The following is a 110,981-nucleotide window of genomic DNA, read 5'->3' as shown; positions in this document are numbered from 1 at the left end:
AAGTTTGTGTTTTCGGAACATCGAACAATCGTCTTTTAAAGTGGACGTGTCCATAGAACTAGTTCGAAATTTTGGAATACAAAGCGACTTTCTATGATTTTTACGTTGCCGAATTGAATGATCGAAAGTTAAGCGATCGTTCTGGCGAACTTTGACGGCTTCGTTGGGGCGCACGCGAACGCTTGGACGACGCGTACAGATGGTCATCTGGGCAGATATGGACGCTGGTCCGGCGAGTACAACATGCCGAAGATGACGGAAATATCATCTTCGCCTCATGTTCACACTGCGGCCGGACCGTAGCATCGGTCGCGAACCGTTACCGCAGAACCGAACATGCTCAAGCTCAACCTCGCCGTGGCCGTCGTCTTCGCGATGGCCGCGACGGCTCATGCGCAGCCGTCGCTGTCGCCGGGGCCGGCTCCCGCTGCCTCCGGCAGCACCGGGCCGATCGGCGCACCGCCACCCGACGCGCTCTCTTCCACCTCGTTGACGCTTTCCGATGCGCTCTCGGTCGCGGCCCGGAACAATCCGGCGCTGCGTGGCGCGCGCGCCGACATCGATGCGTCGGCCGGCGCGCTGATGCAGGCCGGCGCGCGCCCCAATCCCGAAGTGTCGTTCCTGCAGGAAGGCTTTCGTCGCGCGGAGCGCACGTCGACGGTGCTGCTCAACCAGACGATCGAGCTGGGCGGCAAGCGCGGCGCGCGGCTCGACGTCGCGTCGTACGGACGGCAATCCGCCGATGCATCGCTCGATGAGCAGGGCGCGGCCGTGCGCGCCGACGTGATCGCCGCGTTCTACGGCCTGCTCGCCGCGCAGCGGCAACTCCAGGTGACCGAGGAATCGGCGGCGATCGCCGCGCGCTCGGCGGATCTCGCCGGGCGGCGCGCGCAGGCCGGCAAGGTGTCGCCGGTCGAGGCGACCAAGGCGCAGGTGGCCGCGGCGGCCGTGCAGATCGAAGTCGCGACGGCGCGCGGCCGCGTCGACGTCGCCCGCGAGAAACTGAACGCGGTGATGGGCGGCGCGCGCGCCGACCGGCGCGATGCGGCCGGCGATCTCGAAGTCGTGCCGCCGGTCGAACCGCTGTCCGCGCTGACCGCGCAGCTCGACGACGCGCCGCTCACGCGCATCGCACGCGCCGAGATGCTGCGCGCGAACGCGACCGTGTCGCTCGAACGCGCGCGGCGCATTCCGGACGTGACGATCAGCGCGGGGGCAAAACGCGTGACCACGGGCGGCGTGCCGGACAACCAGGCGGTGGTCGGCGTGTCGATCCCGATTCCGCTGTTCAACACGAACAAGGGTGCGCTGCTCGAAGCGACGCACAAGGCCGAGCGCGCGAACGCGAATCTCGATCGCGAACGCGCGCGGCTGCGGCTCGAACTGACGCAGGCGTATGCGAATTTCGAGGCGGCCGCGCAGGAGGCGCGGCGCCTGAAGACCGACATCCTGCCCGGCGCGCGCCTCGCGCTCGATGCGATGTCGCGCGGCTACGAACTCGGGAAGTTCAGCTTCCTCGACGTGCTCGACGCGCAGCGCACGCTGTTCCAGGGCCAGTCGCAATACGTGCGCGCGCTCGCCGATGCCCACACGGCGCGTGCCGACATCGGCCGGCTCGTCGGTACGCCGCTCGCATCGCTCGTGCAATAGCGCAACAGGCGCCTCCATTACCTGAAGGATCATCATGTCACGCAGCAGAATCCTGATCATCGCGGCGGTCGTACTCGGCAGTGCCGGGATCGTCCTCGGCGCACTCGGCGTCACGCGCAACGGCGGCGGCAACGGCACGTCCGCGTCGGCGGCGGCCGAAGCCGCTTCATCCGCCGAAGCCGCCGGCGAGCGCGGCGGTGTCGTGCTCCGGCGCGGCAAACTGTCCGTCGAAATCGTGATGACGGAGAAGCCCGGCGATGCGCGCCTCATCGTCTATCCGTTCGTCGACGGCAAGCCGGCCGACAAGGGCGTCACGGTGTCCGGCACGCTGGTTCGCTACGACAGCACGCACGAGCCCTTGCGTTTCGATGCGGCCGGCCAGAAGTTCGTGTCCGCGCAGTCGATTGCCAAGCCGCACGTGTTCGATGTGACGATCGACGTCAAGGCGGGCAAGGAAGCCGCATCGTTCCCGTTCGCACGCGCCGACGGCGCGCTCGCGTTGACCGACGCGCAACTGGCAACCTCGAGGATCGCGCTCGCGAAGGCCGGCCCCGCGCAGATCGCGACGCCGTTCCAGCTGCCGGGCGAGATCAGGTTCAACGAGGACCGCACCGCGCACGTGGTGCCCCGCGTGGCGGGCATCGTCGAGCAGGTGTCGGTGTCGCTCGGACAGAACGTCGCGAAGGGGCAGGAACTGGCCGTGATCGCGAGCACCGACGTCGCCGACCGGCGCAGCGAGCTGCTGACGGCCGAGCGCCGGCTGTCGGGCGCGCGGGCCACCTACGAACGCGAACGCACGCTGTGGCAGGAGCGCATCTCCGCCGAGCAGGACTACCAGCAGGCGCAGGTGCAGTTGCGCGAAGCCGAGATCGCGGTGCAGAACGCGCGGCAGAAACTGGCCGCGCTGAACGCGCCGGCCGGCGGAGGGGCGCTGAACCGTTACGTGCTGCGCGCGCCGTTCGCGGGCACGATCGTCGAGAAGCATGCGACGCCCGGCGAGGCGATCGCCGCCGATGCGAGTATGTTCGTGATCTCCGACCTGTCGACCGTGTGGGCCGAAATGGCGGTGCCCGCGCAGCGGCTGAACGACGTGCGCGTCGGCCGCGACGCGACCGTGATCGCGACCGCGTTCGAATCGCGCTCGAGCGGCCCGATCGCGTACGTGGGTTCGCTGCTCGGCGAACAGACGCGCACCGCGCCGGCGCGCGTCGTGCTGCCGAACCCGGAAGGCGTGTGGCGGCCGGGGATGTTCGTGAACGTGTCGGTCGACGCGGGCAGGCAGCGCGTGCCGCTCGCGGTCGCGAGCGACGCGTTGCAGGACGTCGACGGCGCGCCGTCGGTGTTCGTGCGCGCGCGGCAAGGGTTCGTCGCGCAGGCCGTCGAAACGGGGCGGCGCGACGAACGCGCGACCGAGGTGCTGAAGGGGCTCAAGCCCGGCCAGGAATACGCGGCGTCGAACAGCTTCGTGCTGAAGGCCGAACTCGGCAAGGGGAGCGCGGAACATGAATGACCGGGGCATGTACGCGGCGCCGCAAAGGGCGGCGGGAATCCACGCCCGATTCGCGCGCCGATTCGCACCTCGACTCGCAGCCCGATTCTCGGCCAGATTCTCGGCCCGATTCGCAACCCGCTTTCCCGCTCGCCGCGCGAGCGGCCGGGCGGCCCGCCCGGTGCGGGCGGCCGTTCTCCGCTTCAAGGAATCCCGTCATGTTTGAGCGCCTGATCCGCTTTGCGATTGCGCATCGCTGGCTCGTGATGCTGGCGATCGCGGCCGTGGCCGCGCTGGGCGTGTTCAGCTACCAGAAGCTGCCGATCGACGCGGTGCCCGACATCACGAACGTGCAGGTCCAGATCAACACGTCCGCGCCCGGCTACTCGCCGCTCGAGGCCGAGCAGCGCATCACCTATCCGGTCGAAACCGTGATGGCCGGCCTGCCGGGCCTCGAGCAGACGCGCTCGATCTCGCGCTACGGGCTGTCGCAGGTCACCGTGATCTTCAAGGACGGCACCAACATCTACTTCGCGCGGCAGCTCGTCAACGAGCGCATCCAGGAGGCGAAGGACAAGCTGCCGCCCGGTATCGCGCCCGCGATGGGGCCGACGTCGACGGGCCTCGGCGAGATCTACCTGTGGACCGTCGAGGCCGACGCGGCCGCGCGCAAGCCGGACGGCACGCGGTATACGGCCGCCGACCTGCGCGAACTGCAGGACTGGGTCGTCCGGCCGCAGTTGAGGAACGTGCGCGGCGTGACCGAGGTGAACTCGATCGGCGGCTACGTGAAGGAATACCGCGTCGCGCCGAATCCGGCGAAGCTGATGTCGTACGGGCTGACGCTCGCCGATGTCGTGCGCGCGCTGGAGCGCAACAACGACAACGTCGGCGCCGGCTACATCGAGAAGCGCGGCGAGCAGTATCTCGTGCGCGTGCCGGGCCAGGCGCGCACCGTCGACGACATCGCGAACATCGTGCTGACCAACGTCGGCGGCGTGCCGGTGCGGATGAAGGACGTCGGGCTGGTCGACATCGGCCGCGAACTGCGCACCGGCGCGGCGACGTCGAACGGCGAGGAGGTCGTGCTCGGCACCGTATTCATGCTGATGGGCGAGAACAGCCGGACGGTCTCGAAGGCCGTCGCCGCGAAGATGGCGGACGTGAACCGCACGCTGCCGGCCGGCGTGAAGGCGATCCCCGTGTACGACCGCACCGTGCTCGTCGAGAAGGCCGTCGCCACGGTGAAGAAGAACCTGCTGGAAGGCGCGATCCTGGTGATCGCGGTGCTGTTTCTGTTCCTCGGCAACATCCGGGCGGCGCTGATCACCGCGCTGGTGATTCCGCTGTCGATGCTGATGACCTTCACCGGCATGGTCAACGCGAAGGTGAGCGCGAACCTGATGAGCCTCGGCGCGCTCGACTTCGGGATCATCGTCGACGGCGCGGTGGTGATCGTCGAGAACTGCGTGAGGCGGCTCGCGCATGCGCAGGCCGCCGCCGGCCGGCCGCTGACGCGCGACGAGCGCTTCGCGGAGGTGTTCGGCGCGTCGCAGGAAGCGCGCCGCGCGCTGATCTTCGGGCAACTGATCATCATGGTCGTGTACCTGCCGATCTTTGCGCTGACCGGCGTCGAAGGCAAGATGTTCCACCCGATGGCGATAACCGTCGTGATGGCGCTCGCCGCCGCGATGGTGCTGACCGTCACGTTCATTCCGGCGGCCGTCGCGCTGTTCATCGGCGAGCGCGTCGAGGAGAAGGAAAACCGGCTGATGGGCTGGGCGCGGCGCGCGTACGAACCGGTGCTCGCCGCGTTCATGACGCGCCCCGCGCGCGTGATGATCGGCGCGGGTGCGATCGTGCTGGTCACGCTCGGTCTCGCCACGCGGCTCGGCAGCGAGTTCATTCCGAGCCTGAACGAAGGCGATCTGGCCGTCTCCGCGCTGCGGATTCCCGGCACGAGCCTGTCGCAATCGGTCGAGATGCAGAAGTCGATCGAGAAGACGCTGAAGGCGCGCTTCCCCGAGATCGAGCGCGTGTTCGCGCGCACCGGCACCGCCGAGATCGCGGCCGATCCGATGCCGCCGAACCTGTCGGACGGCTACATCATGCTGAAGCCGGCGGACCGGTGGCCCGACCCGAAGAAGCCGCGCGAGCGGCTCGTGCGCGAGATCGAGGCGGCGCTGGCGGAACTGCCGGGCAACGCATACGAATTCTCGCAGCCGATCCAGCTGCGCTTCAACGAGCTGATCTCGGGCGTGCGCAGCGACGTCGCGGTGAAGATCTTCGGCGACGACATGGCCGTGCTGAACCAGACCGGCGAGCAGATCGCGGCCGCGCTGCAGAAGGTGCCGGGCGCGTCGGAGGTGAAGGTCGAGCAGACCACGGGCCTGCCCGTGCTGACCGTCAATCTCGATCGCGACAAGCTCGCGCGCTACGGTGTGAGCGTTGCCGATCTGCAGGACTCGGTGGCAGCGGCCGTCGGCGGGCAGAAGGCCGGCACGCTGTTCCAGGGCGACCGCCGGTTCGACATCGTCGTGCGTCTGCCCGACGAGCTGCGCTCGGACATCGAGGCGATCAAGCGGCTGCCGATCGCGCTGCCCCCATCAGCTGCGGGCGCCGGCGCACCGCTCGCGGCGGCGCCCTACGTGCCGCTCGCCGAACTGGCGACGATCGACGTCGCGCCGGGGCCGAACCAGATCAGCCGCGAGGACGGCAAGCGGCGGGTCGTCGTCAGCGCGAACGTGCGCGGCCGCGACGTCGGCTCGTTCGTCGCCGATGCGCGCGAGCAGTTGCAGCAGGACGTGCGCGTGCCGGCCGGCTACTGGGTGTCGTGGGGCGGGCAGTTCGAGCAGTTGCAGAGCGCCAGCGAGCGCCTGAAGCTCGTCGTGCCGCTCGCGCTGTTCATGGTGTTCGTGCTGCTGTTCGTGATGTTCAACAACGTGAAGGACGGGCTGCTCGTGTTCACCGGCATTCCGTTCGCGCTGAGCGGCGGCGTCGTGTCGCTGTGGCTGCGCGGGATTCCGCTGTCGATCACGGCGGCGGTCGGCTTCATCGCGCTGTCCGGCGTCGCCGTGCTCAACGGCCTCGTGATGATCTCGTTCATCCGCAACCTGCGCGACGAAGGGGTGCCGCTCGACGCCGCCGTGCGAGAGGGCGCGCTCACGCGGCTGCGGCCCGTGCTGATGACCGCGCTCGTTGCATCGCTCGGGTTCCTGCCGATGGCGTTCGCGACCGGCACCGGCGCGGAGGTGCAGCGCCCGCTCGCGACCGTCGTGATCGGCGGTATCCTGTCGTCCACGGCGCTGACGCTGCTGGTGCTGCCCGTGCTGTACCTGGCGAGCCAGGCGGTGTCGTGGCGCGCCGCGTTGCGCGGCGGTTTCGGCGCGGGCGTGCTGCGCCGGCTGGGTTTTTTCAAGGGTCGAGCGTGATGCGAATTCTGATTGTCGAGGATGAACCGAAGACGGGCGCGTATCTGCGCAAGGGCCTGACCGAGGCCGGCTATGTCGTCGACTGGGTCGAGGACGGTATCACGGGCCAGCACCAGGCCGAGACCGAGGAGTACGACCTGCTCGTGCTCGACGTGATGCTGCCGGGGCAGGACGGCTGGACGCTGCTGCAGAACCTGCGGCGCAGCAAGTCGACGCCGGTGCTGTTCCTGACCGCGCGCGACGACGTCGGCGATCGCGTGAAGGGGCTCGAGCTCGGCGCCGACGATTATCTCGCCAAGCCGTTCGATTTCGTCGAGCTGACCGCGCGCATCAAGTCGATCCTGCGGCGCGGCCAGCCGCGCGACGCGAACACGCTGCGCGTGGCCGACCTCGAACTCGACCTGACGCGCCGCAAGGCCACGCGGCAGGGCGACACGATCCTGCTCACCGCGAAGGAGTTCGCGCTGCTGTGGCTGCTGATGCGCCGCGAAGGCGAGATCCTGCCGCGCGCGACGATCGCGTCGCAGGTATGGGACATGAATTTCAACAGCGACACGAACGTCGTCGATTCGGCGATCCGGCGCCTGCGCTCGAAGATCGACGACGCGTACGACCCGAAGCTGATCCACACCGTGCGCGGGATGGGCTACGTGCTCGAGGCGCGCGGCGCCGCCGCGGCATGATCGCGCGCCTGCTGCCGCGCACGCTGCGCGGACGCCTGACCGCGCTGATCATCCTGTCGACGTCGGCGATACTCGCGTCGAGCGGCGTCGCGCTCTACGAGGCGCTGGGCAATCGCGTCGCGACGACGGCGGCCGAGCAGATGGCCGGCACGTCTGCCGCGTTGGGCGCGCACTTGGCCGAAGCGCGCACGACGGCCGACGTCGCGCGCAACCGCGACCTCTGGATCGACCAGTTGCACGGCCATCCGAACATGGATCTCGCGATCTTCGATGCGGCGGGCACGCGCCTCGTCGGCACGCCCGGTTTCCGCCCGTACGCGCCGCTGCTGTCGCTGGATGCCGGGCGCGTGCCGGTCGGCGTCGCGCCGCCCGGCGCGCCGCACCGCTATCTGGTGACGACCGTGCCGCTTGCCGGCGCGGGGGCGGGTGCGGTGCGCGTCGCGGTGCAGTACGACGGCAGCGCCGACGTGCAGCTGCTGCGCACGCATGCGTACACGATCGTCGTGATCGAGGTGTTCGGCGTGGTGCTGGCGGCCGCGTTCGCATACGGCATCGCGGCGCTCGGACTGAGCCCGCTGCGGCGGTTCGCGGCGCGCGCCGAGCAGATGTCGACGAGCCGGCTTGCGCATCCGCTGCCGGCGCTCGATACGTCCGGCGAACTGAAGGAGCTGGAACACGCGTTCAACGGGATGCTCGAGCGGCTGAACGAATCGTTCACGCGGCTGAGCCAGTTCTCGTCGAATCTCGCGCACGACATGCGCACGCCGCTGACGAACCTGCAGGCGGCCGCGCAGGTCGTGCTGTCGCAGCCGCGCAGCGCGGACGAATACCGGAACGTGATCGAGTCGAGCATCGACGAGTACCAGCGGCTGTCGCGCATGATCGAGGACATGCTGTTTCTCGCGCGTTCGGAACAGGCCGGCGCGTCGATCGGCTTGCGGCGCCTGGATGCGGCGGAGGAGGCGGGGCGCGTCGCGGGCTATTACGAGCCGCTCGCGGAGGATGCGGGCGTGACGGTGAAGGTGGACGGCCATGCGTGGGTCGATGCGGACCTGACGCTGTACCAGCGCGCACTGAGCAACCTGCTGTCGAACGCGCTTGCCTACGCGCCGCGCGGCAGCGTCGTGACGATCGACTGCGTGGAGCAGGGCGGCGCGACGACGATCGCCGTGTCGGATACCGGGCCCGGCATCGCCGCGGAGCATGTCGGGCGGATCTTCGAGCGCTTCTATCGCGTCGATCCGTCACGGCACAATTCGGCGTCCGGCACGGGGCTCGGCCTCGCGATCGTCCGGTCGATCATGGACAATCACGGCGGCGAATGCGGCGTCGACAGCGAACCGGGCCGGCGCACGACGTTCTGGCTGCGCTTCCCGCGATTGCCGGCCGAGCCGGCGCGGCCGGCCGCCACCCCCGTCTGACAGCGCGGGCGGGACCGGCCGCGCAATCGCCGCGGGGCGGCGGCGCGCGGCAGGTCGCCCGCGATCGTGCGAGCGGGCAGCATCAACGCGTCGCCAGGTTGTCGTGGTTGTCGGTCTGCGGCTTCTTCTCGCCGCCATGCACCGAGATCCCGTGCAGTTCCTTGTTGCGTGCGACGACCTCGCCGCTCGGCGGGTACTGCGTCTTGCTGATCGGCACGACGCCGTCGTGCTGCGCCTGCTTCAGTTCGTTGACGACCTGCGTGCGGGTCTTGCCTTGCGTTTGGGTTTGCGTCTGCGTTTGCGCGAACGCGGCCGGGGTGGCCATGCCGAGCGACAGCGCGGCGGTGACGAACAGGGTGGCGAGTTGTGCGGTTTTCATCGAGTGCTCTCCTAGATCAGGGCCGCCGGGTGGCGATCCATGGACCCAGTATGCGAAAGCGGCCGTGCGTGATCGTGATCCGCAGATGAGAAATACGTCAGATTGAGCGACGCGGGGCGCCGCCGTCGGCGCCCGATCGCCATGACTGAATCGTCATGTTCGCGTCATGGGCGCGATGCGCGTGCGGCGGAACATGAAGTCTGCCGATGGCCGAGTGGGCCGGCGGCATTCGCGCCGTTCGCGACAGCAGCATGGAACGCGGGCGGCCTCGTTCAGACTTTCCTTCCGGACCGAAAAGTGCATCGTCCCGCCCTTCGCCTCGCCTTGATCGCAGTCCTGATCGTTCCGCTGTTCGCGGGCTGCGCATCGACACGTTCCGGCACCGCTTCGACCGCGCCGGTCGCCGCGCGCAAGCCGCCGCCGGCCGACCTCATGCCCGGCGAACAGATCGATTACGCCGGGCATCGCTGCGGCAACCCGAACCTGTACGTGAAAACGCACAATTGCCTGTTCCCGAAGCGCAACCTCGCACCCTGATCGTCGGGCCTGCCGCCGCAAAAAAAACGGCCCGGCACGCGACGTGTCCGGGCCCAATGCGGATCGTGCCGTGCGGCAGCGGCCCGCTTGCGTGGTCGGCAACGGGCGTTGCCCGTGACGGTTCCGATCGTAGCGGCGCGACGCGTCGCGAACCTGATCGGGACATGAGATTTCCGTCACCCGCGCGCCCGGTCGGCCGGTGCGATCAGAACCGGTGGCGCAACCCGAGATTGACGATGCCCTGCGTGCGCGCGCCGCCATAGCCGTACGAGCCGATCGACGCCTGCGCGGCCTGCGTGCCGCCGTCGGGCGTGCGCTGTTCGCCGTTCGCGCGCTGCCATGCGCCGACCGCATAGAGATCGGTGCGCTTCGACAGCACGTAGTCGGCGCCGGCGGACACCTGATGGTAGGCTGCGCCCGTGTCGCCGCTGGCGCGCGTGTAGCTGTAGCCGGCGCCGGCGAGCAGGCGGGGGCTGGCCTGATAGTTGAAGAAGCCGCGCACCGTGTCGTATTTCTGCGTGCCGCGAAACGCGGACATCGCGTCGGCCTTGTACAGCGCGTTGCTGTAGTCGACGCCGACCGCGAACGGCGCGAAGCTGTAGCGCAATGCGCCGCGAGCGATGCCGATCGATTTCGCGGAGAGATAGCCGCCGTTGACCAGCGAGCCGTCGAACGTGCCGTCGGAGGTGCCGCTCCAGCCGGTGCGGATGCCGTTCGCGAGCGTCGCGTGATTGGCCGCATGGTAGTAGCCGCCCGCCATGTCGAGCGGGCCGTTGCCGTAGGACAGGCCGGCCGACCAGGTTTGCCCGGCGCCGCTCTTGCCGGCCACGCCGCCGAGCGCAACCATGCCGACGAACCGGAAGCCGCCGATCGCGGGCGACGTGTATTTCACCGCGTTGTCGGTGCGCGACGACGTGTCGTAGTTGTCGACGTCGCCGGGTGTCGCGTAGACGCTGCCGAAGTAGAAGTCGCCGGTCACCGGCCAGACGAGATCCGCGAGCGGGTCGTACTGGCGGCCGAACGTCAGGGTGCCCCAGCGCGTGCTGTCGAGGCCGACGAAGGCCTGCCGGCCGAACATCCGGTTGCCTTGGCCGAGCGCGCCGGTGTTCGGGTTGAAGCCGTTTTCGAGCGTGAAGATCGCCTTCAGCCCGCCGCCGAGATCCTCCGAGCCCGTCACCCCGAAGCGGTTGCCGAGCAGGTTGCCGTTGCCGAGGCCGACGAGGTTCCCGCCGTCCGCGCCGGCGTTCCACACGTACGTCAGCGACGTATCGAACAGGCCGTAGAGGGAGACTTCCGCTGCATGCGCAGCCTGGGCGGTCGCGAGCAGCGCACCCGACATCATGGCAAGCCGAACTGGAGTTTTCATGGTGTGTCCCTGGAGATCAAGATGAGCGTTTCGTGCATCGGTCGACGCCGGCGCCGCGCGTCATGCGGGGCGGACTGGAAATGTCGCGATCGCGCTGGCGATTCTGGGAAGCGTTCGGATCGTGAAGGTGAGGGACAAATGAGGAAAATGTCATCACCGCGTCATGGAGGATGCATCGCGCGACGAATCTGATTAGCAGTGCGACACAAGCGGTTCGGAGTCGGTGACGAAACCGTCATGGCGCGATCACGATGCCGCACCGCCGACGGATCAAAGTGAAGGCTCCTGTCACGGATTTCCAGCAAGGAGCGAACAACATGAATCTATCGCGACCGATGATCGCCGCATCCCTGGCCGCCCTGTCGATTGCGGCCGTCTCGCAGGCGCTGGCCGCGCAGCCGAAAACGCGCCAGGAGGTGCGTCAGGAACTGGTGCGCGCACGGCACGACGGCGTGATCCCGAGCCCCAATCACGACTATCCGGCGAGTCCGGCCACCGTCGCGCGCAATCAGGACATCCACCGCGCGACGGTGCATCGCGGCGAGCGGGCGCCGGTGGTCGACGCGCACGACAACCGCTTCGCGGCTCGTTGACCGTTCATTCGCGGCCGGCCGGCACGATGCGCGGCGGCCGCCTTCATCCGTGGAAAGGAGCGTGTCATGCGCAAGGTGGCGAAAGGAATCGTGCTGGCCGCGTGCCTGCTGTCGACGGCCGCGCTGGCGGCCGGCTGGCCCGAACGGGCGCTGTCGCATGCGCCGGTGCACGACGGGGGGCGCCGCGCGAACGAGCGGATGCGCTGCGAGTTCGCGACCGTGCCGGCCGGCCAGTGGACTGCGACGTTCACGCGCGGGCAATGCGCGGTCGACGACGGCCGGCTGACGTTCGTGCCGGCCGAGGCGGGCGGCGGGTCAGGCGCTTCGTCGCAGCGGATTCCGCTCGGCGACGTCCGTACCGCGTCGCATCAGTCGCGCAAGCTGAAGGAGCAACTGCAACTGACGATGCGCGACGAGGTGATCGCGCTGAACATGCTGACCGACGACGGCAGCCGCAAGTCGCGCGAGCATGCGATCGACCTGTGGGCCGCGCTGCGCGACGCGGGCGTGACGCCCGTCAACGGCGCGCGCATCGTCGACACGTATCCGGCGGGTGCGACGACGTGGTAGCCGATGCGTCGCCGCGCGCGGCCTATCCGGCCTTCACCGATCCTTCGATCAGGAAGAACACGATGAAGCCGATGAAGAACGCGGCCGTCGCGAACGGCGTTTCGGGTACCTCGTGCGCTTCGACCAGCAGTTCCTCGGTCACGAGGTACAGCAGCGCGACGGTGCCGAGCCCGAGCAGCGCGGCGTAAAGATTGGCCGGCAGGCCGGCAAACGCCGCGTTGCCGGCAACGGCCGCGATGCCCAGCAGCGCCGCGAGCCCGACCGGCACGACGATCGACAGCACGCGGCCGATGCCGGCCGCCGCGAGCGCGGCGCTGACCGACAGCGCGAGGAACAGCACTTCGAGCGTCAGCGCGACGGTGAGGATGATGCCGCTTTCGTCGCTCGCGGAAAACGCGATGCCGAGCACGAGGCCGTCGACCACGAGGTCGATCGCGGTGACGACGATCAGGCTCACGGGCAGCCGCGCGGCTTCGAAGCGCGTTTCGATCGCGCCCGACAGCGCGCGGATCGCGAGCATCAGCGCGATGCCGAGCACGAAGCCGACGACGACCGGAAACAGCGCATGCGCGCGGTCCTGCGGCAGCAATTCGAGCGCCGCGGCCGCGAACACGATGCCGCCGGTGAAGTGCTGGATGACGCTCGACGTGTTCGGGCCGGGTGCGCGCCACGCGGCCGCGAGGGCGCCGAAACAGGCCGCCAGCACGGGCGGTAACGTCAGCAGCGCAAGCTTGGCGGTCGGTGTCATGAGGCCTCTCGAACGGTCGGCATGCCGCGCCGGGCCCGGCGTTGCGCCGTCCGGCCGCATGATACGGGGCACACGCGCCGGGCGGGGCCCCGGCGCTCCCCCGGGATTGAACACCCTGAAGCCGCTTCAAGGTCAAGCCGTTCGATGCGGGGCGCGCCGGCGCGCCCGTTGCGCTCAGAGCTGCGCGAGCGCCTGGTCGAGATCGGCGAGCAGGTCGTCGATATGCTCGATGCCGATCGACAGCCGCACCGTTTCCTCCTTCACGCCGGCCTTCGCGAGTTCGGCCGGCGAGAGCTGGCGGTGGGTTGTCGAGGCCGGGTGCGTCGCGAGCGACTTGGTATCGCCGATGTTGACGAGCCGCGTGAACAACTGCAGCGCGTCCTGGAACTTCGCGCCGCCGTCGCGGCCGCCCTTCACGCCGAACGTCAGGATGCCCGGCGCGCGGCCCGACAGGTAGCGTGCGACGAGCGGGTGGTCGGGGTGATCGGGCAGGCCCGCGTAGTTCACCCATTCGACGTGCTCGTGGCGCGCGAGATGCTGCGCGATCTTCAGCGCGTTGTCGCTGATCCGTTCGACGCGCAGCGCGAGCGTCTCGATGCCCTGCAGGATCTGGAATGCGTTGAACGGCGAGATCGCCGCGCCCATGTTGCGCAGGGGCACTACGCGCGCGCGGCCGATATAGGCGGCCGGCCCGAACGCCTCGGTGTAGACGACGCCGTGATAGCTGACGTCCGGCTCGTTCAGCCGCTTGAAGCGGTCGGCATGCTCGGCCCACGGGAACTTGCCCGAATCGACGATGGCGCCGCCGAGGCTCGTGCCGTGCCCGCCGAGATATTTCGTCAGCGAGTGCACGACGATGTCCGCGCCGTGCTCGAACGGGCGCAGCAGGTACGGGGACGGCACCGTGTTGTCGACGATCAGCGGAATCCCGTGGCGATGCGCGACTTCGGCGAGCGCGGCGATGTCGGTGACGTTGCCGAGCGGGTTGCCGACCGATTCCGCGAAGATCGCCTTCGTGCGCGCGTCGATCAGCGGCTCGAACGACGCGGGGTCGCGCGGATCGGCGAAGCGCGTCGTGATCCCGTATTGCGGCAGCGTGTGCGCGAACAGGTTGTAGGTGCCGCCGTACAGCGAACTCGCGGACACGATGTTGTCACCGGCCTCGGCGATCGTCTGGATCGCGTAGGTGACGGCCGATTGCCCCGATGCGAGCGCGAGCGCGCCGATACCGCCCTCGAGCGCGGCGATCCGCTTTTCGAGCACGTCCGTCGTCGGGTTCATGATGCGCGTGTAGATGTTGCCCTGGACCTTCAGGTCGAACAGGTCGGCGCCGTGCTGCGTGTCGTCGAATGCGTACGCAACGGTCTGGTAGATCGGTACGGCGACCGCGCGCGTGGTCGGGTCGGGACGATAACCGCCGTGCACGGCGATGGTTTCGAGACGCCAGTTCGAAGAGGCCTGATCGGTCATGGGTGCTCCGTCTGTTGTTGTGATGGTCGAGCGATTATAGAAGCACGCGCGCTGCCATCCTTAGAACGAATGGTTTGTTGCTTATGGCAAGACCATGCATAAAATGGCATTTTCCGCAAACAAGGGGTACTCGATGAGTCAGGATCATTGGAACCAGGTGGATGCGTATTTCTCCGCGACGCTCGTGCCGACCGACGACGCGCTCGACGCCGCGCTGGCGGCGAGCGATGCGGCCGGGCTGCCCGCAATCAATGTCGCGCCGAACCAGGGCAAGCTGCTGCAGCTGCTCGCGACGATCCGCGGCGCGCGCCGGATCCTCGAGGTCGGCACGCTCGGCGGCTACAGCACGATCTGGCTCGCGCGGGCGTTGCCGCCGGGCGGCACGCTCGTGACGCTCGAGCTGGACCCGGGCCATGCGGAGGTCGCGACGCGGAGCATCGCGCGCGCCGGGTTTGCGGAAGCCGTGACGGTGGTGGTGGGCAGCGCGAAGGAGAGCCTCGCGCGGCTCGTCGAAGCCGGCGAGGCGCCGTTCGATTTCATCTTCATCGATGCGGACAAGGACAACAACCCGGTCTATCTCGAGGCCGCGCTGAAGCTGTCGAAGCCCGGCACGGTGATCGTCGTCGACAACGTCGTGCGCGGCGGGCGCGTGGCCGATCCGGACAATCGCGACCCCGATGTGGTCGGCGTGCGCGACGGGTTCGCGCTGCTCGCGGCCGCACGGAACCTCACGACCACCGCCGTGCAGACGGTCGGGCAGAAGGGCTGGGACGGCTTCTCGATTTCGATCGTCGGCGCGTAACGCGGCGCGGCGGCGCACGCGGGTGGTCGTGCGGCGCGCTTCTCGCGATGCTGCCCGGCGTGCGGGGCCGGACGCCGCCGTCAGGCCGCGGCCGGGCCGGCCCGGATGCGCGAACGGCGCGACGCCCGCAGGCGCCGCGCCGCGCGCCGTTCATCGGCCGTCGACCACGTCGCGCAGGAAGGTGTCGAGCATCGACACGTCGCCCCACGGCCGCTTGTATTCACGATCGTGTTCGGCGTCGGCGAGCATCGTCTCGACGAGCGCGTGGATCGCCGGCCGGCGCGCTCCGTACTCGCTTTCGTTCGCGCTCATCTTCAGCGCGAGCAGCGCATCGAGTTCGGCGCGCACCGCCGGCTCGTGCACGGTGCCCGCGACGAGATCCGCGAAGCGCATCGGCGGCATCCCGAGCCCCGAGTCGATCCAGCGCACCGCGAGCAGCGGCCGCAGCACGTACAGGTACTTCTTGTAACGCACCGTGTCGCCTTGCAGGTAGCCGCGAAAGTTCTTCTTCGCCATCGCGAGGTAGTGGTGGCGCCCGCGCATCGGCGAGAAGAACGCCGCCGCCAGCGTGCGCAGCCGCGGCGCCCAGCGCGCATCTTCGCGATACACGACGGGCGAGTCGAGCCATTCGAGCAGCGTCGGGTTCGAGCGGTGCAGCAGTTGCAGCGCCTTGCGCAGCTCCCAGCCGCTGACGTCGAGCTCGTCGTCGAGCGGCCGCTCGATTACGTCGCGTTGCGGTTCGACGCCGAGGTACCAGTCGCGCCGGTGCGCGTAGACGAAGCGCACGTCGTAGTCGCTGTCCGGCGACGCGAATCCCCAGCCGCGGCTGCCCGATTCGCAGGCGAACAGCACGTGCACGTCGTGGCGGCGCTCGACGTCGGCGAGTTCCGCCATCACGCGCGCCCGCACGTCCGGGTCGACCGGATGCGCGCTGCGCACGGCGGCCAGTGTCTTGTCGGTTTTCATGATTGTCGTATTCCTTTTCGTTGCGCGCGGCCGCCGGCCTTCGGCCGCGCACCGCGCTATCCTTTCACGCACACCACCTGGCGCAGCGTGTGCACCACTTCGACGAGGCTGCGCTGGGCCGCCATCACCGCGTCGATGTCCTTGTAGGCCATCGGGATTTCGTCGACGACGCCCGCGTCCTTGCGGCATTCGACGCCCTGCGTCGCCTTGACCTGGTCGTCGGCCGTGAAGCGGCGCTTCGCTTCGGTGCGGCTCATCGTCCGGCCCGCGCCGTGGCTGCACGAGCAGAAGCTTTCCGGGTTGCCGAGCCCGCGCACGATGAAGCTCTTCGCACCCATCGAGCCCGGAATGATCCCGAGTTGCCCCTTCTGCGCGGACACCGCGCCCTTGCGCGTCACGAGTACGTCTTCGCCGAAGTGGCGTTCGCGCTGCACGTAGTTGTGGTGGCAGTTCACCGCGTGTTCGTCGACCGTGAACGGCTTCGCGATCACGCCGCGCGCCGCGCCGATCACCGCATCCATCATGGCCTGCCGGTTGCGCCGCGCGTAGTCCTGCGCCCAGCCGACCGCCTCGACGTAATCGTCGAAGTGCCGGCTGCCCTCGGTGAAATATGCGAGGTTGCGATCCGGCAGGTTCGCGATGTGCTGCCGCATGTCGGCCTGCGCGAGTTCGATGAACAGGCTGCCGATCGCGTTGCCGACGCCGCGCGAGCCGCTGTGCAGCATGAACCACACGTGGTCCGCCTCGTCGATGCACACTTCGATGAAGTGGTTGCCGGTGCCGAGCGTGCCCAGGTGCGCATAGTGGTTCGTCTTTTCCAGCTTCGGATACTTGTCGACGATCCGCTGGAAGCGCGGCTGCAGCGACTGCCACGATTCGGTCACGGCTGCCGGCGTGCGGTCGCCCCACGCGCCCGGATCGCGGCGACCCGGCGCGCGGCCGTGCGGCACCGCGCGTTCGATCGCGCCGCGCAGCCCCGCGAGCGAATCCGGCAGGTCCGACGCACGCAGCGTCGTGCGGGCGGCCATCATCCCGCAGCCGATGTCGACGCCGACCGCGGCCGGAATGATCGCGCCCTTCGTCGGGATCACGCTGCCGATCGTCGAACCCTTGCCGAGGTGGACGTCCGGCATCACCGCGACGTGGCGGAAGATGAACGGCATCTGCGCGGTGTTGCGCAGTTGCGCGCGCGCTTCGTCCTCGACGGCGACGCCTTGCGTCCACATCTTCACCGGCTTGCCGTTCGCCAGTTCCATCACCTGGTAATCCATGTCACTCATTTGCTTCACCTGATTCATTCAGTCATTCAGTCATTCATTCGTCCGGCCCGGCGCATTTGCGCCGCGCCGTGTCGTCCGTCAAGCGCCCTTGATGCTGACGAGTCCGTTCAGCACCTGGTCGAGACCGCCGAACACCGAGATGCGGTCGATCCGTTCGGCCACGCGCTCGAGCGTTTCCAGCTCCTTGAGCCGCAGCGCGGTCGGGTTTTCTTCCATCACCTTCGCGGTGTTCAGCAGCGAACGCGTGGCCGCCGTTTCCTCGCGGCGGCGAATCACGTTCGCCTGCGCGGCCTTTTCCGCCTCGACCACCTGCGCGAGGATCGTCTTCATGTCGCCCGGCAGCACGATGTCCTTCACGCCGACGCTGCGCACGTCCACGCCCGACCGGTCGAGGCGTGTGCGCACCTGCGCGATCACGACGTCGTCGAGCGACTGCTTGTCCTCCAGCAACTCGTCGAGCGAGCGCGTGCCGACGGCGGCCCGCAGCGCGAACTGCAACTCGCGATACAGGTGTTCGACCGGCTTCTGCAACTGGCCGAACGCATGCAGCACGTCCGCATAGCACCACGTCGCCGACAGGTTCAGCCGCAGCGCGACCTTGTCGCGCGTCAGGATTTCCTGCCCGCCGACTTCGATCGCCTGCAGGCGCAGGTCGACGAGTTCGACCGCGACGTCGCGGTTGAAGCGCCAGAATGCCGACGTGCCCGCATCCAGCAGCCGCTCGATCTTGCCGTCGATCTTCAGCACGCCGACGTGGTATGCCGGCACCTGCGCCAGCAGCACGCCCGTCAGGCCCGCCACGCCGCGCGCACGCAGCGCCGGCTGCGCGATACGCTTCACGAGCGCGGCCGGCAGCATGCTGCCCTGCGCGAGATCGACGCGCTCGAGACGGTGCGCGGTCAGGCCGCGCCAGTACAGCCGGCGCGTGCCCGGCGGCAGGATCTCGACCAGCACGTCGTCTTCGTAGCGCAGGCCCGCTTCGTCGTCGGCGAGATCCATCGCGACGAAGTGGCGTGCCAGCACGTCCTGCGCGTCGTGACGCAGGTAATCGGCCAGCGCCGCGTCGGCGAGCGGCGCGTCGAGACGCGCGGCCTGCACCGACAGGCGCTTGAACGGATCGAAGGCCTTGAACACGCCCGGTTCCAGCACCTTCACGAAATCGCCCTCGTTCATCAGCAATGCGCGTTCGTTCTTTTTCACTACATGTCGCATCCACATATTCTTGTCCTTTTCTTCGATGACCGCCGGGTGACGCGCATCGTGCGGATCGCGGTGCGACGCAACCGGGCGGGCGGCGCGCCGGCCTGCGTCGACGTGCACGGCGACGCATTCTGCATCGCGTCGTCGTGCGCATTCGCGCGGGCCGTGCGGCCGCCCGGCCGATCGCGCGGAACCGCAACCGGTCCGACGCGCGGCGGGCCTCGCGGCCCGCACCGGCGGGTACTGCTTTCATTGAGAGGCTGCCCTTGCGGACAGCGTTCGAGCGGGATTCGAACCCGCTACACGCCGGCTTGCGCCGGCTGCTCTACCAATTGAGCTATCGAACAATGGGCGCCCCGGGATTCGAACCCGGGCGAAGTTCCAGTACGCACCCGTTTGCCTTCGTCTGCCCATGGCGGCATGCGCGACCGCGACGAACCAGGTTCGGCGGCGGCGCACCAGCAGGGCTTGTTGAACCCTGGCTCGCGGGCCAGCGGGACATCCGGCGCTTTCTATATAGCGAGGAGCGTGCCAGCGGGCGGTTTTTCTCTCGAATAAATTCTCAAATCGTTGAAAGTAAAGGGGAAATTATTTCTTCTGATGGGCGGCGCATGAATGTCGGGGTGAGATGATGTCCGGAAAATCCGATACAATCCGATCGTCAATTATCTTGTGGGATAAACATGCGCAAGACCGTCGCGATCGGTTTTCTCGGCACGGTGCTCGACCAAGGCGGCGGCTCGCAGCGCCGCTGGCGCAACTGGCGGCCGACGATCTCGCTGTGCGAGCAGCGCGACACGCCGATCGACCGGCTCGAACTGCTGCATTCACCGGACTTCGCGCGCCTCGCGAACCGCGTGAAGCAGGACCTGGAGCGCGTGTCGCCGCACACCGACGTGCGGCTCGTCCCGCTCGAGATTCGCGATCCGTGGGATTTCGGGGAGGTCTACGCGACGCTGCACGATTTCGCGCGCGCCTACCCGTTCGATCTCGATCGCGAGGAGTACCTGATCCACATCACGACGGGCACGCACGTCGCGCAGATCTGCTGGTTCCTGCTGGCGGAAGCGCGCTACCTGCCCGCGCGTCTCGCGCAGACGGCGCCGCCGCAGAAGACCGACGAGGGGCCGAGCGGTCCCGGCACGATGTCGGTGATCGATCTCGACCTGTCGCGCTACAACCTGATCGCGCAGCGCTTCACGCGCGAGCGCGACGAAACGGTGTCGTTCCTGAAGGCGGGCATCGCGACGCGCAACGCGCGCTTCAACGCGCTGATCGAGCAACTGGAGCGCGTGGCAGTGCGGTCGCGCGCGCCGATGCTGCTCGTCGGGCCGACGGGCGCCGGCAAGTCGTTTCTCGCGCGGCGGGTGTACGAACTGAAGCGCGGCCGTCATCGGCTCGCGGGGCCGTTCATCGAGATCAACTGCGCGACGCTGCGCGGCGACGCGGCCATGTCCACGCTGTTCGGCCATGTGAAGGGCGCATTCACGGGTGCGCAGTCGGCGCGCGCGGGGCTGTTGCGCGCGGCGGACGGCGGGCTGCTGTTTCTCGACGAGATCGGCGAACTCGGGCTCGACGAGCAGGCGATGCTGCTGAAGGCGATCGAGGAGAAGCGCTTCCTGCCGGTGGGCGCGGACGCCGAGGCGAGCAGCGATTTCGAGCTGATCGCGGGCACGCATCGCGACCTGCGGCAGATGGTGGCGGCCGGCACGTTCCGCGAGGATCTCTACGCGCGGATCAATCTGTGGACGTACACGCTGCCCGGGCTGGCCGAGCGTCGCGAGGACATCGAGCCCAACCTCGAATTCGAGCTCGACCGTTTCGGCCGCGAGCAGGGCGAGCAGGTGCGTTTCAACGTCGAGGCGAAGCGGCGCTATCTCGCGTTCGCGGCGTCGCCGCGTGCGGCGTGGCCCGGCAACTTCCGCGAGCTGTCCGCGTCGGTCACGCGGATGGCGACGCTGGCCGATGCGGGGCGGATCACCGAAGCGCTGGCCGAACAGGAAGTCGAACGGTTGACGCACACGTGGTCGCCGCCGGGCGGCGCGGGCACGTCCGACGCATGCGTCGACGCGGTGTTCGGCGCGCGTGCCGAGGAACTCGACCTGTTCGATCGCGCGCAGCTCGAACGCGTGCTCGACGTGTGCGGCGCGTCGGCAAGCCTGTCGGAAGCCGGGCGCACGCTGTTCGCGGTATCGCGGCAGAGCAAGAAGCAACCGAACGATGCGGACCGGCTGCGCAAGTATCTCGCGCGGTTCGGGCTCGACTGGGAGGGGGTGAGGGGCGCGCTCGACGCGTTGCGGTGACGGGCGCACGATGCGTGCGCTGCGTCGGACGTGCAGGCTCATGCGTACGGTATCGTGCGCGCAAATTTCAGGAGGGTGGTGGTGGTCGTGATTCCTTCGTCGGTCAGATCGCTGTTTGCCGATTCGGGTTGGCGTGGCGATTCCGGTTGCCGCATGTCATCCGGCAATGGCGAACATCCGGGGGATGCCATCCTGCGCGAATTCGGCGGGCTGGTCGTGGGCGCTGCCGGCAACGGGCAAACCTGCGCGCGAATGGGGCTCGCATTTCATGCGCTGGCGCGCAAGGATCGCCAGATCGACGCGCGGGAACAGGCGCTCGGGACGACGATGATCGGCTTCGCCGAGGACGATCTCGGGTACGCCGAGTTTTATGCCGATGCGCAGGGCCGTGTGTTCTCGACCAATTGCGTGGTCGACGGCGTGTATCTGTGCGGATTCACGTTCGGCGAAGCGGTCGAGCGCACGCTGCTCGGGCGCGTCTCGGTTCCGCTATTGCTCGACGACCGGGCAACGATTGCCTGTTACGGCGAGGATCTGACGATCGACGATCCGCGCGTGATGACGGTCGGTCGGCTCCTCGGCCGCACGTGATGCGGCGACGCGCTCCGGCCGTGTTTCAACCGGCCGCCGCTGCCGCCGCCTGCCGGAACGGCGCCAGGAATGCCCATTCCGGCTGCGCGGACGCGACATCCGCCAGACCGCGCGCAAACGCGTGCGGCGGCAGCCACGGATATCCGAACGCCGCGTGCAGCGCATCGAGTTTCGTCGACGCCGGATCGTCGATCGTATCCATCCGTTCGATATGAATGTGCAGCGCGGCAATCCGCGCGACGCCTTCGTCGTCGCCCGTGAACTGCCAGCGGTACGTGCCGTGCCCGATCCGCAACGCGCCGTTGTCCTTCTGCCGCATCACGACGAGCCACGGCATCCCGCTGACGCCGTGCGGGTCGACGTCGGGTTCCGTGCAAACGTAATAGGTGCGGCACCGCTCGAACCGTTCGCCGAATTCTTCTACCAGCGTGCGTGCAATCGCGGCCGCGCCCGTCACGCGCGGCGGAAAATCGATATCGTCGTTCGCGAGCGAAAAGCTCAGTTGGGCATCGGCCGCGAAGCAGTCGGCGATCAGCGCGGGCCGGCTCAGGTCCTTGGCGCGCAGATAGCATTCGAGCAGCGCGCGAACCGGGGCGGGATGAAGCGGGAAGGGCATGGACGAGCCTCCAGTATCGGGAAATCGGGGCACACGCGCCGGCCGGGCCTGGCCAGGGGCGCATGTGCCTTTGCCGTATAATTTCGTTTCAAAGCTAAATCCGCATGACCGTACGGAGCGTCGAAGTCATGGCCAAGCAGCAAGAGGAGTCCGTTCTGACCATTACCAACCCGGCCTGCCTGATCGACGGCACGGACACGGAATTCCGTCACCTGATCAACGGGCTGCTGCCGTTCGCGGCCCGCCTGCTGTCGGTGCGCGACGGCTTCGGCTCGTTGATGGGCCTCACCGGCATCCAGTATTCGCTGCTCGTATCGGTCTCCCACCTGTCGCACGACGACGTCGTGACCGTCAACCGCCTTGCCGATCACCTGCACCTGAGCGGCGCATTCGTCACGATCGAGACCGGCAAGCTGAAGAAACTCGGCCTGATCGACAAGCGGTCGGACCCGGACGACAAGCGCAAGATGCGGCTCACGGTCACGCCGGCCGGCTCGAAGCTGCTGAAGACGCTCACGGACACGCAGCAGCGCATCAACAACGTGCTGTTCGAGGGCGTGACGAAGACCGAATTCAAGGCGCTCTGCTCGGTGATCGACCGCCTCGTCGCCAACGGCGACCGCGCGACGCTCGACCTCTCGCACCTGATCGCGCGCCGGGAAAAAGGCTGACGCGCGGCGGCCGCCAGGTTCAGTGCGCGGCCCATTCGATCGTATTCAGGTCGACCCCTTCGAGATGCATGTCCCACAGCGGGCTCAGTTCGCGCAGCTTGCCGACCGTGTCGCGCACCTGCGCGATCACGCTGTCGATTTCGGTCTCGGTCGTGAAGCGGCCGAGCGTGAAGCGGATCGAGCTGTGCGCGAGCTCGTCGCTGCGGCCGAGCGCGCGCAGCACGTACGACGGCTCCAGCGACGCCGACGTGCACGCGGAGCCTGACGATACCGCGACGCCCTTGATCCCCATGATCAGCGATTCGCCTTCGACGAAATTGAAGCTGACGTTCAGGTTGTGCGGAATCCGGCGCGCGAGGTCGCCGTTCACGTAAACCTCGTCGAGCGTCGACAGGCCGGCCAGCAGCCGGTCGCGCAAAGCGCCGACGCGGCGGCTTTCCTCTTCCATTTCCTGTTTCGCGAGCCGGAACGCCTCGCCGATGCCGACGATCTGGTGCGTCGGCAGCGTGCCCGAGCGCATCCCGCGTTCATGGCCGCCGCCGTGCATCTGCGCTTCGATCCGCACGCGCGGCTTGCGGCGCACATACAGCGCGCCGATCCCCTTCGGGCCGTACACCTTGTGCGCGGTCACCGTCAGCAGGTCGACGTTCAGCGCGTTCACGTCGACCGGAATCTTGCCGGCCGCCTGTACGGCGTCGCAGTGGAACACGATGCCGCGCGCGCGGCACAGCGCGCCGATCTCGGCCACCGGCTGGATCACGCCCGTTTCGTTGTTCGCGAGCATCACCGACACCAGGATCGTATCGGCGCGCAGCGCCTGCCGCACCGCATCCGGATCGAGCAGGCCGTCCTCGCGGACGTCGAGATACGTGACCTCGAAGCCCTGGCGTTCGAGTTCGCGGCACGGGTCGAGCACGGCCTTGTGCTCGGTCTTCACCGTGACGAGATGCCGGCCCTTGCCGCGGTAGAAGTGCGCGGCGCCCTTGATCGCGAGGTTGTTGCCCTCGGTCGCGCCGGAGGTCCAGACGATTTCGCGCGGGTCGGCGCCGAGCAGCGCGGCGACGTGTGCGCGCGCTTCCTCGACGGCCTGCTCGGCGTCCCAGCCGTAGCTGTGGCTGCGCGAGGCCGGATTGCCGAACTGCTCGTGCAGGAACGGCACCATTTTCTCGACCACGCGCGGATCGACGGGCGTCGTCGCGCTGTAGTCCATGTAGATCGGACGGGATTGCATCGATAAGACTCCGGATGGCGGCGCTCGCGCGGAGCGCAAAGCCCGGGGAACAGGGTAGCCGCAGTGTACGTGGACATTCGGAGGCCCCGCGCAACATCCATCCCGCCAGTAGGGTTGTCTTTCAAACAAAGCTTTCAAGGTCAGGGTTTACGACAGCTTGAACCTGCCTTTGTGTTTACATTTAATAAAAGCTAAATAACAAAGCTAAATAACGGTGCTTTGTTGGGCCGGTTCCGGTGGCGGAATCCGGCGATGCAACCCAGGGAGGACGAGATGAGCGAGAACCATGGCGGAGCCGGCGCGGCCGCCGACGAGCAGCGGCGCTTTCGCGCCGCGCTGTCGATGTTCGCGACGGGCGTCGCGGTGATTACCGCACCCCGCAAGGAGGGGATGCCGATCGGCATCACGGTCGCGTCGTTCAATTCGGTGTCGCTCGATCCGCCGCTGATCCTGTTCTCGGTCGACCGGCGCAGCCTGAGCCTCGGCGATCTGGCGGACGCGGGCGGCTACGCGGTCAACGTGCTCGACGAGACGCAGCAGCACCTGTCGAACTGCTTCGCGAAGGCGAACGGCGACAAGTGGGGCTGGCGTGCCGGCGCGACCGACGACGACGGCGCCGTGCTGCTGCCGGATGCACTCGCGACGTTCGAATGCGAACCCTATGCGCAATACGACGGCGGCGACCACGTGATTTTCGTCGGCCGCGTAACGCGGCACCGCGCGCGCTCCGAAGGGCGCCCGCTGATCTTCTTCGGCGGCCGCTACCGCGTGCTCGACGGCCCGTGTGCGCCGTCCGCCTGAATGCAACCCACGCTTCACTCCACCCACGAGGACATCATGATCAAGAACGGGACTCAGCACATCGCGTCGCTGCGCGACGGGCGGCAGGTCTACCTGAACGGCCAGCCGGTCGGCGACGTGACCGCGCACGCGGCATTCCGCAACTCGATCCGCAGCTATGCGAGCCTGTACGACTACCAGGCCCGCGACGAGAACGTCGGGAAGATGACGTTCGTGTCGCCCGATTCGGGCAACCGCGTCAGCCGGATCTGGCAGTTGCCGACCTCCTATGACGAACTCGTCGAGCGTCGTGCCGCGCTGGAAGCGTGGTCGGAGCTGCATTACGGCTTCATGGGCCGCTCGCCCGACCACGTCGCGTCGTGCCTGGCGGGGATGGTCATGGGCGCCGACGTGTTCGAGCAATACGATCCGGCGCGGGCGGGCGCGCTGCGCGACTACTTCCGTTATGCGCGCGACAACGACCTGTTCCTGACCTACGTGATCGTGAACCCGCAGGCGAACCAGTCGAAGGCCGCGCACGAGCAGGAGGACAAGTACCTCGCGGTCGGCATCGTCGACCAGGATGCCGAAGGCATCACGGTGCGCGGCGCGAAGATGCTCGCGACGAGCGGCATCATGGCGAACGAGGTGTTCTGCAGCTGCATCCAGCCGCTGCGCGAGGGCGACGAGATGTACGCGCTGTCGTTCGCGGTGCCGATGAACGCGAAGGGCATGAAGATCCTGTCGCGCAAGTCCTACGAGGAGAACGCGACGTCGGTGTTCGACAACCCGCTGTCGAGCCGCTTCGACGAGAACGACGCGGTGCTGTATTTCGACGACGTGAAGGTGCCGTGGGAGCGGATCTTCGTTGCCGGCAACACGGCGATGTGCGCGAAGCAGTTTCATGCGACGCCCGCGCACGTGTACCAGAACTACCAATGCCAGGTGCGCCTGATGACGAAGCTGCGCTTCCTTGTCGGGCTCGGCCTGAAGATCTCCGAGGTCAACGGCACGAACGCGTTCCCGCAGGTGCGCGAAACGCTGGGCCAGCTCGCGGCCGAAGCGTCGATGGTCGAGGCGTGGGTCTACGGGATGGAGGCGAAGGGCACCGTCGTCAACGGCTTCTACGTGCCCGACCGCAACATGCTGTACGGCTCGCAGGTGGTGACGCAGCAGCTCTATTCGAAGGTGCTCAACACGCTGCGCGAGCTTGCCGGCGGCGGCATGATCATGCTGCCCTCCAGCGTGCGCGATTTCGAGAACCCCGACCTGCTGCGCATCATCGAGAAGACGCAGAAGTCGCCCGTGTGCTCGTCGGAAGAGCGCGTGAAGTTCTTCAAGCTCGCGTGGGACGCGGTCGGCTCGGAATTCGCGTCGCGCCACAACCAGTACGAACTGTTCTACGCCGGCGCGTCGTTCGTCACGAAAGGGCATGCGTACCGCACCTACGACTGGCAGCGTGCCGCGCATCTCGTCGATTCGATGCTCGGCAGCTATTCGCTCGACCAGGAACTGTCGACGCCGCGCGCCGCCTGACGCGCGGACGCGCCCCCCACCTTACCCGCTATCGCATCCAGGAGAGACAGATGGCCATCAACAAGCTTCACGACGAATTCCATACGCTGGACATGCAGCGCGACTGGCAACTGCCGGAAGGCTATGACCCCGCATCCGGCGCGCAGGAGCTGATCCTGTCCGGCGCGCTCGACCCCGAGCGCAAGCGCGGCAGCCGCACGCGCCTGCTGCGCCTGCCGGCCGGGCTGCACACCAGGAAGCCGTTCGTGCATGACTACTGGGAAGAAGTGTTTCTCGTCGAGGGCGACCTGACCGTCGGCAACGACGAGCACGGTAATGGCGGCACGCCGTTCAAGGGCTACACGTACGCGGTGCGCCCGCCGGGCGCCTGGCACGGCCCGTTCAAGTCGAACGGCGGCTGCGTGCTGCTGGAGATCCACTACTACGACCCGGCGTGAGCCCGGCCGATCGACGACACACGGCGGGCGCGGCGCATTGCGCGCGCGCTGCCCGCGACGAGGAGCATTCGATGAAAACCATCACATTCGCGATCGACGGTCGCGACGGCCGCACCGAGCGCGCGATCGCGATCGACACGCTCGTGATCGCGGGCTGGACCGGCCGCGACACGGTCGCCATGGAGCGGCACATCCGCGAGCTGGAAGCGCTCGGCGTCAGGCGTCCGGCGACGACGCCGGTGTTCTATCGCGTCGCGGCCGACCGCCTCGACCCGTCGCCCGCGATCCAGGTCACGGGCGGGCAGAGCAGCGGCGAAGTGGAGTTCGTGCTGGTGCGCGACGGCGGCGAGACCTTCGTCGGCATCGCGTCCGACCACACCGACCGCGAGGTCGAGACCTACGGGATCACCGTGTCGAAGCAGATGTGCGGCAAGCCGTGCGCGAACACGCTGTGGCGCTTCGACGACGTGGCCGGCCACTGGGATCGGCTCGTGCTGCGCGCGTACGCGACGATCGGCGGCGAGCGCGTGCTGTATCAGGAAGGCGGCGTGACCGCGATGCGTGCGCCGGACGATCTGCTCGCGCAGTTCGCGCGCCACGACGGCCGCTTTGCCGACGGCACCGCGATGCTGTGCGGCACGCTGGCCGCGATCGGCGGTATCCGGCCGGCCGAGCGGTTCGAGGTCGAGCTGGAGGATCCGGTGCTGGGCCGCACGCTGCGGCATGCGTATGCGGTGGATACGCTGCCGGTGGCGGGCTGACGGCGCGCTTGCGCGAGTATGCGCGCCCGCGCGCACTCAGGCGCGGCAGATCGCGATGATCTCCGCGCTGGTCGCTTCGTCGAACGGCGCGCGCTGCCAGTCGCCGCGCCAGTCGGCCGATGCGAATCCGGCCGCGGCCACGCGCCGCTGCAATTCGGGCTGCGCGATGAAGCGCAGCCGGCTGGCGTGCGTCAGCAGCGTATCGTCGCGACGAAAGCGGTAGTGCGAGTCGAACGTCACGAGCGCGCCGTCGACCGCGCGCACCGCCTGCTGGAGTTCGACCACGCCGGATTCGAGCGATTCGACGCTGCGGGCCGGATGCGCGGGCGTCCATGTCCGCCACGGCGCGCCGCGTGGATTGCGGGTCTCGAACAGGAAGCGGCCGCCGTCGGCGAGCACGCGCCGCACGCCGCGCAACGTCGCGTCGATGTCGTCGTCGGTCAGCAGGCACTGGAATGCGTGCCCGGTCATCACGACCGCATCGAACTGTGCGTCGGGCGGCAGGCCTTGCAGATCGCACGCGTGCCAGCGCACCGCGTCGGCGCCGGGCTGGCGTCGTGCGTACTCGATCATCGCCGCTGCCGGGTCGATCGCGACGACCTCGTGCCCGGCCGCCGCGAGCCGGCGCGCGAAGATGCCGGTGCCGCAGCCGAGATCCAGGATGCGCTGCCGCGCGTCGCCGATCTCGGCGGCGTAGAACGCAAAGTCGCGATCGCCCGCGTTGAACAGGTCGTAGACCGCGACGAGGCGCGGATCGGTATAGAGGGCTTCGCCTGCGGGCGTTGCGGGGGATGTCATCCGGTTGCTCCTTGTCAGCGCTGCTGCACGGCCACGCGCAGCCCGAGCGCGATGAAGATCGAGCCGACGATCCTGCCCTGCCAGCGCGTGAGCCACGTGAGCCGCTTCACGATGCGGCCGAGCGGGCGGACCGAGCACGCGATCAGGGTCGTGTAGAGCGAACTGAGCACGACGAAGATCAGCCCGAGCACCGCGAACTGCACGAACGTCGAGCCGCGCTCCGGATGCACGAACTGCGGCATGAACGCGAGGAAGAACAGCGCGGTCTTCGGATTCAGCACTTCGGCGGGAATGGCCTGCAGGTATGCCTTGAGCGGCGTGACGGGCGGCACGTTCGGCAGCGACGGATCGGACGGCTTCTCCAGCAGCGCGCGCACGCCGAGATAGAGCAGGTACGCGGCGCCCGCCAGCTTCACGACGTTGAACGCGAGCGCCGAGGTCATCAGCAGCGCGGACAGCCCGACGGCCGCGAACAGCATATGCACGAAGTCGCCGCTGGCGACGCCGAGGCCGGTCAGGACGCCGGTCTTGCGCCCGCCCTGCACGCTGCGGCTCAGCACGAGCAGCACGGCGGGGCCGGGGATCAGGAACAGGCCCAGGACGACGGCCGTGAAGGTGGTCAGCGTGGTCAGGTCGAACATGGCGGCTCCGGCAGGTGGGCGCGGCGGCGGGGGATCGGGGCATTGTATTCGGTTCGGTACGCGTCTGCTTTTGCTGCCCGCGAACCGACCGGCCGCGCCGCCCCCTTTCTGGTATAAGCACGAAGGGACGCCCCGGCAGGGCGTCCGGCCTTTTCCATCGTCGACCGTTTCATGCGCAAGCTTCCACCGACCACCGATCCCGCAGCGGATGACGAGGTATTCCACGTGCCGCGGCCGCTCGTCGTGTTCGGCGGCTCGGTCGTCGAGCCCGAATGGCGGCTGGAGCGGCACAGCCATCCGCAGGCGCAACTGCTGTACACGCTGAGCGGCGTCGTCTATTGCGAGATCGACGGCGGCGTGTGGAGCGCGCCGCCGCAATGCACGGTGTGGATTCCGGGCGACGTTCCGCATGCGGCGCGCGGCTCGGCCGGCGCAACGTTCTACGCGGTGCTGGTCGAGCCCGACGCCGCGCTCGACCTGCCCGCGCGCTGCTGCACGCTGTCCGTGTCGCCGCTGTTGCGCGAGCTGCTGCTGAAGGCGGCGAGCTTCCCGAACCTGTACGACGTCGACGGGCCGCAGGGGCGGCTGATGGCGACACTGCTCGACGAGCTCGTCGCGGCGCCGGTCGAGGATCTGTACCTGCCGATGCCGTCCGACCGCCGGTTGCGCAAGCTGATCGACCACCTGCTCGACGATCCGGCCGACAAGTCGCCGCTGTCCGAGCTCGCGCGGCGGGTGGGCATCAGCGAACGCAGCCTGACGCGGCTTGCGGCCAGGGAGCTCGGGATGAGTCTCGGCGACTGGCGCCGGCGGCTGCACGTCGCGCTGTCGCTGCGGATGCTGACGACCGGGCGCCGCGTGCACCAGATCGCGATCGATCTCGGCTACGAGAGCGCGAGCAGCTTCGTGACGATGTTCCGCAAGGCGACCGGCAAGTCGCCGACGCAGTTCCTGACCGACCGGCAACGCTGAACCTTGCAGTGCGCGCCGCCCGTCGGACGCGATTGGCCGGATTGAAAAAGAGGTTGGCCGGGACGAGAAATGACGCGACGGGTGTCGGTTCATAAAATGAGAATTGTTCTCAATTGGAGGCCGACATGCAGATCGTCACGACTGAATTCCCGTTTGTCTGGTTGCGTTACAGCGGTGCGGCGCCCACCGATCCCGCTTGCCTGCTCGCCGAACTCGACGCGTTGCTCGCGCGCCGCGAGCGCTTCGTGCTGCTGACCGACGACGCGCCGTCCGGCGACGATCGCGGCGCCGACGATCACGAACTGCGCAAGCAGCTCGCGAAGTGGAGCAAGGCCAACCGCGCGCAGTCGCGCGAGTGGATCCCCGCGATGATCGCGATCGAGCCCGACGCGTCGCGGCGCGTGGCGCTCGACGCGTTCTCGGATGCGTTCGAGAAGGTCTGGGGCTACCCGCTGAACGCGGCGGCCGACCGTGACGACGCGCTGGCGCTCGCGCAGCGGCTGCTCGCCGAGCCCGCGCGCGGCCTCGCGGCGGCGAACGCGTAAGCCGGCGGCCGCGCCGGCCGCGCGGCTGTCGCCGACGTCGACACGCAGGCACGGCGCGCGCATGCGCGCCGTGCCTGCGGCTACCACGCAGAGGTGTCCGGTGGACAATCCGATCCGCACGATGCGCATCTTCACGCGCATCGTCGAAATGAACAGCTTCACGCGCGCGGCGCAGGCGCTCGGCATTTCGCGCGCGACCGCGACGCGGACCGTGCAGGAGCTCGAAGCGGCGCTCGGCACGCCGTTGCTGGTGCGCACGACGCGCGCGCTGCGGGCGACGCCCGAAGGCGACGCGTATTACCGGCGCTGCGTGAGCATCACGGCCGACGTCGACGAGCTGGAGGCCAGCATTCGCGGCGCCGCGCGGCATCCGAGCGGGCCGCTGCGCGTCGAGCTGCCGGTGTCGGCGGCGGCCGCGATCGTGCTGCCGGCGCTGGATGAATTTCATGCGCGGCATCCCGATCTCGTGCTGATGCTGAGTGAGGCCGGGCGAGCGGGCGAGCGTGTCGGCGACGCGATCGACTGCAGCATCCGGCTCGGCGCGCTACTCGATTCGTCGCTCGTCGCGCGCCGTCTCGGCACGCTCGAACGCGTGACGTGCGCGAGCCCCGCGTATCTCGACCGCTTCGGCGTGCCGCGCACGCTCGACGCGCTCGCTGCGCACCGCGCGGTCGGCGGCGCGCTGGTGTCCGGCCAGCACGCGGCCGAACTGGAATTCGTCGTGGACGGGGGCGTGCGCAAGGTCCGGCTCGGCAGTATCGTCGGCGTGGACGACGAACAGGCGTATCTCGCGTGCGGCGTGCACGGCGTCGGGCTGGTCCAGCCGACGCGCATCGCCGCGCAGCCGCTGATCGACGCCGGACGGTTGCGCGAAGTGCTGCCGGAGTGGCGGCCCGAGGCGGTTGCGGTGTCGGCCGTCTACGTGAAGCGTCCGCATGTGTCGCCCGGCGTGCGCGCGTTCGTCGACTGGATCGCCGAGCGTTTCGCGCAGGCCGCGCAGGCGCACGAAGCGCGCGTGACGGCGGGGGCGCGGCCGGCGCCGCAGGCCCTGGCGGCGGTCGAGCGCGACAGCAAGCTGGTGGAGGCGGCCTGACGGGGGCGGCGTGATGCCGATATTCCGGCGATTTCCGGACGAATTCGCCGGAATACCGGCGTGCCGCATCGGCGGGGATATCGTGCGGCATCCCACGGCGGGCTGACGCGCCCCGCCGGCTGCATCGCGGGCGGTCGCCTTCCCGCAGCCTTTTCAACCGCCCAACTCATCCGCCAGAAAATCGACGAACGCGCGAATCCGCGCGGACATCTGGTGACGCTGCGCATATACCGCGTAGATATCGGCGCCCGGCGTTTCATGGTCGGGCAGCACGACCACCAGGCGGCCGTCGGCGAGATAGTCGCGCAGATCCCATTCCGCGCGCATCAGGATCCCGTGCCCGTCGAGCGCCCATTTCACCGCGATCTCGCCGTCGTTCGTCGTCAGGTGGCCGTTGATCCGTACGGCCTCCGTATGGCGCGCGGCGCCGCGCCCGCTCGTCAGGCGCCACACGCCGTAGCTCTCGTCGCCCTGCCGGATGGCGATGCAGTTGTGCCGCGTCAGGTCGTGCGGCGTGCCGGGCACGCCGTGCCGCGCAAGGTACGCGGGCGCCGCGCACAGCAGCCGGCGGTTCGGCGCGAGCCGCCGCGCGACGACGCGCGTATCGGGCGGCTCGCCGAAGCGGACGCACACGTCGAACGCGTCGTCGGTGAGCGGCGGCGGCATCACCGACAATTGCAACTGCACCGACACTTCCGGGTAGCGCGCGACGAAGCGCGAGATCGCGGGGCCGACATGGCTGCGCCCGAACCCGAGCGTCGCGTTCACGCGCAGCAGCCCCTTCGGGCGCTGCTGCGCGCTGCCGAGCAACTCGCCGAGCTCGTCCATCTGATCGAGGATCCGGCGTGCGTAGTCGAGATACACGTCGCCCTCGGGCGTCAGCATCATCCGCCGCGTCGTGCGGTTGACGAGCGTCACGCCCGCGCGCCGCTCCATCTGCGTGAGCCGCTTGCTGACGGCCGCCGCGGTCAGGCCGAGTTCGCGCGCCGCCGCGCTCAGGCTGCCCGACGCGGCCAGCGTCGAGAAGAAGCCGAGATCGCCCGGCTGCACGGTATCCGTCATGACGGGATTCGTGAATTAAAGTTAAAGATGCCTTGAGTATAGCCCCGGTTTCTACACCGCCGGTTCGGTAAAGTGCGTTCACGCTCACGATCATTCGAGGATGTCCGCATGAAGACCTACCGTATCGCAACGATCCCCGGCGACGGCATCGGCAAGGAAGTGGTGCCGGCCGGCAAGCAGGTGCTGGAAGCGCTGGCGCGCGGCAGCGACCGCTTCGCGTTCGAGTTCGAGGATTTCGACTGGGGCGCCGATTACTACCGTGCGCACGGCGCGATGATGCCGGCCGACGGCCTCGACGCGCTGCGCGGCAAGGACGCGATCCTGTTCGGCTCGGCGGGCGACCCCGACGTGCCCGATCACGTGACGCTGTGGGGGCTGCGCCTGAAGATCTGCCAGGGCTTCGACCAGTACGCGAACGTGCGCCCGACGCGCATCCTGCCCGGCATCGACGCGCCGCTGAAGCGCTGCGGGCCGGACGACCTGAACTGGGTGATCGTCCGCGAGAACTCCGAGGGCGAATACGCGGGCGTCGGCGGCCGCGTGCACCAGGGCCATCCGATCGAGGCCGCGACCGACGTGTCGATCCTCACGCGCGCCGGCGTCGAACGCATCATGCGCTTTGCGTTCCGGCTCGCGCAGTCGCGGCCGCGCAAGCTGCTGACCGTGATCACGAAAAGCAACGCGCAGCGGCACGCGATGGTGATGTGGGACGAGATCGCGAAGCAGGTCGCGCAGGGATTCCCCGACGTGACGTGGGACAAGGAGCTCGTCGACGCGGCGACCGCCCGCATGGTGAACCGGCCGGCATCGCTCGACACGATCGTCGCGACCAACCTGCACGCGGACATCCTCAGCGATCTCGCCGCCGCGCTCGCCGGCAGCCTCGGCATCGCGCCGACCGGCAACCTCGATCCCGAGCGCCGTTATCCGTCGATGTTCGAGCCGATCCACGGCTCCGCGTTCGACATCATGGGCAAGGGGCTCGCGAATCCGGTCGGCACGTTCTGGTCGGTCGTGATGCTGCTCGAGCATCTCGGCGAAACGGAGGCGGCCGCGCGCGTGATGCGCGCGATCGAGGCCGTGACGGCGGACCCGTCGCTGCACACGCGCGATCTCGGCGGCAGCGCGACGACCGCGCAGGTGACGGCGGCCGTCTGCGAGCGCGTCGCGCACGCGGCGGTCGCGGCCTGACGATCGGCACGACGATGCGCATGCGCCCGCGCGCCGCGACGCAGCGGCGGCGCGTGCGCGCAACCGGAAGCCGGCCGCCGCGCGTCGCCCGTTCGCCGTTCCCCGGTTTCGATGCCCGCGACTCGCGCGTCCGACGCGAGCCGGGCGCCGGTCCGCCCGTTTCGGGCGGCGCCGGCGAGTGTTGACAGACAGAGCACGGCTCGACCTCGAAGGAGGAGACACATGCAAGCGGATCTCGAAACCCGCGTCGCGCGGAAACTGATGTGGCGCATCATCCCGTTCGTGATGCTGCTGTACTTCGTCAGTTTTCTCGACCGCGTCAACGTCGGCTTCGCCGCGATGACGATGAACAAGGCGATCGGCCTGTCGCCGACCGCGTTCGGCTTCGGCGGCGGCCTGTTCTTCATCGGCTACTTCCTGTTCGAAGTGCCGTCCAACCTGATCCTTCACCGGGTCGGCGCGCGCCTCTGGATCGCGCGCGTGATGATCACGTGGGGCCTCGTGTCGGCGGTGTCCGCGTTCGCGACGGGGCCGACGAGCTTCTACGTGCTGCGCTTCCTGCTCGGCGTGGCCGAAGCCGGCTTCTTCCCCGGCATCATCCTGTACCTGAGCCTGTGGTTTCCCGCGAAGCAGCGCGCGGTGGCCGCCGCGTGGTTCATGGCGGCCGCGCCGATCTCGACGGCGATCGGCTCGCCGCTGTCGGGCGCGATCATGCAGATGCCGCCGCTGTTCGGGCTCGCCGACTGGCAGATGCTGTACATCGTCGAGGCGTTGCCGGCGGTCCTGCTCGGCTTCGTCGTGCTGAGGCGCCTGACCGATTCGCCGTCGAAGGCCGCGTGGCTGCGGCAGGACGAGCGCGACTGGCTGATCGCGAAGCTGAAGGCCGAGGCCGAGCTGCGCCACACGCATGCCGGGCATACGGCCGGCGCGTGGCAGGCGCTGCGCGACCCGCGCGTGCTGGCGCTCGCGCTGATCTACTTCGGCACGTCGGCCGGGCTGTATACGCTCGGATTGTGGGCGCCGCTGATGGTCAGGCAGTTCGGCTTCACCGCGCTGCAGACGGGCCTGCTCACCGGCATCCCGAGCGTGGCCGCCGTCGTCGCGATGATCGCGTGGGCGCGCCATTCGGATCGCAGCGGCGAGCGCACGTGGCACGTCGTGATCCCGTGCGTGCTCGCGTGCATCGGCTTCGTGTTCGCGGGGCAGGCGAGCACCGCGCTGCTGACCGTGCTCGCGCTGGTCGTCGTCAACATCGGGATCAGCGCCGCGAAGGCGCCGCTCTGGGCGATGCCGAGCGCGTTCCTGTCCGGCGCCGGCGCGGCCGCGGGCATCGCGATGATCAACTCGATCGGCAATCTCGGCGGGTTCGTCGGGCCGTTCGCGATCGGCTGGCTGAAGCATGTGACGGGCGGGTATGCGGCGGGGCTCTACGTGGTGGCCGGCACGCTCGCGGTGTCGGCGGTGGTCACGCTGATGCTGAGCCGGAAGGCGGCGACGGACGCCGTCGTGCCGGGCGTGCGGCGTCACTCGTAGGCGCGGCGTCGAGGCCGCGCCGCCGGGCCGGCGCGCATCGCGTACCGGCCCGGCGTCATGCGGCGCGCCGCGCGCTCAGCCGTGCGTCAGCGTCAGCGCGTAGAACTTCACGACGGTGCCGGGCGTGGTCAGCGGCGTGCCGGACACGGCCGTCTGGTCGTAGTCGCCCGCCTTGAAGTAGAAGCTCTCGCCGTCGAAGCTCGAATCCATCGTGAAGGTCTTGCTCGTGCCGTTCGCCGTGACGGTGATCGTCGTGCCGCTCAGGCTCAGCGCATAGCTGAACTTCTGGCCGACGCCGACCGTCGTGATCGGCGTGATCGTCGACTTGCCGCCCTGGTTGGTGCTTTCGAGCAGCAGCTGCACGACGCCGCCGGACGTGAACTGCAGCTCGCACAGCGGCTTGCTCGGGCCGCTGCCCTGGAAGATCTGGCCGATCGTCGTGTGGTCGGGCACCTGCGTGACGGCCACCGTCGCGTTCAGCCGGTTCGTGCCGGAGGTCGGCCAGATCGCGTTCTCGCGCAGCTCCGTGCGTGGATGCTGCGAGCCGGACGTCGTCCAGCCCTGCGTCGGGTCCATCATCACCATCGAGCCGTCGCCGGCGTCCGTGTAGAAGTAGGTGGGGTTCACGTAGCCGCCGGCGAGCGACGAACCGCTCACCGTGTCGACCTTGCCGGACGAGCCGGTCGGCAACTGCAGCGTGAACGGCGCAAGGTTGAAGTTGGAGCCGGGCGGGTTCGACTGGCTGAGCGCCATCGCGGTGGTTTGCGCGCGGGCGGCGGCGGCCGGGCCCAGCGGATCGTCGCCGCCGCAGGCGGACAGGCACGCAACGGACAGAACGGCGGCGACGCACGGGATGATCTTGTTCTTCATGGTGTCTCTCTGATGGTCCGTGGCGGGGCGCCACGTTGTGGATAACGTTTTCCTGTTCGAGCGCGCGATCATCGAAATGAGATCGGGTTCCCGTAGAAAGCACTCCAAAATACAGAAAGCAGGTGTGACTCGGCAGCGGATGGAACTATGCGGAAAGCGAGAAATGCTGGAGCTTTCGGTCGGCTTTCCAGGCGTCTGGATAGACCGGCCGGAAACGATCCTAGCAAGAAGTGCTGCAAGAGTAAACGTTTTCCTATCGGAGTAGCGTCGCGCCTTGCTGCGGGGGCAAGGCAGGCACGATTCGTCTGTCGGCGCGAAGTGCGCGTGCGGGCGCGGCCGCAGGCGTCATGATTTCGTCGCTGCGACGTGCTGCGCGATGCGGGCCGCACAAGCGTCGGGCGTCGCATCGGACGTATCGAGCACCATCTGGCTGAATGGCCGCGACGCATAGCCTTCGCGATACATCTCGGCGATTCGGTTCCGCTCCCAGTCCGTCAGCGCGCGCGCGCCGCGATTCGACGACGCGATCGCTTCGGGCGGCGCGAGCGTCACGACGAACAACCGCGCGTCACGGGCGTCGCAGGCGGCGCGCAGCCGCTCGAATTCCGTGTCGCCGATCGGATAGGCGACGACCAGATGACGCTCACGCGCGTTCGCGATCTGCGTGACGAGACGTTCGAGCGCGATCGCCCACTGCACGTCGAACGGTGCGTCTTCGGGCGCATCGTGATCGTCGCCGTCGATGAAGCGCGCATCGGGCAGCACGCGTGCGAGCGCGCGACCGATCGTCGTCTTGCCGCTGTTGATCGGGCCGTTCAGGTGGATGACGGTCAGGGTGGTCATGGAGCGGTGGTGGAACCGGAGGACTCGCAGCTTGCCATGGCTGGCGCGGCGGTGCAGTGCCGTTGGCGCGTCACGCGGCGTGATGCGACGGCGGGAGGGAAAGCGGAAAGGCGGGGGAGCGGCAGGCTGCGTGCGCGAAGCGGATACGCCCGCACGGCCTGCCCCGCCGTGCCGCATCGAGCGATGCGGCACGGCGTCGAACGAGGCGACTTACTTGTCGTCGCCCTTGATCTGCGGCAGCGCCGATGTTTCGCCCGGCGTCAGCAGGCCGACTTGCGAATACACGCGCAGCTTGTCGCGCGTATCGGTGATGTCGAGGTTGCGCATCGTCAGCTGGCCGATCCGGTCGCGCGGCGAGAACGTCGATGCCACCTTCTCCATCGACAGGCGTTCCGGCTGGTACGTGAGGTTCGGCGACTTCGTGCTCAGGATCGAGTAGTCGTTGCCGCGGCGCAGTTCGATCTTCACTTCGCCGGTGATCGCGCGCGCGACCCAGCGCTGTGCGGTTTCGCGCAGCATGATCGCCTGCGGGTCGAACCAGCGGCCCTGGTACAGCAGGCGGCCGAGACGGCGGCCGTTCTCGCGGTACTGCTCGATCGTGTCTTCGTTGTGGATGCCGGTGACGAGACGCTCGTACGCGATGTACAGCAGCGCGAGGCCCGGGGCTTCGTAGATGCCGCGGCTCTTCGCCTCGATGATCCGGTTCTCGATCTGGTCGCTCATGCCGAGGCCGTGGCGGCCGCCGATGCGGTTCGCTTCCAGCAGCAGCTCGACCGGGTCCGTGAACTCCACGCCGTTCAGCGCGACCGGCTGGCCGGCTTCGAAGCGCACCGTCACTTCTTCCGCGGCGATCTTCACGTCGTCGCGCCAGAACGCGACGCCCATGATCGGGTTCACGATCTTGATGCCGCTTTCGAGGCTTTCGAGATCCTTCGCCTCGTGCGTCGCGCCGAGCAGGTTCGAATCGGTCGAGTAGGCCTTCTCGGCCGACATCTTGTACGCGAAACCGGCCTGGTTCATGAATTCCGACATTTCGGCGCGGCCGCCGAGCTCGTCGATGAACGTCTGGTCGAGCCACGGCTTGTAGATCTTCAGATCCGGGTTCACGAGCAGGCCGTAGCGGTAGAAGCGCTCGATGTCGTTGCCCTTGTACGTGCTGCCGTCGCCCCAGATGTTGACGCCGTCTTCCTTCATCGCGGCGACGAGCATCGTGCCCGTCACGGCGCGGCCGATCGGCGTCGTGTTGAAGTACGTGACGCCGGCCGTCGTGATGTGGAATGCGCCGCTTTGCAGCGCCGCGATGCCTTCGGCGACGAGCTGCGCGCGGCAGTCGATCAGGCGGGCGCCGGCCGCGCCGTATTCGATCGCGCGTTTCGGGATCGCGTCGTAATCGTCTTCGTCGGGCTGGCCGAGGTTCGCCGTGTATGCGTACGGGACGGCGCCCTTGAGTTTCATCCAGTGCAGCGCGGCGCTGGTGTCCAGGCCGCCGGAGAAGGCGATACCGACCTTCTGGCCGGTCGGGAGGCTTTCGAGAATCGTGCTCATAGGAATTACCGTGGATTGAAGCCGGTGGGATCGTATTTCGCGGAATATGCGAGTATCGGCTGTCCGGGAGGTTGGGGCAAGGGTTGATTTTCGCGCAATTTCGCGCGGCGGCCCGTCGCGACGGGCCTGGCGGGCGATCGACCGGGCGGCGAACGCGGCGCGGATCGACGCGAAAGGGCGGCGGAAACCGGCGCGGCCGGCCGGTTTTCCGGGGCGGGATCGGTCGGCGCGCGCGAGGGCGGCAGCCGGGATCGCGTCCCGTTCACCGGAAAGCAATATGAAAGAATGACGGCGCGACCCGCCATGCCGTGCGCGTCAGATATTCCACGCCCGCGCGGTATCGAGCAGCTTCTCGCGCAACTGATCGACTTCGCCGGCCAGCTTGGCCGTGATCGACACGTACCCGGACAACTGCGGCGGCGGCGCGTCGTGCGGCGGATCGGCCGGCCGGCGGCGCGGCGCGAGTCGGGCGGGCGTGCCGGACTTGAGCGCGCGGCTCGCGCCGACCAGCGTGTCGCGGATGCGCCGGTTGACGCCCTTCATCCCGATCCGCATGTATTCGCGGGCCGCGAGATCGTCGCGGGCCGGCAGCGCGCCCGACAGGATCTCCAGATAGCCGATGCACAGGCGCAGGCTGCGCTGGATCGCCTCGAGCTGCGCCATCGACGTCTCGCACTCCTTCGACACCGACGGCATCAGCGAGCGCAGCTGCACGAGCAGCGCGCTCAGCGCGGCCATGTCCTTCAGGTGCGCGTCGTCGCTCACGGGGCGGTCGCCGGCGAGCCGCGCATGCACGGCCGCGCACGCGCGCAGCGCGTCGGCGAGCTTGTAGCGCCACGAGTAGGTGGCGTAGAGCGGCAGCGCGAACGAGAACGCCAGCGCGATCGCGATGCCGGCCAGCACGTTCACCGCGCGCCACAGGCCGTCGACGATCTCGTTGTCGCCGTGCCCGGCGACGATCACCATCGTGATCGCCGACAGCAGCGCGATGTAGCCGGCCTTGCCGATCGCGTGATACGCGCAGAAGCCGCAGGCGATCGCCATCAGCAGATAGATCGCGAGCGGCGCGTGCACGACGGAATACAGCAGGATCAGCCCGAGCCCCGCGAGCGCGCCGATCGAGGTGCCGAGCGCACGCTCGGCCGCCTTCTTGCGGATGTTGCCGTGGTGCTGCAGCCCGCCGACGACGATCAGCACGGTGATCGTCGACCACTCGCCGTGCGGCACGTTCAGGCCGCTGGACAGCGCGATCGACGCGAGAATCGCGAGCGCGACGCGCGCCGCGTGGATCAGTTTCGCGTGCCGGTAGCGGCGGTACGGGTCGAGCAGCGGGCGGAGCGCGTTGCGCAGGAGCGGCGGCAGCCGGGCGGGGAGCGGGGTGGTCATGACGGAGCAGGGGTGGCCGGAGCACGCAGGGCGGCCCGCGCGGGCCGGCGCCGCGCCGCATGCGCAGCAGCAGCCATAACGCTAGCCGAACGCGCGCGGGCTGTCCACGGCGCGGGCGTTCGCGCCGGGCCGGCGGCCCGTGCGGCGTCGCGTCGCGGCAGCGTCAGGCGTCAGCCGTCAGACGTCGGCCGTGCTCGTCACGGCGTCGCACACGCGGTTGCGGCCGCCGGTCTTCGCGCGGTACAGCGCCTCGTCGGCGCGCCGCACCAGCGTCGCGGCGCTCATGCGTCCGTCGGCGTCCGTCGCCCTGCCGATGCTGACGGTGACGCGCCGGTACGGGCTCTTCGCATGATCGATCGCGAGCCCGGCGATCGCGCGCCGGATCGCTTCGGCGACGATCGCGGCGCCTTTCGCGTCGGTGTCCGGCAGCGTGACGACGAATTCCTCGCCGCCGTAGCGCGCGACGTGATCGCTGTCGCGGCGCAGGCAGCGCGACGCGGATTGCGCGACGCGGCGCAGCACGTCGTCGCCGGCCGGGTGGCCGTAGTCGTCGTTGAACGCCTTGAAGTGATCGACGTCGACGAACAGCACCGACAGCGGGCGGCCGTTGCGCGCCGCGCGCTGCGTCTCCTTCGCGAGCACCGTGTCGAACGTGCCGCGGTTGTCCAGGCCCGTCAGCGCATCGGTATGCGCGAGCCGGTACAGCTTCGATTCGGCGATCTGCCGGTGCTTCAGCTCGCGCGACAGCGCCAGCGAACCCCATGCGATGAACCCGGTAAACAGGCACATCAGCACGACGGTCCAGATCGCCCGGTGGTGCCACGACGCATAGATGTCGATCTCGGCGGGGGCGACGTCGACGATCAGCGGCAGCCCGGCCAGATGCTTGTAAACATAGATGCGCCGGATGCCGTCGATCGAGCCGGTGCCGGTCAGCGCGCCGTCCGGGCTGCGCTTCGACTCGATGAACAGCGGCGCGTCGTGCAGGTCGAGGCCGACCACGCGCGCATCGTACGGCAGGCGCGACACGAGCATGCCGTTGTCCTCGACGATCGCCGCGCTGCCGTGCCGGCCGACCGCGAGGCCGTCGAGCAGCGCGCGGAAGTAGTCGACGCTGAGCGTGCCGACGACGATGCCGCCGAACGAGCCGTCGGGCCGGTTGATCCGGCGGCTCAGCGCGATCGTCAGCGCGCCGCCGCGCAGTCGGGCCGCATACGGCCGGCTGATGTAGAGGCCGTGCACGAGGCCGTCGCGGTGCACGGCGAAGTAGTCGCGATCGGCGAAATTGCCCTGCCGCGCGGGCGACACGCTCGAATCGATCACGATGTTGCCGTGCGCGTCCATCACGAAGATCGACCCGAGATACTCGCCGGTCGCCGCGCGGTCGAACAACAGCCGGTGGCGCTGGCGCGGCGGCAGGCTCATCAGTTCGGGATCGGCGATGCCGTCGACGACGTTTTGCAGCGACAGATCGTAGAGCTCGATATTGCGTGCGATATCGCGCTCGATCAGCAGCATCAGGTTGCGCGCGTTTTCGACCGCATGTTCATACGAGTCGCGGCGTGCCTCGATCAGAAGCGACGTGGAGAGCCCCCAGCTGAACATCAGCAGTACGATCCCCGCGACGAGCACGCCGCGGGGCGACAGAATGCGTGCCACGATCGACGCGGTATGGCGGCGCAGCGTGGCGGGCAGCGGGAGTGACGTCATCCTCGGGAGCGGCGGGAGGCGAATGCGCGCATCGTTGACGGGTCTGCGCGCTGATTATTTCGAATTGGGTCGCATTATCTCGCGAATTTCCGAAATTCGCTTGTGCATGCAAAACATGCATGCGAACCGGTGATTCGAAACTGTTACGTATCATTACCGTTAAGTGCACGAACGATTTGATTTGAATCAATTATCGATATCGGTGATTTTGTCGGAATAATGGCGCGATTATCCGGCGATTTTGCGGCCCGGTGCGACTTTCGACCGGACGGGCGCAAGCGCCCGTGCGGCGCGCGGATCGGAAACCCGCGCGATCGCTCCGCCCGCGCGGGTTTTTGCGCCGCCGGGCGGCCACGGTCACGGCCGCGGCCGGGCGCGGCGCGGCCAACGCGTTGATTCTGCGAACGCTGCGCCGCGGCGACGGGCGACGCCAGCCCGAGTTGCCCCCGCGCCGAATCAGGTAGAATCCGCGCTTCGCCGCAGGCGCCCGTCGCGCAACGCGTATCGGGGCCGCATCGAATGCATTGCAGGACGCGCGCCGCGCTCCGATTCCGCATGCGCCGGCTACGGATGCCGGCCCGCTCAACGTTCGTCTCGTTTATGTCCGCACTCCCGAACTCCGACCAACCCGGTTCGTCCGCGAACCCTCCCAAGCTTCATCGCGCGCTGAAGGCGCGCCACCTGACGATGATCGCCATCGGCGGCTCGATCGGCACGGGCCTGTTCGTCGCGTCCGGCGCGTCGATCTCGCAGGCCGGCCCCGGCGGCGCGATGGTCGCTTACATGCTGATCGGCCTGATGGTCTATTTCCTGATGACGAGCCTGGGCGAGATGGCCGCGTTCATGCCCGTGTCGGGCTCGTTCGCGACCTACGGCGCGAAATACGTGGACGAAGGCTTCGGTTTCGCGCTCGGCTGGAACTACTGGTACAACTGGGCCGTGACGATCGCGGTCGAGCTCGTCGCCGCGCAGCTCGTGATGCATTACTGGTTTCCGGACGTGCCGGGCGTGTGGTGGAGCGCGGCGTTCCTCGCCGTGATGTTCCTGCTCAACGCGCTGACCGTGCGCGGCTTCGGCGAAGCCGAATACTGGTTCGCGCTGATCAAGGTCGTCACCGTGGTCGCGTTCATCGGCGTCGGCCTGCTGATGATCTTCGGCATTCTGAAGGGCGCGCCGGCCAACGGCTGGGGCAACCTGACGATCGGCGATGCGCCGTTCGCGGGCGGCCTGCCGGCGTTGATGGGCGTGGCGATGATCGCGGGCTTCTCGTTCCAGGGCACCGAGCTGATCGGCGTCGCGGCCGGCGAATCGGAAAACCCGCGCACGACGATCCCGCGCGCGGTGCGCCAGGTGTTCTGGCGCATCCTGCTGTTCTACGTGTTCGCGATCTTCGTGATCGGCGTGCTGATTCCCTATACCGACCCGAACCTGCTGAAGACGGACGTGACCGACATCGGCGTGAGCCCGTTTACGCTCGTATTCCGTCACGCGGGCCTCGCGTTCGCGGCCGGCGTGATGAACGCGGTGATCCTGACGGCCGTACTGTCGGCCGGCAACTCGGGCATGTACGCGTCCACGCGGATGCTCTACAACCTCGCGACCGAAGGCCGCGCGCCGAGGATCTTCGCGAAGCTGTCGCGCGGCGGCGTGCCGCGCAACGCGCTGTACGCGACGACGGCCGTGGGCGCGCTGTGCTTCTTCACGTCGCTGTACGGCGACAAGACCGTATACCTGTGGCTGCTGAACACGTCGGGGATGACGGGCTTCATCGCGTGGCTCGGCATCGCGGTCAGCCACTACCGGTTCCGCAAGGGGTACGTGAAGCAGGGCTACCGGCTCGACCAGCTGCCGTACCAGTCGAAGTGGTTCCCGTTCGGCCCGCTGTTCGCGTTCGTGCTGTGCCTCGTGATCGCGCTCGGGCAGGACTATCAGGCGTTCCTCGCGAACCGGATCGACTGGGCGGGCGTCGCCGCGACCTATGTCGGCATCCCGCTGTTCCTCGTCGTGTGGCTCGGCTTCCGGTTCCTGAAGAAGAGCCGTTTCGTGCGCTACGAAGACATGGAGATCGCGCCGTGGATCGCCGCGAGCCGCGGCGCGCAGCGGGAGCCGGTGGCGAACCGCGAGACCGCGGGCTGACGCGGGCGCGCCATGCGCGTATGCGTCGTACGATGAAACGGGAAGCCGCGGGCTTCCCGTTTTTTTTGCCCGGCTTTTGCCTGCACGGGGTCAAAGCCGGTTATATTGCCCGACCCAGCCGGGCCATGGCCCGGCCGGCGCGAGACGGGCGGCGCGGATCGGCATCCGGCGCGCGCGGTGCGCGGCGGCCGGCGGCGTCCGGCGTTTTCATCGTTCCGTGCGGGCCGGTACGGCCCGCGGAGCGCGCAACCCAGAGGAATCCATGAGCGCATCACCCGCCGAGCGGAAGGCCGGACCCGTTTCCATCGTGCGAATCGAAGCCGCGATCAACGCGTGGCGCGAAGTGTATCCGCCGGCGCCGGACGGCGAGGACGGCTACGCGCTCGATGCCGGCAGCAACTGCCTCGCCGAGCTGTACGGCACGATGATCTGCTACCGGCTGCCGGACGTGCCGCTCGACACGCTGAGCGATGCGCAGCGCGACGCGCTCTACGCGACCGAGGTGTGACGGGCGGGCGCGACGCCGCCGCGCGGCGGCGCCGATGAGGCAACGGGAAGCCCGCGGGCTTCCCGTTTTGCTTTGGGCGGCGCGGGGCCGCGCGGCGCGGCCTGCGCCGCCTGCGGTATCGTGACGGCATCGTCCGGCCGCGGTTGCGCGCCGGGCCCGCTGTCCGGGAGGGTTTAATAATGGAGTTGAGACACCTCCGCTACTTCGTCGCGGTTGCCGAGGAGCGGAATTTCACGCGGGCGGCGGAACGGCTGCATATCGCGCAGCCGCCGCTGAGCCGGCAGATCCAGCAGCTCGAGGAAGCGCTCGGCGTGCCGCTGTTCGAGCGCACCGCGCGGCCGCTGAAGCTGACCGACGCGGGGCGCTTCTTCTATTCGCACGCGGTGCAGCTGCTCGCGCAGGCCACCGAGCTCGAATCGATGACGAAGCGGGTCGGCAAGATCGAGCGCAGCATGTCGGTCGGCTTCGTCGGCTCGACGCTGTACGGGATGCTGCCGAAGATCATCCGGCGTTTTCGCGGCGAGTATCCGGCCGTCGAGCTGAGCCTGCACGAGATGTCGACGATGGACCAGATCCGGGCGCTGAAGGAAGGGCGCATCGACGTCGGGTTCGGGCGCATCCGCCACGAGGATCCGAGCGTGCGGCGCGTCGTGCTGCGCGAGGAGCGGATGATCGTCGCGCTGCCGGTCGGCCATGCGCTCGACAGCGCGAAGCCGGTGCTGTCGCTGCACGATCTCGTGAACGACACGCTGATCATCTTTCCGCAGGCGCCGCGCCCGAGCTATGCCGACCAGGTGCTCGCGGCCTTTCACGATCGCGCGCTGCAGCCGCGGCGGATCTACGAGACGCGCGAGCTGCAGATCGCGCTCGGCCTCGTCGCGATGGGCGAGGGCGTGTCGGTCGTGCCGCACAGCGTGTACGGGCTCAAGCGCGACGACATCAGCTACAAGCCGCTCGACGATCCGAACCTCGTGTCGCCGATCATCATGAGCATGCGGATGCTCGACGAATCGGAGGACATTCGCGCGATGCAGGCGCTGATCTACCGGCTGTACGACGAAGCGCAGATGGAGTACCTGCCGCCGCAGCCCGAATGAGCGCGCGGGCGGTGGGGGCTTGCTTGACGCCGCGCGCGGGCGCGGGACACCATGCGGGCTGCGCCGCCGCCCGGGTGCGGCCGTTTTCATGCAGACGACAGACAGATGACCGATATCGTGACCGAGGAGACGACCGTCGAGACGCCGCAAGGGCGCCTCTTTGCGAAACGCTGGCGCGTGCGTCCCGCGCAGGGGCAGGCGGGGGCGCCAGAGCAAGCCGCGCCTGAACCGGCCGCACCGATCGTGTTGCTGCACGATTCGCTCGGCTGTGTCGAACTATGGCGCGACTTTCCCGAACAGCTCGCGCGTGCCGCGCAGCGCGACGTGATCGCGTACGACCGCCTCGGCTTCGGCCGCTCGGATCGTCATCCCGGCGCGCTCGCCGCGACGTTCGTGCGCGACGAGGCCGGTCAGGCGTTCGCGACGCTGCTCGACGCACTCGGCGTCGACGCGTTCGTCGCGTTCGGCCACAGCGTCGGCGGCGGGATGGCGGTGGGCTGCGCCGCCGCGCATCCGGAGCGTTGCCGGGCGCTCGTGACGGTCGCCGCGCAGGCGTTCGCCGAGGATCGCACGCTGGCCGGCATTCGCGACGCGCAGCGGCAGTTCGACGAACCGGGCCAGCTCGACCGGCTCGCGCGCTATCACGGCGACAAGGCCGAATGGGTGCTGCGCGCGTGGGTCGACACGTGGCTGTCGCCGGCGTTTGCCGGCTGGAGCCTCGACGACGACCTGCCGCGCGTGCGATGCGCGACGCTCGCGATTCACGGCGAAGACGACGAATACGGGTCCGACGTGCATCCGAAGCGGATCGCCGCGCGCGTCGCGGGGCCGGCGTCGTACCTGCTGCTCGGCGCGTGCGGGCACATGCCGCACCGCGAGCGCACGGACGATGTACTGGCCGCCGTGGCGGCGTTGCTGCGCGACGCGCTCGCGTGAGCGCCCCTGCAACCGGCGGGCGTGCGCCCGCCGGCCGTCAGAACGCGAGCTGGATCGCGAGGTCGATCGCGAGCAGCGCGATCGAGCAGCCGATGCCGAGGATCACGTTCGGCAGCCGGTGCTCGAAATCGCGATTGTCGCGGCGCATCGCGGCGCCGAGCAGGAAGATCGCCTCGACGACGATCTGCAGCCCGACGAACAGCAGCATCAGCAGGTACTCGTAACCCATCTGCTTGAACGCGGCGAATTGCATCCCGTGATCGCGGATCCACTGGCCGACGCGCAGCAGTTCGTAGACGAACAGCAAGGCGGGAAACAGGTAGCTGATGAAGTAGGTCGGCACGGTGGCGTGCCGCAGTTCGAGGTGGAAGTGCTGATGCGTGGTAGCCATCACAACCCTCCTTGCAACGCATGATTGCGGTCGCGACGGCGGCGCGAGAACGTGCGAACGACGGGGTCGCCCGACGCACCGTGCGCAGCCGTACGACATCAGCATACTGCTGCGCGGGGAATTTGGCATCCGGTGCGTATGTTTGCCGCAAAAACCGGGGCGCGGCGCTTGCCGCGCCGTACCCGGCGAATCCGGCGAATCCGGCGCGTGATCCGGGCGCGCCGCGCCCGGCGCTGCCGCGGGCCATCGCATGTGCCGACCGTGGCGAGACGCGGGCGCACGCAATCGAACCCGGCGCGCGTATCGCGCAGGAGGACGGCTTGACGCGGGCCGTCAGCGCGATCGAGCGACAAGAGCGGCCGCGCGCGAGGCGCGCGCCGGCATCAGAAATGCCCGGTGAACCGGTAACGGCTGCCCGGGTGCCAGAGATTGGCGACCGACGCGACCATCCCTTGCGACCACGTGCGCCGATGCAGCAGCAGGCAGGGCTCGCGGTCGTCCATCGTCAGATGGCGGCGCGTCTCGGTATCGGGCAGCGCGGCCTCGATCCGGTATTCGACGCGCTGCAGCGGCGCGACGCGCGTCAGGTACTGGTTCGGCGTCGTCGCCGTGAAATCCTGCAGCGCGTATTCGGGCGCGCATGCCGGATTGACCCAGCGTTCCTCGAGCTGCACGGGCGTGTCGTTCTCGAAGTGCAGCACGCGCGAATGAAAGATCGGGCTGCCGTTGTCGATCCGCAGTTCGTCGGCGAGCTTCGCATCGGCGACGGTCGCGCCGACCTGCAGCACCTGCGCGCGATAGCCGTGGCCGCGCGCGGCGACTTCGTCGGAGATGCTGCGGATCGCGACGAGCGTCGATTCGTACTTCGGCGACGCGACATACGTGCCCGAGCCGCGCGTGCGCGTGAGCACCTGCTCGGCGGTCAGCTCGCGCAGCGCGCGGTTGACGGTCATGCGCGCGACGTTGAATTCGCGCGCGAGTTCGTTCTCCGACGGCACCTGGTCGCCTTCCGCCCACTCGCCGGCATGAATGCGCGCGAGGATGAAGTCCTTGATTTCCTGATAGATCGGTGTGGTCATGGGGTCACGGTTCCAGAGTCGGCGGCGGCCCGCCGCCGAATGCCGATCCGGTGCGCGCCCGGCGCCGAGTGTACCGGTTTCGCGGGCGCACGGGCCCGGATTCCCCGCATGATCCCCGTTCGGCCGGCCCGCGTCCATGCGGGGTTGCACAGAGCGGCCGGCCCGTGACGATCCGCGCGCGCTCAGAAGCGATGCCGGATGCCGACCGTCGCGACCACCTGCGTGTTGGTCGACGAAGCGGCGAGCCCCGTGACGTTCGCGAACCCGAGCGTCGCGCCCGACGGCACGCCGAATTGATGCTGGTACACGGCTTCCGTATACACGTCGGTGCGCTTGCTCAGCGCGTAGTCGGCCATCAGCGTCACCTGGTGCCATTTCGGCCGGTGGCTGCCGGTTGCGTCGTCGTAGCGCCCGTTGGTGAACGTGTAGGCGCCCGAGAACGAGACGGCCGGCGTCAGCGTGTAGCGCGCGTTGACCTCGTAGTTGTCGAAACGCAGCGCGTTCAGCGCACCCGGCAGCGACGAGGCGGCCGTTTCGTCGAACATCGAATGCGTCCACAGCGCGCCGACCGTCAGCCGGTCGAACGCATAGCTGCCGCCCGCGCCCATCACGCGCTGGCGTACGGCCGGGAAGTTCGCCCCGTCGTTGGTCGACAGCGCGCCGCCGGCCGTCAGCCCGCCGCGATTGAGCTGCAGGTACGCGGCGCCGAGGTTGACCGGCCCGTTCGCGTACGACACGCCCGCGCTGTACGCGCGGTTGGTCGCGAAGCCGCCGGCCGCGTTGCTGAACCCGTACAGGCCGCCGAACTGCCAGCCGGCGAGCGTCGGGCTCGTGTACTTCACCGCGTTGTCGATGTAGAACGAATCGTCGATGTTGTCGTTGTCGAACGGATGCGACGCGAGGTTGTTGCCGTCGCCGTTGTTCGCCATCGCGAGCGGGCCGAGGTAGTCGACCACGGCGTCGTATTGCCGGCCGAGCGTGAGCGCGCCGTAGCGGTCGCTCTGCAGGCCGACGTAGGCGCGGCGGCCGAACATCGTGTTCCGGTAGGACTGCGTGCCGTTGTTCAGGTTGAAGCCGTTTTCGAGGCGGAACAGCGCATGCAGGCCGCCGCCGAGATCCTCGTTGCCGCTCAGGCCGAAGACCGTGTTCGACAGCAGGCCGCTGCCTTGCTGCCACAGGCTCTTGCCCGACTGGTTGTTCGTATAGGCGATACCCGCGTCGAGCATCCCGTAGAGCGTGACGCTGCTTTGCGCATGCGCGGCGGCGCCGAAGAACGCGAGGGAGAGGGTACCGACGACTGCTTTTTTCATTGTGTGTGCTTCCTGGAAAGGCCCGTAGCGACGGGAACGACGATCCGTCGCGCGTCGGCGCGAACGGGCGCGGCTCGCGAGGAACCGCACCCGTTCGCGCCGGCCGCGCGCGTTCGGATCGATGAAAGGGGGATGGCCGCGCGGCGCGTGTCGCGCGCGCCGCGGCGGCGGATGCCGGCTAGTGCTGGAGCAGGCGGATCGTGCCGAACTCGGCGGCCGGCAGCAGGCGGAGGATCGACAGGATCGCCGGCGACGCCTGCGACCGTGCGACCTCGAGCTCGATGCAGGCGCGCCCGGTGCGGCTGTCGATCGCGGCCGTATAGAAATTGAGCGCCGCGCCGACGGCCTGGTGCAGCCGGCGCCGCACGACGGCGAGATTGTCCGATTCCACGTGGATCGACAGCAGCACGAGCTCGTCGGCGCCGTGCCGGCGTCGCGAACGAACGGGCGGCAGATCGCGTGAAGCGGCGGATTCGGTTCTGGTCGGTTTCATGCTGGCATCCCCGGGTCGCATCGTGCTCCGCACCGCGGAGATCTCGTCTTGGAACATGCCGCCATTCTAGGAATTGCGATAACGATACGGTGTATAGACTCGCCGATCGTTTGAAAAGAACGCATAAAAACGCCGTCCGGTCCGGCTTGCGTCTTTACAGCTTTTTTATTCCCCGTAAAGAAATTGAACACCGCTTTGATACGCGGATTTCTACACTGTCGCAGCCCGTTCGCCAGATGTGCACGGGGGGCGTCATCCGGGGCCGTGCCGATGCGGCAAGGCCCCGATGCGCCGACGATCGCGCGGCACTGCCGCGCATACGAATAAAGGGGAAAGCCATGTTGTGGATCACCGGCGCGTTATCGCTCGCGCTCTTCGCCTATCTGTTTCATGCGTTGATCAAGCCCGAGCGGTATTGATCGGTGCGATTCAACGGGAATTCAAAAAAATATCGGTGAGTGTCATGAGCGATCTGCTTTTCATTCTGTTCACGCTCGCGTTCTTTGCCTTGACGGCCGGTTTCATCGCCGGCCTCGACCGGATCTGAGCGGGTGTCGACATGTTCAATAATCTCATTCAATTCGCGATCGTCCTCGCGATCATGCTGGCGCTGGTGCCCGTCGTCGGGAAATGGCTCGCGCACGCCTTCACGAGCCCGCGCCATGCGTGGGTCGAACGCCGCACCTACGCGCTGCTCGGCGTGAATCCCGACGAAGCGATGTCGTGGCAGCGCTACGGCATGGTGCTGCTGCTCAGCAATGCCGGGATGATGCTGCTCGGCTACCTGCTGCTGCGCATCCAGGACGCGCTGCCGTTCGATGCGCTGCAGCGTGCCGCGCAAAGCCCGGATCTCGCGTTCAACACGGCCGCGTCGTTCATCACGAACACCAACTGGCAGGCGTACGCGGGCGAAAGCAGCCTGTCGAACTTCTCGCAGATGGCCGTCATCACGTTCCTGATGGTGGTCAGCGCGGCCACCGGCGTCGCGGCCGCGGGCGGCTTCATCCGCGGGCTGAGCCGCAAGAGCGCGGCCGACATCGGCAACTACTGGGTCGATTTCACGCGCGTGACCTATCGCGTGCTGCTGCCGCTCAGCTTCGCGATGGCGCTCGTGTACGTGTGGCAGGGCATGCCGCAGACGCTCGCGTCCGATGCATGGGCGACCACGCTCGAAGGCGCGCGCCAGCAGATCGTGATGGGGCCGGTCGCGAGTCTCGAATCGATCAAGCATATCGGGACGAACGGCGGCGGGTTCTTCAGCATGAACGCCGCGCATCCGTTCGAAAACCCGACGCCGCTCACCAACACGCTGCACATGCTGTCGATGCTGCTGATTCCGTCCGCGCTGACCTATACGCTCGGCACGATGATCGGCCGGCGCCGCCAGGGCTGGGTGATCCTCGGCGCGTTCGTCGTGATGTTCGTCGGCTTCCTGGCCGTGATCTATTCGGCGGAGCAGCACGGCAACCCGCTCCTGTCCGGCCTCGGCGTCGACCAGCAGATGAGCGCCGTGCAGCCGGGCGGCAACATGGAAGGCAAGGAGATGCGCTTCGGCATCGCGCAGACGAGCCTGTTCGCCACCGTCACGACGGCCGCGACCACCGGGTCGGTCGACGCGATGCACGATTCGCTGACGCCGCTCGGCGGGCTCGTGCCGATCGCGCAGATGATGCTGAACAACGTGTTCGGCGGCGACGGCGTCGGGTTGATCAACCTGTTCACGTTCGCGATCCTCGCGGTGTTCCTGGTCGGGATGATGATCGGGCGCACGCCGGAATTCCTCGGCAAGAAGATCGAGGCGCGCGAGATGAAGCTCGTGATGCTCGCGGTGCTCGCCCATCCGTTCAGCATCCTCGGCTTCACCGCGCTGGCGTCGATGCTGCACTCGACGATGGACAGTCTCGCGAACCTCGGCCCGCACGGCTTCAGCGAAGTGCTGTATGCGTACACGTCGGGCACGGCCAACAACGGTTCCGCGTTCGCGGGCCTCAATGCGAACACGCCGTTCTTCAACACGACGATCGGCTTCGCGATGCTGATCGGCCGCTACCTGACGCTGCTGCCGATGCTCGCCGTGGCAGGCAGCCTCGCCGCGAAGAAACGCGTGCCGGAAAGCGCGGGCACGCTGTCGACGTCGACGGGCCTGTTCGCCGGCCTGCTGATCTTCGTGATCCTGGTCGTCGGCGGCCTCACGTTCCTGCCCGCGCTCGCGCTCGGCCCGGTCGTCGAGCACCTGCTGATGTCGGGCGGCCAACTGTTCTGAGGGAAACATCATGATTGAACGCAATCGCCAGGCCGCGGCCGTCGCCGCGTCGGCACCCGGTTCCTCGTTCGGCGCGGCGACGCGCGGCCTCGTGCGGCCCGTGATCGCATCGTCGGTGCTGTTCATGCTCGTCACGGGCCTCGCGTATCCGCTGGCCACCACGGGCGTCGCGAACCTGCTGTTCCCGTCGCAGGCGCGCGGCAGTCTCGTCGAGCGCAACGGCAAGACCGTCGGCTCGGCGGTGATCGGGCAACTCTTCACGCACGCCGGCTATTTCCATGCGCGGCCGAGCGCGACGACCGGCACCGATCCGGCCGATCCGTCGAAGACGGTCGACCAGCCGTACAACGCGGCGGGCAGCGGCGCGAGCAACCAGGGGGCGACCAGCAAGAAGCTGCTCGCCGATATCGCCGGGCGCGTGCGCGCGTACCGGCAGGAGAACGCGCTGGCCGACGGCACGCCGGTGCCGGCGGATGCCGTCACCGCGTCCGCGTCGGGGCTCGATCCGGAGATCTCGGTCGCGAACGCGCGGCTGCAGGCGGCGCGGGTCGCGCGGGCGCGCGGCGTCGAGGCCGGGAAGGTCGCGGCGCTGGTCGACCGGATCGCCGCGCCGCGCCAGCTCGGCGTGCTCGGCGAGCCGCGCGTGCGCGTGCTCGACCTGAATCTCGCGCTCGATCGCGCGTTCGGCCAGACGGCCGGCGCGCGGTAACGGCAGGAACCACGGAGTCACTCATGTCCCATATCGAAACCCCGATCAACCCGACGGCCCTGCCGGTCGGCGGCGTGCCGCCGATGCGGTGGACGGCCGTGCTGCGCGAGGCGTTCCGCAAGCTCGCGCCGCAGGTGCAGTTGAAGAACCCGGTGATGTTCGTCGTCTATCTCGGCAGCATCGTCACGACCGTGCTGTGGCTGCAGGCGCTGACCGGCGCCGCCGACGCGCCGGCCGGCTTCATCTTCGCGGTTGCCTGCTGGCTGTGGTTCACCGTGCTGTTCGCGAACGCGGCCGAGGCGCTGGCCGAAGGGCGCGGCAAGGCGCAGGCCGACGCGCTGCGCGCGGCGCGCAAGCGCGTGTACGCGAAGGTGCTCGACGAGCCGAAGCAGTACGGCAGCACCAGCCATCGCGTGCCGAGCGACGAACTCGTGGCCGGCAGCATCGTGCTGGTCGAGGCCGGCGACACGATTCCCGCCGACGGCGAGGTGATCGACGGCGTCGCGTCGGTCGACGAATCGGCGATCACCGGCGAATCCGCGCCGGTGATCCGCGAGTCGGGCGGCGATTTCTCGTCGGTGACGGGCGGCACGCGCGTGCTGTCCGACTGGATCGTCGTGAAGATCACCGCGCAGCCGGGCGAGGCGTTCCTCGACCGGATGATCGCGATGGTCGAAGGCGCGAAGCGCGGCAAGACGCCGAACGAGATCGCGCTGACGATCCTGCTGGTTGCGCTGACCATCATCTTCCTGCTCGTGTGCGTGACGCTGCTGCCGTTCTCGCAGTTCAGCGTGCTGCTGAACGCGTCGGGTTCGGCCGTGAGCCTCACCGTGCTGATCGCGCTGCTCGTGTGCCTGATCCCGACGACGATCGGCGCGCTGCTGTCGGCGATCGGCATCGCGGGGATGAGCCGCATGATGCGCGCGAACGTGCTCGCGACCTCGGGCCGCGCGATCGAGGCGGCCGGCGACGTCGACGTGCTGTTGCTCGACAAGACCGGTACGATTACGCTCGGCAACCGCGAGGCCGTGCAGTTCCGGCCGGCGCCGGGCGTGGACGAGCGCGTGCTGGCCGAGGCCGCGCAGCTGTCGTCGCTGGCCGACGAGACGCCCGAGGGCCGTTCGATCGTCGCGCTCGCGAAGCAGCGTTTCTCGCTGGGCGGCGCGTCGATCGACGGCGGCGTAGCCGTGCCGTTCAGCGCGCGCACGCGGATGAGCGGCCTCGACATCGGCGAGCGGCAGGTGCGCAAGGGCGCGGCCTCCGCGATCCGGGCGCACGTCGATGCGCTCGGCGGCGCGTTTCCGCAGGCGGTCGAGACGGCCGTCAACGAGATCGCGCGGCGCGGCGGCACGCCGCTCGTCGTGGCCGACGGCGCCCGCGTGCTCGGCGCGATCGAGCTGAAGGACATCGTCAAGCACGGGATCGCCGCGCGCTTCGCCGAGCTGCGCAAGGTCGGCGTGAAGACCGTGATGATCACCGGCGACAACCGGCTCACCGCGGCCGCGATCGCGGCGGAAGCCGGCGTCGACGACTACCTCGCCGAAGCGACGCCCGAGGACAAGCTGCGGCTGATCCGCGAGCACCAGGCGCTGGGTCATCTCGTCGCGATGACGGGCGACGGCACCAACGACGCGCCGGCGCTCGCGCAGGCCGACGTGGCCGTCGCGATGCACAGCGGCACGCAGGCGGCGAAGGAGGCGGCCAACATGGTCGACCTCGACAGCAACCCGACGAAGCTGATGCAGGTGGTCGAGGTCGGCAAGCAGATGATCATGACGCGCGGCGCGCTGACCACCTTCAGCGTCGCCAACGATCTCGCGAAGTATTTCGCGATCATCCCGGCCGCCTTCGTCGCGACCTACCCGGCGCTCGGCGCGCTGAACGTGATGGGGCTGCACAGCCCGACGTCGGCGATCCTGTCGGCGGTGATCTTCAATGCGCTGATCATCGTCGCGCTGATCCCGCTGGCGCTGAAGGGCGTGAAGTATCGTGCCGAGCCGGCCGAGAAGCTGCTGGGGCGCAACCTGTTGATCTACGGCGTGGGCGGGATCGTCGCGCCGTTCATCGGGATCAAGCTGATCGACATGCTGTTGACGCCGTTTATCTGACCGAACGCGCCGTCGCGGCCCCGCGCGCGCCCTCGTGGCGCGCGCGGGGCCGTTCGGCGTTTCAATTGCCGGAAGCGATCATGGATGTGAACGTGAACGAAGCGAATCGACGGGCATCGGGCCGGCGGGACACCGCCGCCCGCCGCGACGGGGCCGGCGCGCGCCGCGACCGCTGGCGGACCGCGCTGCGCGCGTGCGCGGCGATGGCCGACCGCATCGCGGGCGCGGGGCCCGACACGCGGCCGGCGCTGGCCGTGCGCGAGGCGCGCCCGCGCACGCGCGTGTGGCTGTCGCAATACGCGGTGCCGCTGCTGCTGGCCACGCTCGTGTGCGCGCTGGCGACGCTCGCGGCGAGCGCGCTGCTGCGCGTGTTCGATCTGTCGAACGTCGTGATGCTGTTCCTGATGACCGTCGTGCTGATCGCGCTGCGGCTCGGCCGGCTGGCCGGCGCGTGGGCCGCGTTCGTCTGCGTCGGCTGCTTCGACTTCTTCTTCGTCGAGCCGCGGCTGTCGTTCGCGGTGTCCGATACGCAGTACGTGTTCACGTTCGCGCTGATGCTGGCCGTCGCGCTCGCGATCGGCCAGCTCGCGGCGCGGCTGCGCGCGGAGGCGCGTGCCGCCCGCGCGAACGAGAAGCGCTCGGCGGCGCTCGCGCGCGTCGCGCACGACCTGTCGGCCGCGATCGAGACCGAGCAGATCGCGTCGATCTGCACCGGTACGATCGCGCCGCTGCTCGGCGTGCGCGTCGCGCTCGTGCTGCCCGATGCGGACGACCGGCTGGCGCCCGCGCCCGGCGCGTGGTTCGTCGATCCGTCGGCCGCGCGCTGGGCGTACGAGCAGGCCCGCGGCGCCGGGTGCGGGCTGCCGCCGTTCGAGCGCGCGGCGGCGCAGTACCTGCCGCTGAAGGCGCCGATGCGCGTGCGCGGCGTGCTCGTCCTGTTCGGCGACGCGCAGCCGGTGCCGACGGACCCCGACGATCGCCGCCTGATCGACGCGCTGTGCTCGTCGATCGCGATGGCGCTCGAACGCGTGCACTACGTCGAGGTCGCGCAGCACACGCTGGTCCGGATCGAGGGCGAGCGGTTGCGCAACGCGCTGCTCGCCGCCGTGTCGCACGACCTGAAGACGCCGCTCACCGCGATCCGCGGGCTCGCCGAGACGCTGGAGCGGCCCGAGCGCCTCGCGGACGGGCAGCCGGCGGCGCTCGCGCACGGCATCCGCAACCAGGCCGAGGCGCTGCACGGGCTCGTCGTGAACCTGCTCGACCTCGCGCGGATGCAGAGCGAGGGCGTCCGGCTCAATCGCGAGTGGCACATGCTCGACGAGATCGTCGGCAGCGCGCTCGCGCATTCGGCCGGCGTGCTGGCCGGCCGCGACGTGAGCGCCGACCTGCCGCCCGACCTGCCGCTGATCGACGTCGACGCGCTGCTGATCGAGCGCGTGCTGATGAACCTGCTCGACAATGCCGCGAAATACGCGGGCGCGGACGCGGCCGTGTCGGTGCGCGCGCGCGTGTTCGGCGAAACGCTGTACGTGTTCGTCGAGGACGACGGGCCCGGCTTCGTCGCGCGCAACACCGAGCCGCTGTTCGAGCCGTTCGAGCGCGAGCGCAAGGAATCGTCGATCAGCGGCGTGGGGCTCGGGCTCGCGCTGTGCCGCAGCATCGTCAACGCGCACGGCGGCTCGATCCGCGCCGTGCCGCTCGATCCGCACGGCGCGCGGTTCGAGATTCGCCTGCCACTGGGCGCGCCGCCCGATATCGAACACGAGAGCCGGACATGATCAGATCGCGCGTACTTATCGTCGAGGACGAGGCGGATATCCGCCGGTTCGTCCGGATGGCGCTGGAACAGGAGGGGCTCGACACCTGCGAGGCGTCCACGGCCCGCGAGGCCCGGATGTATGCGTCGAGCAGCAAGCCCGATCTCGTGATCGTCGATCTCGGGCTGCCGGACGACGACGGCAAGTCGTTCATCCGCGAGTTGCGCGAGTGGTCGACGGTGCCCGTGATCGTGCTGTCCGCGCGCCAGCAGGAGGTGGAGAAGGTCGCGGCGCTCGACGCGGGCGCGGACGATTACCTGCCGAAGCCGTTCGGCGTGCCCGAGCTGCTGGCGCGCGCGCGTGCGCAACTGCGGCGCGCGGCGTTCGTGTCGACCGACGGGCAATCGTCGTCGGTCGTGCGGTTCGGCGACGTGACCGTCGATCTCGGGCGGCACGAGGTCGTGCGCGGCGGCGCGCCGATCCACCTGACGCGCCTGGAATTCCGGCTGCTCGCCGCGCTGATCCGCGCGCGCGGCGGCGTGATCGCCGCGCGGCAGTTGCTGGCCGAGGTGTGGGGCATTCACGACGCGGATCGCGCGCACTACGTGCGCGTGTACATGACGAACCTGCGGCAGAAGCTCGAACCGGTGCCGGCGCGCCCGCGGCACCTGCTGACGGAGCTGCAGTTCGGCTACCGGCTGGTCGGGCTGGAAGCGGCCGGCGCGGCCCGTGAAGTCTAGACAGGTTCGCCCCGTCGCGCGGCCGCATTCGTATGAGTACGGAAAGCAGGCGTTCAGCGTTGTGTAAATAGTAATTAATTGAAATTAAAGGATATTCCTGGCCCATGGCCATAATCGTCCGGCAATTAGTGATAAACACGGATTGCTGGCGATGTCCCTGCGCGGGCAAAGTTGTATGTACAACTTGGGATGTCGCGGATGGCGCGATATCCGGGTTGGAAGATTCACGGCGGGGTTGCCCGACGGGAACGCTTGCCCAGCTCGCCTCTGACAGGAATGCCATGAAGAAACTCGCGCTCAGTATTGCCCTTGCCTGCATCGCGGTCGGTGCCCACGCCAAGGATTGGTCGACGATCCGGTTCGGCGTCGACGCCAGCTATCCGCCGTTCGAATCGAAGGACGCAAGCGGCAAGGTCGTCGGTTTCGACGTCGATCTCGGCAACGAGATCTGCGCCCGCCTGAAGGCGAAATGCGTGTGGGTCGAGAACGACTTCGACGGGATGATCCCCGCGCTGAAGGCGAAGAAGTTCGACGGCGTGCTGTCGTCGATGTCGATGACGCCGGCGCGCGCCGAGCAGATCGCATTCTCCGACAAGCTGTTCAACACGCCGACGCGCCTCGTCGTGAAGAAGGGCGCCAACCTGCAGCCGACCGCCGAATCGCTGAAGGGCAAGTCGGTCGGCGTCGAGCAGGGCACCATTCAGGAAACCTACGCGAAGGTGAACTGGGCGCCGAAGGGCGTGCAGGTCGTGCCGTACCAGAACCAGGACGGCGTGTACCAGGACCTGATGTCCGGCCGCCTCGACGCGACGCTGCAGGACGCGGTGCAGGCCGACATCGGCTTCCTGAAGACGCCGCGTGGCGCGAACTTCGCATTCGCCGGCGGCGACATCGACGATCCGAAGACGCTCGGCAACGGCGCGGGCATCGGCCTGCGCAAGGAAGACGCCGACCTGAAGGCGAAGATCGACCACGCGATCGCCGACCTCATCAAGGACGGCACGTACCGGAAGCTCGAGAAGAAGTACTTCGCGTTCGACGTCTACGGCGGCTGACCCTCCCCGCGGCGCGCGTCGGCTGCGGCGCGCGCCGCGTCCGTCGCCGGGCGCCGCCCGCCTCGCGGGTTGCGTCCGGCTTGATGAGCAGGCCGCATCAAGTAGTGCGCAGATATCGTTTGATGCGCGGTTAATGGCTATTGACAATCCAGCCACCCCGTTCTGGACCCCTCATATGATCTTCCAAGGATTTGGCCCGCTGCTGTGGGCCGGCACGGTCGAGACCGTGAAGCTCGCGGTGCTGTCGCTTGCCGCGTCGCTCGTGCTGGGGCTCGCCGGCGCGGCGGCGAAACTGTCGACTCACCGCGTGCTCCGGTCGGTCGGCACCTTCTATACGACGCTGATCCGCGCGGTGCCCGACCTCGTGCTGATGCTGCTGCTGTTCTACGGGATCCAGATCCTGCTGAACCAGGCCACCGACCTCGTCGGCTGGGACCAGATCGACATCGACCCGTTCGTGGCCGGCGTCGTGACGCTCGGCTTCATCTACGGCGCGTACTTCACCGAGACGTTCCGCGGCGCGTTCCTCGCGGTGCCGCGCGGCCAGCTCGAGGCGGGCTTCGCATACGGGATGGGCGGCTGGCGCGTGTTTCGCCGCATCCTGTTTCCGCAGATGATGCGCTTCGCGCTGCCCGGCATCGGCAACAACTGGCAGGTGCTCGTGAAGGCCACCGCGCTCGTGTCGATCATCGGTCTCGCCGACGTCGTCAAGGCGTCGCAGGACGCCGGCAAGAGCACGCTCGATTTCTTCTTCTTCACGCTGGCCGCGGGCGCGATCTACCTCGCGATCACGACGGTGTCCAACGTCGTGCTGCACCACCTCGAGAAGCGCTATTCCGTCGGTGTCCGGAGGCTCGCACTGTGATCGAAATCGTCAGCCAGTACTGGCAAAGCTATCTTTATACCGACGGCTACCGCTTCAGCGGCCTCGCGATCACGCTGTGGCTGCTGGTCGTGTCGATCGTGCTGGGCTTCGCGCTCGCCGTGCCGCTCGCGATCGCGCGCGCGTCGTCGAACCGCTGGATCTCGGGCCCGGTCTGGCTCTACACGTACGTGTTCCGCGGCACGCCGCTCTACGTGCAGCTGCTGATGTGCTACACCGGGATCTACAGCCTGCAGGTCGTGCACGATCACGTGCTGCTCGACGCGTTCTTCCGCAACGCGATGAACTGCACGCTGCTCGCGTTCGTGCTGAACGAATGCGCGTATGCGACCGAGATCTTCGCGGGCGCGATCAAGGCGACGTCGGCCGGCGAGATCGAGGCCGGGCTCGCGTACGGGATGTCGCGCTTCAAGCTCTATACGCGGATCGTCCTGCCGTCGGCGCTGCGCCGCTCGCTGCCGAGCTACAGCAACGAAGTGATCCTGATGCTGCACGCGACGACGCTCGCGTTCACGGCCACCGTGCCTGACATCCTGAAGGTCACGCGCGACGTCAATTCGGCCACCTACATGTCGTTCCAGGCCTACGGCATCGCGGCCGTCCTGTACGCCGCCGTCGTGTTCACGCTCATCTGGGCGTTCCGCAAGCTCGAGACGCGCTGGCTCGCGTACCTCGCGCCGCGCGGTCATTAATGCATTCGCAACGAAGGATCCAGCATGTACAAGCTCACCGTTGACAACCTGCACAAGAAGTTCGGCGACAACGAGGTGTTGAAGGGCGTGTCGATGAAGGCGAAGGCCGGCGACGTGATCAGCATCATCGGTTCGAGCGGCTCCGGCAAGAGCACGTTCCTGCGCTGCATCAACTTCCTCGAGCAGCCGTGCTCGGGGCAGATCACGATCGGCAGCGAGCCGATCCAGACCACCCGCGACCGCAGCGGGGCGCTGCGCGTGGCCGACCAGAAGCAGTTGCAGCGGATGCGCACGAAGCTGTCGATGGTGTTCCAGCACTTCAACCTGTGGGCGCACATGACGGTGCTCGAGAACGTGATCGAGGCGCCGATGGCCGTGCTCGGGGTCGGCAAGGAGGAGGCGATCGCGCGGGCGCGCAAGTACCTGGAGAAGGTGGGGCTCGCGCCGCGCGTGGAAGGCATGTATCCGTCGCACCTGTCGGGCGGCCAGCAGCAGCGCGTCGCGATCGCGCGCGCGCTGGCGATGGAGCCGGAAGTGATGCTGTTCGACGAGCCGACGTCGGCGCTCGACCCGGAGCTGGTGGGCGAAGTGCTGAAGGTGATGCAGAAGCTCGCCGAGGAAGGCCGCACGATGGTCGTCGTCACGCACGAGATGGGCTTCGCGCGCAACGTGTCGAATCACGTGATCTTCCTGCACCAGGGGAAGATCGAGGAGGAAGGCAATCCGCAGGAGATTCTCGTGAATCCGAAGAGCGAACGGCTCGGGCAGTTCCTGTCGGGCCGGCTGAAGTAGACGCACCGGCGGCGTCGCGCATCGCCCGCGACGTCGCGAACTGGAACGCTAAATGCTTGTCACGCGTGATCCTCGCGACGAAGGAGCACCACGATGAGCACGCCGACCACCACCGCCTTTTCCCACGTGAAGCCCCAGGACACCGCGTTTCGCGGCGAAGGGCTGCGCGACTTCTTCCTGTACCGCGATCTCGGCATCGCGGCCGCGACGAACGGCAAGGTCGTCGCGCAGCTCGTCAGGGCGAATCATGCACCGGTAGCGGGCACCGGCTGGCACCGCCACGAGGCCGAGTTCCACATCGTGATCATGCTGAAGGGCTGGGCGCGCTTCATGTACGGCGAGCAGGAAACGCTGGTAGCCGCCGGCGACTGCGTGCACCAGGCGCCGGGGATCGTCCACTACCTGTTCGACTACTCGCCGGACATGGAGTATCTGGAGATCGTCGGGCCCGCCGATTTCAAATCCATCGACGTCGAAGGGCCGTGCGCCGTGCCGCCGCCCACGCCGTGGGAAAGCGCGGGCGCGTAGCCGCCCGGGTTCCGGGCGGGCGCTTGCGAACGGCCGCATCAGGGTGGCCGCCGCGCCGATCCTGCGCGGCGGGACGCTGTCGCGTGCGGCGCCGGCGCGACACGCCGCGTTCCGGTCGGACACATTCTTTCGAATTCCGAACCGCCGCGAAGCCGAAGATCCGGATGAAAGAAAGGCATTCGTCAGGTTCGGCCGCCGGCGGGCGAGGCGATGTCAAAGATCGTCAATTGTGCGCGGGCGCGGTGCACGGCTTGTCGACCGTCGGCGTTAAGTAGGTACCGGCCGGATCTCCGGCCGACCTACTCGGGAGAGTTTCATGAACCGCATCGCGAAGATCCTCACCGCCACCGCACTTGCCTGCGTGGTTCTCGTTCCGGCACTGGCCGAAGCCCATCCGCACCGTGTGTGCCATTTCGATCATCACCACCATCGCGTTTGCCACTGGGTGCGATAACCCCGGCTGTTCCCGGCGATGACCGGGGCGCATGAATGTTCCAGGCAAATCAGGAGAGGACCATGAAAAAAACGATGTTGATCGCCGCGCTCGTCGCCGGCATGGGCGTGTCGATCGGTGCGTTCGCGCAGGTTCCGGCCAGCGCGCCGAGCGGCACGACCGGCCTGTGCAAGGACGGCTCGTTCTACTCGGGCGCGTCGAAGAAGGGCGCGTGCGCCGGCCACAAGGGCGTGAAGACCTGGTACGGCGCGTCGGCCGCCGCCGCGGCCAGCGCGCCGGCGGCAGCGCCCGCCGCGGCGGCTTCGGCTGCCGCCGCATCCGGCACCGCGCCGGCGAAGAGCGCCGCTGCGACGACGGCAGCCGCCGCGCCCGGCGGCGGCCCGGGCAAGGTGTGGGTCAACGACAGCACCAAGGTCTATCACTGCCCGACCGACAAGTACTACGGCAAGACCAAGCACGGCAGCTACATGTCGGAAGCGGACGCGAAGGCGAAGGGCTTCCACGCGTCGCACGGCAAGGCCTGTTCGTAAGACGGGCCCCGACGCACGAGGCCGCCGCCTCGCGCGTTGCCGGCACGCTGCCTGAACGCGCGCCCCGCCAGCACGGCGGGGCGTTTTATTTTTCGCGCCGGCGATTGCCGCGCCGCGCCGGTTCACCCGGCATGGTGCGATGGCGCATCGGCCGTCGCGGCGTGCGTTGTCGCGCGCGCATCGAGCAGCGCGCGCAGCGTGACGTAGTGCGAGCCGTCCGCATCGCCTTCCGCGCCCGCGGTGCGGTCGTACGGTTCGTTGTCGTGGATCGTCGCGCGCACGATCGGATAGATCTGCGTTTCCCAGCGGCTGCCGTTGAATACGCCGTAGTGGCCGGCCCCCGTCTGCACGTGGTGCGTCTTCAGATACGGCGGCAACCCCGAACACAGCTCCTGCGCGGCCACCGTCTGGCCCACCGCGCAGATATCGTCCTTCTCGCCTTCGATCGTCAGCAGCGCGGTGCGATGAATCGCCGCCGGTTCGACGAGCCGGTCGCCGACCGTCAGCTCGCCGCGGGCGAGCGCGTATTGCTGGAACACCTTCTCGACCGTCTCCAGATAGAACTCCGCGGTGAGATCGGCCGTCGCGAAATACTCGTCGTAGAAGTGCCGCAGCGTATCGGCTTTCGCCGGATCGCCTTTCGCGCGCTGGTAGTAAAGGTCGGCGAACGACGCCGCGTGCCGGTCGGGGTTCATCGACATGAACGCGCCCACCTGCACGAATCCCGGATACACGCACCGCTGCGCACCGACGAAGCCGGCCGGCACGACGCTGATCAGGTTGCGCGCGAACCATTCGATCGGCTGGCTCGTGGCGAGCGCGTTGACCTTGGTCGGATTCACGCGGCAGTCGATCGGGCCGGCCATCAGCGTCAGGCTCGCGGGCTGCGCCGGATCGCCGCCGGCCGCCATCAGCGCGACCGCCGCGAGCGCGGCGACGGTCGGCTGGCAGATCGCGAGCACATGCGCGTCCGGGCCGATCTGGCGGATGAAGTCGATCACGTGCGCGACGTATTCGTCGAAACCGAACCGTCCGGCCGTCAGCGGAATGTCGCGCGGGTTGTGCCAGTCGGTGATGTACACGTCGTGGTCGGCGAGCATCGTGTGCACGGTGCCGCGCAACAGCGTCGCGAAATGCCCGGACATCGGCGCGACGATCAGCACGCGCGGCTGGCGCGCGACCGGCCGCGCCTTGCGGAAATGCAGCAGCGTGCCGAACGGCGTGGCCGCGGCGGCTTCCTCGACGATCGGCACCGTTTCGCCGTCGACGTCGATCGACGCGATGCCGAACGGCGGCCGCCGATGCGAGAACGCGCAGCATTCGAGCAGCTCGCACAGTGCGTCGAGCATGCGGCCGCCCGGCGTCGCGGTGGCGGGCGGCCACAGCGACATCGTCGCGCGTGCGGCGGCGGCCCATGCGCGCGCCGGGCGCGTGCATTCGGCAGACCATTGATAGAACGGGTAGGCAAGCAGATTCATGACCGTCGCTCGTTGTGCCGCGTTGGATTGAACGAGGCAAGCCATGTGCCAGCGCGCGTCTGGCACGCGCGTTGCACGCGGTTCGGGAGCGCGGCGGTGCAGGCGGCGCGCGAGAAGCGGCAATCGCACGCGGTGCGTCGCCGCGCCGTTGCGGCGGGCGACCCGGGCCGCGACGGCGTGCGCGGCTGCGCCAGTTCGGCGAATGCGCGGCACCGGCGTGGTGCGGGCGGCACCGCGCGGCGACCGTTTTCGGTGCAGGGGCACGAACGGCATTGGACAGGGGAGCGACATGGAATCCACCGGACAGACGACGCTGACCATCAGCAGCCGCAATTACTCGTCGTGGTCGATGCGCGGCTGGCTGCTCGCGAAGCTGAGCGGGCTGCCGTTCGAGACGGTCAGCGTGCCGATCGATGCGGCGTCGCGCGCGGAGTTGCTGCTGCTGTCGCCGTCGATCCTCGTGCCGTGCCTGACGCACGACGGCAACGCGGTGTGGGATACGCTCGCGATCGCCGAATACCTGAACGAAATCCGGCCGCAGGCGCGGCTGTTGCCGGAGGACCGGCACGCCCGCGCGCATTGCCGGTCGATCTGTGGCGAAATGCATTCCGGCTTCAGCGCGCTGCGATCCGCGTTGCCGATGAACCTGCGCGCGCATTTCCCCGGCTTCCGGATCTGGTCGCGCGCGCAGCACGACATCCAGCGGATCGTGACGATCTGGCGCGAGTGCCTGGCCGCATACGGCGGCCCCTGGCTGTTCGGCGCGGAGATCGGCATCGCCGACGCGATGTACGCGCCCGTCGTCACGCGCTTCCTGACCTACGACGTGAAGCTGGAGCCCGATATCGCCGAGTACTGCATGCAGGTGCTCGCGCAACCGTTCGTGGCAGAGTGGATCGACGCGGCGAAAGCGGAGCATGAGGACATCGACGAACTCGACATGGAGTTCTGAGCGCCGGATCGCGCGCGGCACACGCGGCATGCGTGCAACGATCGGATGAATGGCGTCTGATCACGCCGCGCTTAAATCAGAGGAATCGAAGCCCGCCGCGCGATCCCGCGCGGCGGGCTTCGCGCGCGATCGGGGTAAACATCGTCCGCGCGCTGCCGATAACGCAGGTCCACTGACCGCTAGAGAAATACGTGAAACCGTTCGTCATGCTTGTCTGTGCCGCTGCGTTGGTCATGTCGGCCGGCTGCGCCCAACTCCGCTCCGGAGGTCAGGACGCGAATGCGCGCGACGACGCGTCTTCCGCGTCGACGCCGCTCGTCGATTTCGTCATACCCGCCGATGCGCTCGGCGCACGCGATCCCCAACTGACCGCGCTGCTGGCGAAAGTCGGCGCGCTGGCGTCGAAGCAGTCGCAGCCGATGACGATCCGCGTGGCTGCGCTGCCGCAGGATTTCGGCTACCTGAACCAGTCGCTCCGGCGCGGCATCGCGACGCCGCGCGCCGCATCGGTGCGTGTCGAGAACGTTGCGGCCGGGAGTTGCCGGCCGTACAGCGTGCAGGTCGAACCGACCCAGACCCGGTAACAGGAGATCCCGCGATGCTACGACTGTCGATCTGTACGGCCATGCTCGTGTGCGGCGCCGCGTTCGCGGCGCCGCCCGGCGACGCAACGTCGTCCGCCCCGGCCGCGTCCAACCAGGTGTTTCCGCCGCTGCCGCCGTACGCGTCGCTGCCGCCGGGGGCGGGCGGCGACGACGAAGCGCAGGCGAGCGCACCGGCGGGCGGGCGCCACGCGAGGCGCTCGCGCCACGCGCCGCCCGCGAAGAAGGCGCCGGAGTTTCAGGTGCATCTCGTCGTGACCGAGGCGTCGCGTGCGGTGCTCGCGGCCGAGGACAGGAAGCTTGACGACGCGCTGGCGAAAGGCGCGCGTGAATCGCGTCCGACAGGCGCCGGCGCCGGCGCCGCTGCGCTGGCGATGACGCAATGAAGCGGCACGATCGATGCGGCGGATGCGCGCCGCGCCGCCCCCGCTGGTTCCCGATGCGATCGGCCGCCCTGTCGTGGCTGGGGGCCGCGATGCTGCTGGGTGCGCTGTACGTCGCGCCGGCGCGGGCGGACGACGCGGTGCCCGACGGCGCCTGTTTCGAACGCGCGGCCGGCTATCAGGGCGTCAACCCGCAGATCCTGCGCGCGATCGCCTGGTACGAATCGAAGGGCAATCCCGCGGCCGTGCACCGCAACGCGGACGGCAGCATCGACGTCGGCCAGACCCAGATCAACTCGGTGCACTTCGGCGAACTGCGCCGCTACGGTGTGCCGCCGGGCGCACTGAAGGACGCGTGCGTGAACATCTACGTCGCGGCGTGGATGCTGAAGCGCAAGATGGTCCGCTACGGGAACACCTGGCAGGCGATCGGTGCGTATCACTCGGAAACGCCGCGCTTGCGGGACGAATACGCGCGCAACATCCACGCGGTGCTCGTGTCGTGGGGCCTGCATGAATGAGCGTTGCGTATTGGCGGCCGGGTGCGGCGCAGGCCCGGAGCCCGGCGTGCGGCCGGCCGGCGCGCGCCGCGGCACGTGCGGCTGTCTGCCGCATTTCCGGACGCATCGCGCCGGGATGCTCGCGCAAACGATTCGTAACCGATGCCGCGCCGGCGACCGGCGCCGACGTTAAAGAACCCCGTGTCGCGTGTCGTAAACGGGGACACGGGGTACGGCGGCGATGATCGCGCATGAAGCGCGGCGCCGCCGGACAAGAAAGTCAGCGCAGCAGGGGAATCGATTTGAATCGTCAGCAATCGTGGACGCGTACGGCGGCGCCCGGAGAAATCATTTACTCCGAGGGTTTTGCGGGCGAGCCCGTCATCTTTCTGATCACGGACGGCAAGGTCGAGCTGTCCACGCGATGCGACGACAAGCGTGTCGTCGTCGCGACGCTCGGCCGTGGCGAGTTCTTCGGCGAATCCGCGTTGCTCGCGGCCGAGCCGCGCGCCCATACGGCGAAGGCGCTTTCATTCTGTCAGCTTACGGTCGTGCCGACCGCCATGCTCGACGATGAAATCGAGCGCGTGTCGGCGCTGCTGCGTCATATCGTGCGGACGCTGATCCGCCGCGTGAAGCGCAAGGACGACCAGCTCGCGACCTATACGCATGCCGACTTCATGCCGGGCGTGCTGTCGTATGCGCACGTGCTGGCGCTGATGGCGGGCGCCGACGCGCGCGAGGGCGGCGACACGTGGGCGCGCCGGCCGATGCAGGCGCATGCGGCCGAAACCTCGGTGCCGCTTGCCGACGTGATCCGCAAGTGCCGCGCGATCGCCGGCCATTCGCGGCCGCACGTGCTCGCGATGCTGCGACGCATGGAGAAGCTCAATCTCGTCACGATCGAGGCCGCGCAGGCGGACCATGCCGGCGGGACGATCGACCATGCGGCGTCGTCCGATGCGCGCCAGGTCGTGACCTTCGACGCCGCACGCGTGATCGATCGCGCGCAGCAGGTGGCCGATCACGATCTCGACCTGTCGATCAACAGCGAACTCGAGCTGATCGAGCTGGTCGATCTCGAATCGTTGATCGGCGTCGAGAAGACGCTGTTGCTCAGCAAGCTGTCGAACGGCGAGATCGCGGACGAGGTGTTCGCGTTCCGCAAGTCGAAGGTGCTCAGCTACGTCGAGCAAAAGGGCGTGGCGTATTTCTCGCGGCGCAATCCGCGCCGCGGCGGCGACGTGCGCGCGCTGGAGGATCTCGTGCGGGTCGACTCGCGCACGCTGTTCGACGTCGTCAGCGCGTTCGATACGTACGATCTCGCGAAGCTGATCGCGAGCCTCGACGATCGCGCGGTGGCCGACAAGCTGTTCTCGGTGATGACCGAGGCGCGGCGCAACGAGGTGTCGTGGGTGATGCGCCGCGAACTCAAGCTCGACCCGCTCGAGGTCGAGGACATCGAGCAGCGCGTGCTGGATGCCGTGCGCGCGGCGAAAGCGCCCGCGGCGGGCGCCGCGCCTGTCGCTTCGGCAACGGACGCATGACGGGAGCGCACGCATGGACCTCTTGACCCTGGCCGGTGTGGTGCTTGGCGGCGCGGCGATCGTGTTCGGTTTCGCGCTGGAAGGCGGGCATTTCCCGATGCTGTTCCAGTTCGAGGCGCTCGTCATCGTGCTTGGCGGCACGCTCGGCGCCGTGATGATCCAGAACACGTGGGCGCGTTTCCTCGACGCGGTGAAGCAGTTGCGGCTCGCGTTCGTGCGGGCGCGCGAGGTCGATCGCCAGAACCTGTCCGACCTGCTCGAATGGGGCGACCGCGCCAAGCTGAACGGGCTGCTCGCATTCGAGTCGATGGACGTGAGCGGCATCCATCCGTTCGCGCGCCGCGGGCTCGAACTGCTGGCGAACGGCGTGTCGACCGCCGTGCTCGAGGATGCGCTGCAGCGCGAACTCGACGCGTACGAGCGCAGCCGCCTGGCCGCCGCGCGCGTGTGGCAGCAGGCAGGCGGCTATGCGCCGACGTTCGGCATCCTCGGCTCGGTGCTCGGGCTCGTGCAGGTGACGAGCCACATGCTCGAACCGGCGCAGCTCGGGCCGGGCATCGCGGTCGCGTTCATCGCGACGCTGTACGGGCTGGCGCTGGCGAACCTCGTGTTCCTGCCGCTGTACGGCAAGCTGCGCGCGCAGATCGACAGCGAGCTGCGGTTTCGCAAGCTGTATCTCGACGGATTGCTGGCGATTTCGCGCAAGGAATCGCCGCATACGATCGAAACGCGCCTGACCGGCGACGTGCGCGGCCGCGCGGCCGAGTCGCTCGCATGATGGGCGCGTGCCGCAACGAACCTGGATCACCGACCGCATGACTGCCCGAACTGACGGCGCCTCGGCCGCCGATCGCGACCACGACGAACCCGAAGGCGCGCAATCCGGCCGCTGGCTGATTTCGTACGCGGACCTCATCACGACGCTGATGGTGCTGTTCCTGGCGCTGTACGTGCTCCAGCTGGCGAAGTACAACGCGCTCGATGCGCGCTACCAGACGCTCGCGCGGCATGCCGGCGGCGCGGCGGACGCCGCCCCGCCCGGGCGCACGCCGGCGTGGCTCGCGCTGCTCGATACGCTGAAGACGGATGGCCGGATTTCGCTCGTGAAGGCGCCGCATGGCGTCGAGATCGGCATCGACGCGAAGATCCTGTTCAATGTCGGCGACGCGCGGCTGCTGCCCGATGCCGCGCCGGTGCTGGACCGGATCGCGCAGGCGCTGGGCGATCACGCGACCGGCGACATCCTCGTCGAGGGGCACACGGACAGCGTGCCGATCGCGAACGCGAAATACGAATCGAACTGGGAGCTGTCGTCGGCGCGCGCCGGGAGCGTCGTGCGCTACCTGACCGAGCGCGGCGTGGCGCCGCACCGGCTCGCGGCGATCGGGCGGGCCGATACGCAGCCGCTCGTGACGGGCGACGATGCGGCGGCGCGCGCGAGGAACCGGCGCGTGACGATCTTCGTCGCATACTGACCGGCGTGCGCGCGACCGGGCGCGACCGGCCGCATCGGCCCACCTGACAACAACATAACAAATCCCGCATGATCGACATCTGAAATCAGCGATGCGGTTCCGCGCCTGCCTGCCGATAACCCAAACTGGCTCAGACCGAGCGGTTATCGAGGGTTCCCCATGCATTTCTGGCGCAAGCTTTCCATTCAGAACAAGCTGATTTTCAGCATGACGAGCTGCCTGCTCGTGTTCGTCGCGATTTCGAGCGGGCTCAGCCTTCGCCTGATCGGCAACGCCGTGCGCGATCGCGTCGTGCGCGAGGAACTGCCGACGGCCTTGAACGGCATCCGCGCCGACGTGCAGCGGCAGATGGCCGGGCCGATCGCCGCGTCGCGCATCCTCGCGCGCGACGCGTTCCTGCTGCAATGGGAAGCCGACGGCGAACCCGACGCCGGCACGCGCAACTGGATCCAGCTCGCGAAGAACGTGAAGGACGAGCAGAAGGCCGCGTCGGTGCAGTGGGTGTCCGTGAAGAGCGGCAACTACTACAACGAAGCCGGCCTGCAGCGGAAGGTGACCGACCAGGACCGCTGGCTGACCGGCTTCCTGGCGTCGGGCAAGGCGTTCGACGTGAACATGGACCGCGAGGTGACGGTCGGCGGCTACATGATGTTCATCAACAGCCGCATCGAGCTCGACGGCGCGCCGATCGGCGCGGCCTGCATGAGCCTGTCCGTCGATGCGCTCGCGAAGGGCATCGCGTCGTACCGGATCGGCGAGACCGGGTTCGCGTATCTCGTGCGTCCCGACGGCGCGATCATGATGCATCGCGATTCGTCGCTGATCGACGGCAAGCACTTCCTGAAGGACCAGCAGGGGCTGCCCGGCGACGCGTCGTCGACGCTGCTGGCCGGCAAGCCGTATGCGTACCTGAGCTACGACGGCGACGGCGGCGCGCGCTTCATCGCCACGTCGTTCATTCCGGAGCTGAACGCGTACGTCGTCGTCGAGGTGCCGCAGGCGGAACTGCTCGGGCCCGTGACGCGCGCGATCCGCAGCGCGGCGCTGGTCGCGGCGGTGGCGGGGCTCGGCGTCGCGCTGCTCGTGATCTGGCTGGTCGGGCGCGCGATCGCCGCGCCGATCCGCCGGGCGGCGACGCTGCTGTCGGAGATCGCCAGCGGCCAGGGCGACCTCACGCGCCGGATGACGGTCGAGAGTCAGGACGAGATCGGGCAACTGTCGGATGCGTTCAACCGGTTCGTGTCGTCGCTGTCGACGCTGGTCCACCGGATTCGCACGGCTTCCGCGTCGATCGCGACCGGTTCGGCGCAGATCGCGTCGGGGAACGCGGATCTCAGCGAGCGTACCGAAGGGCAGTCGAGCAACCTGGAACGGACGGCTTCGTCGATGGAAGAGATCACGGCCGTGGTGCGGAACAACACGGAGACGGCGACGACGGCCGCGCGGATGATCAACGGCGCGTCGGATACGGCGGCGCGCGGCGGGCAGGTGGTGGGCGAGGTCGTGAGCACGATGCGCGAGATCAGCGACGCGTCGCAGCGGATCTCCGAGATCATCGTGATGATCGACAGCATCTCGTTCCAGACGAACATTCTCGCGCTGAACGCCGCCGTCGAGGCGGCGCGGGCCGGCGAGCAGGGGCGCGGGTTCGCGGTGGTCGCGTCGGAAGTGCGGAATCTGGCGCAGCGCAGCGCGCAGGCGGCGAAGGAGATCAAGGCGCTGATCGAGCACAGCGCGGGCACGGTGAGCGCCGGGTCGCGGCTGGTCAGCGATGCGGGCAAGGTGATGAGCGATGTCGTGTCGCAGGTGCAGGGGGTGAGCGCGATGATGAGCGAGATTGCCGAGGCGAGCCTGGAGCAGAGCGCCGGCATCGACCAGATCGGCGACGCGGTGCAGTCGCTCGACCAGATGACGCAGCAGAACGCGGCGCTGGTGGAGGAAAGCGCGGCGGCGGCGGCGAGCCTGAAGCAGCAGGCGGCGGAGCTGACCCGGCTGGTGTCGGCTTTCAAGGTGGATGAATGAAGTCCGGTTTGCGTTTTAGAATGTCGCGTTTCTGAGGGGCGGCTGCCGTGGATTCGCGGCAGCCGTTTGATCTGTCGGCGCGGGATTCGGTGACGTCAATAAAAATGAAGCGCTTTTTCGGATGGAAGGCCGGCGCGGGAGCGGTGGCGCTCGTCGCGGTCGTTGCGGTGGTCGGGGCGAAGATGATCCGGTCGCCCACCGATGCGTATCTGGCCTATCGCAAGCAGGCCACCGACGAGATCGGCGCGGCGCAATGGGACGACAAGATGGCGCTGGACAAGAAGTACACGCCGGAGGTCAACGCGCGGCTCGCGAAACTGGTCGGGAAGGTCGACGCGAAAGGGTTTCCCGCGAAGGCGGGGAGCACCGTCGACGGCCTCTACATCGACGGCGGGACGACGCCCGGGCCGGACGGCCTGTTCCTGAAATCGAACGACGGGAAGGTGAATCTCGTCGTGACGACGGTGCCGCTGCTGAAGGCCTGGGTGGCGACGGCGGATGCGGGGATCAAGTCGCCGGACGACGTCGCGGCCATTTTCGACAACGAGACGTTTTACGCCGACATCTTCGACGACGACGCGATGGCGTTCCGCTTCACCGAATTGCCGGTGAAGCGCAAGCCGGCCGACGCCGTGGTGAAGGCGTTGCTGCTGGGTCACAGCCAGGACGGGATGCCGGATGCGCCGAGCACGATGGCGGTATCGATCCGGCAGGGGGAGCGGGCCTACATCCTGTGGCGGGATGCGACGTTGCCGGCGATCGCCGCCTGCAATGCGGAAGGGCTGACCGATGAGCAGCGCAAGGCTTGTTACGACACGCATGTGCCGCGACAGAAGTACTATGCGCGGCTGCTGTCCGAATTACAGGCGATGGTCGATGCCGTCGTCCGATAGGACGCAACGGCATCGACTGCCGCCGGGTCGACCGGCCGTTCCGTTGCGCTTTCGCCAACCCTGCCAGCCCTTTCCGTCATGACCATCGCTTTCGAATCTCCCGACCAGGCCGACGTCATCGCCCTCATCGCCGATCTGGACGCGTACCAGGACGCGCTGTACCCGCCCGAGAGCCGGCATGTCGTGGATATCGCGTCGCTGAAGCAAGCCAATGTGCTGTTCGCCGTCGCACGGGACGGCGACGGTCAGGCCGTCGGCTGCGGGGCGATCGTCCTCCACCCCGGATTCGGCGAACTGAAGCGCATGTACGTCAGCCCGCGCGGCCGTGGGCAGGGCATCGCCAGGACACTCATGGCGAGGCTCGAGTCGCGGGCAATCGAGCTCGGCTGTACGGTGCTCCGGCTGGAAACCGGCCCTTGTCAACACGAGGCGCTGGCCTTGTACGCGTCCGCGGGATATGAGCGCCGCGGGCCGTTCGGCGATTACGCGGACGACCCGTTGAGCGTATTCATGCAGAAGCGCATCGCGGCCTGAGACGCCGGCGACATTCGCCCGCTCGTCCGCAACGTCGCACGTGCGGGTGCGACGTTGCACGCCGTCCTTCGCCATTCGGCGGATGCCGGCGCATCGCGGCGTCCGCGTCGACGCCCGTCGCGCACCTCCCTGGTTACATTCTGAAACACTCGGCCGGTCAACGGCAGCCCGCACCGGGCGTTGAGCAATGATCTGAAGATAGCTGCAGTCTCTATCGAAAAAGGAGTCTGGTCATGCGTCACAGTGTCAGGGCGGTTGCCGTCGGGAGTTTCCTCGCGTTGTCCTGTACCGTTGCGCAGCCGAAGCCCGTTTTTTCCGATACCGGATACGCGGCGGACGCCTACGGCGCGGCCGATCACTATCCGTTGCCGGTGCCCGGCCACGGGAGAACCCAGCAGCAGTTCGTCGGCTACTACACCCATTTCGACAAGGTGCGCATGACCGATCCCGTGGCGCGGGCCGGCGCTCCGTCGATACTGAAATCGTCCGGGCGGGAGCTGTCGCTGATCTACCCGTATGCCGGGCAGAACCGCAATCTCGACGACTATCTCGAGCGCAATCCGGTAACGGGGCTGCTGATCGCGCGCGACGACACGATTCTCTACGAACACTATCGTTACGCCCGGACGGACGCCGACCGTTTCATGTCGCAATCGATGGCGAAGACGATCGTCGGCCTGCTGGTCGGCATCGCCGTCTCCGAAGGCGCGATCCACTCGATCGACGATCGCGCGGCGGCCTATGTGCCGGAGCTGGCGGACAGCCCGTACGGGCAGACCTCGATCCGCGACCTGCTGCACATGTCGTCCGGCGTCCATTTCTTCGAAGACGACAATGCCGGCGACGACCGCGACAAGTTCGGGCTCGAACTCTTCGATCCGCACGGGCTCGGCGCGATCGACGCCGTCAGGCACTTCAATACGCGCGAGCGGGCGCCCGGCACGCACTTCAGCTATGCGAGCATCGAAACCGAAGTGCTCGGCCTCGTGGTGAGCCACGCCACCCGCATGAGCGTCGCGCAATACGCGAGCGAGCGCATCTGGCAGAAGATGGGCATGGAGTCGGATGCATCGTGGGGACGCGACGCGACCGGGGAGAACATCACCTATTGCTGCGTGAGCGCCACGCTGCGCGATTGGGCCCGGCTCGGCATGATGCTCGCGCATGACGGCCAGTGGAACGGCCGGCAGATCGTGCCGCGCGACTGGCTGCTGCAGGCGACGACGGTCGCGCCCGGCGACGGCTTTCTCGCGCCGGGCAAGGCCAACCCGGTGTTCGGCTACGGGTACCAGGTGTGGTTGTTGCCGGGCGAGCGGCGCATGTTCGCGCTGCAGGGGATGGACGGCCAGAGAATCATCGTCGACCCGGCGTCGAAGCTCGTCCTCGTGCAGACGGCCGTATGGACCAACGACCACGATCCGGGCATGAAGGAGGTTTATGCGCTGTGGTACGCGCTCGTCGCCCAGTATGGAAACGCCAGCCTCGCCAGCCGTTGACGGGCCGCGTGCGGGACATGCGGCCGGCAGGGTGACGCGGCGGGCGCATCGCGTGGCGACCGCCGCGCGGGAACGGCGCGGCCATCCGCGGCGTTCGTGCGAAGATTGAGCGCCACGCGCATCCGGCCGCACCGCGCCGGACGCGCATCCTTCCGTCGTCCACCCGCCCAATCATCATGGACCGCTTCGAAAGCATGTCGGTGTTCGTCGAGATCGTCAGCACCGGCAGCCTGACCACCGCGGCCGAGCGGCTCGGCCTGTCGTCGAGCATGGTCGGCAAGCACCTGAACGCGCTCGAAGCGCGTCTCGGCGTGAAGCTGCTGCACCGCACGACGCGCCGTCATCATCTGACCGAGGCCGGCGTGCTCTACCTGGAGCATTGCCGCGACATCCTCGAGCGGGTCGAGACCGCCGACGACGCCGCGTCGACGCTCGGCGGCGACCCGTCCGGCCACCTGCGCATCGCCGCGCCGATTTCGTTCGGCGTCACGCAGCTCGCCCCCGCCGTCGCCGTTTTTCTCGCGCAGTATCCGCGCGTCGATATCGAACTCGTGCTGACCGATGCGGCGGTCGATCCGGTCGGCGACGGCATCGACCTCGCGTTTCGCGTCGGGCCGCTGGCCGATTCGTCGCTGGTCGCGCGGCCGTTGCCGTCGTATTACCGGATGGTCGTGTGCGCGTCGCCGGACTACCTGGCCCGGCACGGCACGCCGGCGACGCCGCAGGATCTGCTGAACCACGATTGCCTGGGCCATACGCGCTGGGGGCCGCGTTACCGGTGGCGGTTCGACGGGCCCGACGGCGCGCTCGAAGTGCCGGTCGCGTACCGCTTGCGCGTCGACAGCGGCCCCGCGCTGCGCGAGGCCGCGCTGGCCGGCGGCGGCGTGATCCTGCAGCCGCTCGGCCTGGTCAAGGCCGACCTCGAGGCGGGCCGCCTGCAGCGGCTGCTGGCCGCGTACGAATCGCGCGGCCGCGATTTCTACCTGCTCTACGCGCGCGATGCCGGCGCGCCGGCCAAGCTCCGCGCGTTCATCGCGTTTGCGCTCGATCATTTTGCGGTTGCGGAGCCGGCGCGTTGAGCCCGTCGTCGGGCAGCGCGGCGAACACTTCCGCCACGACGCCCAGCGCATTGTTCACGGCCGCGCCGCCGCCGTAGAACATCGTCTGCAGGATCGCCTCGACGATCTGCTCGCGCGTCGCGCCGGCAACCAGCGCCGCTTCGACGTGCGCGCGCAATTGCGGCAGCGCGTAGCCGAGCGTCACGCAACTGGCGATCACGACCAGCTCGCGGGTCGCGAGGTCGAGCCCGGGCCGGTCGAGCACGCCGGCGAACGCCCATTGCATCGTCATCGTCAGGAAGTCGGGGCAGAGCGTTTCGCGCGACTGCGCCAGATCCTTGCCGCTGTGCGCGCCGTGCAGGCGCTCGAACAACGCGAGACCACGGGCATAGGTGTCGTCGCGGGGAAGAAGGGGTTGCGTCATCGTTGACCTCGTCGTGAAGCGCCGAAATGCCGGCGGACCCATGGAGTGTGCGGCGCCGGCGCGCCCGGAAAAACCCGGCGCGGGTCGTAACAGTTCCCACCGCGAGTGGGCAATGCGTGACCGGCCGGCCGTGCGCGCGGCGGCGCGATGCCGGCGGCGCTCGCCGCCGGGCGCCGTTCGTGCGAAGATCGACCGCACCTCACACACGCACGGGAACGACGTGACCCGATTCCACCCCGACAGAGAGCCGGCGGCCGCCCATCCGCCGTGGATGCCCGTCGCGCTGGCCGAGCGCGGCATCCGGCGGCACCCGCCGGGCAGCATCAACCCGCGCATCGTCGAATACAACGACCAGACGAACCTGGCTGGTTACGACGACAAGATTTCCTGGTGCTCGTCGTTCGTCAACTGGTGCATGACGCATGCCGGCATGCGCGGCACGGGCTCGGCGCTCGCGCGTTCGTGGCTCGAATGGGGCCGGCCGCTGGAGCGCCCCGTGTACGGCTGCATCGCCGTCCTGACGCGCGACGATCCCGCGAGCTGGAAAGGGCATGTCGGTTTCTACCTGCGGCACGACCGCGAACACGTGCATCTGTTCGGCGGCAACCAGCTGGAAGAGGTGCGCGAACTCGCGTATCCGTTGCACGAAGTGATCGGATACCGCTGGCCCGACGCCGGCTGAGCCGCGGCGCGGATCGTCCCGCATGCAACCGAAATCGGCGTGCTAGAGTAGCCCGGTCGTCCTCCTCGACCCGCATCCACCCGAATCGCCATGAGCTATCTTCCCCAACTCGCCGCAGTGGGCGGCGTGATGTGGCTGGCGTGCGTCAGCCCCGGCCCCGACCTGATCGCCGTTTCCTCGCATGCGCTCGGCCATCGCCGCGCCGGCCTGCTGGCCGCGCTGGGCATCGCGTCGTCGCATGCGGCCTGGGCCGCGATGGCGATTTTCGGGCTCGGCCTGATCGTCGCGAAACTCGCGTGGCTGTACGAGGCGATCCGCATCGCCGGCGCCGCATACCTGATCTATCTGGGCGTCAGGACGTTGGCGGGCCTGCGCCAACCGGCGCCGCAGCCCGAGGCCGCGAGCCGGCCGGTCGTGCGCGGCGGCGTGCACGCGTACCGGAAAGGGCTGCTGGTCGGCCTGACGAATCCGAAAGCCGCCGCGTTCTTCGGCAGCCTGTTCGTCACGCTGCTGCCCGCGCATGCGCCGGCCTGGGTGCATGGCGCGACGCTGGCCGTGGTCGTCGCCGTCTCGCTGACGTGGTTCTGCACGGTTGCCGTGCTGTTCTCGACGAACCGCGTGCAGACGGGCTATGCGAAGTTGCGCAAGCCGATCGACGCGGTGATGGGAACGATCCTGCTGGGGCTCGGCGCGAAGCTCGCGCTGGACCGGTAGGCACGCCCGCACGCTGCATCGTGCGCGATCCGGCTGCGCGGCAGGGCGAGCGGCGGCGGCCGGACGCGACGCTGTTCCACTTCAGCGACGATCCCGGCATCGGGCGGTTCGAGCCGCGGCCGTTGCGCGTTCCGGTCGATCGCGGGCCGGCGCGGGACTGGCTCAACGGCCCGCTCGTGTGGGCCATCGACGCGCTGCACAGCTTTCTGTATCTCTTTCCGCGCGAATGCCCGCGCATCCTGATCTGGCCGACGCCGCACACGTCGGCGGCCGACCGGCGCGCATGGCTCGGGACTGGCGGCGCCCGCGCCGTCGCCTATGTGGAGGAGGGCTGGCTCGAGCGCGTCGAAGCCGCGACGCTGTATCGCTACAGCCTGCCCGCGACGGGCTTCGACAGCGTCGACGAGCTGGGCATGTGGGTGTCGCGCGGCGCGGTGATGCCGGCGGCGCGCGACACCGTGCGCGATCTGCCGGCCCGGCTGGCGGAGCAGGGCGTCGAGCTGCGCAGCCTGGCGCGCCTCACGCCGCTGAAACCGCTGTGGGACACGACGCTGCACGCGACCGGCATCCGGCTGCGGAACGCGCTGGACTGGGGGCCGCCGGGCTGGAACCATTCGACGCCGTCCTGTCCGCCCGAACCGTCGTGAACCGGCGCGCTCAGTTCCGCGCCATCGCTTCCGTGGCCGGTGCGTCCCCCGCATCGTGCCGGCTCCACCCGCCTCCCAGCGACCGGTAAAGCGCAACGGCCGCCAGCGCATGTTCGCGCCGCGCCTGGTTGAGCGAATCCGAATCCCGCAGATACACCTCCTGCGCCGACAGCACGTCGAGGAAATCCGTCGCGCCGCCCTTGTAGAGCTGATTGGCCAACCCGAGCGCCTTGTCCGACGCGGCAAGCGCGCTATCGAGCCGCTGCGTCGCCGCGTCGGCGCCGACGAGATTCGCACGCGCGTCCTCCACTTCCCGCAGCGCCTGCAGCATCGTCTGCCGCAATCCGAGTTCCGACTCGCGCATCCGGCTTTCGCTCTGCGCGATCCCGGCCGTGATGCGTCCGGCATTGAAGATCGGGCTCGTCGCGCTCAACGCGGCGCTGAACAGGTTGTCGGTCAACGTCGGCAGCCCGAGATACGACGCGGCCAGGATCCCGTCCGTCAGGTTCAGCGAGAACTTCGGGTAGCGTTCGGCCCTGGCCGCGCCCACTTGCGCCGCGCGTTGTTCGACCTGCGCATAGGCGGTCAGTACGTCGGGCCGGCGCAGCAGCGCCTGTGAAGGCAGCGTCGCCGGCGCGCCGGCCGGCGGCGCGGGAATCGCGCCGGCCTGCGTCAGCAGGAGCCGGTCGACCGACTCCGGCGTGCGCCCCGAATACACGGCGATCAGGTTGAGCTGATGCGCGATCTGCGCCCGGGTCGGCGGAATCCGCGCGTCGAGTGCGTCGAGCTGGTTCTGCGCGCGCGTGACGTCCAGTTCCGTCGACAGCCCGAACGCCTGCCGCTTGCGCGTGAGTTCGAGCGCACGCCGCCGGATCGTTTCGTTATCCTGCAGGATCTTCAGTTCCTGCTGCGCCCAGCGCAGGTCGACGTATGCGGACGCCGCATCGGCCGCGAGCGCGAGCCGCATCGCATCTTCCGCATGCGTGCTGCCGACGAGCGCGGCCTGCGCGGCGAGCAGGTCGAGCCGCTCGCCGCCGAACACGTCGGGCGACCAGCTCAGCGCCAGCCCCGCGCCGGCCTGCCGCACGTAGCCGAGCGGCGGCGGTGTGTTCTGGCGCGCATCGGCCGCATGCGCGCTTGCGTCGAGTTCCGGCAGCAGCACCGCGCGCTTCTGCACGGTCAGCGCCTGCGCCTGCTTCACGCGTTCGGCGGCGGCCTGCAGATCGAGGTTGCCGTCGAGCACCGTTGCGATCAGCCGGTCCAGCACGGGGTCGTGGAATTGCGCCCACCACGCGGCGGCGTCGATGTCCGCACGCGGCACCTCGGTATCCCAGCCGTCGGGCGCGAGCGTTCGAACCGAATCCTGCAGCGCCGGATGCTGTGCGGGCTGCACCGCGCATCCGGCGGCGAGGGCGCTGACGGCGACGGCGACGAGTAATTTCTTCATGATGGCGATGGCCTCGATCTCAGTGCGCGTCCGGCGGCGGCGCGTTCAGGGTGATGGGTTTGGAAAACGCGACGGCAACCAGCGCGACGACGAAGCACAGCGACAGCGCGTAATACGCATCCGCATAGGTGAGCGTCAGCGCTTCGCGGTAGATCAGCCGGTGCAGGTTCGCGAGTCCCGCCTGCGCGGTGTTCAGCGTATTGCCCGCCACGGCCGTCCAGTACGCGGCCTGGCGATCGAGCAGCGACGCAACCTGCGGCGCGCCGGCGCTCACGTGTTCGTTCAGGCGCAGGTAATGGAAATTCAGCCGGTCGTTGAGCATCGTCGCGCTCACCGCGATGCCGATCGCGCCGCCGAGATTGCGCATCAGGTTGAACAGGCCGCTCGCCGATTTCAGCCGCGACTGCGGCAGCGAGCCGAGCGCCATCGTCACGATCGGCGGCACGCTGAATTGCTGGCCGATCCCGCGCAGCGCCTGCGGCAGCAGCAGTTCGCGCCAGCCCCAGTCGTGCGTGATCGGCGTGTACAGGTAGCAGCCGAGGCCGAAGCAGACCAGCCCGAACACGAGCAGCGCGCGCATGCTCACATGGCGCGCGGCGAACGCGTACGCACACAGCGCCAGCAACTGGAACGCCCCGACCGACAGCAGCGCGATGCCGATCTGCAGCGAGCTGAACGCGCGCACCTGCGCGAGGAACAGCGGCGTCAGGAACACGGTCACGAAGATCCCGATACCGGTCACGAACGACAGCAGGCTGCCGATCCCGAAGTTGCGCACCGCGAGCGCGCGCAGGTCGACGATCGGGTCTTCCGCGGTCAGCGCATGCACGATGAACAGGAAGCCGCAGATGCCGGAGATCCACGCGCACGCGACGATCGCGTCGTCGCCGAACCAGTTCTTGCGCGGGCCTTCCTCCAGCACGTATTCGAGGCAGCCGAGGAAGCCCGACATCAGCACGATGCCGCGATAGTCGCCGCGCCGCACGAGGCCGGGATCGGGCTGGTCGATGTGCACGTAGCGCGGCACGAGCGCGGCCACCGCGACGCCCGGCACGAGGTTCAGGTAGAACAGCCAGTGCCACGACCACTGGTCGGTGATCCAGCCGCCGATCACGGGGCCGATCGCCGGTGCGAGCGACGCGAGCGCGCCGATGGTCGTCGACGCGATCAGCCGCTGCCGGCCGGGGAACAGCACGAACGCGGTGGTGAACACGGTCGGAATCATCGCGGCGCCGAGCGCGCCCTGCAGCCCGCGAAACAGGATCATCGAGTTGATGTCCCATGCAAGCCCGCACAGCATGCTCGTGATCGTGAAGCCGACGGCCGACGCGACGAACAGCCAGCGGGTCGACATCACCTTCGACAGCCAGCCCGACATCGGGATCACGATGATCTCGGCGATCAGGTAGGCCGTCTGCACCCACGACAGCTCGTCCTGGCTCGCGGACAGGCCGCCGCCGATGTCGCGCAGCGACGACGCGACGATCTGGATGTCGAGCGTCGCCATGAAGAAGCCGACGCACATCAGCGCGAACGCGAAGACGCGCTGCCGGGTCGGTTGCGACGCGGGGTCGCCGGAAAACGCGGTGGTCATCGCAGGCTCCCGTTCAGTTGGCGTGGTCGATGTGCACGGTCACGACCGCGGACAGGCCGGGGCGCAGCACCTGCTCGAGGCCCGGCTGCGGGTCGAGATGCACGCGCACGGGTACGCGCTGGACGATCTTCGTGAAGTTGCCGGTCGCGTTTTCGGGCGGCAGCACGCTGAAGGTCGCGCCGGTCGCGGGCGCGACGCTGTCGACGCGGCCGTGCAGGCGCGTGCTCGACGCATCGAGCGACACGTCGACGCGGTCGCCCGCGCGCATCTTGCGCAACTGGTCTTCCTTGAAGTTCGCGTCGATCCACAGCCCGGTGGCCGGCACGATCGTCAGCAACGGCACGCCGACGTTCGCGAGCATCCCGACGCGGCCCGTGCGGTTGCCGACGTAACCGTCGACTGGCGAGCGGATCATCGTGTATTCGACGTCGAGCGCGGCGACGCGCTGCGCGGCAAGCGCGGTGTTCACGCGGGCCCGCGCGTCGGCGAGCTGCGCGCCGAGCACGTCGAGCTGCCGCTTCGAGGCGAGCAGCGCGGCGTCGCTGCGTGCGACGGCCGCGTCGGCCTTCGAATAGTCGGCATCCGCGCGCTCGACGATCTGGTTCGACACGGCGTCGGATTTCACGAGTTCGCGGTAGCGCACGCGATCCGCCGCGGCACGCGTCAGCTCGGCCGACGATGCGCTCCTGTCGGCCGCCTGCTGGCCGATCACCGCGTCTTGCAACTGCTGCTTCGCTTCGAGTTCGGTCACGGCGGCGCGCGCGCCGTCCACTTCGGCGCGGGCCTGCGCGAGCTTCGCGTCGTAGTCGCGGGCGTCGAGCTGCACGAGCACGTCGCCGGCCTTCACGCGCTGGTTGTCGGTCACGAGGATCCGGTCGACGAAGCCGTTGACCTTCGGCGCGAGCACCGTCACGTCGCCGCCGACATATGCATCGTCGGTGCTTTCCTGGAAGCGCAGCACGAACAGCCAGTCGAGCGCGGCCGCGGCGACCACCACCACGACGGCGCCCAGCGCGATGCGCATCCACGGCACGCGGCGGCGCTGCGCCGCGGGCCGGTCGGTGGTGGCTGCCTCGCGGGAGGCAGCGGCTTGGGTCGTATCCATCGATTCACCTATGTATATGCACTGATCAAGTCGATCGACGACGCGTCGTCGATCGGGGAAGGGGCGGGCCCGCGCGGGGTGCGAGCGGGCCCTAGCGTTCCGGCAGGTTGTGCGTGATCCGGAACAGTTCGTCTCTCAGGCGGGCCGCCTGCGCCGGCCCGAACCGCCGCTCGAACGCTTCCTGCGCGGCGAGCCAGTGCACGTGCGCGTCGGCGATCTTCGTTTCGCCGTGCGCGGTCAGCGCGAAGGTCTGGCGGCGGTACGGCGGCTCGATCCGGCCCGCCACCAGCGCCGCGCCGACCAGCGGCCTGAGTGCGCGCAGCAGCGCCGTGCGTTCGATCACCAGCACCGCGGACAGCGTCGCCATCGTCAGGTCCGGCCGCTCGCGCAGCAGGGCGAGGATGCTGTACTGCGACGGCGTCACGCCCGCCCGCGACAGGTAACGCTCGTAGAACTGCGAGATCCGGCGGGCGGCTTGCCGGACCGCGAAGCAATCGTCGTCGGTGAGCGTGGTCTTGTGCATGTGCACATGTTAGGGCGTGGCGCGGGGCGGATCGATGGCCGGGGCGGGATCAGATTGGTGTCGCCGTTGTACCAATCGGCGTCACGCCGCCGCCGGCACGATCCAGCCTTCGCGGTCGCAGTAGGCGGCCGTGTAGTCGATGAAGGCCTTGACCTTCGCGGGCAGCAGCGCCCGGTTCGCGTAGGCGAGCTTGATCTCGACGAACGCGTCGACGAGATCGGCGTCCGGCAGCAGCTGCACGAGCGCGCCCGACGCGAGTTCCGCCCGCACGAGCGTTTTCGGCACGACGCCGATCCCGAAGTCGTGCATCACCATCTCGCGATTGAAGACGGGGCTGTTGGACGAGATGTCGAAACGGAACGGCACGGTCAGCGTGTCGCCGTCGATGCGGAACGACAGCGCGGGCCGGCGCAGCGACGGCGACATCGGCACGAACGGATGATCGGCCAGGTCGGCCGGCGTGTCGGGGCGCGGATGCGCGCGCAGGTACGCCGGCGTCGCGACGATCACGACCGGGATCCGTTCGACCAGCCGCACGACGGTCGTTTCGCTCGTCAGCATGTACGGCACGACGATGCCGATGTCGTAGCCTTCGCCGACGAGATCGACCGGGCGCTCGGTCAGCGTGACGTCGAGGCGCACCTTCGGATGCGCGGCCTTGAAGCCGGCGATCAGCGGCACGAGGCGGTTCAGCGCGGCCGTCGTGTGCGCGACCATGCGCAGCAGCCCTTCGGGTTCGCGCGTGGGCGCCTGCGCGTCCATCTCGAGTGCGTCGAGTTCGTCGAGCACGGCCGTGCAGCGTGCGTAGATGCGCTCGGCCGTTTCGGTCAGCGACACCTGGCGCGTGGTCCGGTGCAGCAGCCGGCTGCCGAAGCGCGCCTCGAGATCCGCCACCGCGCGCGACACGACAGGCCGCGCGAGGCCGTGCATGTCGGCGGCGCGCGTGAAGCTGCGCATCTCCACCACCGACCGGAAGATCCGCAGCTTGTCGATGTAGTCCATGTCCGTCTCCTTGCGATCGCGGGGCGCCGGACGCCTCCGGCCGGCCGCCGGCTCCGTTACGGCGGAGTGTACATTGACTTTATGCATATGCACATATAAATTGCGGAGCATGAACGACATCCCGATGGGTCAAGCGTGCAACTGTCTCGCGCTGCGTCAGGCGGCGCGCTTCGTCACGCAACTGTACGAGCGCCATCTGGCCCCGGTCGGCGTCACGCCCGCGCAGTTCTCGATCATGGTGAACCTGGCGCACCGGCCGGGCCTGTTGATGAGCGAACTCGCCGACGCGCTCGTGATGGACCGCACGACGCTGCTGCGCGCGCTGAAGCCGCTGCAGCGCGACGGCTTCGTCGCGACGGCGGCGGCCGAGCGCGATGCGCGCGCGCACGCGCTGCACCTCACGAAGCTCGGCGAGCGCACGTTCGCCGAGGCGAAAGTCGCGTGGCAGGCCGCGCAGAACGAATTCGAGACGCAGTTCGGCCAGGGGCGCGCGCAGGCGCTGCGCGACGAGCTGTTCAGCCTCACCGCGCAACGCTAGGGCTGGCGGCGAACTGGATCGGAATTCAAGCCATCGCTTGCTTGAACGGCGTTCCGGAACGGAAATTGGTTTTCGGATTGTCCGGATCGGCGGCAATCTGGACAGTTTTTATTTCCAGTTGTAGAGTCCTTCGACGGGTATCACGGGCCGGCGCCGCCGGCCCGCGTCAAAGGAGCAACCGATGCTGCAGTTGAGTGACCGCGACGACGCGATGTTGCGCGGGGATTTCGGCGACGGCGTCGCGCGCGCGATGCGGATCGTCGCGCGCACGGCGCAGGTGATGTCCGCGCCGCACCTGATCGACATCACGTCCGCGCATATCGACGGCTGTCTTTACCACGGCCAGACCAGCCTCGATTTCGTCGAGTATTTCGTCGACACCGGCGCGAAGGTCGCGGTGCCGACCACGCTGAACGTCGGGTCGCTCGACCTGATCCACCCCGAGCTGTACCACGGCGACCGCACGATCCGGCGCGACGCGCAGCGCCTGATGGACGCGCATCTGCAGCTCGGCTGCGAATCGAGCTTCACGTGCGCGCCGTATCAGCTGAAGAAGCGACCCGCGCAAGGCGAGCAGATCGCATGGGCCGAATCCAACGCGATCGTGTTCGCGAACTCGGTGCTCGGCGCGCGCACGAGCCGGTACGGCGACTTTCTCGACCTGGCCGCCGCGATCACCGGCCGGGCGCCGTACGCGGGGCTCCACGTCGAAGCGAACCGCGCGGCGCGGATCGTCTTCAACGCACCGGATTTCAGCGGCCTGCCGTCGCGCGACATTCATTTCGCCGCGCTCGGCCTGGCGATCGGCAAGCTCGCGGGCGCGGTCGTGCCGGCGATCGTCGGGCTGCCGGCGGACACCACCGAGGACGAGCTCAAGGCGCTCGGCGCGGCCGCCGCCTCGAGCGGGGCCGTCGCGCTGTTCCATGCGGTCGGCGTGACGCCCGAGGCGCCGACGCTCGACGCCGCGCTGCACGGGCAGGCGGCGCGACGCACGGTCGACGTGTCGATGGCCGATCTCGCCGAGATTCGCCGCACGCTGAACCACGGCGCGGCCGGCGATGCGCTCGTCGCGGTGGCGCTCGGCACGCCGCATTTCTCGCTGGCCGAATTTCGCACGCTCGACACGCTGCTCGACGCGTTCGACGGCAAGCCGGCCTGCGATTTCTACGTGAACACGAGCCGTTTCATCCTGTGGGAGCTGGAGGAAGCCGGCCTCGCGGCGAAGTTCGCCGCGCGCGGCATCCAGATCGTCGTCGACACCTGCACGTACATCACGCCGGTGATGAAGCAGTTGTCGGGGCTCGTGATGACCAACTCGGGGAAATGGGCGTCCTATGCGCCCGCGAACATCGGCGTGACGGTCGCGTACGGCAGCATGCGCGAATGCGTGCGGTCGGCGTACGAAGGAAAGGTGCGATTCGATGACTGAAGCGACGGGCAAGCAGTGGGCGGGCGACACGCTCGTGCCGGGTAGCGCGTGCGCACGCGCGTTCGTGCTCGACAGGCCGCTCAGCTTCTGGGGCGGCTACGACTCGGGCACGGGCCGGATCGTCGATCGCGGCCATCCGCAGGCCGGTGCGAGCCTGGCCGGCAAGGTGATGGTGATGCCGCACGCGAAGGGCTCGAGTTCGAGCAGCAGCGTGCTCGCGGAAGCGGTGCGCAACGGCACCGGGCCGGTCGGGATCGTGCTGAAGGAGCGCGACCTGATCCTCTCGATCGGCGCGATCGTGGCCGCCGAGCTGTATGCGATCGCGGTGCCGGTGGTGTGCGTGACCGACGACGTGTACGACGCGATCGCGGCCGCGCCGGGCGACGTGCGGATCGAGGCGGCGGGCGGCGACGGCTGCGCGCGAATCTATCTGGCCGACGCGCCGGCCGCCGCCGGTTCCGCCAGCGCGCCGGCCGCTTCCCGGTAGGCGCTGGGCGTTTGCCCGGCCCAGCGCCGGAACGCGCGCGTGAAGTTCGCCGGATCGGTGAATTGCAGCCGCTCGGCGATCGTCTTCAGGTCGAGATCCGATGCGGCGAGCAGTTGCTTCGCGTCGCGAAACCGCGCTTCGTCGAGCAGTTGCCGGTAGCCCGAACCAGCTTCCTCCAGCCGGCGCCGCAGCGTGCGCGTCGACACCAGCAGTGCATCCGCCAGCCTGTCGGGCCCCGGGTAGGCGCCCGTCGTGCGCGCCAGCTCCGCGCGCACGCGCTCGACCAGATCGCCTTCCTCCTGCCGCACCTGCGCATATTCGCGCTCGACCTGCACGAGCGCCTGCCGGTGCGCGACTTCGTCGGCGAGCGGCAGCGGCCAGTCGAGCACGTCGCGTGCGATCCATAGAGCGTTCGCCGCGCAACCGAATTCGACCGGCGGCAACGTATCGCGATAGCGCGCGAAATACGCGGGCTCCGGCCACGCGAAGCGCAGCGTGATCGGCGGCGACGCGCGCCCGGCCCATTGCGAGATGTTCTGCGCGAGCCCCGTCAGCACGAATTCGAACATCACGTGGTGCTGCAGCACCGGGCTCGCCTGCACGCCGTGCAGCTCGAGGGTCGCGCCGCGTTCGTCCTCCGCATAGGTCAGCCGATATTGACGGTTGCGCATGCGGAAGTAGCGCTGCGTGACCGCCAGCGCCTCGCGGATGTCCCGCGCGGTCAGCGTCGCATAGCCGAGAAAGCCGTGCACGGTCGGCTTCAGCAGCAGCCCGAACGCGAGCCCGATGCCCGGATCGCCGCCGATCTCGATCGCGTTGAGCACGAGCCGCCCCCATTGCGACGGCGCGACGCGCGCGTCCGGCTCGGCCAGCACCGCGTCGCGCAGGCCCGTGCCGGCGCGCACCGCGGCAAGGTCGACGCCGCGCGCGGCCAGCGCCTGCAGCAGCAGGCGCGTATAGGCGACCGGAATCGTCGGCCGGCGCAGCCCGAGGCGATCCTTGGCGAGGGGGGAGGTCATGTCTTCTTGGCCGGAAATGACAAGCATTATGGCTGTTTGCCCCCTCACGTTCAAGGCGGCGCGCGCCTACGATGGCAGGCATTGCTTATCGGCGCGACCATCATGACAACACCCTTTCCCCACCTGCTCGCTCCGCTCGATCTCGGCTTCACGACGCTGAAGAATCGCGTGCTGATGGGCTCGATGCATACGGGCCTCGAGGACAGCCGCAAGACGCTGCCGCGGCTCGCCGCCTATTTCGCCGAGCGCGCGCGCGGCGGCGTCGGCCTGATCGTGACGGGCGGTTTCGCGCCGAACGTGGCTGGCTGGACCAAGCCGTTCGGCGGCACGCTGATGACGTCGGGCGCCGCGCGGCGGCATCGCGAGATCACGGACGCCGTGCATGCCGAGGACGGCAAGATCGCGCTGCAGATCCTGCATACGGGCCGCTACGGCTATCACCCGTTCGCGGTCGCGCCGTCGAAGATCAAGTCGCCGATCTCGCCGTTCGCGCCGCACGAGCTGAGCGCGCGCGGCGTCGAGCGGCAGATCCGCGCGTTCGTCCGCTGCGCGACGCTCGCGCGCGAAGCCGGTTACGACGGCGTCGAGATCATGGGCTCCGAGGGCTACCTGATCAACCAGTTCATCTCGATGCACACGAACAAGCGGACCGACCAGTGGGGCGGCGCGTACGAGAACCGCATCCGCTTGCCGATCGAGATCGTCGAGCGCACCCGCGAGGCGGTCGGCCGCGATTTCATCCTGATCTACCGGCTGTCGATGCTCGACCTGATTCCGGACGGCAGCGACTGGAGCGAAACCGTGCAGCTCGCGAAGGCCGTCGAGCGCGCGGGCGCCACTCTCATCAACACCGGGATCGGCTGGCACGAGGCGCGCGTGCCGACGATCGCGACGTCGGTGCCGCGCGGCGCGTTCGCGTGGGTGACGAAGAAGATGAAGGGCGAGGTCGGCATTCCGCTCGTGACGACCAACCGGATCAACCGGCCGGAAGTGGCCGAGCAGATCCTCGCGGACGGCTGCGCGGACATGGTGTCGATGGCGCGTCCGCTGCTCGCGGATGCCGAATTCGTGGTCAAGGCCGCGCAGGGCCGCGCCGACGAGATCAACACCTGCATCGGCTGCAACCAGGCGTGCCTCGATCACGCGTTCAAGAACCGGATCGCGTCGTGCCTGCTGAATCCGCGCGCGTGCCACGAGACGGAGCTGGAATACACGCCCGCGGCGCAGCCGAAGCGTATCGCGGTGGTCGGCGCGGGGCCGGCCGGGCTCGCGTGCTCGACCGTGCTCGCCCTGCGCGGCCATCGGGTCGACCTGTTCGACGGCGCGGCCGAGATCGGCGGCCAGTTCAACCTGGCGAAGCGGATTCCGGGCAAGGAGGAGTTTCATGAAGCGCTGAGCTACTTCGGCCGGCAGATCGCGCTGACCGGCGTGAATCTGCACCTGAACCGCCGGGTCGACGCGAGCGACCTGATCGCGGGCGGCTACGACGAGATCGTGCTCGCGACCGGCGTCTCGCCGCGCGACCCGAAGATTCCGGGGCAGGACGGGCCGAACGTGCTCAGCTACATCGACGTGCTCGCGGGCAGGCAGCCGGTCGGCCGGCGCGTCGCGGTGGTCGGCGCGGGCGGGATCGGCTTCGACGTCGCCGAATATCTGGTGCAGGACGGCGAGTCGCCCGCGCTCGACCTGGACGCGTGGAAGGCCGAGTGGGGCGTGACCGACCCGGCCGCGACGCGTGGCGGCGTGACGCGCGCGCAGGTCGCCGCGCCCGCGCGCGAAGTGACGCTGCTGCAGCGCAAGGCCGCGCCGCTCGGCAAGGGGCTCGGCAAGACGACCGGCTGGATTCACCGCGCGACGCTGAAGATGAAGCAGGTGACGATGATCGGCGGCGTGAACTACGAACGGATCGACGAACGCGGGCTGCACGTGTCGTACGGCGAGCAGCGCACCGATCACGCGCTGATCGAAGCCGACACGATCGTGCTCTGCACCGGGCAGGAGCCGCAGCGCGCGCTGCTTGCGCCGCTGCAGGCGGCCGGGCGCCCGGTGCACCTGATCGGCGGCGCGGAACTGGCCGCCGAACTCGACGCGAAACGCGCGATCGACCAGGGCTCGCGGCTGGCGGCACGGCTGTAGCGCGCGGCCCCCGGCAGGTTCGTTCCGGCGTTCGTCGCGCGGCGCTGGCTTGCCCGCGCGACGGCGCGCAGTGTGCGATCCGGCGCGCCGGCCCGCTCGCACGGGAGCGCGGCGACGGGCATGGGCACGGGCCGCACGAGCCTGCTACGCGGCGGCGCGCCGCGAGCGGCCGGCGCGGCTCAGCCCGCTTCGGCGCGCTCTTCCTCTTCCGCATCGAGCATCGCCTTGACGATCAGGTAGACGGCCGGCAGGTCGTCGTCGTCGCGACGCCAGTCCACCGGCTCCTCGGTGTCCGAGGCGACCAGCCGGCTGTCGCGCAGCCGGATGAATGCGTCGACGACGGTCGGATCGTTGCGGTTCAGGAAGCCGGCATTCGAGAAGGCCAGCTCTTCGACGTTCAGCAGCGCCTGCCAGCTCATCGTGCGGACGGCGGCGGGGTGGGTGCGGCGCCGCAGGCCGAGCGCCCGCTGCGCGGGGCCGCCGACGACACGCTGCAGATCGACGACCGCCCGCTGCGCGGCGCGCTCGAAGTGGACGGGATTGAAGCCGGGTTGCTCGGGATCGAATGCGGATGACTGGAACATGGTCGCCTCACTAAAGACCGTCTCGGGATGACGGAATTCGGGTCAAATGACGCAGAAACACTGTAAATATATACAGTGATCGGCGGACTTTCAAGCCCCTGGCGACAGCAGATGTCAGCCGCCCCCCGCGGCCGGGCGGATCAGACCGATGCCGAGATCGTTTCCCGCAACCAGCGGTGCGCCGGATCGCGATGCACGCGTTCGTGCCACAGCATCGACATTTCGTAGCCGGGCACGTCGACCGGCGCTTCCACCACGCGCAGTGCGGGCACGTCGCGCACCAGCCGCTCGGGCAGCATCGCGACGAGGTCGGTGCTGGCGACGGCCGACATCACGAACAGGAAATGCGGCACCGACAGCACGACGCGCCGCGTCGCACCGACCTGCGCGAGCGCGTCGTCCGTCACGCCGAAGAAGCCGCCGCCGTCGGGCGACACGATCACGTGTTCGAGCGCGCCGAACTGCGCGAGCGTGGGGCGCCGCTTCAGCTTCGGATGACCGGCGCGCCCGACGAGCACGTAGCGCTCGACGAACAGCGGCCGGCGCCGCATGCCGGGCGGCGACCCCTCGGTCGTGTGGAACGCGAGGTCGATGCCGTTTCGTTCGGCATCCTGTTCGATGCGCGGCGGCACGAGCTCGACGACGGCGAGCCGCGTACCCGGTGCGGCCGACCGCAGCGCGTTCAGCGCGGGCAGCACGATCGTCGATTCGCCGTAATCGGTTGCGGCTACCCGCCACGTGTTCGTCGCGGTGGCGGGATCGAACGGCGTGGCGGGGATCACCGCGCGCCCGATGGCTTCGATGGCGTCCCGCAACGGCTCGCGCAGCGCTTCCGCGCGTGCGGTCGGCCGCATCCCGCGCGGCCCCGGCAGCAGCAGCGGATCGCCGAACACGTCGCGCAGTTTCTGCAGCTGCACGCTGACCGACGGCTGCGACATCCCCAGTTTTTCGGCGGCGCGCGTGACGTTGTGCTCGGCGAGCAGCACGTCCAGCGTGACGAGCAGGTTCAGGTCGAGTCGCCTGAGATTGTTCATGGCTATACCTGGCATATCGGGAATTCATTTCAAATATACCGGTGGAAGCGGCATCCTGCAGTCATTCAATCGACGGAGTACCGAACATGAATGTGCTGATCGTTTATGCCCATCCCGAGCCGCGTTCGTTGAACGGCGCGTTGCGCGACTTCGCGGTCGCGCATCTCGGGGCGGCCGGCCATGCGGTGCAGGTGACCGACCTGTATGCGATGAACTGGAAGCCCGTGCTCGACGGGCGCGATGCGACCGATCGCGCGCCCGGCGCGCGTTTCGATCCGTCGCTCGATTCGCGGCGCGCGTTCGCGGCCGGCACGCAAAGCGCCGACATCGTGCGCGAGCAGGACAAGCTGAAGTGGGCCGACGCGGTGATCCTGCAGTTCCCGCTGTGGTGGTTCTCGATGCCGGCGATCATGAAGGGCTGGTTCGAGCGCGTGTATGCGTACGGCTTCGCGTACGGCGTAGGCGAGCATTCCGACACGCGCTGGGGCAATCGGTACGGCGAAGGGGCGCTGGCCGGCAAGCGCGCGATGGTGGTCGTCACGGCCGGCGGGTGGGAGTCGCATTACAGCGCGCGCGGCATCAACGGGCCGATCGACGACGTGCTGTTCCCGATTCAGCACGGGATGCTGTATTACCCGGGTTTCGACGTGCTGCCGCCGTTCGTGATCTACCGGACGGGGAAGATGGACGACGCGCGCTTCGGCGAGACGCGCGCGGCGCTCGGCCGGCGTCTCGACACGCTGTGGACCGCGCAGCCGATTCCGTTCCGGCGGCAGAACGCGGGCGACTACGAGATTCCGGCGCTGACGCTGAAGGACGGGATCGCGCCGGGCGAGGTCGGGTTTGCCGCGCATCGGGTCGCGTGACGGGTGTCGGGTATTCCGACGCGGGGCGACGCGGGCCGGCCCGGTCGAAATGAACGCGACGCGGGCAGCCTGCGTGACATCGCCGGCCGCCCGTGTCGTGCCTCTTGAGGCCGCGCGCGACGGCCGCGATTCACGCCGGTTCAGCGATCGTCTTCCCGCACCGACGACGGATGCCGGCACAGCGCCCGCACGTCGAGTTCCATGTACGGGAAGAGCGGCAACTGGCTCAGCAGGTCATGCAGTTGCTGCACGCTCTCGACGTCGAAAACGCTGACGTTCGCATAGCGCCCGGCGATCCGCCACAGATGCCGCCAGATCCCTTCGTTCATCAGCCGCTGGCACATCGCCTTTTCTTCCGCCTTCAGCGTCGCGGCCTTGACCGGGTCCATGTCCGTCGGCAGACGGACGGTCATTTCCACATGAAACAGCATCCTGCGCTCCTTGTGTTGTCGATGCGCCGAACGGTCGGGCCGCCCGGGCCGGCGTAACTTCGTTTCGCGGTGCGTCGCGCGGTTCCTCGTGCGGAAGGCAATCGAAGCCGATCGGTGCGAACGGTCCGTCGACGTCGTACGGCTTGCCTTTCGCCGCCTCGGTTTGCGTGACCGCCGGGATCGGCCTTTCGCGCGTCGCGCATGGGCGGCCGTGTCGCGGATGCGCGTCGCCTTCGATGTCGATCCACATCGTCAGCTTACGACAACCGTTCGCCGAAACGAAGCCGTGAGCATGCGCCTGACAATGGCCGGGGCGACGGGGCCGATTGGGGGCATGCTGTGGAAGCGGAAGCGGAAGCGGAAGCGGAAGCGGAAGCGGAAGCGGAAGCGGAAGCGGAAGCGGAAGCGGAAGCGGAAGCAGAAGCAGAAGCAGAAGCAGAAGCAGAAGCAGAAGCAGAAGCAGCCTTCGGCATCGGAGCGGATCGTGCTGCGCGGATCGAAGGCGGGCGGCGACAGGGCGAAGGCCCCACCGTTGCCGGTCAGGTTCGCATGCCGCACGGCACTTTCCCGCGTTCACAGGTGGTGCGCCCTCCCGGCCGGGCACCCGGCATCGCGATCCCGTTCGACCGTGAACGCGTCGACGGTCCCGGACGCTCCCCCGCCGACGCCTTCGATACCGTCCGTGCATCGAATCCGGGCCGGCCCGACGGGCCGTCAATGCCTCGCCGCGACCGGCAATTCGCGGGGCCCGACCGTCGGCGCGTCGACGCGTCGCGCCTCGATACGCCCGATGGCGGCGGCGGTTGCTATCATGCGATTCTTCCTGCTGGCGCGCATGGCACGCAATCCCGCCGCGCGTCGTCCAGCCCGCTGTCCGACGACACCCATACCTTCGAGGCATGAAATGGAATTGCGTCAGCTCCGCTACTTCATCGCCGTCGCCGAGGAGATGAACATCACGCGGGCGGCCGAGCGGCTGCACATGACGCAGCCGCCGCTGAGCCGCCAGCTCCAGGCGATCGAGGACGAGATCGGCCTGCCGCTGTTCGAGCGCGGCGCGCGGCCGCTGAAGCTGACCGATGCCGGGCGCGTGTTCTATGCGCAGGCGAAACGTCTCGTCGATCAGGCCGACGAGCTCGGGCCGCTGACGCGGCGGCTCGCGCAACTGTCGGAGCGGATCGTGATCGGCTTCGTCCCGTCGACGCTGTACGGCGCGCTGCCGGACGTGATCCGCGCGTTTCGCGAGGCGCAGCCCGGCGTCGAGCTGTCGCTGATCGAAATGTTCACGCTCGAGCAGCTCGGCGCGCTGAAGGGCGGACGGATCGACGTGGGGTTCGGCCGTCTGCGGTTCGACGACGACCAACTGGTGCGCGAGGCGCTGATCGAGGAAAAGCTGATCGCGGCGCTGCCGGTCGGGCATCCGCTCGCCGATCCGGCCCGGCCGCTGACGCTCGCGGACATCGCGAACGAGACGCTGATCGTCTACCCGAGCACGCCGCGCCCGAGCTTTGCCGATCAGCAGCTCTCCGCGCTGCGCGACGGCGCGCTGGTGCCGGCGGCCGTTCACGAGGTGCGCGAGCTGCAGACGGCGCTCGGGCTCGTGGCCGCGCAGGTCGGCGTGTCGCTGGTGCCGGAGAGCGTGGAGGGCGTGCGCGTGAAGGGCGTCGTCTACCGGCGGTTGCCGGAGCCGGCCGCGACGTCGCCGATCATCATGAGCCGCCGGCTGCACGGCGAAAACGCCGCCACCGCCGCGTTCTGCGCGATTGCCCGGGAGATGATCGCGCCGCCGGCGTAACGGATGTCGCAGGCGCCAGATCGCAACTAACGGTCTATTTGGAATACGCCCGCGGATGCGGGGAGGCCTCGCCGCGTCGTCCCGATCGATGCGGTGCGTTGCCGGCCGTGCAAACCGGCGGCGCGTGCGCCGGCGCAGCGGCTGTCAGCGCTTCGCGTCGAGCGTTTCCGACGGCGATTCGCCGAACTTTTCCCGGTATGCGATCGCGAACCGTCCGAGGTGCGCAAACCCGCAATCGAGCGCGACATCGGCGATCCGCCGGTCGGGCGCCGCACCGCGCAGCAGCTCGCGCGCATGGTCGAGCCGCGTCGCGCGCAGGTACTGCATGGGGCTCATCCCGCGGAACTGGAGGAACGCATCGCGCAGCGTCCGTTCCGGCACGCCGGCGGCCTGGACGATATCGGCGAGCTGCAGCGGCTGCGCATAGTGCGCGTTCACGAATTCCTGCGCGCGCCGCACGAAGCCGGGGGCCGGGTCGCGGTGCGACGCCCGCAGCACGGACGGTGGATGGCCCTCGATCAGCAGGTCGATCAGCAGGTGCTCGAGCTGCGACGCGACGCGCGGGTTCGCGTTCGCGCGTTCGAGCAGCTCGGGCGAGCGTGCGACGAGCATCAGTTGCTGGCGCCACGCGGCGAGCGCGGCGTCGCTGACGTGCAGGACGGGATCGAGCGTCGCGCGCGGATCGCCGGTCAGCGAGCCGACGGTCGCCGCGTCGATGCGCAGCACGAACTGCTCGCAATCGGCGGACAGCACCGCGTCGAAGCGCTCGCCGGGCGCGCAGAGCACGCCGGTCTGGCCGTCGACGCCGAGCTGCCGCCCCATCGCGCGCACCTCGGCCTGGCCGGACAGGCAGAACATCAGCAGGTAATAGCCGTCGACCGCGTCGACCTGCACGCGCATCGCGTCGCCGAACGCGATCGTGCCGATCCCGAGCCCGCCGAGCCGGACGAAATCCATGTGCGCCGCGCCGCGCACGCGGCCGCCCGGCAGCAGCGCATGCGGCTGCATCACGCGCGAGATCCGCTCGCGCGTCTCGTCGAGATCGCGGGATTCGAACAGCCGGTGCGCGCGCAGCGCGAGCGGCTCGAACGACGTTGGGGACATGGGCCTCAGCCTTTGTATGGGCGACGCGCGCTTCGATCCGGACAATGGGTCGCGATCGTGCGCCGGTCGCGTGTGCCGTCATGCTAGCGCAGAAATCCGCCGAAAGTGGATATTGCGCCGCCGCAATCGCACTTTCCGGATAGACGGGAAATATTAGCTTTTCAAAAATCTGTTCCATGCATTCAACGCAACGGATCGACAAGGAGTCCGACATGGAGCAGACAGAATCGCCCGTCGTGTTCGCCACGCGCGACGACGCAGCCGACGTGACCTTTCCGCATGACGACGGCTCGCGCGTGCCGTACAAGGTGTTCAGCTCGCGCGCCGTCTACGATCGCGAGCAGGAGCGCATCTTTCGCGGGCCGACGTGGAACTTCGTCGCGCTCGAGGCGGAAATCCCGAACCCGGGCGACTTCAAGAGCACGTTCGTTGGCGATACGCCGGTCGTCGTCACGCGCGCCGAGGACGGCACGCTCGCCGCATGGGTGAACCGCTGCGCGCACCGCGGCGCGCAGGTGTGCCGCAAGTCGCGCGGCAACGCCAGCTCGCACACCTGCGTCTATCACCAGTGGAGCTTCGACAACCAGGGCAACCTGCTCGGCGTGCCGTTCCGGCGCGGCCAGAAGGGGATGACCGGGATGCCGGCCGACTTCGACCCGAAGCAGCACGGGCTGCGCAAGCTGCGCGTCGACTGCTATCGCGGGCTCGTGTTCGCGACCTTCAGCGACGACGTCATGCCGCTGCCCGACTATCTCGGCGAGCAGATGCGCCCGTGGATCGACCGGATCTTCCACAAGCCGGTGGAGTATCTCGGCTGCACGCGCCAGTACTCGAAGTCGAACTGGAAGCTGTACATGGAGAACGTGAAGGACCCGTATCACGCGAGCATGCTGCACCTGTTCCATACGACCTTCAACATCTTCCGCGTCGGCATGAAGGCGCGCTCGATCCCGGACGCGAACCACGGGCTGCACAGCATCATCACCGTGACGAAGACGGGCGACGATACGTCGGCGGCCTACAAGCAGCAGAACATCCGCTCGTTCGACGAGGGTTTCCATCTCGAGGACGAATCGATCCTCGATCTCGTGCCGGAATACGACGAGGACTGCACGAACCATATCCAGCCGATCTTCCCGCAGCTCGTGATCCAGCAGATCCACAACACGCTGGTCGCGCGGCAGATCCTGCCGAAAGGCCCCGACAACTTCGAACTGATCTTCCACTTCTTCGGCTACACGGACGATACGCCGGAGCTGCGCGCGCTGCGCATCAAGCAGGCGAACCTCGTCGGGCCGGCGGGCTACATCTCGATGGAGGACACCGAGGCGACCGAGCTCGTGCAGCGCGGCACGGTGCGCGACGGCGACGCGACGTCGGTGATCGAGATGTCGCGCGGCAATCCGGAGCAGCAGGACACGGTGATCACCGAAAGCCTGATCCGCAAGTTCTGGGTCGGCTACCAGAAGCTGATGGGCTATTGAGGCGGGAGCGCGAAATGACGGAAGACATGAAGACGTGGTTCGAGATTTACATGCTCCAGAACCGCTATATCGGACACCTCGACAACGACCGGCTCGAACACTGGCCGGAGATGTTCACCGAGGACTGCACGTACGAAATCGTGCCGAAGGAGAACGCGGATCTCGGGCTGCCGGTCGGGATCGTCCACTGCACGAACCAGCGGATGCTGCGCGACCGCGTGGTGTCGCTGCGGCACGCGAACATCTACGAAGAGCACACGTACCGGCACATGACGTCGGGCCTGACGATCGTCGCCGAACGCGACGGCGAGATCGATACCGAGAGCAACTACGTCGTCGTGCAGACGCGCAGCAACGGCGAATCGAACGTGTACCAGGCCGGCAAGTACTACGACACGGTCGTGCGTACGCCCGACGGGCTGCGTTACAAGACCAAGCGCGTGATCTACGACACGTCGCGCGTGCAGACGCTGCTCGCCACCCCGATCTGACCTGGAAGCAAGGAACCGACATGACCGAAGCAACGCTGGCCGAGTGGCATCCGCTCGGCGCTTTCGACGAATTCTCCGAAGACGAACCGGCGGCGCGCGTCGCCGGCCAGAAGCCGATCGCCGTGTTCCGGATCGGCGACGAACTGTTCGCGATGCACGACCTCTGCTCGCACGGCCATGCGCGGTTGTCCGAGGGCTATGTGGAGGACGGCTGCGTCGAATGCCCGCTGCACCAGGGGCTGATCGACATCCGCACCGGCGCGCCGAAATGCGCGCCGATCACCGAGCCGGTGCGGACCTATCCGCTGCGGATCGTCGACGGGCAGGTGGAAATCAATGTCGGCTGATCCGTTCGTGATCGTCGGCGCCGGCCATGCGGCACGGCGCACGGCCGAAGCGCTGCGCGAGCGCGATGCCGGGGCCCGGATCGTGATGGTCGGCGCGGAGCGCGAGCTGCCGTACGATCGGCCCGCGCTGTCGAAAGACGCGCTGCTGAGCGACGGCGGCGAGCAGCGTGCATTCGTGCGCGATGCGGGCTGGTACGACGCGCAGCGCATCGTGCTGCGGCTCGGCACGCGAGTCGACGCGATCGAGCGCGACGCGCGGCGCGTGCGGCTCGACGACGGCACGACGCTGCCTTATGCGCGGCTCGTGCTCGCGACGGGCTCGCGGGTGCGCCTGTTCGGCGGCGTGGTCGACGCGGGCGTCGAGCCGCACTACGTTCGCACGGTCGAGGATGCGCGGGCGTTGCGCGCGCAGCTGTTGCCGGGCCGCCGCGTGGCGGTGCTGGGCGGCGGTTTCATCGGGCTCGAGGTCGCGGCCGCGGCGCGCCAGCTCGGGTGCGACGTCACGGTGATCGACCCGGCTCCGCGCCTGCTGCAGCGCGCGTTGCCGGACGTCGTCGGCGCGTATGCGCATCGGCTGCACGAAGCGCGCGGCGTGGCCTTCCGGATGGCCACGCTGCCGCGCGCGATCCGTCGCGCGCCGGCGGGCGGCGCGATCGTCGAGACCGACCGCGGCGACGTGGCGGCCGATATCGTCGTGGTCGGCATCGGCGTGACGCCGAACGTCGAGCTTGCTCAGGCGGCGGGGCTCGAGGTCGACAACGGCATACGCGTCGACGCCGGCTGCCGGACGATCGATCCCGCGGTCTTCGCGGCGGGCGAGGTGACGATGCATTTCAATCCGCTGCTCGGGCGTCATGTGCGGATCGAATCGTGGCAGGTTGCCGAAAACCAGCCGGCCGTCGCGGCCGCGAACCTGCTCGGCGACGATGCGACCTATGCCGAGCTGCCGTGGCTGTGGTCCGATCAGTACGACTGCAACCTGCAGATGCTCGGGCTGTTCGGCAGCGAATGCACGACCGTCGTGCGCGGCGATCCGGCGAGCGGACCGTTCACGGTGTTCGGGCTGGGCGGCGACGGGAAGATCGTCGCGGTGGCCGCGGCGAACCTGGGGCGCGACATCGGCGCATCGCGCCGGCTGATCGCGGCAGGGGCCGTGCCCGATCCGGCGAAGCTCGCCGATCCCGCGGTCAATCTGAAGACCTTCCTGTAACGCGGGATGCGCCACACGGCCGGCGCGGCCGGCGGTGTGGCGCGCCGCGCCGGCATGGCGTCGTTACGCGGCGTTGCCGTACCCCTGGAACACGCTCAGGTCCGGATACGCGTTGCGGATCCTGCGCCATTCGTTCGCGTCGTAGAACTCGCATGCGCCGGCCGTGAAGCGCTTGGCGACTTCGACCGAGAAACGCACGGCTTCCGCGAGGTCGACCTCGTGGCTCGCGCTCGAATCGCTGCCGCCGACCACCGCGCGCGCGGTGATCGCGACGCCGACCACCGGCTTGTCGGTGCCGACGTGCGGCTGCATGATGCTGTTGAAGTGCGACAGCCCGTTGTCGTACGGCGTGATGTCCTGCAGCGAGATCGGGAACGTGACGGCCGGCATGCCGGTGGTCGATTCCATGATCGCGACGAGATCGGGCGCCATTCGCAGGATGTAGCCCTGCATCGCGGTCGGCGACAGCGCAAAGCCGCGCTGCTTGACGATCCGGTTGCCCTTCGACGCGTCGAGCGACAGGATCGCATCCATGTCGGGCGTCACTTCGTAGCGGTTCATCGTCGCCGACGAAACCGGCATGCCCATGAACGGCACGCCGTTGTTCTCGCTCATCGACACGTCGGTCGACAGGTGCGTCGTGACGATCACGTCGCCGGGCAGCACGTCGCCGTTCGCCTTCATCTGCGCGAGCTTCAGCGCGGCCGCGAGCGAGCCGATCGGGCCGTCCGCGTCCGACACCATCCCGAACTTCGCGGGCCGCGCGCCGATCGCGCCGTTGCGGCCGACGATGCCCAGCGTGCGCGCCTCGCCGCCGGCCGTCTTGCCGCGCGAGCCGGGGATCACGATCGTGAGGAAGTCGGTCGTCTTCGTCGGGTCCTCGGGCGGTTCGTTGTTGACCGTGGTGACGTCGATCGTCACGCCGTGCGCCGCATACGGCGCAAACAGGGCGGCGATGTGCTGCCCGTTGACGGTCGCGCCGTCGAGCGCGTCGAACATGACGAGGGTCTGTTTCAGTGCCATCGAATGCCTCTTGATTCAGGTTGCCGATGCGGCGGTGGTGCGCCGCGCCGCGGGCCGCATCGGCCGAATGCGCGGTGGGTCAGAAGAAGTGCCGCAAGCCGAGCAGCACGGAAAGCTGTTCGTTGCGGCCGTTGAGTGCGGCGCCGCCGGCGGCCGCCGCATTGGTCGTCGTATTGCCGAACAGGCCCGACCAGCCGCCGCGCGTCCATTCGTACGACGTCGCGACATACACGTCGGTGCGCTTGCTGAGGCTGTAGTCGGCGACGCCGTAGACGGTGCTGCGCGCGCCGTTGAAGCCGTCGGCGAGCGTACGGTCGTGCATCCCCGCGACGACGAAGTTCCACACGGGCGTTGCCCGCCAGCTCGCGCCGACGGTGAAGAAGTCGTCGCGGCGATGCGAGTCGAACACCGAGTTGATCGTGACGGCGGCGGTCGGCGAGCCGGACGTCATGCTCGTGATCGACGCGGTGTCCGTGCCCCCGTTCGACGAATCGAAGCCCGCGTCGCGATCGCTGTGCAGGTAGTTGGCGAACACGTTCACGCTGCCGATCGCCGCTTTCGCGCCGGCGAGGTAGATCCGCGCGCGGCGGCTTTGCGTGTCGCGCGTCTGCTGCGCATCGCCGATCAGCGTCACCGGGCCCGATTCGTACTTGAGCCCGAGCGACATCGACGAGCGCGCCCGCGTGTCGCCGGCGATCCCGCCGAACGCGTACTCGGCGATCACCTGCATCGGCCCGTATGCGCCGGTGTAGCTGACCGCGTTGTCGTAGCGCTGGCCGACCAGGTAGACCTGCCACGAGTTGGTTGGCGCGGCGCCCACGCCGAGCGGGTCGACGTAGTACAGCATCGTGTTGCCGGTGGTGTACTGCCGGCCGAGCGCGAGCTCGCCCCAGCGCTCGTGGCCGAGCTTCACGAACGCCTGGCGGCCGAACAGCTGGCCCTGCTGGTCGAGCTTGCCGTTGTTCGCCAGAAAGCCGTTTTCCAGCGTGAAACCGGCTTTCCAGCCGTCGCCGAGCGCTTCGTTGCCTTTCAGCCCGAAGCGGCTGCCGTACAGGAAGCCCTCGTTGCCCTGCTGCAGGCCGATCGTGCGATCGCCGGACGGGTCGGTGTGCGTCTGGTACCCGATCGCGACGTCGATGACGCCGTACAGCGTCACGGTGGACTGGGCATGGGCGATGCCCGTCGCGCCGGCCAGCAGCGCGAGCCCGGCAATTTGCTTCTTCATGAAAAGGTCTCCTAACCGATATGGAAATGTTTTTTTTTAAAGGGCTGTCCGGCGTTTTTTATTGCCGGAACGCGGGCCACGCATCGAGGCCGGCCGGGCCGGTGATCGATGCGAGCGGGAAGGTGGCGTTTTCCGCGAGCGTGCGCACGTCGGTCTTGCTCGCGAAATGCAGCGCGCCGCGCTCGCCGAGCACGGTGCCGGTCGTGCCGTCGGACAGCAGTGCCGAGCCTTCGGGCAGCGCGAACACCTGTTCGGGCGCGTTGATGTCGAGGAATTCGCCGAGGCGTTCCTCGCGGCTCTCGCCGTTGTGGCCGGCCGGCTTGCCGCTGATGAAGTGCGGGTTGATCTGGAACGGCACGAGGCCGAGCGCGCGCAGCGTGGGCGGCTGCACGATCGGCATGTCGTTGGTCGTGCGGATCGTCGGGCAGGCGACGTTGCTGCCCGCGCTCCAGCCGATGTACGGCACGCCGGCCTGCACGCGCGCACGGATCGCGTCGACGAGGTCCGCGTCGTACAGACGCTTGAGCAGCGCGAACGTGTTGCCGCCGCCGATCGCGATCGCGTCGGCGTGCTCGATCGTCTTGCGCGGGTCGGCGCTGCGATGCAGCGATTCGAGCGCGTAGCCGAGCTTCTCGAACACCGGCTTCACGAGGCCTTCGTAGGTGTCGAAGCTGAACGACACGCCGGCGTACGGCACGAAGACGATCTTGCGCGCCTCGTGGCGGAACAGCGCGTGAATCTGTTCGGTCGCGTGCTCGAGATAGCCGAGCGCGTCCTTGCGGGAACTGCTCATCAGCAGGAAACGTGAGTTCATGATGGCTCCTGGGTCGGTCGTAGGGAAGGGGATCAGCGGGCCGCCGCGCGGATCAGCGCGGCGACGCGGTCGATTTCGTCGCGGGTGTTGAAGTAGTGCAGCGACACGCGCGCCATCGTCGACACGCCGTAGCGCGCGAGGATCGCGTCGGCCATGAAGTTGCCGGCCTCGATGATGCAGTGCTGCGCCTCGAGCGCCGCGACGATCGTCGCGGGATCGACGCCGCGCAGGTTGAACGGCACGATGCCGATGCGGCGCGCCGCATCGCGCGGGCCGTAGAGTTCGAAGCCGGGCAGCGTTGCGAAGCGCTCGACCGCATACGCGGTCAGCTCGCGCACGCGTGCCTCGATTTGCGCGACGCCGATGCGCTGCGCATAGTCAAGCGCGGCGCCGAGGCCGAGAATCGCCGGCACGATCGGGCAGCCGGCTTCGAAGCGCTTCGCGCCGGCGACGAACGACAGCGCGCCGGTCGTCCGGTCGCACGCACCGTTCCACCAGCCGGCGAGCACCGGTTCGAGCGCATCGATCCGCTCGCGCCGCACATAGAGGAAACCGGAACCTTCCGTCGCGCGCAGCGCCTTGCGGCCGCAGCCCGCGAGGAAATCGCAGTCGAGCGCGCGCACGTCGGTCGCGACCATCCCGATGCTCTGCGATGCATTGACGAGCGACAGCACGCCGTTCGCGCGGGCCATCGCGCACAGCGCGGCGGCGTCCTGCAGCGCGCCCGACGAGTTCGGCACGTGCGAGAACGTGAGCAGGCGCGTGCGCGGCGTGACGGCCCGCGCGAACGCGTCGGGCGCCAGCAGCCCTTCGTCGTTCGCGGCAATCATCTTCACGACGATCCCGTGCGTGGCTTCGAGCCGCTTCCATGGCAGCAGGTTGCTGAGCATTTCGGTATCCGCGACGAGCACTTCGTCGCCCGGCTGCCAGCGCAGCCCCTGCGCGACGAGCGAGATCGCCTCGGTCGCGTTCTTCGTGAACGCGATCTCGTCGGCCTGCGCGCCGAGAAAGGCGGCGAGCTGCGTGCGCACGGCGTCGACGCGCGCATAGGTGGCCTTGCGGAACGCGGGCAGGTAGATGCCGACGCGGCCGGTGTCGCGCAGATAGTCGTTGACGGTGTCGAGCACGGGCTCGGGCGGCAGCGATGCGGCGGCCGTGTCGAGGTAGATCGTCGAGGCGGTCAGCGGCGTATCGGCGCGGATTGCGGTGATGTCCATCAGGGGTCCTGTCGGTGAAACGGATTACTTGAGCTTGATGAGCGAGCGCGTGAAGCTGAAGAGTGCGTCGCCCGCGATCACGCCACCCGCGAACGCGCTCATCTCGGCGATGTCGCGTTCGCCGCGCGTGCGCAGCAGGATGAAGCGGATCGCGAGGCCGGTCAGCACGGCGAAGCCCGCGAGCGGCGAGGTGAGCAGCATGCCGGTCGACAGCAGCACGCCGAGCTGGCGCCTTGCACCGCCCAGCCACTGCAGCAGCGCGCCGGGCACGGCCCAGATCGCGAGGTCGCGCGCGATGTCCCACGACGAGCCGGCCTTGATCGACGCCGCGTAGACGCGATCGACCGGCGGCAGCATGTCGCGGCTGAAGAAGCCGTGGTGAAACAGCACGACCACGATGCCGGCGACGGCGAAGCCGAGCGTCGCCGCGAGGAACTGCTGGCGGCGGCCGGCCATTTCGAGCGCCGGGTCCCGGCCCGACCCGCGCAGCAGGAAGCCGGTCTTCAGGTCGTAGCCCATGTCGGCGAAGGCCGGCCCCGTCGCGGCCGAGAAGCCGACCAGCACCGCGAGCGCGGGCGCAGGGAAGCCGATCAGGATGCCGATCGTCAGCGTGATCAGCGCGACGGCGAAGGCCGGGAACCAGCCCGAATGCATCGCGGCGATGCCGACGATCAGCTCGTGGATGTACGCCGAGAACGCCGCGTACAGCACGAACACGATCAGCATGCCGGTCGACATCTCCGAGAAGCCGCCGGTGCAGCCCACGATCACGAGCGCGATCAGCATGTAGACGACATAGCCGAGGCCGAGGATGCGGCCCGCGCGCTGCGGCGACACGTCGCCCGTGCCGGCTTCGTCGACCGGCGCGCGGCGTGCGCGGCGGATCTCGGTCGACACCTGCAGCATGGCGACGATGCCCGCGCCGATCATCACGCCGTGCGGGATGTACGCTTTCGCGATATCGACGCCGGTCAGCGCGACCGAGTAGCCACGGATCAGCAGCCCGAGGCCGAACATGGTCAGCGCCGCCAGGTTGCCGAGGAACGCCGCGCCGAACGCGGACATCGGAATGCCGATCCACGCGCCGGCCACGCCAACCGCGACGCCGATGCCGAGGAACGCGGCCTTGCGGCCGCCGCGGTCGCCGGCCCAGATCGCTTCGGCGGTCGCGACGCCCGACGGCCAGCTGCCCGTGGCCGGGAAGATCCGGCTGCCGAACAGCAGGTAGAGCATGGTGCCGTCGACGAGCATCGCGGCGAGCGCGCCGATCAGCATCGGCGTCGCCAGCTCGGGCATGCCCATCGCGTACGGCACGCCGATCGGGATCATCAGCGAGTTCGCCGCGCCGAACGTGGCCGACGAAATGGCCGTCTGCACGAGGTTCTGGCGTTCGAGCACGCGGAAGCGCCGAGCGAGTTCGTGCGGGATGCGCGAGAACACGATCGCGATCAGCGCGCCGATGATAGACGTGTTCGCCGAGATGCCGAGCGACACGATCAGCTGCATGCCGATGATCGCGCCGAGCACGGACAGCACGACCGACACGATCAGCAGCACGGGTTCGGCGAACCGGACGCGCGGGGCGCCGGACGGGGTGGCGGGCGCGGCCGGCTCTCCGGCCGGCGCGTCTTGCTGGGCGTTCATGGGTTTCTCCTCCTGATGCCTGATGTCTGTCGTTTTTTGGGGGGCGGTATGGGCTCAGCGCATCAGGCTGAGCACGCCCTCGATCTTGCGGCGCGCGTCGTTCAGCGCGTCGAGCAGGCGCGGCACGGCCGATTCGTCGAGGCGCTGCATCGGCCCGGAGATCGCGAGCGATCCGGCGACCGAGCGGCTGCCCTTCGCGGTGAGCGGCACCGCGAGGCCCGCGACGCCGGTGGCGGCTTCTTCGCGCGTATAGGCCCAGCCGCTCTCGCGGATCACCTCGAGGCGCGCCTCGACGGCCGCGCGATCGACGGTCTGGCCGGCCCGCGTCGCGCGGGCGAAGACTTCGTCGCGCACCGGATCGGGCTGGAACGCGAGGATCGCCTTGCCGTGCGCGCCCGCATGCAGCGCGAAGCGCTGGCCTTCCTCGATCGAGAAACGCAACTGCTGGTCGCCGTGCGCGATGTCGAGGCACAGCCCTTCGTAGCCGTCGAGCAACGACAGGAACACGGTCTCGCCGCTTTGCTGCGCGAGCCGATGCAGCGCGGGTTCGACGATTTGCGACGGCGACAGCGAGCGCCGCACGATCTCGCCCATCTCGAACCAGCGCAGGCCGAGCGCATAGCGGCCCGCGTCGTCCTGCACGAGGTAGCCCTCGGCCGCGAACGTCGCGAGCACGCGATGGACGATCGCGTGATGCACGCCGCTCTCCTTCGCGAGTTCGCGGACGCCCCATACGGCCTGGCGGGCGGTGAAGTACTGCATCAGTTGCAGTGCGCTGCTGAGTGTCTTGAGCATGATGTTCGTCTCTATATGAGAGACAGTGTCTCGAAATGTGAATACAGTCTGAGCGGACGCAACGACGTCGTGCTATCCGGGTAAACACGACATTGAGAGACAGCCCGGCTGGCGGGGCCGAGCGGGCGATGCGCGGCGCCGGAGGGCTGTCGCGAAGGGGCGTGGCCGGTGCCGCGCCGAATGAAACGCGTGTACGAAAAGCGGGGCGGAAATGGCCCCGACGGTCCGGCCGATGCCTCGGCGGCCGGCCGTTAATCAGGGTCGGCCATTTGTCGGCGGGCGCCGACTCGGTGCATATTGGCGGCATCCTTCGCCCGACCGGTTGCCCATGACGCCAGACAAAGCCCTCGAACTGAAACGAAGCAAGCGCCGCGCACTGTGGCTGCTGCTGGCCGCCGTCGCGGTGTTCGTCACGACGATCCTGCTGCCGCGCGGCCCGTGGGTCGACGGTTTCAAGGCCGTGGCCGAGGCCGCGATGGTCGGCGCGCTGGCCGACTGGTTCGCGGTCGTCGCGCTGTTCCGTCGCGTGCCGATTCCGTTCGTGTCACGCCATACCGAGATCATTCCGAAGAACAAGGACAAGATCGCCGACAACCTCGCGGTGTTCGTGCGCGAGAAGTTCCTCGGGCCCGACGCGCTCGCCGCGCAGATCCGCCAGCACGATCCCGCGCGGAAGCTCGGCGCGTGGCTCGGCGAGCCGGCGAACACCGACGCGCTCGGCGGCTACGTGACGAAGCTGATGAGCTTCGCGCTCGACATGACCGACGATGCGCGCATCCAGTCGTTCGTCCACGACGCGTTCCGCGCGGGGCTCGACCGGGTCGACCTGTCGCAATCGGCCGGCGCGATTCTCGACACGCTGACGAAGGACGGGCGCCACCAGGTGCTGCTCGACGATGCGATCGAACAGGTGGTCGACGTGCTCGACAAGGAGGAGAACCGCGAGGTGATCGCGGGTTTCATCGTCGAATGGCTGAAAACGCAATACCCGAAGATCGAGAAGATCATGCCGACGCAATGGTTCGGCGAGAACGGCGCGCGGATGCTCGCCAGCGCGGTGAGCCGCGTGCTGGAAGGCGTAGCGGCCGACCCCGAGCACGAGCTGCGGCAACGTTTCGACCGGACGGTCGCGCGGCTGACCGAGCGGCTGAAGCACGACCCCGCGTTCATCGCGAAGGGCGAGGAGATCAGGCGCTATATCCGTGACGGCGATGCGTTCAACGGCTACGTGCGCGACCTGTGGGACCAGCTGCGCGGGTGGCTGAAGGCGGACCTCGCGCGCCCCGATTCGACGTTGCACCGGCAGGCCGCGACGCTCGGCGGCTGGCTGGGCGCGCGGCTCGCGGAAAGCCCGGCGCTGCGCGCGTCGCTGAACGAGCATGTGGAGAAGGCCGTGCACGAGATGGCGCCGGATTTTGCCGATTTCCTGATGCGCCACATTCGCGACACGGTGCGCAACTGGGACGCGCGCGAGATGTCGCGGCAGATCGAACTGAACATCGGCAAGGACCTGCAGTACATCCGCATCAACGGCACGCTGGTCGGCGGGCTGATCGGGCTCGGGTTGTATCTGGTGTCGCTGGTGCCGCGCTGGGCGGCCGGGTGGCTGCACTGAGGCGGCCGCGGGCAGCGCGATCGCGGAGCGGATGCGATGCCGCGCGCCGGCGCGTCATGCGCGTTACGCGTGCGCCTTCGCGCCGTGCAGTTGCAGGCCGAGCGCCTTGATGACCTTCAGGATCGTGCCGAAGCTCGGGTTGCCGTCGTGCGACAGCGCCTTGTACAGCCCTTCGCGCGACAGGCCCGCGTCGCGCGCGACTTGCGACATGCCGCGTGCGCGTGCGATCACGCCGAGCGCGTGCGCGATGAAGGCCGGATCGTCGCCGGCTTCCTGCAGGCACGCTTCGAAATAATCGGCCATGTCGTCTTCGGTCTTCAGGTGGTCGGCCGAATCCCACGGCCGGGTGCTGATCTTGTCCATCGATTACTCCATGTCGAGATGCGCAAGCATCGCGTGCGCGGCCCGGATGTCGGCCTGTTGCGTCGATTTATCGCCGCCGCAGAGCAGGATGACCCAGATCGTTCCGCGCCGCACGTAATAGACGCGGTAGCCGGGGCCGTGGTCGATCCGCATTTCGACGACCGGCGAGCCGGCGGATTTCCAGTCGCCCGGATTGCCCATCGACAGGCGGTCGATGCGTGCCTGGATGCGGCGCTTCGCGATGCGGTCCGGCAGCGCGGCGAACCATGCGTCGAACACGCAGGTGGTTCGGATGCTGAGGGTTGGAGCACTGTATGTCATCGATAGCGGTGTGTCAACCATGGTTCACATATCCGGGTGGTGTGCATGGCCTTCACCATAAGGCCGCGCGCGTCGTTTGTCGGCGCAATGGCCGTCTGGCCGATGGGCGCGCCGCGCGCGAATCAGGCAACCTGCGGACGTCGGAATTTTTCGAATCCGTCTACAATCAAAAACGTCCTTGCCGCCCGTGCGCACCCGCCGCGCGCGGGCGGGTCCGTTCGTCCTCCGGCATCCGGAGGGCACCGCCGTGCACGTTGTGTCGCGCGGCGGGCAGTGCCGTGGTCTGTGTCCAGTAGGTAAGCGTCCGCGCGCCGTAGGCCGGCGCGCGTCATGTACGCCACGTGTCCGTATGCCGGGCAGGCGGCATCAACCGAGAGTCCCCCATGAAAGCATCGGATCTGTTCGTGAAGGCGCTGGAAGCCGAAGGCGTCGAGTACGTGTTCGGCATTCCCGGCGAAGAAAACCTCGATCTGCTCGAATCGCTGCGGCGCTCGAAGATCAAGCTCGTGCTGACCCGGCACGAGCAGGCGGCCGGGTTCATGGCCGCCACCTACGGCCGCCTGACGGGGCGCACCGGCGTGTGTCTCGCGACGCTCGGCCCCGGCGCGACGAACTTCGTGACGGCCGCCGCGTACGCGCAGCTCGGCGGCATGCCGATGCTGATGATCACCGGCCAGAAGCCGATCAAGTCCAGCAAGCAGGGCCACTTCCAGATCGTCGACGTGGTCGGCATGATGCAGCCGCTCACGAAGTTCACGCGGCAGATCGTGTCGATCGGCAACATCCCGTCGGCCGTGCGCGAGGCGTTCCGCCGCGCGGAGGAAGAGCGCCCGGGCGCCGCGCACCTCGAGCTGCCGGAAGACATCGCGCACGAGGAGGGCGACGGCCAGCCGATCCCGCGCAGCTACAGCCGGCGGCCGGTGGCCGAGGAGAAGGCGGTCGCGCACGCGGTCGCCGCGATCCAGGCCGCGCGCCATCCGCTGCTGATGATCGGCGCGGGCGGCAACCGCAAGACCACCCGCAAGATCCTCGGCGAATTCGTCGACAAGACGGGCATCCCGTTCTTCACGACGCAGATGGGCAAGGGCGTGATCGACGAGACGCACCCGCTGTGGCTCGGCAACGCGACGCTGTCCGACGGCGATTTCGTGCACCGCGCGATCGAACACGCGGACTGCATCATCAACGTCGGCCACGACGTGATCGAGAAGCCGCCGTTCTTCATGCGCGCGGACGACAAGACCGTGATCCACGTGAACTTCCTCGGCGCGCAGGTCGATCCCGTGTATTTTCCGCAGATCGAGGTGGTCGGCGACATCGCGAACGCGGTGTGGCAGATGAAGGAGGCGGTCGTCCCGCAGCCGCACTGGGATTTCGCGCGCTTCGCGATGATCAAGGAGCATTTCGACGCGCATCTGGAGAAGGGCCAGCACGATCCGCGCTTCCCGATGTACCCGGTGCGCATCGTCAACGACCTGTACAACGCGCTGCCGGTCGACGGGATCGTCTGTCTCGACAACGGCATGTACAAGATCTGGTTCGCGCGCTACTGGCGCGCGCACGAGCCGAACTCGCTGCTGCTCGACAACGCGCTCGCGTCGATGGGCGCGGGCGTGCCGTCGGCGATCGCGACGAAGATCGTGCATCCGCAGCGCAAGGTGATCGCCGTGTGCGGCGACGGCGGCTTCATGATGAATTCCCAGGAGCTCGAAACGGCCGTCCGGCTGAAGCTCGACATCGTCGTGATGATCCTGCGCGACGATGCGTTCGGGATGATTCGCTGGAAGCAGGAGAACATGAACTTCCCCGATTTCGCGATGACGCTGCAGAACCCCGATTTCGTGTCGTATGCGCAAAGCTACGGCGCACACGGGCACCGCGTCGAGGCGGCCGACGATCTCGAGCCGCTGCTGCGCGAGTGCCTGTCGTCGCCGGGCGTGCACGTGATCGACGTGCCGATCGACTATTCGGACAACGAACGCGTGCTGAACCGCGAGATCAAGCGCCTGTCGGCGCAGCTCTGAAGCCCCCGCTCACCGGAAGGAGCCGTTCCATGCTGAAGGAAACCTATCCGTACTACCTCGCCAACGAGGCCGTGTACGCGAACACCGATCTGGACGTGACGGACAAGTTCAGCGGCCAGGTCGCGACACGGGTCGCGCTGGCCGATGCCAGGGCGATCGACGCGGCGATCGGCGCGGCGGTCGACGCCGCGAAACCGATGCGCGAGCTGCCCGCGTACCGGCGGCAGGCGGTGCTCGACCATTGCGTCGCGCGCTTTCGCGAGCGCTTCGACGAGCTGGCCGAGGCGCTGTGCATCGAGGCCGGCAAGCCGATCAACGATTCGAAGGGCGAAGTGACGCGGCTGATCGACACGTTCCGCGTGGCCTCCGAGGAATCGGTGCGCATCGACGGCGAGATCGTCAACCTCGAGATCTCCGCGCGTGCGCAGGGCTATACGGGCTACACGAAGCGCGTGCCGATCGGTCCGTGCTCGTTCATCTCGCCGTTCAACTTCCCGCTGAACCTCGCCGCGCACAAGGTCGCGCCGGCGCTCGCGGCCGGCTGCCCGTTCGTGCTGAAGCCCGCGAGCCGCACGCCGATCGGCGCGCTGATCATCGGCGAGGTGCTCGCGGAAACCGACCTGCCGAAGGGCGCGTTTTCGGTGCTGCCCGCGCATCGCGACGGCGCCGACCTGTTCACGACCGACGAGCGGTTCAAGCTGCTGTCGTTCACGGGGTCGCCCGCGGTCGGCTGGGCGCTGAAGGAGAAGGCCGGCAAGAAGAAAGTCGTGCTGGAACTCGGCGGCAATGCGGCCGCGATCGTCGATGCCGATCAGCGCGACCGGCTCGACTACGTGGTCGAGCGTCTCGCATTCGGCGCGTACTACCAGTCCGGCCAGAGCTGCATCGGCGTGCAGCGGATCCTCGTGCATGCCGATCTCTACGACGCGCTGCGCGAGAAGCTGGTCGCGAAGACGCGTTCGCTGAAGATGGGCGATCCGAAGGACCCGGCAACCTTCGTCGGCCCGATGATCTCCGAAGGCGAGTCGCGCCGGCTGTCCGGCTGGATGGATGCGGCCGTCGCGGCGGGCGCGAGGATCGTCGCGGGCGGCAAGGTCGACGGCGCGATGTTCGAGGCGACGCTGCTGGAGAACGTCGGGCGCGAGCAGGACCTGTACCGGAAGGAGGCGTTCGGCCCGGTCGCGATCCTCGAGAAGTTCGAGCGGTTCGACGATGCGCTCGCGCGCGTGAACGACAGCGACTTCGGGTTGCAGGCGGGCGTGTTTACCGATTCGCTCACGCATGCGCAGCGTGCGTGGGACGAGCTGGAGGTCGGCGGCGTCGTGATCAACGACGTGCCGTCGTTCCGCGTCGACAACATGCCGTACGGCGGCGTGAAGGATTCGGGCCTCGGCCGCGAAGGGATCCGCTACGCGATCGAGGACATGACCGAATTGCGGCTGATGGTCGTGCGGCGCCGGTAGCGCACGGGCAGGCAGCGCGGTGCCGCGACGGCACGCGGGCGGGCGATGGCGCCGGCCCGCGTGCCGTTTTTCATGGCGGCGTATGGATCGGGCCGGTGCCGTCCGCCACATGCCGCCCGCCACATGCCACATGCCACATGCCACATGCCACATGCCACATGCCACATGCCACATGCCGCATGCCGCATGCCGCATGTCGCATGCCGAGTCCCGAGTCCCGAGTCCCGAGTCCCGAGTCCCGAGTCCCGAGTCCCGAGTCCCGAGTCCCGAGTCCCGAGTC

The 110,981-nt window shown here is 68.6% G+C and carries 109 protein-coding genes and 1 tRNA gene; 67 read left to right on the top strand and 43 right to left on the bottom strand.

What is annotated here, in order from left to right:
• Nucleotides 1-336: 336 nt before the first annotated feature.
• From GQ57_RS18265 to GQ57_RS18245, 5 genes are all read left to right on the top strand, one after another.
• The gene (locus GQ57_RS18265) at nucleotides 337-1,650 is read left to right on the top strand and encodes a TolC family protein (RefSeq protein WP_034198616.1); all 1,314 of its coding nucleotides are present in this window, start codon (nucleotides 337-339) and stop codon (nucleotides 1,648-1,650) included.
• Nucleotides 1,651-1,684: 34 nt separating this feature from the next.
• Nucleotides 1,685-3,160 (top strand): efflux RND transporter periplasmic adaptor subunit, encoded by a 1,476-nt coding sequence (locus tag GQ57_RS18260; protein WP_034198615.1) that lies wholly within the window; start codon nucleotides 1,685-1,687, stop codon nucleotides 3,158-3,160.
• A 197-nt stretch (nucleotides 3,161-3,357) separates the two neighbouring features.
• A complete protein-coding gene (locus GQ57_RS18255; protein ID WP_034198614.1) occupies nucleotides 3,358-6,570 on the top strand; it encodes an efflux RND transporter permease subunit in 3,213 nt (1,070 codons plus the stop codon).
• On the top strand, nucleotides 6,570-7,253 hold the full coding sequence (irlR, locus tag GQ57_RS18250) for a heavy metal response regulator transcription factor IrlR (RefSeq protein ID WP_034198613.1): 684 nt from the start codon (nucleotides 6,570-6,572) through the stop codon (nucleotides 7,251-7,253). Before GQ57_RS18255 ends, irlR begins: the two co-directional genes overlap by 1 nt.
• The gene (locus GQ57_RS18245; protein WP_034198612.1) at nucleotides 7,250-8,674 is read left to right on the top strand and encodes a heavy metal sensor histidine kinase; all 1,425 of its coding nucleotides are present in this window, start codon (nucleotides 7,250-7,252) and stop codon (nucleotides 8,672-8,674) included. Before irlR ends, GQ57_RS18245 begins: the two co-directional genes overlap by 4 nt.
• 82 nt (nucleotides 8,675-8,756) lie before the next feature.
• Here the strand turns inward: GQ57_RS18245 and GQ57_RS18240 are convergent, their stop codons facing one another.
• Entirely contained in the window at nucleotides 8,757-9,053 is a 297-nt protein-coding gene (locus GQ57_RS18240; RefSeq protein WP_034198611.1) for a DUF4148 domain-containing protein, read from the bottom strand.
• Between the two features lie 102 nt (nucleotides 9,054-9,155).
• On the opposite strand from GQ57_RS18240, the gene GQ57_RS43750 reads away from it, so the two are divergent.
• Nucleotides 9,156-9,590: a hypothetical protein gene (locus GQ57_RS43750; protein ID WP_235215083.1), complete on the top strand. Its 435-nt coding sequence runs from the start codon at nucleotides 9,156-9,158 to the stop codon at nucleotides 9,588-9,590.
• A 205-nt stretch (nucleotides 9,591-9,795) separates the two neighbouring features.
• Here GQ57_RS43750 and GQ57_RS18230 read toward each other — a convergent pair whose 3' ends face one another.
• Nucleotides 9,796-10,956, bottom strand: a complete 1,161-nt coding sequence (locus tag GQ57_RS18230; RefSeq protein WP_034198609.1) for a porin — start codon at nucleotides 10,954-10,956, stop codon at nucleotides 9,796-9,798.
• Nucleotides 10,957-11,273: 317 nt separating this feature from the next.
• Between GQ57_RS18230 and GQ57_RS18225 the strand changes: the two genes are divergently transcribed.
• Together GQ57_RS18225 and GQ57_RS18220 are read left to right on the top strand one after the other, a co-directional pair.
• Nucleotides 11,274-11,549 (top strand): DUF4148 domain-containing protein, encoded by a 276-nt coding sequence (locus GQ57_RS18225; RefSeq protein WP_031399058.1) that lies wholly within the window; start codon nucleotides 11,274-11,276, stop codon nucleotides 11,547-11,549.
• Nucleotides 11,550-11,615: 66 nt separating this feature from the next.
• A complete protein-coding gene (locus tag GQ57_RS18220) occupies nucleotides 11,616-12,119 on the top strand; it encodes a hypothetical protein (RefSeq protein WP_034198608.1) in 504 nt (167 codons plus the stop codon).
• A 22-nt stretch (nucleotides 12,120-12,141) separates the two neighbouring features.
• On the opposite strand, the gene GQ57_RS18215 is transcribed toward GQ57_RS18220, so the two are convergent.
• Nucleotides 12,142-12,867 (bottom strand): ZIP family metal transporter, encoded by a 726-nt coding sequence (locus tag GQ57_RS18215; RefSeq protein WP_034198607.1) that lies wholly within the window; start codon nucleotides 12,865-12,867, stop codon nucleotides 12,142-12,144.
• A 174-nt stretch (nucleotides 12,868-13,041) separates the two neighbouring features.
• Nucleotides 13,042-14,337, bottom strand: coding sequence for an O-acetylhomoserine aminocarboxypropyltransferase/cysteine synthase family protein (locus tag GQ57_RS18210; RefSeq protein WP_034198606.1), 1,296 nt, complete (start codon nucleotides 14,335-14,337; stop codon nucleotides 13,042-13,044).
• 133 nt (nucleotides 14,338-14,470) lie between these two features.
• On the opposite strand from GQ57_RS18210, the gene GQ57_RS18205 reads away from it, so the two are divergent.
• Nucleotides 14,471-15,139, top strand: a complete 669-nt coding sequence (locus GQ57_RS18205) for an O-methyltransferase (protein WP_034198631.1) — start codon at nucleotides 14,471-14,473, stop codon at nucleotides 15,137-15,139.
• A 150-nt stretch (nucleotides 15,140-15,289) separates the two neighbouring features.
• Here GQ57_RS18205 and GQ57_RS18200 read toward each other — a convergent pair whose 3' ends face one another.
• From GQ57_RS18200 to GQ57_RS18185, 4 genes are all read right to left on the bottom strand, one after another.
• The gene (locus GQ57_RS18200; protein WP_034198605.1) at nucleotides 15,290-16,105 is read right to left on the bottom strand and encodes a nucleotidyltransferase domain-containing protein; all 816 of its coding nucleotides are present in this window, start codon (nucleotides 16,103-16,105) and stop codon (nucleotides 15,290-15,292) included.
• 56 nt (nucleotides 16,106-16,161) lie between these two features.
• Nucleotides 16,162-17,385, bottom strand: coding sequence for an RtcB family protein (locus GQ57_RS18195; protein ID WP_031399052.1), 1,224 nt, complete (start codon nucleotides 17,383-17,385; stop codon nucleotides 16,162-16,164).
• Between the two features lie 78 nt (nucleotides 17,386-17,463).
• Nucleotides 17,464-18,603 (bottom strand): slipin family protein, encoded by a 1,140-nt coding sequence (locus GQ57_RS18190; protein WP_031399051.1) that lies wholly within the window; start codon nucleotides 18,601-18,603, stop codon nucleotides 17,464-17,466.
• Nucleotides 18,604-18,860: 257 nt separating this feature from the next.
• Nucleotides 18,861-18,932: transfer RNA gene (locus GQ57_RS18185), tRNA-Cys, on the bottom strand.
• A 336-nt stretch (nucleotides 18,933-19,268) separates the two neighbouring features.
• Between GQ57_RS18185 and rtcR the strand changes: the two genes are divergently transcribed.
• Together rtcR and GQ57_RS18175 are read left to right on the top strand one after the other, a co-directional pair.
• Nucleotides 19,269-20,888, top strand: a complete 1,620-nt coding sequence (gene rtcR / locus GQ57_RS18180; RefSeq protein ID WP_031399050.1) for an RNA repair transcriptional activator RtcR — start codon at nucleotides 19,269-19,271, stop codon at nucleotides 20,886-20,888.
• Nucleotides 20,889-21,041: 153 nt separating this feature from the next.
• Nucleotides 21,042-21,479, top strand: coding sequence for an SUKH-3 domain-containing protein (locus tag GQ57_RS18175; RefSeq protein WP_235215082.1), 438 nt, complete (start codon nucleotides 21,042-21,044; stop codon nucleotides 21,477-21,479).
• 25 nt (nucleotides 21,480-21,504) lie between these two features.
• Here the strand turns inward: GQ57_RS18175 and GQ57_RS18170 are convergent, their stop codons facing one another.
• Entirely contained in the window at nucleotides 21,505-22,095 is a 591-nt protein-coding gene (locus GQ57_RS18170) for a nuclear transport factor 2 family protein (protein WP_034198604.1), read from the bottom strand.
• 128 nt (nucleotides 22,096-22,223) lie between these two features.
• On the opposite strand from GQ57_RS18170, the gene GQ57_RS18165 reads away from it, so the two are divergent.
• Nucleotides 22,224-22,766 (top strand): MarR family winged helix-turn-helix transcriptional regulator, encoded by a 543-nt coding sequence (locus tag GQ57_RS18165; RefSeq protein ID WP_031399047.1) that lies wholly within the window; start codon nucleotides 22,224-22,226, stop codon nucleotides 22,764-22,766.
• Nucleotides 22,767-22,785: 19 nt separating this feature from the next.
• Here GQ57_RS18165 and GQ57_RS18160 read toward each other — a convergent pair whose 3' ends face one another.
• Nucleotides 22,786-23,997, bottom strand: coding sequence for an IscS subfamily cysteine desulfurase (locus GQ57_RS18160; protein ID WP_034198603.1), 1,212 nt, complete (start codon nucleotides 23,995-23,997; stop codon nucleotides 22,786-22,788).
• A 252-nt stretch (nucleotides 23,998-24,249) separates the two neighbouring features.
• On the opposite strand from GQ57_RS18160, the gene GQ57_RS18155 reads away from it, so the two are divergent.
• The 4 genes from GQ57_RS18155 to GQ57_RS18140 all read left to right on the top strand — a co-directional run bounded on the left by GQ57_RS18155 (nucleotide 24,250) and on the right by GQ57_RS18140 (nucleotide 27,511).
• Nucleotides 24,250-24,798 carry a flavin reductase family protein gene (locus GQ57_RS18155; RefSeq protein WP_034198602.1) on the top strand — a complete coding sequence of 183 codons (549 nt, stop codon included), beginning with the start codon at nucleotides 24,250-24,252 and terminating at the stop codon, nucleotides 24,796-24,798.
• Nucleotides 24,799-24,834: 36 nt separating this feature from the next.
• Complete coding sequence (locus tag GQ57_RS18150; RefSeq protein WP_031399044.1) at nucleotides 24,835-26,313, top strand: 4-hydroxyphenylacetate 3-hydroxylase family protein; 1,479 nt, start codon at nucleotides 24,835-24,837, stop codon at nucleotides 26,311-26,313.
• Nucleotides 26,314-26,363: 50 nt separating this feature from the next.
• Nucleotides 26,364-26,750 (top strand): hypothetical protein, encoded by a 387-nt coding sequence (locus tag GQ57_RS18145; RefSeq protein ID WP_034198601.1) that lies wholly within the window; start codon nucleotides 26,364-26,366, stop codon nucleotides 26,748-26,750.
• 71 nt (nucleotides 26,751-26,821) lie between these two features.
• Nucleotides 26,822-27,511 carry a DUF2848 domain-containing protein gene (locus tag GQ57_RS18140; RefSeq protein WP_031399042.1) on the top strand — a complete coding sequence of 230 codons (690 nt, stop codon included), beginning with the start codon at nucleotides 26,822-26,824 and terminating at the stop codon, nucleotides 27,509-27,511.
• A gap of 36 nt (nucleotides 27,512-27,547) precedes the next feature.
• Here GQ57_RS18140 and GQ57_RS18135 read toward each other — a convergent pair whose 3' ends face one another.
• Together GQ57_RS18135 and GQ57_RS18130 are read right to left on the bottom strand one after the other, a co-directional pair.
• Nucleotides 27,548-28,309 carry a class I SAM-dependent methyltransferase gene (locus GQ57_RS18135; protein WP_031399041.1) on the bottom strand — a complete coding sequence of 254 codons (762 nt, stop codon included), beginning with the start codon at nucleotides 28,307-28,309 and terminating at the stop codon, nucleotides 27,548-27,550.
• 14 nt (nucleotides 28,310-28,323) lie between these two features.
• Nucleotides 28,324-28,950, bottom strand: a complete 627-nt coding sequence (locus GQ57_RS18130) for a LysE family translocator (RefSeq protein WP_034198600.1) — start codon at nucleotides 28,948-28,950, stop codon at nucleotides 28,324-28,326.
• 171 nt (nucleotides 28,951-29,121) lie between these two features.
• Between GQ57_RS18130 and GQ57_RS18125 the strand changes: the two genes are divergently transcribed.
• From GQ57_RS18125 to GQ57_RS18115, 3 genes are all read left to right on the top strand, one after another.
• Nucleotides 29,122-29,922, top strand: a complete 801-nt coding sequence (locus GQ57_RS18125; protein WP_031399039.1) for an AraC family transcriptional regulator — start codon at nucleotides 29,122-29,124, stop codon at nucleotides 29,920-29,922.
• Between the two features lie 125 nt (nucleotides 29,923-30,047).
• The gene (locus GQ57_RS18120) at nucleotides 30,048-30,467 is read left to right on the top strand and encodes an ATP--cob(I)alamin adenosyltransferase (RefSeq protein WP_034198629.1); all 420 of its coding nucleotides are present in this window, start codon (nucleotides 30,048-30,050) and stop codon (nucleotides 30,465-30,467) included.
• Nucleotides 30,468-30,567: 100 nt separating this feature from the next.
• Nucleotides 30,568-31,560, top strand: coding sequence for a LysR family transcriptional regulator (locus GQ57_RS18115; RefSeq protein WP_034198599.1), 993 nt, complete (start codon nucleotides 30,568-30,570; stop codon nucleotides 31,558-31,560).
• Between the two features lie 153 nt (nucleotides 31,561-31,713).
• Here GQ57_RS18115 and GQ57_RS18110 read toward each other — a convergent pair whose 3' ends face one another.
• On the bottom strand, nucleotides 31,714-32,622 hold the full coding sequence (locus tag GQ57_RS18110; protein ID WP_031399036.1) for a LysR substrate-binding domain-containing protein: 909 nt from the start codon (nucleotides 32,620-32,622) through the stop codon (nucleotides 31,714-31,716).
• A gap of 108 nt (nucleotides 32,623-32,730) precedes the next feature.
• Here GQ57_RS18110 and GQ57_RS18105 point away from each other — a divergent pair, with 108 nt between their 5' ends.
• Nucleotides 32,731-33,813 (top strand): tartrate dehydrogenase, encoded by a 1,083-nt coding sequence (locus tag GQ57_RS18105; RefSeq protein ID WP_034198598.1) that lies wholly within the window; start codon nucleotides 32,731-32,733, stop codon nucleotides 33,811-33,813.
• A gap of 222 nt (nucleotides 33,814-34,035) precedes the next feature.
• Nucleotides 34,036-35,346, top strand: a complete 1,311-nt coding sequence (locus GQ57_RS18100; protein WP_031399034.1) for an MFS transporter — start codon at nucleotides 34,036-34,038, stop codon at nucleotides 35,344-35,346.
• 75 nt (nucleotides 35,347-35,421) lie between these two features.
• Here the strand turns inward: GQ57_RS18100 and GQ57_RS18095 are convergent, their stop codons facing one another.
• The 5 genes from GQ57_RS18095 to GQ57_RS18075 all read right to left on the bottom strand — a co-directional run bounded on the left by GQ57_RS18095 (nucleotide 35,422) and on the right by GQ57_RS18075 (nucleotide 41,700).
• Nucleotides 35,422-36,216, bottom strand: coding sequence for a polysaccharide lyase family 7 protein (locus GQ57_RS18095; RefSeq protein ID WP_034198597.1), 795 nt, complete (start codon nucleotides 36,214-36,216; stop codon nucleotides 35,422-35,424).
• A gap of 345 nt (nucleotides 36,217-36,561) precedes the next feature.
• Nucleotides 36,562-37,059, bottom strand: coding sequence for a shikimate kinase (locus GQ57_RS18090; RefSeq protein ID WP_034198596.1), 498 nt, complete (start codon nucleotides 37,057-37,059; stop codon nucleotides 36,562-36,564).
• 210 nt (nucleotides 37,060-37,269) lie between these two features.
• Nucleotides 37,270-38,604 (bottom strand): argininosuccinate synthase, encoded by a 1,335-nt coding sequence (gene argG / locus GQ57_RS18085; protein ID WP_031399031.1) that lies wholly within the window; start codon nucleotides 38,602-38,604, stop codon nucleotides 37,270-37,272.
• A gap of 315 nt (nucleotides 38,605-38,919) precedes the next feature.
• Nucleotides 38,920-39,990, bottom strand: a complete 1,071-nt coding sequence (locus GQ57_RS18080; RefSeq protein ID WP_031399030.1) for an FUSC family protein — start codon at nucleotides 39,988-39,990, stop codon at nucleotides 38,920-38,922.
• Nucleotides 39,991-40,167: 177 nt separating this feature from the next.
• Nucleotides 40,168-41,700, bottom strand: a complete 1,533-nt coding sequence (locus GQ57_RS18075; protein WP_031399029.1) for a sensor domain-containing diguanylate cyclase — start codon at nucleotides 41,698-41,700, stop codon at nucleotides 40,168-40,170.
• A 600-nt stretch (nucleotides 41,701-42,300) separates the two neighbouring features.
• Between GQ57_RS18075 and GQ57_RS18070 the strand changes: the two genes are divergently transcribed.
• From GQ57_RS18070 to GQ57_RS18055, 4 genes are all read left to right on the top strand, one after another.
• Nucleotides 42,301-43,836 (top strand): amino acid permease, encoded by a 1,536-nt coding sequence (locus GQ57_RS18070; RefSeq protein WP_031399028.1) that lies wholly within the window; start codon nucleotides 42,301-42,303, stop codon nucleotides 43,834-43,836.
• 262 nt (nucleotides 43,837-44,098) lie between these two features.
• Nucleotides 44,099-44,344: a DUF3717 domain-containing protein gene (locus GQ57_RS18065; protein WP_031399027.1), complete on the top strand. Its 246-nt coding sequence runs from the start codon at nucleotides 44,099-44,101 to the stop codon at nucleotides 44,342-44,344.
• 179 nt (nucleotides 44,345-44,523) lie between these two features.
• Entirely contained in the window at nucleotides 44,524-45,441 is a 918-nt protein-coding gene (locus GQ57_RS18060) for a LysR family transcriptional regulator (protein WP_031399026.1), read from the top strand.
• Between the two features lie 105 nt (nucleotides 45,442-45,546).
• Nucleotides 45,547-46,377, top strand: coding sequence for an alpha/beta fold hydrolase (locus GQ57_RS18055; protein WP_034198595.1), 831 nt, complete (start codon nucleotides 45,547-45,549; stop codon nucleotides 46,375-46,377).
• 37 nt (nucleotides 46,378-46,414) lie between these two features.
• Here the strand turns inward: GQ57_RS18055 and GQ57_RS18050 are convergent, their stop codons facing one another.
• The 4 genes from GQ57_RS18050 to GQ57_RS18035 form a co-directional block, all read right to left on the bottom strand.
• Nucleotides 46,415-46,768 carry a hypothetical protein gene (locus GQ57_RS18050; RefSeq protein WP_031399024.1) on the bottom strand — a complete coding sequence of 118 codons (354 nt, stop codon included), beginning with the start codon at nucleotides 46,766-46,768 and terminating at the stop codon, nucleotides 46,415-46,417.
• Nucleotides 46,769-47,151: 383 nt separating this feature from the next.
• Complete coding sequence (hutC, locus tag GQ57_RS18045) at nucleotides 47,152-47,847, bottom strand: histidine utilization repressor (RefSeq protein ID WP_034198628.1); 696 nt, start codon at nucleotides 47,845-47,847, stop codon at nucleotides 47,152-47,154.
• Between the two features lie 182 nt (nucleotides 47,848-48,029).
• Nucleotides 48,030-49,157: a porin gene (locus GQ57_RS18040; protein ID WP_031399022.1), complete on the bottom strand. Its 1,128-nt coding sequence runs from the start codon at nucleotides 49,155-49,157 to the stop codon at nucleotides 48,030-48,032.
• Nucleotides 49,158-49,335: 178 nt separating this feature from the next.
• On the bottom strand, nucleotides 49,336-49,650 hold the full coding sequence (locus tag GQ57_RS18035) for a hypothetical protein (RefSeq protein ID WP_075122933.1): 315 nt from the start codon (nucleotides 49,648-49,650) through the stop codon (nucleotides 49,336-49,338).
• An 89-nt stretch (nucleotides 49,651-49,739) separates the two neighbouring features.
• On the opposite strand from GQ57_RS18035, the gene kdpF reads away from it, so the two are divergent.
• A complete protein-coding gene (gene kdpF, locus GQ57_RS43400; protein ID WP_200877987.1) occupies nucleotides 49,740-50,069 on the top strand; it encodes a K(+)-transporting ATPase subunit F in 330 nt (109 codons plus the stop codon).
• Here kdpF and GQ57_RS41825 read toward each other — a convergent pair.
• Nucleotides 50,039-50,230 (bottom strand): hypothetical protein, encoded by a 192-nt coding sequence (locus tag GQ57_RS41825; RefSeq protein WP_152603292.1) that lies wholly within the window; start codon nucleotides 50,228-50,230, stop codon nucleotides 50,039-50,041. The genes kdpF and GQ57_RS41825 overlap by 31 nt on opposite strands.
• Between GQ57_RS41825 and kdpA the strand changes: the two genes are divergently transcribed.
• From kdpA to GQ57_RS17975, 12 genes are all read left to right on the top strand, one after another.
• Entirely contained in the window at nucleotides 50,210-51,913 is a 1,704-nt protein-coding gene (gene kdpA, locus GQ57_RS18030) for a potassium-transporting ATPase subunit KdpA (protein WP_031399020.1), read from the top strand. The genes GQ57_RS41825 and kdpA overlap by 21 nt on opposite strands.
• Nucleotides 51,914-51,923: 10 nt before the next feature.
• Nucleotides 51,924-52,622: a potassium-transporting ATPase subunit KdpC gene (gene kdpC / locus GQ57_RS18025; RefSeq protein ID WP_081896686.1), complete on the top strand. Its 699-nt coding sequence runs from the start codon at nucleotides 51,924-51,926 to the stop codon at nucleotides 52,620-52,622.
• Between the two features lie 83 nt (nucleotides 52,623-52,705).
• Complete coding sequence (kdpB, locus tag GQ57_RS18020; protein WP_052001369.1) at nucleotides 52,706-54,730, top strand: potassium-transporting ATPase subunit KdpB; 2,025 nt, start codon at nucleotides 52,706-52,708, stop codon at nucleotides 54,728-54,730.
• An 80-nt stretch (nucleotides 54,731-54,810) separates the two neighbouring features.
• Complete coding sequence (locus tag GQ57_RS18015; protein WP_031399017.1) at nucleotides 54,811-56,511, top strand: DUF4118 domain-containing protein; 1,701 nt, start codon at nucleotides 54,811-54,813, stop codon at nucleotides 56,509-56,511.
• Nucleotides 56,508-57,230, top strand: a complete 723-nt coding sequence (locus GQ57_RS18010; RefSeq protein ID WP_031399016.1) for a response regulator — start codon at nucleotides 56,508-56,510, stop codon at nucleotides 57,228-57,230. Before GQ57_RS18015 ends, GQ57_RS18010 begins: the two co-directional genes overlap by 4 nt.
• Nucleotides 57,231-57,511: 281 nt before the next feature.
• Complete coding sequence (locus GQ57_RS18005) at nucleotides 57,512-58,285, top strand: ABC transporter substrate-binding protein (RefSeq protein ID WP_031399015.1); 774 nt, start codon at nucleotides 57,512-57,514, stop codon at nucleotides 58,283-58,285.
• Between the two features lie 175 nt (nucleotides 58,286-58,460).
• Nucleotides 58,461-59,150: an ABC transporter permease gene (locus GQ57_RS18000; RefSeq protein ID WP_031399014.1), complete on the top strand. Its 690-nt coding sequence runs from the start codon at nucleotides 58,461-58,463 to the stop codon at nucleotides 59,148-59,150.
• Nucleotides 59,147-59,860: an ABC transporter permease gene (locus GQ57_RS17995; protein ID WP_034198594.1), complete on the top strand. Its 714-nt coding sequence runs from the start codon at nucleotides 59,147-59,149 to the stop codon at nucleotides 59,858-59,860. The genes GQ57_RS18000 and GQ57_RS17995 overlap by 4 nt, the downstream gene beginning before the upstream one ends.
• Nucleotides 59,861-59,884: 24 nt before the next feature.
• Nucleotides 59,885-60,652 (top strand): ABC transporter ATP-binding protein, encoded by a 768-nt coding sequence (locus tag GQ57_RS17990; RefSeq protein WP_031399012.1) that lies wholly within the window; start codon nucleotides 59,885-59,887, stop codon nucleotides 60,650-60,652.
• A 93-nt stretch (nucleotides 60,653-60,745) separates the two neighbouring features.
• The gene (locus tag GQ57_RS17985) at nucleotides 60,746-61,180 is read left to right on the top strand and encodes a cupin domain-containing protein (RefSeq protein WP_034198593.1); all 435 of its coding nucleotides are present in this window, start codon (nucleotides 60,746-60,748) and stop codon (nucleotides 61,178-61,180) included.
• Nucleotides 61,181-61,496: 316 nt separating this feature from the next.
• Complete coding sequence (locus tag GQ57_RS43395) at nucleotides 61,497-61,634, top strand: HHHH-motif protein (protein WP_162836102.1); 138 nt, start codon at nucleotides 61,497-61,499, stop codon at nucleotides 61,632-61,634.
• Between the two features lie 62 nt (nucleotides 61,635-61,696).
• Nucleotides 61,697-62,164, top strand: coding sequence for a DUF3761 domain-containing protein (locus GQ57_RS17975; RefSeq protein ID WP_034198592.1), 468 nt, complete (start codon nucleotides 61,697-61,699; stop codon nucleotides 62,162-62,164).
• Between the two features lie 122 nt (nucleotides 62,165-62,286).
• Here GQ57_RS17975 and GQ57_RS17970 read toward each other — a convergent pair whose 3' ends face one another.
• Nucleotides 62,287-63,642 (bottom strand): polyhydroxyalkanoate depolymerase, encoded by a 1,356-nt coding sequence (locus GQ57_RS17970; protein ID WP_034198591.1) that lies wholly within the window; start codon nucleotides 63,640-63,642, stop codon nucleotides 62,287-62,289.
• A 289-nt stretch (nucleotides 63,643-63,931) separates the two neighbouring features.
• On the opposite strand from GQ57_RS17970, the gene GQ57_RS17965 reads away from it, so the two are divergent.
• From GQ57_RS17965 to GQ57_RS17910, 12 genes are all read left to right on the top strand, one after another.
• The gene (locus tag GQ57_RS17965; protein ID WP_031399007.1) at nucleotides 63,932-64,594 is read left to right on the top strand and encodes a glutathione S-transferase family protein; all 663 of its coding nucleotides are present in this window, start codon (nucleotides 63,932-63,934) and stop codon (nucleotides 64,592-64,594) included.
• A gap of 191 nt (nucleotides 64,595-64,785) precedes the next feature.
• Nucleotides 64,786-65,178, top strand: a complete 393-nt coding sequence (locus tag GQ57_RS17960) for a hypothetical protein (RefSeq protein ID WP_425322004.1) — start codon at nucleotides 64,786-64,788, stop codon at nucleotides 65,176-65,178.
• Between the two features lie 14 nt (nucleotides 65,179-65,192).
• On the top strand, nucleotides 65,193-65,582 hold the full coding sequence (locus tag GQ57_RS17955; protein WP_052001367.1) for a hypothetical protein: 390 nt from the start codon (nucleotides 65,193-65,195) through the stop codon (nucleotides 65,580-65,582).
• 53 nt (nucleotides 65,583-65,635) lie between these two features.
• A complete protein-coding gene (locus GQ57_RS17950; protein ID WP_031399004.1) occupies nucleotides 65,636-66,100 on the top strand; it encodes a lytic transglycosylase domain-containing protein in 465 nt (154 codons plus the stop codon).
• A gap of 281 nt (nucleotides 66,101-66,381) precedes the next feature.
• Entirely contained in the window at nucleotides 66,382-67,626 is a 1,245-nt protein-coding gene (locus GQ57_RS17945) for a Crp/Fnr family transcriptional regulator (RefSeq protein WP_034198589.1), read from the top strand.
• Between the two features lie 13 nt (nucleotides 67,627-67,639).
• The gene (locus GQ57_RS17940; protein WP_031399002.1) at nucleotides 67,640-68,404 is read left to right on the top strand and encodes a flagellar motor protein; all 765 of its coding nucleotides are present in this window, start codon (nucleotides 67,640-67,642) and stop codon (nucleotides 68,402-68,404) included.
• A gap of 37 nt (nucleotides 68,405-68,441) precedes the next feature.
• Nucleotides 68,442-69,101 carry an OmpA/MotB family protein gene (locus GQ57_RS17935; protein WP_034198588.1) on the top strand — a complete coding sequence of 220 codons (660 nt, stop codon included), beginning with the start codon at nucleotides 68,442-68,444 and terminating at the stop codon, nucleotides 69,099-69,101.
• 159 nt (nucleotides 69,102-69,260) lie between these two features.
• Nucleotides 69,261-71,123: a methyl-accepting chemotaxis protein gene (locus GQ57_RS17930; RefSeq protein WP_031399000.1), complete on the top strand. Its 1,863-nt coding sequence runs from the start codon at nucleotides 69,261-69,263 to the stop codon at nucleotides 71,121-71,123.
• 104 nt (nucleotides 71,124-71,227) lie between these two features.
• A complete protein-coding gene (locus GQ57_RS17925; RefSeq protein ID WP_034198587.1) occupies nucleotides 71,228-72,016 on the top strand; it encodes a hypothetical protein in 789 nt (262 codons plus the stop codon).
• Nucleotides 72,017-72,094: 78 nt separating this feature from the next.
• Complete coding sequence (locus GQ57_RS17920; protein WP_034198586.1) at nucleotides 72,095-72,550, top strand: GNAT family N-acetyltransferase; 456 nt, start codon at nucleotides 72,095-72,097, stop codon at nucleotides 72,548-72,550.
• 233 nt (nucleotides 72,551-72,783) lie between these two features.
• Entirely contained in the window at nucleotides 72,784-74,046 is a 1,263-nt protein-coding gene (locus GQ57_RS17915; protein ID WP_034198585.1) for a serine hydrolase domain-containing protein, read from the top strand.
• Between the two features lie 176 nt (nucleotides 74,047-74,222).
• On the top strand, nucleotides 74,223-75,125 hold the full coding sequence (locus GQ57_RS17910; protein WP_031398996.1) for a LysR family transcriptional regulator: 903 nt from the start codon (nucleotides 74,223-74,225) through the stop codon (nucleotides 75,123-75,125).
• Here GQ57_RS17910 and GQ57_RS17905 read toward each other — a convergent pair.
• Nucleotides 75,076-75,528 carry a carboxymuconolactone decarboxylase family protein gene (locus tag GQ57_RS17905; RefSeq protein WP_075122931.1) on the bottom strand — a complete coding sequence of 151 codons (453 nt, stop codon included), beginning with the start codon at nucleotides 75,526-75,528 and terminating at the stop codon, nucleotides 75,076-75,078. The genes GQ57_RS17910 and GQ57_RS17905 overlap by 50 nt on opposite strands.
• Before the next feature lie 271 nt (nucleotides 75,529-75,799).
• Between GQ57_RS17905 and GQ57_RS17900 the strand changes: the two genes are divergently transcribed.
• From GQ57_RS17900 to GQ57_RS17890, 3 genes are all read left to right on the top strand, one after another.
• Nucleotides 75,800-76,210, top strand: coding sequence for a TIGR02594 family protein (locus GQ57_RS17900; RefSeq protein WP_031398994.1), 411 nt, complete (start codon nucleotides 75,800-75,802; stop codon nucleotides 76,208-76,210).
• A gap of 90 nt (nucleotides 76,211-76,300) precedes the next feature.
• A complete protein-coding gene (locus GQ57_RS17895) occupies nucleotides 76,301-76,924 on the top strand; it encodes a LysE family translocator (RefSeq protein WP_031398993.1) in 624 nt (207 codons plus the stop codon).
• A 20-nt stretch (nucleotides 76,925-76,944) separates the two neighbouring features.
• Nucleotides 76,945-77,571, top strand: coding sequence for a DUF6886 family protein (locus GQ57_RS17890; protein ID WP_200880663.1), 627 nt, complete (start codon nucleotides 76,945-76,947; stop codon nucleotides 77,569-77,571).
• Between the two features lie 10 nt (nucleotides 77,572-77,581).
• Here GQ57_RS17890 and GQ57_RS17885 read toward each other — a convergent pair whose 3' ends face one another.
• From GQ57_RS17885 to GQ57_RS17865, 5 genes are all read right to left on the bottom strand, one after another.
• A complete protein-coding gene (locus GQ57_RS17885) occupies nucleotides 77,582-79,018 on the bottom strand; it encodes an efflux transporter outer membrane subunit (RefSeq protein ID WP_034198584.1) in 1,437 nt (478 codons plus the stop codon).
• 19 nt (nucleotides 79,019-79,037) lie between these two features.
• Nucleotides 79,038-80,612 carry a DHA2 family efflux MFS transporter permease subunit gene (locus tag GQ57_RS17880; protein WP_031398990.1) on the bottom strand — a complete coding sequence of 525 codons (1,575 nt, stop codon included), beginning with the start codon at nucleotides 80,610-80,612 and terminating at the stop codon, nucleotides 79,038-79,040.
• A 13-nt stretch (nucleotides 80,613-80,625) separates the two neighbouring features.
• Entirely contained in the window at nucleotides 80,626-81,717 is a 1,092-nt protein-coding gene (locus GQ57_RS17875; RefSeq protein WP_034198583.1) for an HlyD family secretion protein, read from the bottom strand.
• Between the two features lie 91 nt (nucleotides 81,718-81,808).
• The gene (locus tag GQ57_RS17870) at nucleotides 81,809-82,240 is read right to left on the bottom strand and encodes a MarR family winged helix-turn-helix transcriptional regulator (RefSeq protein WP_034198582.1); all 432 of its coding nucleotides are present in this window, start codon (nucleotides 82,238-82,240) and stop codon (nucleotides 81,809-81,811) included.
• Nucleotides 82,241-82,321: 81 nt separating this feature from the next.
• Nucleotides 82,322-83,242, bottom strand: coding sequence for a LysR family transcriptional regulator (locus GQ57_RS17865; RefSeq protein ID WP_031398987.1), 921 nt, complete (start codon nucleotides 83,240-83,242; stop codon nucleotides 82,322-82,324).
• A gap of 109 nt (nucleotides 83,243-83,351) precedes the next feature.
• Here GQ57_RS17865 and GQ57_RS17860 point away from each other — a divergent pair, with 109 nt between their 5' ends.
• From GQ57_RS17860 to GQ57_RS17850, 3 genes are all read left to right on the top strand, one after another.
• A complete protein-coding gene (locus tag GQ57_RS17860; RefSeq protein WP_034198581.1) occupies nucleotides 83,352-83,780 on the top strand; it encodes a MarR family winged helix-turn-helix transcriptional regulator in 429 nt (142 codons plus the stop codon).
• Nucleotides 83,781-83,961: 181 nt separating this feature from the next.
• A complete protein-coding gene (locus GQ57_RS17855; protein WP_034198580.1) occupies nucleotides 83,962-85,209 on the top strand; it encodes an aconitase X in 1,248 nt (415 codons plus the stop codon).
• Entirely contained in the window at nucleotides 85,202-85,696 is a 495-nt protein-coding gene (locus GQ57_RS17850) for an aconitase X swivel domain-containing protein (RefSeq protein ID WP_034198579.1), read from the top strand. The genes GQ57_RS17855 and GQ57_RS17850 overlap by 8 nt, the downstream gene beginning before the upstream one ends.
• On the opposite strand, the gene GQ57_RS17845 is transcribed toward GQ57_RS17850, so the two are convergent.
• Entirely contained in the window at nucleotides 85,636-86,742 is a 1,107-nt protein-coding gene (locus GQ57_RS17845) for an AraC family transcriptional regulator (protein WP_052001366.1), read from the bottom strand. The two genes, GQ57_RS17850 and GQ57_RS17845, sit on opposite strands and share 61 nt — an antisense overlap.
• A 75-nt stretch (nucleotides 86,743-86,817) precedes the next feature.
• Between GQ57_RS17845 and GQ57_RS17840 the strand changes: the two genes are divergently transcribed.
• On the top strand, nucleotides 86,818-88,851 hold the full coding sequence (locus tag GQ57_RS17840) for an NADPH-dependent 2,4-dienoyl-CoA reductase (protein WP_031398982.1): 2,034 nt from the start codon (nucleotides 86,818-86,820) through the stop codon (nucleotides 88,849-88,851).
• Nucleotides 88,852-89,030: 179 nt separating this feature from the next.
• Here GQ57_RS17840 and GQ57_RS17835 read toward each other — a convergent pair whose 3' ends face one another.
• Nucleotides 89,031-89,435 carry a DUF2471 family protein gene (locus tag GQ57_RS17835; protein ID WP_031398981.1) on the bottom strand — a complete coding sequence of 135 codons (405 nt, stop codon included), beginning with the start codon at nucleotides 89,433-89,435 and terminating at the stop codon, nucleotides 89,031-89,033.
• Nucleotides 89,436-89,575: 140 nt separating this feature from the next.
• Nucleotides 89,576-90,469 carry a LysR family transcriptional regulator gene (locus GQ57_RS17830; RefSeq protein WP_031398980.1) on the bottom strand — a complete coding sequence of 298 codons (894 nt, stop codon included), beginning with the start codon at nucleotides 90,467-90,469 and terminating at the stop codon, nucleotides 89,576-89,578.
• Between the two features lie 86 nt (nucleotides 90,470-90,555).
• Here GQ57_RS17830 and GQ57_RS17825 point away from each other — a divergent pair, with 86 nt between their 5' ends.
• Nucleotides 90,556-91,335 (top strand): NAD(P)H-dependent oxidoreductase, encoded by a 780-nt coding sequence (locus GQ57_RS17825; RefSeq protein ID WP_034198578.1) that lies wholly within the window; start codon nucleotides 90,556-90,558, stop codon nucleotides 91,333-91,335.
• Nucleotides 91,336-91,475: 140 nt separating this feature from the next.
• On the opposite strand, the gene catC is transcribed toward GQ57_RS17825, so the two are convergent.
• Nucleotides 91,476-91,766, bottom strand: coding sequence for a muconolactone Delta-isomerase (gene catC / locus GQ57_RS17820; protein ID WP_031398978.1), 291 nt, complete (start codon nucleotides 91,764-91,766; stop codon nucleotides 91,476-91,478).
• Nucleotides 91,767-92,105: 339 nt separating this feature from the next.
• Between catC and GQ57_RS43390 the strand changes: the two genes are divergently transcribed.
• Together GQ57_RS43390 and GQ57_RS17805 are read left to right on the top strand one after the other, a co-directional pair.
• Nucleotides 92,106-92,669: a hypothetical protein gene (locus GQ57_RS43390; protein ID WP_174923266.1), complete on the top strand. Its 564-nt coding sequence runs from the start codon at nucleotides 92,106-92,108 to the stop codon at nucleotides 92,667-92,669.
• Between the two features lies 1 nt (nucleotide 92,670).
• A complete protein-coding gene (locus GQ57_RS17805) occupies nucleotides 92,671-93,561 on the top strand; it encodes a LysR family transcriptional regulator (protein ID WP_031398975.1) in 891 nt (296 codons plus the stop codon).
• Nucleotides 93,562-93,705: 144 nt separating this feature from the next.
• Here GQ57_RS17805 and andR read toward each other — a convergent pair whose 3' ends face one another.
• Nucleotides 93,706-94,665 carry an anthranilate 1,2-dioxygenase regulatory protein AndR gene (gene andR / locus GQ57_RS17800; RefSeq protein ID WP_031398974.1) on the bottom strand — a complete coding sequence of 320 codons (960 nt, stop codon included), beginning with the start codon at nucleotides 94,663-94,665 and terminating at the stop codon, nucleotides 93,706-93,708.
• 212 nt (nucleotides 94,666-94,877) lie between these two features.
• On the opposite strand from andR, the gene andAc reads away from it, so the two are divergent.
• Genes andAc through andAa form a run of 4 tightly spaced genes read left to right on the top strand, consistent with a single transcriptional unit; the run spans nucleotide 94,878 to nucleotide 98,197 of the window.
• Nucleotides 94,878-96,149, top strand: a complete 1,272-nt coding sequence (gene andAc / locus GQ57_RS17795; protein WP_031398973.1) for an anthranilate 1,2-dioxygenase large subunit AndAc — start codon at nucleotides 94,878-94,880, stop codon at nucleotides 96,147-96,149.
• A 14-nt stretch (nucleotides 96,150-96,163) separates the two neighbouring features.
• Nucleotides 96,164-96,640: an anthranilate 1,2-dioxygenase small subunit AndAd gene (andAd, locus tag GQ57_RS17790; protein WP_006490977.1), complete on the top strand. Its 477-nt coding sequence runs from the start codon at nucleotides 96,164-96,166 to the stop codon at nucleotides 96,638-96,640.
• A 20-nt stretch (nucleotides 96,641-96,660) separates the two neighbouring features.
• Nucleotides 96,661-96,987: an anthranilate 1,2-dioxygenase ferredoxin subunit AndAb gene (gene andAb / locus GQ57_RS17785; RefSeq protein WP_031398972.1), complete on the top strand. Its 327-nt coding sequence runs from the start codon at nucleotides 96,661-96,663 to the stop codon at nucleotides 96,985-96,987.
• A complete protein-coding gene (gene andAa, locus GQ57_RS17780) occupies nucleotides 96,977-98,197 on the top strand; it encodes an anthranilate 1,2-dioxygenase system ferredoxin--NAD(+) reductase (RefSeq protein ID WP_034198575.1) in 1,221 nt (406 codons plus the stop codon). The genes andAb and andAa overlap by 11 nt, the downstream gene beginning before the upstream one ends.
• Before the next feature lie 63 nt (nucleotides 98,198-98,260).
• Here the strand turns inward: andAa and GQ57_RS17775 are convergent, their stop codons facing one another.
• The 6 genes from GQ57_RS17775 to GQ57_RS17750 form a co-directional block, all read right to left on the bottom strand.
• Nucleotides 98,261-99,220 (bottom strand): DUF1177 domain-containing protein, encoded by a 960-nt coding sequence (locus GQ57_RS17775; protein ID WP_031398970.1) that lies wholly within the window; start codon nucleotides 99,218-99,220, stop codon nucleotides 98,261-98,263.
• 79 nt (nucleotides 99,221-99,299) lie between these two features.
• Nucleotides 99,300-100,445, bottom strand: coding sequence for a porin (locus tag GQ57_RS17770; protein ID WP_034198574.1), 1,146 nt, complete (start codon nucleotides 100,443-100,445; stop codon nucleotides 99,300-99,302).
• A 58-nt stretch (nucleotides 100,446-100,503) separates the two neighbouring features.
• Nucleotides 100,504-101,259 carry a dipeptidase PepE gene (gene pepE / locus GQ57_RS17765; protein WP_034198573.1) on the bottom strand — a complete coding sequence of 252 codons (756 nt, stop codon included), beginning with the start codon at nucleotides 101,257-101,259 and terminating at the stop codon, nucleotides 100,504-100,506.
• A gap of 32 nt (nucleotides 101,260-101,291) precedes the next feature.
• Entirely contained in the window at nucleotides 101,292-102,476 is a 1,185-nt protein-coding gene (locus GQ57_RS17760; RefSeq protein WP_034198572.1) for an aminotransferase class V-fold PLP-dependent enzyme, read from the bottom strand.
• A 24-nt stretch (nucleotides 102,477-102,500) separates the two neighbouring features.
• Entirely contained in the window at nucleotides 102,501-104,120 is a 1,620-nt protein-coding gene (locus GQ57_RS17755; protein ID WP_031398966.1) for an OPT/YSL family transporter, read from the bottom strand.
• A 54-nt stretch (nucleotides 104,121-104,174) separates the two neighbouring features.
• Complete coding sequence (locus tag GQ57_RS17750) at nucleotides 104,175-104,915, bottom strand: IclR family transcriptional regulator (RefSeq protein ID WP_031398965.1); 741 nt, start codon at nucleotides 104,913-104,915, stop codon at nucleotides 104,175-104,177.
• Between the two features lie 328 nt (nucleotides 104,916-105,243).
• Between GQ57_RS17750 and GQ57_RS17745 the strand changes: the two genes are divergently transcribed.
• A complete protein-coding gene (locus tag GQ57_RS17745; protein ID WP_034198571.1) occupies nucleotides 105,244-106,530 on the top strand; it encodes a DUF445 domain-containing protein in 1,287 nt (428 codons plus the stop codon).
• A gap of 63 nt (nucleotides 106,531-106,593) precedes the next feature.
• On the opposite strand, the gene GQ57_RS17740 is transcribed toward GQ57_RS17745, so the two are convergent.
• Both GQ57_RS17740 and GQ57_RS17735 read right to left on the bottom strand, forming a co-directional pair.
• Nucleotides 106,594-106,893, bottom strand: a complete 300-nt coding sequence (locus tag GQ57_RS17740) for an addiction module antidote protein (RefSeq protein ID WP_021157290.1) — start codon at nucleotides 106,891-106,893, stop codon at nucleotides 106,594-106,596.
• 3 nt (nucleotides 106,894-106,896) lie between these two features.
• Nucleotides 106,897-107,214: a type II toxin-antitoxin system RelE/ParE family toxin gene (locus GQ57_RS17735; RefSeq protein WP_034198570.1), complete on the bottom strand. Its 318-nt coding sequence runs from the start codon at nucleotides 107,212-107,214 to the stop codon at nucleotides 106,897-106,899.
• A gap of 383 nt (nucleotides 107,215-107,597) precedes the next feature.
• Here GQ57_RS17735 and GQ57_RS17730 point away from each other — a divergent pair, with 383 nt between their 5' ends.
• Entirely contained in the window at nucleotides 107,598-109,238 is a 1,641-nt protein-coding gene (locus GQ57_RS17730) for an acetolactate synthase large subunit (protein ID WP_031398962.1), read from the top strand.
• 29 nt (nucleotides 109,239-109,267) lie between these two features.
• On the top strand, nucleotides 109,268-110,701 hold the full coding sequence (locus tag GQ57_RS17725) for an aldehyde dehydrogenase family protein (RefSeq protein WP_034198569.1): 1,434 nt from the start codon (nucleotides 109,268-109,270) through the stop codon (nucleotides 110,699-110,701).
• Nucleotides 110,702-110,981 lie beyond the last annotated feature (280 nt).

The sequence above is a fragment of the Burkholderia sp. MSh2 genome (assembly GCF_000731655.1).
In the GTDB taxonomy this organism is placed as follows: Bacteria; Pseudomonadota; Gammaproteobacteria; order Burkholderiales; family Burkholderiaceae; genus Burkholderia; species Burkholderia paludis.
The sequence above is the reverse complement of the archived record's forward strand: the minus strand, read 5'-3'. Positions and strand labels throughout refer to the sequence as shown.

Coding starts and splice junctions, on each gene's coding strand:
- GQ57_RS18240 (WP_034198611.1), bottom strand. CDS start 9,053: ATGAAAACCGCACAACTCGCCACCCTGTTCGTCACCGCCGCGCTGTCG.
- GQ57_RS18000 (WP_031399014.1), top strand. CDS start 58,461: ATGATCTTCCAAGGATTTGGCCCGCTGCTGTGGGCCGGCACGGTCGAG.
- GQ57_RS17935 (WP_034198588.1), top strand. CDS start 68,442: ATGACTGCCCGAACTGACGGCGCCTCGGCCGCCGATCGCGACCACGAC.
- GQ57_RS17775 (WP_031398970.1), bottom strand. CDS start 99,220: ATGGCACTGAAACAGACCCTCGTCATGTTCGACGCGCTCGACGGCGCG.
- GQ57_RS18205 (WP_034198631.1), top strand. CDS start 14,471: ATGAGTCAGGATCATTGGAACCAGGTGGATGCGTATTTCTCCGCGACG.
- GQ57_RS18055 (WP_034198595.1), top strand. CDS start 45,547: ATGACCGATATCGTGACCGAGGAGACGACCGTCGAGACGCCGCAAGGG.
- GQ57_RS17900 (WP_031398994.1), top strand. CDS start 75,800: ATGCCCGTCGCGCTGGCCGAGCGCGGCATCCGGCGGCACCCGCCGGGC.
- GQ57_RS18015 (WP_031399017.1), top strand. CDS start 54,811: ATGGATGTGAACGTGAACGAAGCGAATCGACGGGCATCGGGCCGGCGG.
- GQ57_RS17990 (WP_031399012.1), top strand. CDS start 59,885: ATGTACAAGCTCACCGTTGACAACCTGCACAAGAAGTTCGGCGACAAC.
- GQ57_RS17855 (WP_034198580.1), top strand. CDS start 83,962: ATGCTGCAGTTGAGTGACCGCGACGACGCGATGTTGCGCGGGGATTTC.
- GQ57_RS17740 (WP_021157290.1), bottom strand. CDS start 106,893: ATGGACAAGATCAGCACCCGGCCGTGGGATTCGGCCGACCACCTGAAG.
- GQ57_RS18050 (WP_031399024.1), bottom strand. CDS start 46,768: ATGGCTACCACGCATCAGCACTTCCACCTCGAACTGCGGCACGCCACC.
- hutC (WP_034198628.1), bottom strand. CDS start 47,847: ATGACCACACCGATCTATCAGGAAATCAAGGACTTCATCCTCGCGCGC.
- GQ57_RS17925 (WP_034198587.1), top strand. CDS start 71,228: ATGAAGCGCTTTTTCGGATGGAAGGCCGGCGCGGGAGCGGTGGCGCTC.
- GQ57_RS18010 (WP_031399016.1), top strand. CDS start 56,508: ATGATCAGATCGCGCGTACTTATCGTCGAGGACGAGGCGGATATCCGC.
- GQ57_RS18130 (WP_034198600.1), bottom strand. CDS start 28,950: ATGTTCGACCTGACCACGCTGACCACCTTCACGGCCGTCGTCCTGGGC.
- GQ57_RS18125 (WP_031399039.1), top strand. CDS start 29,122: ATGCGCAAGCTTCCACCGACCACCGATCCCGCAGCGGATGACGAGGTA.
- GQ57_RS17970 (WP_034198591.1), bottom strand. CDS start 63,642: ATGAATCTGCTTGCCTACCCGTTCTATCAATGGTCTGCCGAATGCACG.
- GQ57_RS17865 (WP_031398987.1), bottom strand. CDS start 83,242: ATGGACTACATCGACAAGCTGCGGATCTTCCGGTCGGTGGTGGAGATG.
- GQ57_RS17915 (WP_034198585.1), top strand. CDS start 72,784: ATGCGTCACAGTGTCAGGGCGGTTGCCGTCGGGAGTTTCCTCGCGTTG.
- andAc (WP_031398973.1), top strand. CDS start 94,878: ATGGAGCAGACAGAATCGCCCGTCGTGTTCGCCACGCGCGACGACGCA.
- GQ57_RS17725 (WP_034198569.1), top strand. CDS start 109,268: ATGCTGAAGGAAACCTATCCGTACTACCTCGCCAACGAGGCCGTGTAC.
- GQ57_RS18145 (WP_034198601.1), top strand. CDS start 26,364: ATGGCCATCAACAAGCTTCACGACGAATTCCATACGCTGGACATGCAG.
- GQ57_RS17950 (WP_031399004.1), top strand. CDS start 65,636: ATGCGATCGGCCGCCCTGTCGTGGCTGGGGGCCGCGATGCTGCTGGGT.
- GQ57_RS18110 (WP_031399036.1), bottom strand. CDS start 32,622: ATGACGGATACCGTGCAGCCGGGCGATCTCGGCTTCTTCTCGACGCTG.
- GQ57_RS17750 (WP_031398965.1), bottom strand. CDS start 104,915: ATGCTCAAGACACTCAGCAGCGCACTGCAACTGATGCAGTACTTCACC.
- GQ57_RS17745 (WP_034198571.1), top strand. CDS start 105,244: ATGACGCCAGACAAAGCCCTCGAACTGAAACGAAGCAAGCGCCGCGCA.
- GQ57_RS17870 (WP_034198582.1), bottom strand. CDS start 82,240: ATGCACAAGACCACGCTCACCGACGACGATTGCTTCGCGGTCCGGCAA.
- GQ57_RS17875 (WP_034198583.1), bottom strand. CDS start 81,717: ATGGATACGACCCAAGCCGCTGCCTCCCGCGAGGCAGCCACCACCGAC.
- GQ57_RS18215 (WP_034198607.1), bottom strand. CDS start 12,867: ATGACACCGACCGCCAAGCTTGCGCTGCTGACGTTACCGCCCGTGCTG.
- kdpC (WP_081896686.1), top strand. CDS start 51,924: ATGATTGAACGCAATCGCCAGGCCGCGGCCGTCGCCGCGTCGGCACCC.
- GQ57_RS17845 (WP_052001366.1), bottom strand. CDS start 86,742: ATGCTTGTCATTTCCGGCCAAGAAGACATGACCTCCCCCCTCGCCAAG.
- GQ57_RS17850 (WP_034198579.1), top strand. CDS start 85,202: ATGACTGAAGCGACGGGCAAGCAGTGGGCGGGCGACACGCTCGTGCCG.
- GQ57_RS18175 (WP_235215082.1), top strand. CDS start 21,042: ATGTCATCCGGCAATGGCGAACATCCGGGGGATGCCATCCTGCGCGAA.
- GQ57_RS17985 (WP_034198593.1), top strand. CDS start 60,746: ATGAGCACGCCGACCACCACCGCCTTTTCCCACGTGAAGCCCCAGGAC.
- GQ57_RS17905 (WP_075122931.1), bottom strand. CDS start 75,528: ATGACGCAACCCCTTCTTCCCCGCGACGACACCTATGCCCGTGGTCTC.
- GQ57_RS18195 (WP_031399052.1), bottom strand. CDS start 17,385: ATGAGTGACATGGATTACCAGGTGATGGAACTGGCGAACGGCAAGCCG.
- GQ57_RS18160 (WP_034198603.1), bottom strand. CDS start 23,997: ATGCAATCCCGTCCGATCTACATGGACTACAGCGCGACGACGCCCGTC.
- GQ57_RS17730 (WP_031398962.1), top strand. CDS start 107,598: ATGAAAGCATCGGATCTGTTCGTGAAGGCGCTGGAAGCCGAAGGCGTC.
- GQ57_RS17880 (WP_031398990.1), bottom strand. CDS start 80,612: ATGACCACCGCGTTTTCCGGCGACCCCGCGTCGCAACCGACCCGGCAG.
- GQ57_RS18265 (WP_034198616.1), top strand. CDS start 337: ATGCTCAAGCTCAACCTCGCCGTGGCCGTCGTCTTCGCGATGGCCGCG.
- GQ57_RS43395 (WP_162836102.1), top strand. CDS start 61,497: ATGAACCGCATCGCGAAGATCCTCACCGCCACCGCACTTGCCTGCGTG.
- GQ57_RS17930 (WP_031399000.1), top strand. CDS start 69,261: ATGCATTTCTGGCGCAAGCTTTCCATTCAGAACAAGCTGATTTTCAGC.
- GQ57_RS18075 (WP_031399029.1), bottom strand. CDS start 41,700: ATGACGTCACTCCCGCTGCCCGCCACGCTGCGCCGCCATACCGCGTCG.
- GQ57_RS18035 (WP_075122933.1), bottom strand. CDS start 49,650: ATGAAACCGACCAGAACCGAATCCGCCGCTTCACGCGATCTGCCGCCC.
- GQ57_RS17735 (WP_034198570.1), bottom strand. CDS start 107,214: ATGACATACAGTGCTCCAACCCTCAGCATCCGAACCACCTGCGTGTTC.
- GQ57_RS18200 (WP_034198605.1), bottom strand. CDS start 16,105: ATGAAAACCGACAAGACACTGGCCGCCGTGCGCAGCGCGCATCCGGTC.
- GQ57_RS18005 (WP_031399015.1), top strand. CDS start 57,512: ATGAAGAAACTCGCGCTCAGTATTGCCCTTGCCTGCATCGCGGTCGGT.
- andR (WP_031398974.1), bottom strand. CDS start 94,665: ATGTCCCCAACGTCGTTCGAGCCGCTCGCGCTGCGCGCGCACCGGCTG.
- GQ57_RS17940 (WP_031399002.1), top strand. CDS start 67,640: ATGGACCTCTTGACCCTGGCCGGTGTGGTGCTTGGCGGCGCGGCGATC.
- GQ57_RS18095 (WP_034198597.1), bottom strand. CDS start 36,216: ATGAAGAACAAGATCATCCCGTGCGTCGCCGCCGTTCTGTCCGTTGCG.
- GQ57_RS17975 (WP_034198592.1), top strand. CDS start 61,697: ATGAAAAAAACGATGTTGATCGCCGCGCTCGTCGCCGGCATGGGCGTG.
- andAa (WP_034198575.1), top strand. CDS start 96,977: ATGTCGGCTGATCCGTTCGTGATCGTCGGCGCCGGCCATGCGGCACGG.
- catC (WP_031398978.1), bottom strand. CDS start 91,766: ATGCTGTTTCATGTGGAAATGACCGTCCGTCTGCCGACGGACATGGAC.
- argG (WP_031399031.1), bottom strand. CDS start 38,604: ATGAGCACGATTCTCGAAAGCCTCCCGACCGGCCAGAAGGTCGGTATC.
- GQ57_RS18190 (WP_031399051.1), bottom strand. CDS start 18,603: ATGTGGATGCGACATGTAGTGAAAAAGAACGAACGCGCATTGCTGATG.
- rtcR (WP_031399050.1), top strand. CDS start 19,269: ATGCGCAAGACCGTCGCGATCGGTTTTCTCGGCACGGTGCTCGACCAA.
- GQ57_RS18040 (WP_031399022.1), bottom strand. CDS start 49,157: ATGAAAAAAGCAGTCGTCGGTACCCTCTCCCTCGCGTTCTTCGGCGCC.
- GQ57_RS17770 (WP_034198574.1), bottom strand. CDS start 100,445: ATGAAGAAGCAAATTGCCGGGCTCGCGCTGCTGGCCGGCGCGACGGGC.
- pepE (WP_034198573.1), bottom strand. CDS start 101,259: ATGAACTCACGTTTCCTGCTGATGAGCAGTTCCCGCAAGGACGCGCTC.
- GQ57_RS17860 (WP_034198581.1), top strand. CDS start 83,352: ATGAACGACATCCCGATGGGTCAAGCGTGCAACTGTCTCGCGCTGCGT.
- GQ57_RS17910 (WP_031398996.1), top strand. CDS start 74,223: ATGGACCGCTTCGAAAGCATGTCGGTGTTCGTCGAGATCGTCAGCACC.
- GQ57_RS17805 (WP_031398975.1), top strand. CDS start 92,671: ATGGAATTGCGTCAGCTCCGCTACTTCATCGCCGTCGCCGAGGAGATG.
- GQ57_RS17830 (WP_031398980.1), bottom strand. CDS start 90,469: ATGAACAATCTCAGGCGACTCGACCTGAACCTGCTCGTCACGCTGGAC.
- GQ57_RS18140 (WP_031399042.1), top strand. CDS start 26,822: ATGAAAACCATCACATTCGCGATCGACGGTCGCGACGGCCGCACCGAG.
- GQ57_RS17965 (WP_031399007.1), top strand. CDS start 63,932: ATGGAATCCACCGGACAGACGACGCTGACCATCAGCAGCCGCAATTAC.
- irlR (WP_034198613.1), top strand. CDS start 6,570: ATGCGAATTCTGATTGTCGAGGATGAACCGAAGACGGGCGCGTATCTG.
- GQ57_RS18070 (WP_031399028.1), top strand. CDS start 42,301: ATGTCCGCACTCCCGAACTCCGACCAACCCGGTTCGTCCGCGAACCCT.
- GQ57_RS17885 (WP_034198584.1), bottom strand. CDS start 79,018: ATGAAGAAATTACTCGTCGCCGTCGCCGTCAGCGCCCTCGCCGCCGGA.
- GQ57_RS17825 (WP_034198578.1), top strand. CDS start 90,556: ATGAATGTGCTGATCGTTTATGCCCATCCCGAGCCGCGTTCGTTGAAC.
- andAb (WP_031398972.1), top strand. CDS start 96,661: ATGACCGAAGCAACGCTGGCCGAGTGGCATCCGCTCGGCGCTTTCGAC.
- GQ57_RS17955 (WP_052001367.1), top strand. CDS start 65,193: ATGCTACGACTGTCGATCTGTACGGCCATGCTCGTGTGCGGCGCCGCG.
- GQ57_RS18080 (WP_031399030.1), bottom strand. CDS start 39,990: ATGACCACCCCGCTCCCCGCCCGGCTGCCGCCGCTCCTGCGCAACGCG.
- andAd (WP_006490977.1), top strand. CDS start 96,164: ATGACGGAAGACATGAAGACGTGGTTCGAGATTTACATGCTCCAGAAC.
- GQ57_RS18135 (WP_031399041.1), bottom strand. CDS start 28,309: ATGACATCCCCCGCAACGCCCGCAGGCGAAGCCCTCTATACCGATCCG.
- GQ57_RS18170 (WP_034198604.1), bottom strand. CDS start 22,095: ATGCCCTTCCCGCTTCATCCCGCCCCGGTTCGCGCGCTGCTCGAATGC.
- GQ57_RS17920 (WP_034198586.1), top strand. CDS start 72,095: ATGACCATCGCTTTCGAATCTCCCGACCAGGCCGACGTCATCGCCCTC.
- GQ57_RS18155 (WP_034198602.1), top strand. CDS start 24,250: ATGCAACCCAGGGAGGACGAGATGAGCGAGAACCATGGCGGAGCCGGC.
- GQ57_RS18165 (WP_031399047.1), top strand. CDS start 22,224: ATGGCCAAGCAGCAAGAGGAGTCCGTTCTGACCATTACCAACCCGGCC.
- GQ57_RS17835 (WP_031398981.1), bottom strand. CDS start 89,435: ATGTTCCAGTCATCCGCATTCGATCCCGAGCAACCCGGCTTCAATCCC.
- GQ57_RS17760 (WP_034198572.1), bottom strand. CDS start 102,476: ATGGACATCACCGCAATCCGCGCCGATACGCCGCTGACCGCCTCGACG.
- GQ57_RS17840 (WP_031398982.1), top strand. CDS start 86,818: ATGACAACACCCTTTCCCCACCTGCTCGCTCCGCTCGATCTCGGCTTC.
- GQ57_RS18065 (WP_031399027.1), top strand. CDS start 44,099: ATGAGCGCATCACCCGCCGAGCGGAAGGCCGGACCCGTTTCCATCGTG.
- GQ57_RS18090 (WP_034198596.1), bottom strand. CDS start 37,059: ATGACCACCCTGACCGTCATCCACCTGAACGGCCCGATCAACAGCGGC.
- GQ57_RS18210 (WP_034198606.1), bottom strand. CDS start 14,337: ATGACCGATCAGGCCTCTTCGAACTGGCGTCTCGAAACCATCGCCGTG.
- kdpA (WP_031399020.1), top strand. CDS start 50,210: ATGTTCAATAATCTCATTCAATTCGCGATCGTCCTCGCGATCATGCTG.
- GQ57_RS18225 (WP_031399058.1), top strand. CDS start 11,274: ATGAATCTATCGCGACCGATGATCGCCGCATCCCTGGCCGCCCTGTCG.
- GQ57_RS18260 (WP_034198615.1), top strand. CDS start 1,685: ATGTCACGCAGCAGAATCCTGATCATCGCGGCGGTCGTACTCGGCAGT.
- GQ57_RS18245 (WP_034198612.1), top strand. CDS start 7,250: ATGATCGCGCGCCTGCTGCCGCGCACGCTGCGCGGACGCCTGACCGCG.
- kdpB (WP_052001369.1), top strand. CDS start 52,706: ATGCGGTGGACGGCCGTGCTGCGCGAGGCGTTCCGCAAGCTCGCGCCG.
- GQ57_RS18220 (WP_034198608.1), top strand. CDS start 11,616: ATGCGCAAGGTGGCGAAAGGAATCGTGCTGGCCGCGTGCCTGCTGTCG.
- GQ57_RS17895 (WP_031398993.1), top strand. CDS start 76,301: ATGAGCTATCTTCCCCAACTCGCCGCAGTGGGCGGCGTGATGTGGCTG.
- GQ57_RS18150 (WP_031399044.1), top strand. CDS start 24,835: ATGATCAAGAACGGGACTCAGCACATCGCGTCGCTGCGCGACGGGCGG.
- GQ57_RS18120 (WP_034198629.1), top strand. CDS start 30,048: ATGCAGATCGTCACGACTGAATTCCCGTTTGTCTGGTTGCGTTACAGC.
- GQ57_RS18060 (WP_031399026.1), top strand. CDS start 44,524: ATGGAGTTGAGACACCTCCGCTACTTCGTCGCGGTTGCCGAGGAGCGG.
- GQ57_RS18230 (WP_034198609.1), bottom strand. CDS start 10,956: ATGAAAACTCCAGTTCGGCTTGCCATGATGTCGGGTGCGCTGCTCGCG.
- GQ57_RS18100 (WP_031399034.1), top strand. CDS start 34,036: ATGCAAGCGGATCTCGAAACCCGCGTCGCGCGGAAACTGATGTGGCGC.
- GQ57_RS17755 (WP_031398966.1), bottom strand. CDS start 104,120: ATGAACGCCCAGCAAGACGCGCCGGCCGGAGAGCCGGCCGCGCCCGCC.
- GQ57_RS18255 (WP_034198614.1), top strand. CDS start 3,358: ATGTTTGAGCGCCTGATCCGCTTTGCGATTGCGCATCGCTGGCTCGTG.
- GQ57_RS18105 (WP_034198598.1), top strand. CDS start 32,731: ATGAAGACCTACCGTATCGCAACGATCCCCGGCGACGGCATCGGCAAG.